Below are 115,343 nucleotides of genomic sequence, written 5' to 3'. Positions count from 1 at the left end.
GAAATTGAATTAGACCCTGATGAAAGTGTGGTTTCAGAAGCTGGGGCGATGATGTATAAAACGGCGGATATAGCGATGGAAACTATTTTTGGCGATGGGTCAGGTAGCAATAAACAAGGATTTATGAGTCGTTTATTAGGCGCGGGGCAGCGATTATTAACGAATGAGAGTTTATTTATCACCGTTTTCACTCAAAAAGCGAAAGGGAAGGGGCGAGTTGCTTTTGCCGCGCCCTATTCAGGGACTATTATCGCGCTTAATTTAAGTGATTATGAGGGGAAAATAATTTGTCAAAAAGATAGTTTTTTAGCGGCTGCAAAGGGGGTACAAATTGGTATTCAATTTCAACGTAAAATATTAACGGGGTTATTTGGCGGTGAAGGTTTTATTATGCAAAAGCTTGAAGGAACGGGCTGGGTCTTTGTTCACATGGGTGGGACATTGCGTAAAATTGATTTAGCGGTGGGTGAAATGCTTCATGTTGATACAGGATGTTTAGCCGCACTTACACAAACTGTTAATTATGAAATAGAAAAAGTAGGTGGGGTTAAAACGATGTTATTTGGTGGTGAGGGACTCTTTTTTGCAAAATTAACGGGGCCGGGGACGGTATGGTTACAAAGTTTACCTTTTTCACGTCTTGCGGGACGTATGTTGGCCGCCGCACCACAAAATAATGGATCACAGGGTGAGGGGTCTGTACTTGGCGGATTAGGGAATCTTCTTGATGGTGATAATTTTTAATTAGCTTTAAAAGGTCTTGCGTCTCTTTAATGCAATAAACCCGTGTACGCTATCATTTTATAACATGTTGGGTTACAAAAAGTATGTAACCTAATCGGCTACCAACTTAGGACGGGATACTATGGAGCAAGGCTTAACCGTTCATACTTCGACTAGGCTCAGTACGAACGGCTTAATCTCAACTTGCCCCGTCTTAAGTTGGTAGCGTTAACAGCCTATCTAATCGTTTTCTTTTTCAATAGTTCGGACAGTTTTTGTAACCCATTGATTTAAAAAAGAATTTACCAACACGCCTCGTAAATATAAAACCCTTTAAAATCAATGTCTTATAGAATTAAGACCGCTATCTTTTTTAAAACTGTCCGAAGTATTGCTTTTTAACCTTTTTATTTTTCCTCATAAAAGGATTGTCTTTAACAGGAACTTTCTTTTTAGCCGTTGATTTTTTTGAAATCGCCTTTTTAAAGGGTTTAAATACTTTCGGTTTTGTTTTAGACCATTCAACCGTTTCTAATTTACCGTTACTTTCAATCACCACGTTATTTATATTTATTTTTTTTATTAACCAACCCTCAATACGTTGTCCAACTTGAACCGTATAAAAGCGATCATTCTTAGTTTTTATATTTCGAGCCTTTTTATTACGGAATAACGCGCTAGTTTGCCCGTGGTGACCAAAAATACCAATAAGCTCATGTTTAAATTTCGTGGTTTTTTTAACGGAGGGCTTAGTGGTACTTACCTCAATAATTTCTTCAAAGGGTTGCCTATTATGATTAAACAAAGGACGCTTAATCAGATCCGAATAATGATCTACGGGTTTTTCCTTTAAATTAATCGAAGGTAAGGATTCCATTTCTACGTGGCCTGCAACAATACCTGCTAATTCACGCTTTAATTTAGAACGGGAATAATTGGCATAAGAAAATTCAGCAATAATAATCACACTTAAGATAAGGGCGATAAAAGCAAGGGTTTTAACTAATTGAACATTCATTTTAGTGGGTTCCCACAAAACTAGAGGCTTTAAAGTTGACCGTCAATTGCTGGGTCGATTCTAATTTTCGCGTTTTAATGTTTCTTTTCTTGGGCCCTGATTTTATCCGAATATGATTAATAATAACAAAGGGCGTCATGGTTTCAATGTCATAGAGTATCGTTCTTAACGCATCCATTGTGACCGTCATGTTCACATCAATAATAATTCGGGTGAAATTATCTTCTAATTTTTTTGAAGATGAACTTTTTCGAATAATTTGCCCCCCCCGCATCCGCAATGGTTGTGGTTATTAATAACTGTAACTCAGCAGAGGCTAATGCAATGGTTTCATTGGTGTAAAAATAATTTTGTTCACTGTATTTTTTAGTCACAATTTCAAAGTTTTTCGTCAACGCGGCTTTTTTCTTTAAGGTTTTTTGGTAACGCCTAAAATTAAAAATATGATCGCGTCTTATTTCCCTATACTCCAGCCCTAATGATAAAATAGGATAAATAATAAGCGCGGACACTAAGGCAATAACGCTCATTAACAAACCAACCGCTAACCATTTTTGTTTTTGTTCAAGACTACTCGCTTTCATCGCTCTCTCTTGCATTGACACTAACAACAATTCTAAATCGCTCTAATCCCGTGGTTTTATTTTTAGTCACCGTCGATTCAAAATCAGCATTTGAAAACAAGGGGGAAGATTCAAGTATTTTAATCAGTGTGGACGCTGCGGGTGACTCACCTGTTAAATGTAGTTTTTTATTTTTATAAACAATCATCGTTAACGAGGTATCATCTTTAAGTAATTGGCTGATGGTTTCTAATATCTCAATTAAAGGTGGGTAGTTTTGTTTTTGAGCAATGAGCCAATCTGTTTTTTCGGATAAGACCGCGATTTTATTTTGTAACTCTTGTACTTCCATCGCGTGTCGTTTAATTTTATAAATTTTACGATCTAAGGTTTGTCCTGATTGGTATTGAAACCACACGGGTAAAACAAGAATACTGCTGAGTAAAATAAAAATTCCCCCTATTAAGGCGGATTGAAAAATTAAGGCTTTTTTGTTTGCTTTGTAGCGTTTACTTTCAGGTAATAAATTATAGTATTCATAGTCGTCTTGTAAATTATTTGGCATCCCTTCATAGTCAACCAGCCAAGGGTTAATCCCCCATGATTTTAGGCTATCATAGCCCCGATCTAAATTATTTTTAGGGGTTAAAATAAGTTGAAGATTAATTTTATCAGTTTCGGCGGCTATTTTTTTTATCGTGTAATAAACCTGCTGTTGATTAAAAGGCGTATAGCGATCGAGTTCATACGCAATGACTTGCGTTAAATTCTCTTCAACGGCTTTAGGTAAGGTTAATTTTTTTAAAATACCCTCATTTTTATTGAGCCTAAAAATAACCCTCGCTTTTTCTAACAGGGGGTTATCCAATTTTAATTGCTGATAATCAATTAAACCTTGTTCATTAAGGGGTAAGTGAATGTGTTTCGATTGTTTTTTATGATCGGTAAAATTAAAATAGAGTTCATCATCTTTGATTTGAATAATGACGATCCCAGCGGTGTCGTTAAAAAGGCGACTAATCGCACTAGGGATTAAAAAAGCGAGCTCTTTTTTCCACCAATGAAAAAATTTTTTAATAACGAGACTATCAAGGGTTGAGTTCAGCATCTTCAGGTATCAGTAAGAGGGACATCGTTTTTGAAAAAAGAGAAGTTTTTAAGGCTGCATAGCGTTTCCAATCAAGAATAATAAACGGTTTAGATGGGTCTGATTTTTTTTTCATCACCACTTGGATGCGCGCCTTTGCTCCGTTATTAAGTTGCGTTTCAGCAATCACTGTATAAATTTCTTGTGCATTTTTTTTAGATTGAGTACCTGTTGTTATTAAAGCAGGGGTCGGTAAATGGTTAATATCACTTTCAACCCGCTCAGCGATATAGGAATCAATCCGCTCAGCCTCTAACCCCGTTGCGGCTAACAAGACCGCACGGCTTGCCGTTTTTAAATCCACCGTTAGTTGGCGTGAATACACCGTTATCATTGTTTTAAGTTGCTCAAAAAGTTCAGGTGTTACCCCTAATACGAGTCGAAGTTCCTCAATGGTTTGAAATGGTTTATTTCGGGGTGCGTAGGCTAACCCCTCGGATTGATAGGTCGCTTTTTCCGCACCATCAATTCTAATTAAATCATCTTTATCACGCCAATCTATAATAGCATTGACAATAGCGGGGTGTTTTTCGGGGGCAATATCGGTTTGCAAGAGCATTCCCGTTAATAATTTCTCATTGGCTTTATTAATATCTATTTTCCCGAATTCGGATTGAATTTTAACCCGAATAGTGGCCTGATTAAATTGAACAGGGTAAATATGCCCGCTAGCCCGCCAGCGTTGTGCTTTATCAAGGGTGGATAAATTAAGTTGAGCAAAGGTGATTCCCGCCTCGGCAAGGGCAATAGCTTGAGCTTTATCGCGTAAATTAGCGATAATACGCGTTTCTCTACGCATCCCTAAAGTAAAGCTGCCCGCCATAATAATTAAGAGGGTCAAGACCCATAAAACCAGTATTAAGGCCACGCCTTTTTGTGAAGGGGGTGTTTTTTTCACTCGGTGAATTTCCATTCTGTTTTGACCTTTTAAGGGCTTTTTCAAACACATTTAAGGCTTTTTTAGGGGCTTCTTCATTATTAAGTTTTAAGAGGGTTTGAGGCCAATAATGTTCATTAAGCGGTTGAATCGTAATGGCAATTAATTTAGGTAAATGATCGTAGTGCCAGTTTGTTTGCCATACGGGCAGCTCTTTGGGTTCTTTACTTCCAAAATAGCGCAAGGTTAAGGAGCCGATATTATCGACTAACGTGACCGTCTCTATTTTCCATGCGTCATCGGCTAACGTAGGGTAAAAAGGTTGAATCGAAACCTCAATTTTAGTGTTTTTTAAGCGAACATTAAACCGTTGCAATCCGAGTCGTCTTGAACTTGCAGGTAAGCTTGAGACAAATTGCAGGGTATTTTGAGTTCCCTGAAACGAAAATTCTTTTATTTTGGTTGTGAAATCATCCCATAAAGGTAACGAGGCCGCTAATTGATTATGAAAAAAATGAGCGGTAGAGGACATTTCAGCGACCTCGGTGAGTTTGTTTTCCCCTTTATCCCAGCTTTTTGCACTGATTCTTAAGCCCGCAAATAACATAAGCATCATCACACTTAGAAGGGATAAAGCGATGAGGACTTCGATTAAAGTAAAGCCTTGACTCGATTTTATGTGAACAGCCTGCATTTATGAGTGATTGTGGGGGTAGTTAGAAAAATCAAGCGAAATATATTGTTTTAGTTTATATCATTAGCCCGCTCTATTATAATAGTTGGTTGAAAATTTTGTTTGATTTTACGAGAAAGAAATGGCGACTTATAGTACCAATGAATTTAAATCAGGTTTAAAAATTATGATTGATACAGATCCTTGCGCAATTATAGAAAATGAATTTGTAAAACCTGGAAAGGGTCAGGCATTTAGCCGCGTTAAAATTAGAAATTTGAAAACAGGTCGCGTTATTGAACGAACGTTTAAATCAGGTGAGTCGGTTGAAGGCGCGGATGTGGTTGAGTTAGATATGCAGTATTTATATTCAGATGGCGAATTTTGGCATTTTATGGTGCCAGAGACTTACGAGCAATATCAAGCCGATAAAACGGCCGTTGAAGATGCGATGAAATGGTTAAAAGACCAAGATATTTGTACGATGACGCTGTGGAATGATCTGCCGCTGTCTATTGTACCGCCAAATTTTGTTGAATTATCCATTACGGATACCGACCCTGGCTTAAAAGGTGATACGTCAGGCGGGGGTGGAAAACCTGCAACGTTAGAAACAGGCGCGGTGGTACGTGTCCCTTTATTTGTTCAAATTGGTGAAACGATTAAAGTGGATACCCGCAATGGCGACTATGTTGGGCGTGTAAAAAACTAGTGTCCAATACGTTATGGCAACCGAGTTGTCAGTTAAAGCAAGTGCGACAACGGGCGCAAGTGTTTGCCTCTATTCGTCAATTTTTTGCACAAAGAGCGGTATTAGAAGTTGAAACGCCGTTATTATCGCAGGCGACAGGGACCGATCCCCAACTCGATTTTTTTAAAAGTAGCTATCATCACTCGCCTTGTCAACAAACGCTTTATTTACAAACCTCACCTGAGTTTGCAATGAAACGTTTATTGGCTGCGGGCAGTGGCTCCATTTATCAATTGTGTAAAGCCTTTAGAAATGGGGAATCAGGGCGATTTCATAACCCTGAATTTACGCTTTTGGAATGGTATCGCGTGGGGTTTAATTTATCGGAACTCATGGATGAGGTTGCGTTATTAATGAAAACGCTTTTAGAGCCTACTTTAAACTTAAAAAATGTGATAAAAATCGCATATAAGGATTTATTTTTACAAAAAACAGGGTTGGACGCGCTCACCTATAGTCCCGAACACTATCAAAATTATGCCCATAATCAGGCTATTCCAGAGGCGATTGCTCTTTGTGGGGATGATCTTGATTTATGGTTAGATTTTATTTTTAGCCATAAAATTCAACCCACGTTACTTGGTAATAATCTTTATTTAGTTCATAGTTATCCAGCCTCTCAAGCGTCATTAGCTCGTATTAATGAGATAGATTCTAAAATTGCCGATCGATTTGAGGTTTTTATTAAGGGACTTGAACTCGGTAATGGTTTTTTTGAGTTAGCGGATGCGGCTGAACAAAATTCCCGCTTTGAACATGAAATTAGCGTGAGAGCGAAAAATAACCGCCCCTCAGTCACTAAAGATTTAAATTTTTTGGCCGCCTTAGAGGAAGGACTTCCTGATTGTTGTGGTGTGGCCATAGGCGTTGATCGTCTATTAATGTTATTAACCGAGGTAACAACGATTGACGATGTATTAACGTTTCCGATTAACCGAGCTTAAGGGGGGTCTTTGATAAGATAAAGACCATGCTATAATCTATGCTGTGCTTGTTCTTTCCACTTTGGTAATTTTGTGAAACATTCTCTTATTTCCCCCTTATTATTGACCACGCTAATGGTCTCTCCCGTGACTTATGCGGCAGAAAGCTTTATTGTTGATGATATTCAAGTCAAAGGCTTGCAAAGAACCCCTGTCGGGACGGTTTATAGTTATCTCCCTGTTAAAGTGGGTGAAACGTTCTCTTTAGATGATGTCGGTTTGGCGATTCGGGCTTTATTTAAGACGGGTTTTTTTAAAGATGTGTTGTTGGAAAGAGAAGGAAATGCCTTAATTGTTAGGGTAAAAGAGCATCCAACGATTGCTAAAATTATTTTTGAAGGTAATGAAGATTTAAAATCAGAAGAGTTAACCAAAGCCCTGTCTTCCCAAGGATTTGCGGAAGGAAAAGTTTTTAGCCCTCAGATATTAGATAAAATAGAACAAGAATTACGTCGTCAATACTTTAGCCAAGGTAAATATGGGGTTAAAATTAAGACCAGTGTGTCTAAATTAACCCGTAACCGTATCGGCGTTCATATTGAAATTTCGGAAGGACAAGCGGCAAAAATAAAACAAATTAATATTGTCGGTAATCATAGTTTTGACAGTGAAATCTTGTTAAAAAGTTTTGAACTGAGTACCACTAATTTATTGTCTTTTTATACAAAAGATGATCAATATGGAAAGCAAAAACTTTCGGCTGATTTAGAACGCTTAACCTCATATTATCTTGATCGGGGCTATATTAATTTTACGATTGAATCATCACAAATTTCGATGACACCTGATAAAAAAGAAATGTATGTCACGGTCAACGTTAAAGAAGGCGATGTTTTTACCTTAAGTAAAGTTAAACTAGCGGGTAATCTAATTGTGCCGCCTGAAGAATTAATTGAATTAGTTAAACTGGGACCGGGTGAAATTTTTTCACGAAAAAATGCAACCCTAACCTCTAAAAATATTTCAGATAGGCTAGGGGATGAGGGCTATGTTTTTGCCAATGTTAATATGGTCCCTGAAATTGATGAAAGCTTAAAAACCGTTGAAATGACTTTTTTTATTGATCCTGGTAAACGAATTTATGTTCGCCATGTCAATATTACGGGAAATGATAAAACTCGTGATGAAGTGGTTCGGCGAGAAATGCGACAAATGGAATCGTCATGGGCATCAACAAAGCAAATAGAACGCTCTAAAGCCCGCTTAAATCGTTTAGGCTATTTTGAAACAGTGGATGTTGAAACGCCCCCCGTCGTGGGTGCGGCAGATCAAATTGATGTCAATTACAGTGTGGTTGAAAAAGCGTCGGGTAATTTATCGGCAGGGGTGGGTTTTTCACAAACCAGTGGGCTTATTTTTAATGCCAATGTTTCACAAGATAATATTTTTGGGTCGGGTAAGCGTATTAATTTAGCCTTTAATAACAGTGACATTAGTACCCAATACCGCTTTGGCTATTATGATCCTTATTTTACCTTAGACGGTGTCAGTTTAGGCTATGACATTGGCTATCGCGCACGCGATGCGGAAAAGGCTAATATTTCCCGTTATTCAACCGATGTGATTAATAGCAGTTTAAATTTTGGTTTACCTCTTAATGAAAATGATCGCTTACGTTTTAATATTGATTTGCGTCATACAAAATTGAAGGTGTCATCATTTTCATCGACTGAAATTTTAGATTTTATTAATAAAAATGGTAATAAATACCTCACCTTATCCCTTTCAGTGGGCTGGACACACGATACCTTGAATCGAGCTGTTTTTCCAACGGAAGGCGGTCAGCAACGTTTGTCGGCGTTAGCCACCGTTCCAGGAAGTGATTTAGAGTATTACAAACTGAGTTATAAGCATCAGCACTTTTTCCCCTTGTCAAAAGACTTTACCTTTCGGGTTAATGCGGATTTAGCCTATGGTGATGGTTATGGCGATACGGATAGTTTACCCTTTTTTGAACATTTCTTTGCTGGCGGGGTCCGTTCTATACGCGGCTTTAATGACAATACACTTGGACCTCGGGATTCAAGAAATGATCCTTTTGGAGGATCAGGTAAAATTATTGGTAATGCTGAACTGTTATTCCCTGTTCCCTTTTTCGACGACCTTCGTTCTGTTAGGTTAGGTGCTTTCTTTGATGCAGGTACCGTAACCAATGGTTTTGATGTCGGAGATATGCGCTATTCTGTGGGCTTATCAGGCGAATGGTTGTCTCCTTTTGGTGCTTTATCTGTGAGTGTTGCTAAACCGTTAAACTCAGGCGACAGGGATGAAGAACAAATGTTTCAATTTTCATTTGGTTCAGGATTTTAAAATAATCGCTTTTAGTTCCCTTACTTTTTCCCCTATAATTACCCTAAATTAAACCGTTTACAACTTTATAATAATTGTAAAAATCAGAAATACTGGAGATAAATTTAATTATGAAAAATAAAATAGTATTGTTTTTAGCGTTGATGTTTACCCTAAATGTCAGCTATGCAGAATTAAAAGTAGGCTTCGTTAACATAGCAGAGGTTTTAAAAAAAGTTCCTCAGGCAGAAGAAGCTAAAAAACGCTTAGAAACAGAATTTTCTCCTAGAGATAAACAGTTAGCCTCACAAATTAATGATATTAAACGTTTAGAAGAAAAACTGGCGAAAGATAGCAGTGTCATGAATGCGTCTAAGAAAAAAAATCTTGAAAAAGAAATTATTTCTAAGAAACGTGAAGCAAAACGCGCTCAGCAGGAGTTTGGGGAAGATTTTAGTTTACGTCGTAATGAAGAGTTAGGTAAATTACAAAAACGGATTGTTGAAGCCATTAAAGAAATTGCACGCGAAGATGATTATGATTTGTTACTTACCGATGGCGTAATTCATGCCAAACCTGAAATTGATGTGACTGCACGTGTACAAGAAAAACTTTCAAAGTTTTAAATAGCCGAACATTAAATTTAAACGTATATTGAGCGATAAGCGGGTTAATTTTTATCTGAAATAGCTGATGCTATTATCATACTTAAGGTAGGTTTAAGGATGAAATTTTACTGATTTTAAAAACTTATAGTGCGTAGAGTGGGTTTAGCCCACCCTAGGCAGGTAGCCCTATAAATTTTATAACAAAGATTCGGTTTTTATTAACTTTTCATTTCTAAGTACTTAACTTCACGCTTTTATCGTTTAAAAAGTTATTGAATAATTTTCATTCCTAATACTATAAGTAGATCACACTATGGCTGGACAGCTAGATAATTTACAAATTCAAGAATTTTTACCCCATAGATACCCTTTTTTATTGGTAGACCGTGTTTTAGAATGTGAACCTAATGTAAGGTTATTAGGGTTAAAAAATGTAACGTATAATGAACCTTTCTTTCAAGGTCATTTTCCAAAAGAACCTATTATGCCCGGTGTTTTAATTTTAGAAGCACTAGCACAAGGGACGGGGTTATTAGCCTCAGCGACCGAACCTGAAAAATTGGGTAAAGGGATGACCTATTATTTAGCAGGCATTGATAAAGCGCGTTTTAAACGACGTGTTTCACCAGGGGATCAATTAATGTTAGAAATTACTTATCTTCGTCGAAAACGTAATATTTGGTCATTTGCATGTCGTGCCGAAGTAGACGGTGAGTTTGTTGCCAGTGCGAACATTATGTGTGCGGCAGCGGTCGATTAGTTTTGATTGATTCTAAAGCAGTTATTGATGTTAAGGCTGAAATAGCCGATAACGTACAGATCGGTCCTTTTTCAGTAATTGCAGGGGATGTGCAAATAGAAACAGGCACCGTTATTGGTTCACACGTAGTCATTAAAGGGCCTACAAAAATTGGTAAAGATAATAAAATTTATCAATTTTCTTCTATCGGTGAAGACCCGCAAGATAGGAAATATGCTAACGAGGTTACACAGCTTCAAATTGGTGACCGAAATATTATCCGTGAATTTAGTACCCTTCACAGAGGAACGGTACAAGATCATAGCCTGACGAAAATTGGCAATGATAATTTACTGATGGCTTATACGCATGTTGCGCATGACTGTATTGTAGATAATCATGTCATCATGGCGAATGGCGCATCGTTAGCAGGCCATGTGCGCTTGGGTAATCATGCGATACTCGGCGGCTTTACCTTGGTTCATCAGTTTACACAAATTGGTGAATACAGCTTTTCCGCCATGGGAAGTGCAGTTACGCAAGACATTCCCCCCTTTGTGATGGTGGGAGGCCGACCTACCCGTCCCCATGGAATTAACTCGGTAGGAATGGAGCGAAATGGTGTTTCACCTGAAGTGATTAGAAAAATTCGTAAAGCCTATAAAATTTTGTATAAAAGTAATTTTCGTTTAGAAGATGCGATTGAAGAAATTGAAGACTTAGCAGGCGAAAGTGATGAAATTTCAATGATGGTTAGTTTTTTACGCAATGTAACGCGTGGGTTGCTTAGGTAACGATGATTATAGCGGGAATTGATGAAGTCGGGCGCGGGTGTTTAGTCGGTGCTGTGGTGGCCGCCGCCGTTATTTTAGACCCCGATAAACCTATTGCAGGCTTAACGGACTCTAAAAAATTAACGGAAAAACGTCGTCAGGCTTTAGCTAAACTCATTAAGCGGGATGCGTTGGCGTGGTCAATTGGACGGGCTGAACCGTGTGAAATTGATAATATTAATATTTTACAGGCTTCCTTATTAGCCATGCAGCGGGCGTTTAATGCACTGAGTATTAATCCTGACTGGGTAAAAGTAGATGGTAATCAATATCCGCCCATCGCGTGTGCAGGCGAGACGATTGTTAAAGGCGATTTAACCGAAGCTGAAATATCTGCGGCCTCCATTATTGCTAAAGTTCATCGTGATAGTGAAATGCAGGTATTAGAACAGCTTTATCCAGGTTATGCCTTTGTCCAACATAAAGGTTATTCGACTCAATTACATCAGCAAAAATTACAAGAGCTTGGGGTAACCGATTTACATCGAAAATCCTTTTCACCCGTTAAAAAACTGTTATAACGTGGTTATTTAAGGTTGTTTTCTGGCTTGAATACAAGCCATTTTTTTAGAGACGATATTTATTTCTAAAGGAAAACTGTTTATTCCATACGTGCTTTTTATTTTGATAGAGTCAATTGGTTAGCCTTAACTCATGAGGGATACCAACTTAAGACGGCTTAACTGTCCGCCCTTCGACTGGGCTCAGGACGAACGGTTAAGTCTCGCTTCATTAGTGTCCCATCTTAAAAAGGGGTCGCTCTATCGGGCTACCAGCTTAAGACGGGGATAAGTTGAGGTTAAGCCTTGCTCCATAGTGGCTTGTCTTTAGTTGGTAACTGCTTTTCATGCTTAAATGCTTATTTGAGAACCTCTTTCTTTTTTTGCAATATACATTTTTTCATCTGCACTTTTAATAAGGGCTTTACTGTCTACATAATTTTTAGTTCCTGTTTCTGCTATCCCTATGCTAATCGATAAATCAGGGTATCTATCGGTAAATTTATTAATTATTTTTTTACATACCGCATTAGCATTTTCAAGATTACATTCTGGAAGTATGACACAGAATTCATCGCCTCCATATCGACACGGTGTATCCCCCTCTCTAATACTTTCACCTAGAGATTTTCCTATAAACTGAAGTACTTCATCTCCTTTTATATGTCCAAAATCATCATTGATTTTTTTAAAATTATCGACATCAAAATAAACTAAGCATAGTTTTGTTTGCCGCCTTTTTGCAGCAACTAATTCCTTTCTAAGAAAATCCTGCATGGCTCGCTGATTGTATATGTTTGTAAGCGGGTCAAGTTTAGCCAGCTCTTCTAGTTGGACTGTTCTTTCGGCGACTTTTTCTTCTAAACTTGTCGCATAAACTTCGGTTCTATTTTTAGCGGATTCTATTTCACCCACTAAACTACCAATGTAGGTATCAAATACAAGGGTCGTGTCAAAATAGAGAAGTTTGTCTAAGGCGCTTAATGTTACTTCTAACGTTTCATGGTTATTGGTTTTTGTTTTTAGTACCTTGACGAGCAGGTCTTTTAGCGTGCTTACAGCGGATAAATAAAGTTTGGGTTCTACTCCAATTCGTTTATGTACCATACCAATTCTTAATCTATTGTTCACATATTCAGCATCATAATTTCCAGAGAATAGATCAAGGATATAATGATGTGCTGTGCAGTGCGTAAACGAAATAAGGTATCCGCATCTCCAATCAGTAAGGATATTTCTTCTATCTCAGTTTGCTTTTCATAAAATTCATCTACAATGGCATCAATATTGTCTTCAATAAACAGTTTATGGTTAGCTAATTGATTTAGTAATTCTTTTTTAAGTCCAAGCAACTCCATGCGTCGAGAAATCTCAACATCACTAATTTTCATTTGCTCTAGCAGTGTTTTTTCAGTGCGTTTCATTTTGATTCCTTATTGACCTAACCATGAAAATAACGTGCAGCCATTCGCGTGATTTTTCGGCGGTCTGATGTTACGAGTTAGAGATCTATTAACCATTTATAATCAACGTGTTAATAGTTTATATTTCGCGATACAATCCTACCATAATGTGTCTTAAGAATAATTTTTTTGTGTAAATAGGTAACCTGTGGTTGGTAATATGAACAGTCAAAAGAATCAATCCGCAGGGAGTGTCTTAGTTCTGATAGCCCCGTAACCACCGTCATCAAGAACAAATTAAAGAGACGGTAAGTGTGAGCTAAAATAGTTTAGGGTGGTCGAAAATGAACTCGTACGATCGCTGGCTAGATGGTATTTAAGTCATTTATATTGGTTTGCGTATGAAATAGTGTAAGGTAGCTCGCAAAAAATAACTTACCTTAATACGTTATTCTCATCATCAAGTTTTTCCGTTCATCCTTCGACACGCTCAGGACGAACAGAAAAATTCTCAACTTACTGGGCTATCATTTTATGTCGAGTTACCTAAGAAACGTGGATCAAATAACCTCGGTAACTTCATTCAAACACGTTGATAACTCAAGGCTTATAAATTTAAGTTGCATGATTTAATTCGTGCTTATTCCTAAGTCCCATTATCTCTTAAATCAACGGGCTAGTATTGTTGGAATTAAGGATTGAAGTTATTGACTTTATTTATTTTTGGTTTATAGCGTCTTAATTTCAACAATTCTGACCAACTTGATTTATTTCAATAATTATATTTTAAAATGTAACGCGGCCGTAACTAGCGGATTTATAAAGAGCGTAGCGAAAGAAAAATACATCTGGGTTTACAGGTTATTAGACATCAACTTTATTCGAGACAGTATTTTCGATTGCATTGATGGGGGGCGTGGGGATAGTTCAACTCACGCTTCTGAAACGATAGAATAGAGGGGGTCTGAATCACGCCACCATTAATATTGATAGCCTTTTGAATAGTCTGATTTTTTTGCCAACCATCAGGGCCTGCAAACACCGTCGGTAAATAAACAATGAGAGCCGCAGAGATTGATCGTGTTGCACTTTCCCATAAATAGCTAGGCGTGTGATCCACAGCGTAGTAATCTGTGGTTTCATATTTAAACATTGGATGCTTAAATGTAGTTGGCTTGGCAAAAAAGAATCCCATTCCCTCATCACAACTGACATCAATAATCAGGCCATTGGGCTTAAGGTATGAGCTTTCCGCCTCGGTAACAAAGTCGGTAGGGTTTTCTGTATTTTGAAAGGTTCCGTTTACGATGATATCTGCTTCACTAATCAGGTCAGTCAGTGGATGCACCGTTCCATCCTGTTCCACCACCAGCATACGAGCCTCTCCTTCATTACCCGCCCTAATTCTGACATAGTTACAATCAAGTATCTCTTTGTTCACTGTATGATTGGGGCGTTGAATGCAGATTGTAATATCTCTAAACCCATGTGCCTTAAGAGCGTATATTGCACCACGACTGACGGCACCAAAACCAAATAGGATTATTTTGCGTTGATTACCATAATATCCATCAATACCTTTAAGTTGCAAGGCATGTATTACAGCGCAATAGCCAGCCATTTCATTATTCTTAGAGAATGTGTGACGACGAATACGACCATCAGGAGACCAAACATTCATATCCTCAAAGGCAATAAGTGTTAATTTGCGATCAATGGCTGCTTGAGTAATATCCCATTGCTGCACACAATGGACATAGCCCCAAAGTGTGCCTCCTTCGCGAAGTTCCTGTAAATCAGCTAATACGGGCTTGTTAATAATAACCGTGCCAATATCGGCCAATAATTCATGGCGTGTGGCTATGCCACCTGTCTGAGCCGCAATTTCAGAGTCAGAAATACCGAAGGGTGTTCCATAACCCACTTCAAATATCATCTGACGACGAAGTGCTTCAGGAATGCGCTGTAAATGTTCTGGGTGTATTGGAAACCTACGTTCATCTACTTTTTTTTGAAGTCCCAATGACTCCTATTTTAAATTTATTGATGTTGAGTCCTTTTGATTAAACAAATAAATACGTGTGACTTCATGAGCGAATGATTAGCTTCGCCAATAGGCCCGCTTGTTTATGCTCTACTTTATCATAATAGACTTGTTCTTCTAAATAAAATATATTAAAATCAATTGCTTATATATACTTGATAACACTCACAATCAGTTGATACAGCCTAATAAATAAACTTTAAATTAAATTATTAAAAATAATAAATAAGCTTTATAATAAATTTCTATAAAAAATAAAAATCAAAGTATAACATGAAAATAAAAGAAATTTTACCAAGAATTTATGATGATAGACAGTTAAGAGCTTTAACAGGATTAAAAACAGAACATTTTATTTTACTATTATCTCTATTTGAAAAGACCCTTATTGAAGATCAAAAAGAAAAACATGAAAATAAAGAAAGAAAATACGGTAGTGGTTTAGATAGCACATTAAAAACACCCGCAGACAAATTATTATTTATATTAAATTATATGAAGTGTTATTCTACTTTCGATCACTTAGGGTTTTCTTTTAATATGAATAAATCATGCGCCCATACTCATGTATACAAATTATTTCCAATTTTAATAAAGACGTTAGATATATTTAATGTTTTACCTGCAACAAGTTTTTCAACCCCTGAAGAAATGCAGCAGGCTTTTGGCGGAGTTCAAACATTGATAATAGATGCTACAGAGCGTGCTGTACAACGCCCTAGTGACTATGAAGAACAAAATTAATTTTACAGTGGTAAAAAAAACAGCATACAATTAAAAATACCACTATAGCTTCTTTAGGTCATTTAATTTTATATATTGGGGTTAGTTTTCCAGGTAAAAATCATGATTATGGAATGTTTAAAAAAGAATTTAATCCAGAATTAAATTGGTTTAGTAATTTTAATATATTTATTGATTTAGGTTATTTGGGGTTTAATAATGAATATAAAACTAATTCGGTAAATATTCCTCATAAAAAACCAAATAAATCTAAGCATAATCCAAACCCAACATTAACTGAAAATCAAAAAAAAGAAAACAAAGAGATGAGTCGTGAAAGAGTCATTGTTGAGCATGTAATCGGTGGAATGAAAAGATATAGATGCCTAGTTGACAAGTTTAGAAATAAAAAAGAAGGTGTAAAAGATTTATTTTCTTTTTTAGCGGCTATCCTATGGAATTTTAACATGATATATTAACTTCTTCTTAAAGAACAAGTCTAATGAATGCTTTATTCAGGTTTTAGACGATAATGAATAAGAAATAGATAAAACCTACGGGCTTATTAAAAAGAGAGTCGTCATAATAAAGTCACTGAACTGGAAAGAATCTTTATAACTCAAGGATTGGAGTATGAGCATTGAAGAACTGAATGAATCACAGTTAGTGGCATTAAATAGACAAGAAACTAGAAAAATAAAGTGACTCTAACGACTGAATTATTGATTCATTGGCTACCAACTTAAAACGGGACACTATGGAGCGAGGCTAGCTGCCATATTTTAGTATCATGGGTTAATGACTAAAAAAAACACAACAACACAAAATCAAGCTGGCTAAAATCAAGCTGGCTGACCCCTTGTTTCCAAAGCTGGCTGACCCCTTGTTTTTTGTGAAGGCCGAAAAATCAAGCTGGCTGACCCCTTGTTTTGGCTGACCCCTTGTTTTTTGTTGTTTTTTGGACCCCTTGTTTTTTGTTGTTTTTTGGACCCCTTGTTTTTTGAGCTGGCTGACCCCTTGTTTTTTGCTTGTTTTTTGTTTTTAGCTGGCTGACCCCTTGTTTTTTTAATCATGATTCCTGCTTTTTTTAGCTACCGAAAAACATTAATTTATCAGAGAAAATTCAATAAAAATAGTTGGTAAATCCTTCTAAAGGCAGCCTATGTTAAAATTGTATTGTTAAGAGTCTTTCTTGTAATAATTATAGTTGGACTCATTTTAATATCACGAAACCAATCGAGAATAGGTATGATTCATAAATATAAACTTAACGCCTTATTAGATAACCCAAAGCTACCACCTGAAGACTTACCGATGGTACATAAAGCTATTGAGGAATATGACGAGTGGATTAAAAAACTAGATGCTATTGACCTAGAAGGTAATGAACTTCTTGAAAGAATGATTGAGCTATTAAATGAATATAAATTTTTTATAGAATTCAAACTGATTTTTTGCAGCAAACAAGATTTTCTATATCGCCAAAAGGGTCAATTAAAGCTAGATAATACAATATTAGAGGAGTTTTTACCTAGATTAGCTGATTCAAGGCTAGTCCCATCATTAAAAAATTATGAAGGCTTGGATGTTGGGCCAAGGAAATGTTTTGCTGGACTTTCATTTGGAGAAAGTCATTTGCTTTTAAATTCTGGGGGAGTTTTTCTTAAAGGAAAGGATCAAGATTTTTCTATCTCAAAAAAAGTACATATCAAAGCATCGACATCTCCCACATATTCAAATAATGTTTTCGAAAGTGATATTAATGTTGGGTTTATAGTTGGTGAGATAAAAACAAACCTAGATAAAACAATGTTTCAAGAAGCTTCAGCAACTTCTAGAGAGCTTAAAAATAATGTCTCAGGTGCAGTTTATCTTTTACTCGTAGAATGGTTAGATATGCCACCAATTGATTCAAAAAGAACCCATATTGATGAGGTCATATTATTACGCAAAGCTAAAAGGTTAAATTCAAATATTAGATCAAAATTTTCAAATTCAACATCTAGGATACAAGTAGCTAGTGAGTATAAAAAATATCTAGAAGAACATCCGTATAGAGTTGATTCATTTATGAGAATTGTTAACCATATTCAGGCATGTTTTCCAGAAACCACAGAACTTGATGTGCAAGAAGTTCTAGATAGAGGTTATTTCTGATATGAAAACAGTAAGATTTGGTGATGTTTTTGCAGGAGCTGGAGGTTATTCAGTTGGGTTGAGAGCTGCAGGTCTAAAGGAGTCATTCGCAATAGAAATAGATGAGTGGGCTTGTGAAACACTAGCAAATAATTTGACATGTACTGTTGTAAATAGAGATATAACCAAGATTTCAGATAATGAAATTCTGGCGCTTCCAGAAATAGATGTTTTAGTTGGCGGCCCCCCCTGCCAAGGTTTTTCTGTAGCGGGGCCATCACAGTATGGTATTGATGATCCGCGAAATAATTTATTTCTTCATTTTTTGAGAGTTGCAGAACTTAAAAAACCGTACATTTGTATAATAGAAAATGTTCCTCAACTTTTTACTAAGAAACTTTCATTTGGTGTAACTGCGCTTGATATAATCCGCCTAAAATTTGAAGAATTAGGGTATTGTGTAGAATCTACACTGTTGGATAGTTCTAATTATGGAGTGCCACAATCAAGAAAAAGAGCTTTTATAGTTGCATATTTTGAAGGCATTAAGTTTAAATTTCCAAGCCCTACTCATACCTCGGAACTAAGACAGTCATCATTATTTCCTGATGAGCATAAAAATAAAATAACTGTCTGGGAGGCTATCTCTGATTTACCTCAGATTGAAGCATCTGAAGGTAAAGATTCTTTAGTATCATATGAATTTGAAGCTCAAAACCAATATCAGCATGAAATGCGAGAACAATCAAATGGAATAACAAATCATGTTGCAATGAAGCATACGAAGAGGTTAATTGAGCGATTCTCAAAAATCAAACCGGGTCAATCGTTAAAAGATGTTCCTAATGAAAATGGACAAAAGGTAAAGTATACGGGGGAAACAAGTTTAAAACCATATAAAAGCAACAACCAAAGACTCGATCCAAACAAAGTATGTCTTGCTATACCAGCAAGTTTTCAATCTACTTTTTTACACCCATATAAAAATAGAAACTTGACTGCTAGGGAGGCTGCTAGACTCATGTCTTTTCCAGATAGTTACATATTTAAAGGTAAAAGAACATGCATGAGTTGGGAGAAAAACTTATCTCAATACAATCAAATTGGAAATGCAATATGTCCCTTATTAGCTAAGGAACTTGGGAAATCTTGTGTAAAATCTCTTTCTGATATTGACAGAAGTAAATTTAAATACCCTACAGTTGTAAAAAGAGTAACACCTGTAGTTAATGGAAATGAGGAGAGCTTTGAGTATCAGAAACAATATGCGTTGGCAGACATTTCATTTTTTAATAAAGTAGGTGCGAATTTGATAGAACTCGACCCTAGAAATAAATACCATGAATATAAAGGGGTTAATATTCCACTCGCATACTTCCCATTAGCTCTCATAATAGCAAGTAGTGAGGAATGTGAGTTATGTGATTCTAAAAAGATACCTTATGCATCTCACAAGGGTAGTATTCCTTTTTTAATAAGTAAAGACGGGTTTGATTCGTTGTCAAAAAAAGGCTATGACAATGGGTTAGATTATCATTTACGAAAATTTGGCTCTTTCCCCACACAAGTAGCACACTATGTTTCTGAAATATTGGAAGAATCTAATTTTGTTAATGTAAATAATAAAATGACCAATGAGAGGACTGGTCGTCCTGTAAGAGGGTTTCAAATAGTTGAAATGCCAATAGAAGTTGAGGCTCTCCGTAAAAAGTTTAATTTGATGATTAAAAGGAAAGCATAATAAGTAATTATAATTTTAAAGCTAAAAGCATGCTAATCGGGTAGCCAAGGGTATCTCACCCTCAGCCCCCACACCATCCTGCGTGCGGATCCGCACAGGGCGGTTCATTAACCCAGTGTTACTAACACTTAATCCAGCTATTACTTACATAGAATAGCCCTTGTCGTTTAGACAAGTTTTCATCAAAGGTTGGGGTTATGTTTTCACGCTGACGATGACCTTTTCCTGTCGGAAAATAGGGCTTCTTCAAGTTAAACATTCCTCTTACCTTTTGGTTAATATTCAGCCCTTCACCGTGTCCCAACCATTACGATGGGCGTTTGATTACTATGGCTTCTGCTGACTTCTGCTTAAACAATCAATCCATTACTGAATTGACCGCCGTCGATTTTCCATCACATTCGCTCTCTTTGGTTGATGGATTCCAAAAAGCCAAGACATTTTCTAACCCTGCGCCTTTTACAGGTTTCTTATCGACTGCCTGTTAAGCAGACCTCCCCAGATAAGAACATGAACTGTCACGCCACAACCTCATCATTTACGTTATCTCACAAACCTTGGGTTTCGTTGTCTTGTGCCAACTCACCTCAGAGACTACGCCTAATATGATATTTCTGTTCGTAGGCTTGTCGTTTTGCACTTAGGTTTCCTTCTCACAACACTTCGCAATGTTGCAATTACCCTCGGCTAGTAGTTATACTTAGCCTACAAATGGATGCTAAGTTGGTTTTCCTACAGAGGACTTGCACCTCATTAGTTCATGCCCATGCTGGGCGTACACAATCAAATCCACTTGACCGTAAAAAGCGTCACAAATTTTTGCTATCGCAAAATTTCCGCCCCTTTTTACGGTCAAGTGATTTGGGCGTTAGAAGAATAAGGGAAAAAAGTAATGAGGAAAATAATATTTATCGTACTTGTATATAGTCTTGGTTTTAATTCTTTAGGATTTGCGGATAGTTACTCTCCCTCCCATTCTTGCTCAAAACCATCTAAACCTTATGAATTTGAGGACGAATATGAACTAGAAAGTTTTAAAAGCAACGTCGAACAATACAAACAATGTATTGAAGATTTTATTGAAGAACAAAATGATGAGGCTCAAGAACATTTAAATGCAGCAGAAGAAGCAGCAAGTGAGTGGAATAGTTACGCAAGCTACGAATTAAATTAAATGGAAAATAAAATAAGAATTGTAATTTTTTTATCAATAATCTTACCAGCCTATACAAGTAGTACAGGAATAGTTAGAGATGGCAACACTTCGGACAGTTTTAATGCGAGATAACCCCGAAGCTACAAAGCTCCTCGTATTGAGAAGAGCATTTTATTAAACTCAGGTCTACCCCAGAGTTTAATAAAATACGTTCAATCGATAACTCATTGAAAAATCTAGTCTTCCAGCTACCGATTGAAATTGGTTTTCGTTTAGGACTTAAAAGTCGGTCATGCCATTTGATCAAATTTAGCGTAGTAAAACGTGCCTTAAAATGGCTGTGTAAAGCAGGTTCAGAACGTGCTTGGCAATCACAAAGTCCTGTAAATTGTTTAGCATCACGAAATAGAAATTCAATCTGAAACCGTGCCTTGTAATAATTATAAAGTGTCATTGCATCAATCTCTGTATCTGTTGAAAACAACAAGGCATAACGTGTACCTTGTGACGTTGTTTTAACTAAATAAGCGATGCGAATATTACATTTCAATGAGACAGAATTAACGATTGCTGTATAAATCTTAACACCACCCTGTTTACCTGCTAATTCTAATTTTCTCGTCTCACCCACAATCCACTTACTGTCATAACATTTATGGCGACCTTTTTCTTTTTGCACGCCTTCGTAGAGTAAACGTAAATTAGCATCACAACGTAATTTTCCAATTTGATGGTAACCTTTAGCGATCACGCCATGAGTAAACTTTTGTTTAGAATCCCAAAACTTAGCTAAACCGTAAGTTTTTTCACCACTTTTGTTAACAAAGCTACACTCTAAAGCCGCTATTTTTTGTCCCGACGTTGAAAGAATTTCATTATTACCTACCTGATTAAATTTAAGAAAATCTAACTTTTTATTAAACCATCGACGATAGGTTTTTTCTGATAACTCATTGTAACGGTGGTTTAGAACCACTAGACATTTTTTCTAAAATCGTTTCTATTAGTTGCATGGAAATCTTCTTTTCAGGAAATTGTTGCTTTAGAAACTACATTTTCCTATGAATTGAAGATTTCCTCTACTTTTAAAACTGTCCGAAGTATTGCAGACACATTGGTAATGCAGTACATCCAAAGCCTAGTGAAATCATTGGATAAAGTATTGTTGAACATTTACAAAAGAAAGGGTCAACACAAAGAAAGAAAGAAACAAAGAAAGCAAACAAGAACAAAAGAAAGGGTCAAGTCTTGCATTTTGCAAAATTAAGGAGTCAGACACCTTTAATTCAGTATAAACTAAATTTTCAAGTATGCAAAATGCAAGACTTGACCCTTTCTTGTGACCCTTTCTTGCAGTTAACTATTGCTATAAAATTTTGTTTATGAAATAATTAAAACTGTTCACTAACTTTTAAAAATATTTAATGTTTAAATTTTTCGGCTGTTTTATTCTTATTTTTATCATGGTAACGATGCCTGTTATGGCAACGTTTAATCCGTGTACAAATAAAAATTTAAACACTGAAAAGCCATTAATGACAATGACTACTTCTTTTGAGTCAAATCAGCAAGCGATTCATTCACCCTTGCAAAAACACTCAAAGAGCAAAATGCAACACTGTCATTCCATGACACATTGCAGTTTTCATTTATGTAGTGTCCATTATTATCCTAATTATTACCGCCTTTATTCGATAACGGTGGCTTCTGTTTATTCTCATTCTGAGAATGCTTTACTAAACTCTTTTTCTCACTCACCTGAGCTTAGACCCCCCATTAGCTAACATCCTGTTTAAACTGGCTTAACTTAAACGTCATTTCCATAGGAAAAGTACGTTCAAAATGGCTGTGAGCTATGTCATGCCGCCTCTAAACGTGCCTACCTTTCATTTTAAAATACTAGAAATGACTTATTTCTGGTAAATATATGAAACATTATGTTAGTTCTTTATAGACACTCTTTATTGATAGTCTGTTTTTGTTTTATGCACCCGCTTAAAGCAGAAACTTTGCTGACTTTAGAATCAGCACCCCAAATCGCATTAAGTGATAATCCCAATTTAGCTCAAATCAACGCTCGTTTACAGGCGATGCAAGCGATTATTCCGCAACGCGGGGCTTTGCCTGACCCTGAAATCAGTTTTAATGCTTTAAATTTACCTGTCGATAGTTTTGATTTAGGTCAAGAAAATATGACACAAATGCAGTTTGGGTTTAGTCAAAAAATTCCTTTTCCCACTAAGTTAGCCTTACGAGAACAAGTGGCGACGGATGAAAGAAAAGTGGTTGTGGAAAATTTACAGGAAGCGCGTTTGCAATTAGTCAGCGATGTTAAACAGCAATGGTGGTTAATTTTTTATGTTGACCGTGTACTCACTATTATTGATAGCACTCAAGCACTTTTGCGGCAGTTTGTTGAAGTTGCTAGAACTAAATATGAAGTCGGTCAAGGTCTGCAGCAAGATGTCTTGTTGGCACAATTGGAATTATCTAAATTGTTAGACCAGAAACTAACATGGCAAGGTCAACGTAAAAATGCCGTAGCTGGGTTAAATGCCTTATTAAATCAAGCGGCAAATCAAGAAATAACCTTACCTAATACGGTAGTTGCTGAATTTAAAAAACTCTTACCTGAAGATAACCTTTATCAACAAGCCCAAAAGTTTCGAGCCGCATTAGCCGCAGGTCAGCAACAGATTAAAGTAGCAAAATCGCGTTTAGACTTAGCTGAAGAAGATATTTATCCTGACTTTAAAATTGGAGCTTTCTATGGGGGGCGTGATGATACTTTGGCAGGTAATAGACGAGATGATTTTTTTAGTATGAAACTCAGTGTCACTGTCCCTATTTTTGCAGAAAGAAAACAAAACAAGGCAATACAACAACGTAAAGCTGAGGTGAGGCAGAGCGTATATGCGTTGCAAGATTTATGGAATCAAGTCCGCAAACAAATTTCAATCGCTTATAGTGATTATCAACGTAGCACTCAGCAAATCAGCTTGTTTGAAACAGGGATTATTCCGCAAGCACGGCAAACGGTGGCTTCAATGCTCTCAGGTTATCAGGTAAATAAAGTCGATTTTTTAAACTTAATTCGCAGTGAAATCACTTTATTTAATTATGAAATGGAATATTGGCATAGTTTTATGGAAGCTCATCAAGCTTTAGCACGATTAAATGCCGTCGTTGGGAAGGAGAATTTTTATGAATAAGTTAATTTTTATCAGTGTAATAACGCTCTTTATCGGTTTGAATGCAGGTTTTGGATTGTCATATTTTTGGCAAGCAAAAATGGTTTTAAATCAACCCCCCTCCGAAGTGGTTAAAAAACCGTTATTTTATCGCCACCCTATGAACCCAGATGTCACCTCCCCTGTCCCTGCTAAAGATTCAATGGGAATGGCTTATGTTCCTGTTTATGCCGAAGCGGATAAACCCCAAGAAAAAATGGGAACAGTCACTATAGATGCAGTGGTTGAACAAAATATCGGTGTACGTACTGGGAAAGTTACCCGCGAAAATTTAACCCGTCATGTACGAGCGGTTGGGCGCATTGATTATAACGAAGAACAGATGGTGCATTTACATCCAAAAACTGAAGGCTGGATAGAGAAAATGTATGTGGATAAAACAGGACAACAGGTTGCAAAAAATTCACGCCTCCTTAGTATTTATTCACCGCAATTAGTCACCAGTCAGCAAGAATATATTTTAGCCCTCAATAATTTAAAAATTTTGCAAAATAGCCCTATTGCTGAAATTCGTCAGGGTGCAGAGGCTTTAGTCGAGAGTTCTAAACAGCGTTTAAAGTTATTGGATGTGCCACCGCATCAATTACGTCAACTTGAACACAGTCAAAAAATTAAAAAAAGCTTGCATATTCATAGTCCAGAAAAAGGGATTGTGATGAAAATTGGCGCAAGAGAAGGACAATATGTCACCCCTGCTACTGAAATTTATATGATTGCCGATTTAAGTACGGTTTGGGTTTATGCCGATATTTATGAATATGAATTGCCGTGGGTTAAACAAGGGGATTTAGTAGAAATGCAACTCGTAGGTATTCCAGGACGAATATTTACAGGGAAGCTGACTTATATTTATCCGTATGCGAATGCAAAAACCCGCACCATTAAAGTTCGTTTGGCTTTTGATAATCCTGATTTATTGTTAAAGCCGAATATGTTTGCTGAATTAACTATTAAAGCCGACAAACGCTTAAATAGTCTAGTGATTCCAGCCGAAGCGGTGATTCGTTCGGGAACGCGCAATCAAGTTTTTGTGGTCAGAGCTAAAGGTAAATTTGAGCCACGTCTAGTGGTGTTAGGTTTGACTTCAGGTGATAAGGTTGAAGTGTTAGAAGGTTTAGAACTGGGAGAAAAAGTAGTGACTTCAGCACAATTTCTCATTGATTCTGAGTCTAAATTACGCGAAGCCACCGCTAAAATGCTGAAAATGAAAACTAAAAAACCTGAGCATAAAATGGACATGGACATGGACATGGACATGGATATGGATATGAAGTCTGAAAAACCTGAGCATAAAATGGACATGGATATGGATATGAAGTCTGAAAAACCTGAGCATAAAATGGACATGGATATGGATATGAAGTCTAAAAAACCTGAGCATAAAATGGACATGGACATGGATATGAAGTCTAAAAAACCTGAGCATAAAATGGATATGGATATGGATATGGATATGGATATGAAGTCTAAAAAACCTGAGCATAAAATGGATATGGATATGGATATGGATATGGATATGGATATGAAGTCTAAAAAACCTGAGCATAAAATGGACATGGATATGATGAATCACGAAAAGCATACAATGCCCACTAATAAACAAAACAACCAACACAACCAAAACAACCAACACAATATGGAGAATACTCATGATTGAAATCATCCCTAATTGGCATCCTATTTTTGTTCACTTCACGGTGGCTTTATTAAGTATTTCTATCCTATTTTATTTTGCAGCCAAATTATTATCGAACAAATATCACTGGCAACAGCAATGGTTGAACATGGCAAATTGGTCGTTATGGAGTGGCTGTTTATTGACCATAGGGACGGCGATAGCAGGTTGGTTTTCCTATAATAGTGTTGCTCATGATAGTGCTTCTCATGCGGCAATGACATTGCATAGAAATTGGGCGTTACCCACAGCTACTGTTTTCTTACTGTTGGGCGTTTGGGCAATACTATTGGCAAAAAAAGAACGCCAGCCTAGCTTTTTGTTTTTAACCTTCTCAATGATTGCAGGACTTATGCTCATGACCACGGCATGGTTAGGCGCGGAAGCTGTTTATCGTTATGGCTTAGGCGTTATCTCTTTACCCAAGGTTGAAGAAGGGGCAGATGGACATAATCATAGTCATGAAGGAAGTCCTAATGAATCGGCAGAAGAGAATGCCCATCAGCATGACCCTCAAAAAGAAGAAATAGCGCCTGAAACAGAATCAGTCTCTTCTCATGGTGATGAAGAAAACATTGACGGACATAATCATAGCCATGAAGGAAACCCTAATAAATCGGCTGAAAGTCAACTAATAAAAGAGAATGACCCTCAAAAAACAGAAATAGCACCTAAAACCGAATCAGTCTCTTCTGATAGTGAAAAAAATATTGAAAAGCATAATCATAGTCATGAAGCCGTTGAGGAGAAGACTAAAGAGCAACCCATAAAAAATGATGCTCACGAACATGATTCTCAAAATATAGACGCTGTTTCTAAAGCTGATAATTCTAGTGAAAAAACTCATGACCATCAACATTAAGACTCTCTTTAATTCTAAATTTAATCTGGCGAACCCTATGAAAATAAAATTAATCTCATTAATATTTTTACTCTTTGTTATGACATCCTGTGCAACGATTACAAGGGAAAATAAACCTTTAAAATTAAAAGATGGCTCAAGTGTTTTTATAGAAAATGAGCAAGTAATAAAAATTATTGATAAAACAGGAAAAATTGTAAGCATAGAAAAAGGCGTTATGTTGGAATTAGTTAATGGAAATTTTATTTATATTCGACGCGATGGCAAAGTAAATAACCTTAAAACACCTAAGCCTTCAAAGGGACATAGCCATTAACGTTTGAACTAAATGACATTGAATAAAAATGATTAAACGCCGTCCTGCTTATGTTATTTCCAGAAAAATATTCAATGAACATACAGGTTTAGCTTTAGTTGCGCCAATCAGTAGTCGGGTTCGTGGCATTATGCTGGAGATTGTTTTAGAAGAAAAACTTGAGACTAAAGGTGCCATTTTAATCCATCAACTTAAATCATTAGATTTTTCAGAACATGAAGCCGAATTTATTGAGCGCGTTTCACAAGCCAGTATTGATAAAGTAAAAGCCTTGATTAAAGTGATTACAAATTAGCTAAGATTTAAGCCGTTTGATATAGAAATGATGAATCACAAAGAACGTACAATGCCCATAATCAAAAATTAGGAATTTTTAAAATGGAAAAAATAATTATTTATCAAACAGTTGATAATCAAGTAGAAGTTGAAGTAGCGTTTGAAAAAGAAACGGTATGGCTTAATCGTCAACAACTTGCTGCTTTATTTGATAGAGATATAAAAACAATTGGTAAGCATATTAACAACATTTTTAAAGAAAGTGAGCTTGAAAAAACCGCAGTTGTCGCAAAATTTGCGACAACTGCGGCGGATAATAAAAGTTATCAAGTCGATAGAAGAAAAGGCGGCGATGTTACTTTATCTTATTGTTAAAAATCATTCTTTTGTTGATGGCAATAAACGTATTGCAGCCGCTTGTTTTTTATATTTTTTAGAAAAAAATAAATTATTGTACAACCCAAATCATCAGTCAATAGTAAGTGGTCACACGCTTGCTTCACTGACATTGTTAATTGCAGAAAGTAAACCTGAAGAAAAAGAAACCATTAAGCAAGTCGTGATTAGTATTTTAAATAGACAGTAAATGGATTAATAAATGATTACAGATTAGCTAAGATTTAAGCCGCTTGATAAGGCATAACGTGTAAATTTTCTTAATGTTGACGAGCGTGCCATAAATCATAAGCCGTTTGCAGTCGTAACCAATGATTAGCCGAGGGTTTATGAAAAACCAGCTCTAATCGTAAAGCCATTTCAGGACTTATATTGATTTTTCCATTTAAGATTTTTGTTAACACTTTAGGGCTAACGTCTAAATGTTCTGCGGCATCTGTGATTGATAACGCTAACGATTCAATAACAAGCTCTTTTAAAATTTCACCTGGATGGGCTGGATTATACATAACCATTAGTGATAGTCCTCATAATTTACAATTTCAACATCTTGATTAACATGACGAAAAGTGACACGCCAATTTCCACTGACTTTGATAGACCAAATATTTTGCCGATTCCCTTTTAATTTATGTAGCCCAAGTCCTGGTAGATTCATGTCCTCTGGGGTTTCTGCTTGGTCTAAGTTAGAAAGAATCAGCTGTAATCTTTTACTATGCTGATTTTGAATGCCCGATGAATTACCAGATTGGTAAAACCGTTCTAACCCTTTATGTAGAAAACTTTTTATCATACTGATAAATTTTAGTTAAGTTACCACTATGTAGCAAGATAAAAATAGGATAAACATGATTAACTCTCTTATCAATAACGCCATTAAAAACCGTTTTATTGTCTTACTTGCCGCCTTATTATTCGGATTAGGCGGCTTATGGTCTTTTAAAAATATGCCTTTAGATGCCATCCCCGATTTATCCGATGTGCAAGTGATTGTCTTTACCAAATATGCGGGGCAATCTCCGCAAGTAATTGAAGACCAAATTACTTACCCTTTAACCACCGCAATGTTATCTGTTCCGAAATCTAAAACAGTACGGGGTTATTCCTTTTTTGGCTTCTCCTTTGTCTATATTATTTTTGAAGATGATACCGATATGTATTGGGCGCGTTCGCGGGTTTTGGAATCTTTGAATTATGTCAGTGACCGACTGCCAGAGGGGATTACCCCCACGTTAGGTCCAGATGCCACAGGGGTGGGTTGGGTGTATGAGTATGCTCTAGTTGATAAAACGGGACAACATGATTTAGCCCAATTACGCTCTTTACAAGATTGGTATTTGCGTTATCCCTTGCAAACCGTCAACGGAGTCGCAGAAGTGGCTTCAATTGGCGGTTATGTCAAACAATATCAAGTCGAAGTTGACCCTAACGCCTTATTAGCCTTTAACATTCCGTTATCTAAAGTTAAACGCGCTATTCAACGCTCAAATAATGATGTTGGTGGACGTTTAATTGAAATGGCAGAAACCGAATACATGGTGCGTGGACTGGGTTATATTAAATCGTTAGATGATTTGAATCAGATCCCTTTAGGCGTGAATGAAAATGGCACACCGATACGGTTGCAAGATGTTGCTCATGTCCATTTAGGCGCAGAATTACGTCGAGGAGTCGCTGAATTAGACGGGATAGGTGAAGTCGTAGGAGGGGTTATTATTATGCGTTTTGGTGAAAACGCCCAAGCAACGATTAATGCCGTTAAAGAAAAACTAGAAGAATTAAAACGGGGCTTGCCTAAAGGCGTAGAAATTATTCCTGTTTATGATCGAGGTAATTTAATTACCCGCGCAGTCGATACCTTGAATACCGCTTTAGTACAAGAACTAGTTATTGTTAGTATTATTGTCGCGTTGTTTTTATTACATATCCGCTCATCCTTAGTGATTGTTATTAGCCTACCTTTGGGGATTTTAATCGCCTTTATCTTAATGCGTTGGCAAGGTTTAAATGCCAATATCATGTCCTTAGGGGGGATTGCGATTGCGATTGGCGATATGGTCGATGGGGCAATTGTAATGGTTGAAAATGCCCATAAACATTTAGCCGACGCAGTTGAAAAGAAAAAAGCAGAATTAACTTCAGATGAACGCTGGGAAGTCATTCGTAAATCCTCACAAGAAGTTGGACCTGCGTTATTTTTCTCCTTATTAATTATTACCGTTTCTTTTGTGCCTATTTTTACCATGCAGGCACAAGAAGGGCGGTTATTTAGTCCGCTTGCGTTTACAAAATCGTATGCGATGGGCGCGGCAGCTATTTTAACCGTGACCTTAGTTCCTGTATTAATGGGCTATTTTATACGCGGTAAAATTATTCCAGAACATAAAAACCCTGCTAATCGGTTGTTACATTTTTTACACACGCCAATTTTAAAAGTAGCGATGCGTTTTCGTAGCGTGACTTTATTGCTTGCACTTTTATTATTAGCCTCAAGCTATTATCCTTTATCTAAAGTCGGTAGTGAGTTTATGCCGCCCTTAGACGAAGGCGATATTTTATACATGCCGAGTTCGTTTCCAGGAATTTCAATTACTAAAGCAAAAGAATTATTACAACAAACCGATAAAATTTTAAAAACCTTTCCTGAAGTTGAGCGCGTGTTTGGTAAAATAGGACGTGCAGAAACCGCGACTGATCCAGCTCCCTTAGCGATGATGGAAACCACACTCTCATTAAAGTCACGGGATTTATGGCCTAATCCTAAAAAAACCATGAAAGAATTAATGAATGAAATGGATAAGGCAACTCAATTACCTGGGTTGACTAATGCGTGGACGATGCCGATTAAAAACCGCTTGGATATGTTATCAACAGGGATTAAAACGCCCGTGGGTATCAAGGTTGGTGGCGCGGATTTAAAGGTTTTAGAATCACTGGCTAAAGAAATTGAACAGGTGATGAAAACCATGCCAGAAACCTTATCAGCTTTTGCGGATAGAGCAATGGGGGGGTATTTTTTAGATTTTGATATAGATCGTGAAAAAGCATCTCGTTATGGATTGACCGTCGGCGATATTCAAGATGTGATTCAAACTGCTATTGGGGGAATGAATATCACAGAAACCGTAGAAGGCTTAGAGCGTTATCCTGTTAATCTGCGTTATCCACGAGAATTACGTGATAATCTTGAACAGTTGAAACGTGTATTAATTTCTACGCCAAATGGCAGTCAAATTCCAATGGCATTAGTCGCTGAATTAAAACTCACACGCGGCGCACCCTCAATAAAAAGTGAAGATTCCAGACCCAATGCGTGGATTTATGTGGATATTACCACCTCGGACATAGGAGGTTTTGTAAAAAAAGCCAGACAATTAGTCAAAGAAAAAATCAAACTGCCCGCAGGTTATACGATTAATTGGTCAGGACAATTTGAATATATGGAACGTGCAGCGGCACGTTTAAAAATAGTCGTGCCAATCACTTTATTAGCGATTTTTTTATTACTTTATTTTACCTTTCACAATGTAACTGAGCCTTTGATTGTGATGCTGACCGTGCCATTTGGACTTATTGGTGGCATTTGGATTACTTATGCTTACGATTTCAATTTATCCGTTGCGGTTTATGTCGGTTTTATTGCCTTAGCAGGGACAGCAGCAGAAACGGGAGTGATGGTACTAAATTTTATAGATATAGAAATTGCTGCCTTACGCCGACAAAAACAACGGAGTTTATCAGCCGATGAAATTAGTCAAGCTGTGGAAACAGCAACCGCGTTAAGAGTGCGTCCCGTAGTCATTACTGCTGTTTCAACCATGGCAGGGTTAATTCCTATTATGTGGAGTACAGGCACAGGAGCAGATGTGGCACAACGTATTGCTGCCCCTGTTCTAGGCGGAATGGTTACGGTGTTATTATTGAGCTTATTGGTGTTTCCTGTTATTTATAGCTTTGTTTTGCAACAACAGGAAAATGGTTTACAGAAGTAACTATATAGTTATATAGTTATTTAGTATCCACTTTAAATTTCAGGGTAAAACAAATATCAGACCTGCAAACTTTGCGCTTTTTGAGCGATAAGATTCGCCATAGACGGCATTTTGAATTCACCACTAACTCGGTCATAAACATAATCATAAAAACTCACGGCTAGTTTTTTAGCCGTTTCAGCAAGACTCATAAAACTGTCTTTGATTTTCGTGCCTTTCTCATTTCGAGTCTGGAAGCTTATGTCTCGCGCACGCGCTTGTCTTCTTGCGCCGAGTTCGGCTGCATTGTTATGTAATGGTAATTTCGGAAGTTCCAAAACTCGCAATAATTCGGTCTTTTTCGCCAGTGTTTTGGCGATGCGATCATTGAGGTCTTCATAATCGCTTGTGGTTGCAAACAATTCATCAAATCGCGTTAACAACCATGCCTTTTTATCGGGGCAGGGATTTTTTTTGATAGTTAAGCAACTCCTTATAATACTCCCAATAGTGCCCCTCGAAAATCGGCTAATGCTTGCTGATGTATTTCCAGAATTGGACGGAGTTTTTTGTAGTGGCGAGCATCGTGAACCCAGCATAACCCCAAATGTTCCGTCAGTAATTTGAATTGCGGCGCATCGTCTGCAAGCAAGGTTTCAATAACAGGAAAATCCGTTTGTTGCTGATAATAGACAATGGCGCAAGCTTCGGTGACATGCGTTGCCTGTCTTACGCCTAAGCGTATTTAAGATCGCTAAGTGCAACTTAAATTGCGCTTCATTCATCACTGTATTGACAGGTATTTGAGCATCAACTTTTGCCCGCGCTTTATCAGCTAACTTGAACTCGTCAAGCAAGGATTGAGCTTGTTGATTGTAGATATAATGGCGTGGCGCATAGTCGGTCAGCACGTCCAGAACCGATAAACGGTCTTTGTTTTTAGTGGTGAAATAAGCGGTAAACAAGTCGTTGCAGACCACCTGACAATAGTGGTTATCACCATTGACTCGCGCACTGGTATCATCAATCTGTCCATAATCACTGTTGAGAATGCCGCTGCGATAAAGCTCGCTTTTTTCCTGATGCGCCCAGTCATAACCGCCTGTCCATTGCTGAGAAACATAAGTCGGCGACACCACAATGCCAATATTTTCAAAAAACCGACCATGGGTTTTTCGGTCACGCCCATCATCTTAAGCATGGGAATCAAGCTACGAATTCCAATACCAAATTCGCCCTGACCTCGAACGCCTTCAGGCAATTGGGCGCGGTAATACTTATTTTCAGAAGGTGAATAAAAAATCTCACGGAGATACTTAATATTATTGGTTTTGATGACAATGTCTTGAATCACCACTTCCGCAAAGCCTTTAGATACTAAGTCGCTAGGCAAGCCAGTTTTGTCGAGTAGGCATTTTAGCGTTTGGTCGATTTTAACTCGTGGGATCTTGGGTTTACGGCGGCGTTTTTTCTTATCCGAGTCCGTATTTTCAGTGTCGTTATTAGTTTCTTTTTGCGCGTCAACTTGTGCTTTTTTACGTTCGTCTTCGGATGAAATATCATCACTCTTATTATTTTTATTGGGTTTGATATCAGGCTTTCCCTGCTCACCTTTCAAGCGATTAACCTCGTCACGAAGTTGCTGTAATTCAGTTTCTAAAGACAATTTATCACTGGCTAAGCGTTCAATAAGATTGAATATTTTTTTGACAATATCCTGCGCTTCGCTACTTTCAATTTGAGCGATTTCTTGATAAATGGCGTTAGTTTCAGCCTGTAGGTCGTGGATATTCAAAGTATGTAAATGTTCGTTCTTTTATGATATGTTGTCAAATCTATTTTAGAAATTTTATCTTTACCCTGAGATTTAAAGTAGATACCAAGTTTTCATATAAGCCCGATAAATTCATTATTAAAAAATAAATAGAACCTGCCTTCAACCCCCCGTTCCTATTTAATAATCTAACATTACCAATATTCCTATCCGCTTAGCCATCAATAAAGTCTTGTGGAAAATTTACTTCACACCATAAAGAGATAATCAGACTTACTTTGTTTCGCAGATAGACTATTCATTTTTTAACCTTTCCCATTTAGTTCAAACGTACCGCCTCATTTTGATGACGGTGATTACAACGATTCACTTAGATTCATCTTATCACCCTATCCTGGGCGTTTGTCGGACTTTTAGTCTTTCTGCTACAATTTATAGCTAATATACTTAAAATTAAGATTGCCTTAAAATGAGTCACAAATTCATAAAAATAGATAGAGGCGAGCCAATTGTCTTACCTGATAATTTAGTGGAATGGTTAAAGGATGACGATTTAGCTATTTTTATAGTTGATGTCGTTGAGCAATTGGATACCCGTGTGATCGAAAATGCTTATAAACGTGGAGGAAGTAAGGGGGGTATCCGCCGAAAATGATGTTAGCTTTACTCTTTTATTGCTATGCCAAGGGCATATTTTCCAGTCGTAAAATAGAAAGAGCAATCTATGAGTTAATTCCCGTATTGTATATTGCTTCTGGCTTGCATCCTGACCACGATAGCATCAATACTTTTCGGAAGCGGTTTTTATCTGAGCTGGGCGAATTGTTTGTAATGCTGTTGCAAATTGCTCATAACATGAAGATTTTTAAATTGGGCGATATTTATAATTGATGGGACTAAAATTAAAGCCAATGCCAGTAAACATAAGGCAATGAGCTGGAAATATGCCTGCAAACTGGAAACACAATTAAAAGAAGAAGTAAAAACTTTGCTTAAACGGGCTGAAACTGAAAATAGAAAATTTTGATATTCCAGCTGAAATTTCCCGTCGTGAAGACCGTTCTGACTCCTTTATTTGCGGGTTCAATTGGACGCGGGCGAATCGTTATGTGCGTAAACTTCAAGCGCGTATTGTGAAGACCGTTAAACAGGGTAAGTGACGGCGGGTGAAAAACTTGCAACGCTTGCTCAGTCACTCTGTAAGTGGTCGCCTGCTTGCTGTCAGGCGAGTGACAGAAAATCTAGGCAAGAAAACCACAGGTGTGTAATTTAATTAACACTTGTATCTTAGATTCCAGTGTCAATTTAGTTAAAAAAATGGCACTATCCAATGACGGTTGGATGAGAAGTAGAGACACTGTAATTATTCTTGATTAGAAAATCGTGGGTCAGATTAGTGCCTACCTCTCTTTAATAACGCCTTCAAATGCGAACAGTATCTGACCCCTTTATTGCTTTATTTGTTTTTAACTACAAAATATTATTATTTAATTATTTATCAATTGGTTAAATTAATATTACTGTATTGACATGGCTTATGCTAATTAAGTTTTAAAGTAACTTGATTAGAAAAATTATTTTATGAATGCCTTACTGACAAAAATTACTCAATGGGCTGAAAATACCCCGAATAAAATAGCCGTTATTGGAAGTGACTACCAAAGCTTTAATCATCGCAGGCTGGGTAGATCGATAGTGAAACCCAGCAGATATTCGCAAAAATCTGGGTTTCCACGCAAAAACTCATTACCTATGTATATGATAAATTATTGATTTATTCCAATAATAGAGGCTGTATAACATGTTGATGATGGGGCTACCAACTTAAGACGGGACAAAATAAAGAACTAACTGCGATATTCTTGTATCATAGGTTAATGACTAAAAAAACAGAACAACACAGAAAATACGCGCAGCTAGTCACGCAATTATCGCTGAAATTACAACAACAGGCAAGCAAACTGTTCGTAACTTAGCTTCAATTGTTGGTCGCTCAAAAAGCAGTGTGCATCGTCATCGTCAAGCGCAAACAAAGCGAAATCGACATCCTGAATCATCATTATGGGAAACCGAGGCAGGTAGTTCTTGGCAAAGATTAATGGTGTTTTCCGCCTTGTATGTCTTTGGATTAAAGGCAGGCGTAGGTGCAGAGACTTTATCGCTGTTTTTTAAAATGATACGGATTGACACCCATGTGGGCGTATCACCCGACGCACTGCGGACTCAAATCAATAAAATGGAAGTCTTATTGCCGCAGTTTCAGCAAGAATGCGAAAAAGTGTGAAAAAACAAACACGTAAAGTTGTTGCTGGGCTGGATGAGACTTTTTCGGCAACTTTATGATTTTAGTTTTAATGGACTTACGTTCTGGCTATCTTTTGTTGGAAGATATTAGCGATGATAGGTGCTACGATACTTGGTATAAAAAGGTTTCGCCACGATTAGAATCATTAGGCATTGAGGTTAATCATGCGATTAGTGATCGCGCTAAGGCGTTGATAAAAATGGCAGTGACGGGGTTTAAGTGCGAATCGGGGGCAGATATTTTTCATGCTCAACAAGATATGAGTCGCTGGTTAGGCGCGAAAATCGGCAGGCGTGCAGCAAGGGCTGAAAAACAGCGGCAAGCAGCGCAAACCGCAGAGTCTACTGTTTCTAAAACGGCAACGATGCAGAAAATTATTGGACTTAAAACAACACGGATAACGGCTGAAAAAGAGCTTGAAGAAGCCAAAAAAATACAAACAGATTATCACGAAAACTTACAAGGGATTGCGGATGAAGTTCATCCTTTTTCACTCAATGATAGTCGTAGAAACGATGCGGAACAGGTTGAGAAGTTGCTAGAGTTAAGAGCGCGAGCCTTTGAAAAATAGCGGAAAAACAAGGGATTAACGATCATAAAGGCGTGATGAAAAAGTTTCGTAATCAAATAAAACCGTTAGCGGTATCCATCAGTTTTTGGTGGCTTTGGGTACGCGAAACCTTGCAAAATTTGGGGCTTGATGCGGATACCGAATATTGGTTGACCACAACATTATTACCCGTTGTTTATTGGCATCAGAAAATGGAACAAACTAAAAGCCGCAGGTCAAAGGAAAACTATCGAAAAGCTTGGGAAACCGCGTCTGATAAGCTCAAATCAGACCCATTTAGTGCAAAGTTATCAATCAGTGAAATGCAGCGATGGCTAACATTGGCGGAGCATATGGCAAGGCAGTTTCAACGCAGTTCATCTGCGGTGGAAGGGCGAAATGGCTGTTTATCGCAAATGTATCGCAATGGGCGAGGTTTGAATAAAAAGCGATTAAACGCGTTGACGGTCATTCATAACTACGGAATCAAACGTGAGGATGGCACAACCGCCGCCATGCGTTTATTTGATACCGAGTTTCCAGACTTGTTTTCATGGCTACTGAATGAAATGGGCGAGTTACCGCTTCCTAGAAATAGTCGAAAGCGTGTGTTTTCTAACCCTTTGAAATTGCTGGATGTCCCGTCTTAAATTGGTAGCCGATGATGGTATTGATAAAGAATAAAGATGACAAGGTTTTACCAAAACCGCTTCCCTGAATATTATCGGGAAATTCGCCTAATTCTTACCTACATTCAAAATAAGGCTAAAATATAAATTGGCAAAGGTATTGCTCAGTTGGTATATTAGACTTGTTCTTTAAGAAGAAGTTAATATATCATGTTAAAATTCCATAGGATAGCCGCTAAAAAAGAAAATAAATCTTTTACACCTTCTTTTTTATTTCTAAACTTGTCAACTAGACATCTATATCTTTTCATTCCACCGATTACATGCTCAACAATGACTCTTTCACGACTCATCTCTTTGTTTTCTTTTTTTTGTTTTTCAGTTAATGTTGGGTTTGGATTATGCTTAGATTTATTTGGTTTTTTATGAGGAATATTTACCGAATTAGTTTTATATTCATTATTAAACCCCAAATAACCTAAATCAATAAATATATTAAAATTACTAAACCAATTTAATTCTGGATTAAATTCTTTTTTAAACATTCCATAATCATGATTTTTACCTGGAAAACTAACCCCAATATATAAAATTAAATGACCTAAAGAAGCTATAGTGGTATTTTTAATTGTATGCTGTTTTTTTTACCACTGTAAAATTCATTTTGTTCTTCATAGTCACTATGGCGTTGTACAGCACGCTCTGTAGCATCTATTATCAATGTTTGAACTCCGCCAAAAGCCTGCTGCATTTCTTCAGGGGTTGAAAAACTTGTTGCAGGTAAAACATTAAATATATCTAACGTCTTTATTAAAATTGGAAATAATTTGTATACATGAGTATGAGCGCATGATTTATTCATATTAAAAGAAAACCCTAAGTGATCGAAAGTAGAATAACACTTCATATAATTTAATATAAATAATAATTTGTCTGCGGGTGTTTTTAATGTGCTATCTAAACCACTACCGTATTTTCTTTCTTTATTTTCATGTTTTTCTTTTTGATCTTCAATAAGGGTCTTTTCAAATAGAGATAATAGTAAAATAAAATGTTCTGTTTTTAATCCTGTTAAAGCTCTTAACTGTCTATCATCATAAATTCTTGGTAAAATTTCTTTTATTTTCATGTTATACTTTGATTTTTATTTTTTATAGAAATTTATTATAAAGCTTATTTATTATTTTTAATAATTTAATTTAAAGTTTATTTATTAGGCTGTATCAACTGATTGTGAATGTTATCAAGTATATATAAGCAATTGATTTTAATATATTTTATTTAGAAGAACAAGTCTATTAGTGTATTCTTATTGTAAACCTACATTCCGCATCTATAATTTTAAAATTAGGTATTTTATAATACAGACCACACAAAGCTAACATTTCAAGGAAAATACCATCGCTGTCCATATCGAAACGGGTTCAATGCAAGCACCAGCATTTTACAGAAGTCAGAACTTAGACCATCTTGGCTTGGTCGCCGCGCTTTATGATGAGTTAGGTATTGGTACGCTCATTGATACCCTGATCCCTCAAGACCTTGAACAACGCCACGTTTCAGTCGGGCAGGCGGTGAAGGCTATGGTGATTAATGGCTTAGGCTTTACCCAAAGCCCGTTGTATCTAACCCCGAATTTTTTTGACGATAAACCTGTTGAACGGTTGATTGCATCCAATATTCAAGCCGAACAGCTCAATGATACAACGCTCGGTCGAGCAATGGATGCTATTTTTAAACACGGCGTGAGTGAACTCTTTGCTCAAATCTCGATGAAAACCGTAAAAATATTGGATTTGGAATGCCGTATAACTCACGTCGATACCACTAGTTTTCATACCGATGGCGTTCACAATAGCAACGATGAACCCAAAGACGGCGTGGTTCATATTACCAAAGGCTATAGCCGCGATCATCGTCCTGATTTAAACCAGATTGGATTGCAATTGATTTGTGAACATCAAGCAGGCATCCCGCTGCTGATGGAGCCTCTCAACGGTAATACAATTGATAAAGACAGTTTTCATGAACTCATCAAAAATCATATCGGGCAATTAAAAACAGATGTCGGGCTTGAATATCTGATTGCTGACAGTGCGCTATATACCGCGAAAAACCTAAAGGAAATGATTGATTGCTTATGGATTAGTCGCGTTCCTGGGACTATCAATTTAAGCAATGAGATTATTGACGCTATCATTCCTGAATTAATGCAAACTCCCGATGAAAAAGGCGTTAGAAGCCTTTGCTGTCGCTATGCGGAGGTAAATCAACGCTGGATTGTGATCTATTCGCCCGAATCAAGAAACCGTGCGACCAAAACTATCAACAAGCAATGGCTCAAACAAACCACTGCGTTAAACAAAAGCTATCAAAAACTATGTACTCAAAATTTTAGTTGCCTAGAAGATGCGACAAAAGCTTTAGAAAAATTCAAAGAAAAAGAAACACTTATCGAGGTTATTTCTGAACCTGTTGCCAAAATCGCTCGTTATAAAAGTTCAGGTCGTCCCAAAAAAGACCAGCAACCAGACTATTATGATTATCAAATTCGCGGTTCAATCATGACCTTGCTAGAGCCGCGCCAAAAGCGGATTCAACGTAAAAGTTGCTATATTTTAGCGACCAACCAGCTAGATAGCGAGCAATTATCCGATGCCGAAGTTATTGATTTGTATAAAAGCCAGCAAAAAGTAGAGCGCGGTTTCAGGTTTATGAAAGACCCGTTATTTATGGCATCAAGTTTATTCTTGAAATCACCCAAGCGAATGATGGTTTTAATGATACTCATGACTCTCTGCCTGTTGCTATACGCGGCATTGGAGTACCGAATTCGTCAATCTCTCCAGCAAGCGAAAAAAACGTTTCCGAATCAAAAAGGGCATGAAATCAGTAAGCCAACTGCCCGCTGGGTATTTCAGTTTTTTAGAGGTATTCATGTCTTGTTATTTCCAGACTCTCAAGCCCTTGTTTTAAATATGAATTCTTACCATATTTTGTTGTTAAGCCTGTTGGGTGAAAAATATGAGAAATTATATTCAGGAAGCGGCTAATTTGGGGTGCGGAATGTAGGGTAAGTATTTTAGTGAAAAATACCCTTATTTTTAATAATCAAAGAGGTTTAATATGAACAAAATGAGCGATGAAGAACGAAAAAAAATCCTTGAAAGTCCCCCTGCAGGTACTTGGATACTAATGTTAAGCGTTGGCGGTGGCATGGTTGTCACTTGGTTATTTCTTTATTACGGGGTATTTCTATCTCGTGGCATGATTAATTAAGGTGAGCTATGCATATTGATCCTTTAGAAAAAAAATGGGTCTTGATTTCCCTCGGTATGTCGGCTTTATTTGTTTCTATTATTATAATAGATGCTTTATTTCATAGCGTGAATGCTCCCAGTAATGTAGAAACGATTGATTCTCGTAAAATTCATTTAAGTAAAGAGTTTGCTGAAGATAATTTAGGGGTACAAGTGGCTGATAATGGGGATATTACCGTGCGAATGGTGGCCGGTCGCTATGCTTTCTTTCCTAAAAAAATTATCTTACCCGCAGAAACGAAAATAACCTTTCGCTGGGTGAGTATGGATGTTTTACATGGCGTGCATATGCCGATGACTAATATGAGCACCATGATTGTTCCTGGCTATGTCGCACAAGTAGAAAGCTCTTTCCCTCGCCCCGGCGAATACCCAATGCTATGTAATGAATATTGTGGATTGGGGCATGACCACATGTGGAGTAAAGCTTTTGTGATTGATAAAGAAGAGTGGGAAGCAAAGAGAGCTAAAGAAAGTGCTGCGCTAAACACCACAGCGATAGCAAAAGAGGAAAGTAATAATGAATAATACCACAGCAAAAAATCTAGCCCTTAGCCATATGTGGGTAGCTTTTACAGCCTTTATTGTTGCCTGTTTCATGGGGCAATTTCAAGTTTTAGAACGTAGTGGGCTGTTTGAATCGCTGACTTCTATTAGTTTGTATTTTACTTCTGTTAGTACGCATGGCGTATTGATGGCTTATGTATTAACCACCTTTTTTATTATGGGGTTTGGTTACTACACTGCCAGTGATTCCTTAAAAATACCGATTTGGAACCCTAAATTAGCTTGGTCTGGTTTCGTTATCGCAATATTAGGTGTTGTTATTGCAGCCGTTCCGCTGCTCAGTGGATTAGCTTCTGTACTTTATACTTTTTATCCCCCTGTTACCGCACATGTTGCTTTTTATATAGGGGTAACTTTATTAGTGGTTGGCTCATGGGTTTGGTGTGGCATCATGATTGTGATGTTTTACCAGTGGAAAAAATCTAATCCAGGTAAAGTCGTTCCTTTAGCCATGTTTGCGACTACTGCCAATGCGCTTTTATGGTTATGGACAAGTGTTGGCGTTGCTGCAGAAGTTTTATTTCAGTTAATTCCAGTTGCTTTAGGATTAATGGATACGCTTGATCCGGGTTTAGCGAGAACCTTATTTGCTTGGACTTTACATCCCATTGTTTATTTTTGGTTAATTCCTGCTTATACTGCTTTTTATGTGTTTGTTCCTAAACAAGCGGGCGGATATTTATTCAGTGATGAAGCGGCACGGATGGCATTAATTGTCTTAGTGGTGTTTTCGTTACCGATTGGAATGCATCATTTATATATGGATCCTGAACATGCGTCAGGCTGGAAACTATTACACGGTGTCGGTACTTTTATTGTTGCCTTACCTACTTTAGTCACAGGCTTCACTGTCATTGCTTCTTTAGAAATTGCTGGGCGTTTACGCGGCGGTAAAGGCTTATTTGGCTGGATTGGAAGTTTACCGTGGAGCAATCCGATGACATTAGGGGTTATCCTGTCGTTATTGATGCTGATATTGGGTGGTTTTGGTGGGATTGTAAATGCTAGCTATGCGATGAATGCGATGATCCATAATACTGCATGGGTACCAGGACATTTTCATCTGATCTTTGCAGGTACTACTGTTATTATGTATTTTACAATTGCCTATTATTTATGGCCATTTTTATGCAAGAAACCGTTAGTCTCTAATTCATTAGCTTTAGTACAGCTTTGGACTTGGTTTATTGGTATGAGTATTATGACGACACCTTGGCATGTTCTCGGTTTATTAGGTCAGCCTAGACGTATTTCTAGTGTGCAATACAATAATGTACTCACAATGACGTGGGAACCATACGAGATATTGATGATTTTAGGCGGCTTAGTTTTATTAAGTTCAGCTTGTTTGTTTTTTTACATCTTAGTAAAAACCCAATTTGGCGCAACGACAGAAGTTTTTGTTGGCGAAGTGGAATATGCAGAACCTTTACATGAAGTAAAAGAGCTGCCTGAGTATTTGAATGACTTTAGATTGTGGAATAAAGTGATTGCCGTCTTAATGTTCATTAGCTTTGGTGTACCCATTTTACAATTCTTTTTTATGGACACTTACGGTTCAAGCACGTGGGGATATTAAATATGAAACGTATACTATCTTTAATTTTATTTATAGCACCTGCTTTTGTTTTAGCGGAACCTGCTTCTAATATGGTTTGGATGCCAGAAACACTTAATTTCGTTAAAGACGGAGATGTGAAAAAAGGCGAGCAACTCGCTGAATCTTGTATAGGGTGTCATGGTGAAAAAGGCATTAGTCCAATGGGTATGTTTCCTTCTTTGGCAGGGCAAACAGCTAATTATACTTATAAGCAATTGCGTGATTATGCAGAGGGAAAACGTGAAAACTCGATGATGTCTTCTATTGCTGCTGGTCTTAGTGAAAAAGACAGCGCGGATTTAGCGGCTTGGTTTCAATCTTTACCTGCTGCACAAAACCAACCCTCACAAGTTGATATTAGCAAAGCAATTAGTTTAGTAAAGAAAGGGAATGGTAAAAAAATATTACCGCCTTGTTTTGTCTGTCATGGTTCTGAGGGTGAAGGTCAAAAAATGGACACCCCTGCTCTTGCAGGTCAGCAAGCTGATTACACTGAAGCGACACTATTAGCGTATAAAAATGGCACACGTCATAATGATCTGTATAGTCGTATGCGAGTGATTTCTAAACAGTTAAGTGATGTTGAAATCAAACAGTTGGCTGAGTATTATCAACAATTAAGATAAGGAACGGGCATGAATTAACTTAGGCAAGTCCAGATTAAAAGACAGTAAAATGAGGCAATGAAAATTTGTGATAAAAACAAATATTATGGCATAAAGAAAGAAATGTACTGCTATTTTTTCCTCCATAAGCAGGAAAATAATAGCTCTTTTCGGCATCTTTCATTTCCCAGTTGACACTTTACATAAAAAACTTCAATTGTAGAGAGTGCCTCCATAGAACAAAAGCGTTATAGTGTAAACGACAAATATCTTACATATCTCACATAACTCTCTATGAAGGCACAGCATCATGATAACAGAAAACCAGATTAACGAATTTTTCCCCCCCTGTAGCTCCTAAATTTATTCGCCGTCACGATTTAACCCTTGAAGTACGAACAATGGTATCTACTTTAAATCTCAGGGTAAAGATAAAATTTCTAAAATAGATTTGACAACATATCATAAAAGAACGAACATTTACATACTTTGAATATCCACGACCGACAGGCTGAAACTAACGCCATTTATCAAGCAATCGCTCAAATGGAAAGTAGCGAAGCGCAGGATATTGTCAAAAAAATATTCAATCTTATTGAACGCTTAGCCAGTGATAAATTGTCTTTAGAAACTGAATTACAGCAACTTCGTGACGAGGTTAATCGCTTGAAAGGTGAGCAGGGAAAGCCTGATATCAAACCCAATAAAAATAATAAGGGTGATGATATTTCATCCGAAGACGAACGTAAAAAAGCACAAGTTGACGCGCAAAAAGAAACTAATAACGACACTGAAAATACGGACTCGGATAAGAAAAAACGCCGCCGTAAACCCAAGATCCCACGAGTTAAAATCGACCAAACGCTAAAATGCCTACTCGACAAAACTGGCTTGCCTAGCGACTTAGTATCTAAAGGCTTTTTCGTAGCTTAATTCCCATGCTTAAGTCTCAGGAAAAAAGCGAGCTTTATCGCAGCGGTATTCTCAACAGTGATACGGTCATATTGATGATACCAGTGCGCGAGTCCACGGTGATAACCACTATTGTCAGGTGGTCTGCAATGACTTGTTTACCGCTTATTTCACCACCAAACACAAAAACCGTTTATCGGTTCTGGACGTGCTGACCGATTATGCGCCACGCCATTATATCTACAATCAACAAGCTCAATCCTTGCTTGACGAGTTCAAGTTAGCTGATAAAGCGCGGGTAAAAGTTGATGCTCAAATACCTGTTAATACAGTGATGAATCAAGAAGACAAGCGCGTGCGCGAGACATAAGCTTCCAGACTCGAAATGAGAAAGGCACGAAAATCAAAGACAGTTTTATGAGTCTTGCTGAAACGGCTAAAAAACTAGCCGTGAGTTTTTATGATTATGTTTATGACCGAGTTAGTGGTGAATTCAAAATGCCGTCTATGGCGAATCTTATCGCTCAAAAAGCGCAAAGTTTGCAGGTCTGATATTTGTTTTACCCTGAAATTTAAAGTAGATACCATTATAGCCTGTATAAATAAGACCTCTTTTTATAATTTTATTTTTATAATTTCAGTTAAAATACAGTTTTATTATTATCATTCACCCCTCATGCGTATTTACTCACTCCCGCCTCAACTTATTAATCAAATTGCCGCAGGTGAAGTGGTCGAACGTCCCGCTTCCATTGTTAAAGAGCTTATTGAAAATTGTTTTGATGCAGGCGCAAGCCAAATTTCAATAGCCATTGAACAAGGGGGAACACGCTTAATTAAAATTCATGACAATGGCTGTGGCATTGAACATAATGACTTAACACTGGCTTTATCTCGCTATGCAACCAGTAAAATTCGTTCACTTGATGAATTAGAGCGAGTAACCAGTATGGGGTTTCGAGGCGAAGCCTTATCAAGCATTAGTTCCGTTGCCAGACTTTCTTTAACCTCAAAAGCCATTGATGCTAACGAGGCATGGTGTATTTTCAGTGATGGCTCAGAAACTGTTTTTGAGATTCAACCCGCAGCTCATCCCCAAGGAACAACCGTTGAGGTTAATGATTTATTTTATAATACCCCCGCAAGACGCAAATTTTTAAAAACTGAAAAAACAGAATTTTCACATATTGAAAATTTAATTAAAAAAATGGCCTTAAGTCGTTTTGATATTGCGTTTAAATTGACTCATAACCAACGTGAAATCATAAACTTAAACGTTGCAGATACCGATGAATACCAGCAACAACGTATTGCGAGTATTTGCGGAAAAGAATTTATGAAAAATGCGTTAAAAATAGATTTTTCGGCATCAGGTTTGCACTTATCAGGCTGGGTCGGCTTACCTACCTTTTCGCGTAGTCAACAAGATATGCAGTATTTTTATGTTAATCAACGTTTAATTAAAGACCGTTTAATTTCTCATGCGGTTAAAAAAGCCTATCAAGATGTCATGTTTCAGGGCCGCCATCCTGTCTTTATCTTATATTTAACGTTGGAGTCTACTTTAGTTGATGTCAATGCCCACCCCGCTAAACTTGAAGTTCGATTTAGAGAAGGCCGTTTGGTGCATGATTTTTTATTTCGAGCTTTGTATCGAAGTATTGCAGAACAAAGGCCGACTACAACTGAAACTAGTTCAGAGGCTAATTTACCTTTAAACTATCAACAAACAGCCCCTTCCCATCAACCTCAACTATCTTCAGTTAAGCCTCAGTCTTATTCATCGACAGCTCAATCTTTAGTGCCATTAACAATTAAAGAAGGCCGTCAAACGTATGAGATTAGTTCACAAACAAATAGATATGACAATAAACCTAGCGACAATAATACCCTTCCCCCTCTAGGGTATGCTGTTGCGCATCTTCATAGTATTTATATCGTATCGGAAACGCAGGAGGGGATTATTTTAGTCGATGCCCATGCTGCTCACGAACGGATCACTTATGAGCGTTTAAAAACACAGTACGCCCAAAGTAATATTATTAGCCAGCCTTTATTATTACCGATCAAAATCTTAGTCACCCTAAAAGAAGCGGATTTAGCTGAACAACAGCATCTTATATTTGACAGTTTAGGTTTTGAAATTAATCGTATCACCCCTGAAACCTTATTATTGCGTTCTATTCCTATTTTATTGGCAAAAGCGGATACTGAAAAATTAATTCGTGATGTTTTAGCCGATATTATTGAATATGGCCGTAGTGAACGAATTGAAGAACGTTGTAATGAAATTTTAGCCACAATGGCCTGTCATAGTTCAGTTAGAGCAAAACGCCGTTTAACCGTTGATGAGATGAATGCGCTTTTACGCGAAATGGAACAGACTGAGCGTATTGGCCAGTGTAATCATGGGCGACCTACTTGGATAAATTTAAGTCATACCGAATTAGATAAGTTTTTCTTACGCGGTCAATAATCCCCCTACTCTAAACATGTAGAAATACGAATTTATAAGATGACTACGTAGAGTCGAGCTAGCTCTCTCTACGCAGTGTACGTTTAGAAAATCAGTAAGTTATTTATTAGTACGCATTTTTATTAATAAACCCTTTAAAGATAGTAAAAAAAACAATCTTTAAGTCTAAATAAAGCGACCAATTTTCAATATACCAAAGATCATACTCAACACGCTTTTGCATTTTATACAATGTATCCGTCTCGCCTCGGTAACCGTTAATTTGCGCCCATCCTGTAATACCTGGTTTAACTTTATGCCGCCACATATACGAATCAACTAAATCTTTATAATATTCATTATGTGATAACGCATGAGGTCGAGGCCCAACAACAGACATTTTACCCTGCAATACATTCACAAATTGAGGCAGTTCATCCAAGCTCGTTTTACGTAAAAAAGCCCCGAGCTTTGTAATTCGCACATCATTTTTAGTCGCTTGTACAATAAGATCAGATGTTTCTTTATGCATGGTCATTGATCTAAACTTATAAACTTCAAAAATTTGTTTATCAACGCCATGCCGTTTTTGTTTAAATAAAATAGGACCCGGTGAAGTGAGCTTAATTAGAACCATAATTAATAAACAAGGGACTGTTATTATAATTAAGATAATAACGGATAAAATGACATCCTCATATCTTTTTATAGCCCTGTTTCTTTTAGTTAAAGAAGAACTACTCAGATTTAAACTAGAAAACCCCATTAAATTAGTTATATTATAGTTTAATAACGGAATGCCTTCTAAATCAGGAAAAAACCGAATATCAACCGTAGAATGACGCAAATCATGAAGTATACCTTTAATAATATAAGCATCTGATAACGGTAAGCAGATCCATAGCTCATGATATTTTTTTGTATCTAGTTCGGCAAATAATTCATGAGTAACCTCTTCATTCGTACAATTAGTTTTTGATAAGTTAATCGTCTTATTAATATTAAAACCATATTCTAAATGCTGTTGACTAGTTTTAATAATATTATCAATCATTATTCCATTACCAACAAGCATAATTTCTCTACTATTTTTTCCTTGTTGGCGACACTTATTAAGAGTAAAGGAAACAATGACACGATATAAACATGTCAAACTAACGCCAATAACAAACCATAGCTGCACCCACGTAATTGAAAAGATAGCAAGTTGTTTAGAAAAAAATAGTAGGGCTAGTAAACAAATAAATGAGAAGAACCAAATTGTAAATACTTTATAGATTTGTTTAATAAATATAAGCCCACGCCAAGAACAATATAAATGATTAATTGAGGTCGATAACAAAACTATTAAGGTATTAATTAGAATAACGACTTTATAATTAAAACCAATATAAAGACTATTATGTACGATATAATAACTAATAATAGAGGAAAAGATAACAATAAAAAAATCTAATATGAAGAATAATAAATGACGATCTTCTAAACTATATTGTTTCATAAAAGATAAACTATATTGCCGCATAAAATTATCCAATTTTTCATTTAAAGAATGATGTTAAATAATTGAAAATTTAACACAGAAGTAAGTGCTTGAACTATTTTTAATGAGGAACTAACTGCGATATTCTTGTATCATAGGTTAATGACTAAAAAAACAGAACAACACAGAAAATACGCGCAGCTAGTCACGCAATTATCGCTGAAATTACAACAACAGGCAAGCAAACTGTTCGTAACTTAGCTTCAATTGTTGGTCGCTCAAAAAGCAGTGTGCATCGTCATCGTCAAGCGCAAACAAAGCGAAATCGACATCCTGAATCATCATTATGGGAAACCGAGGCAGGTAGTTCTTGGCAAAGATTAATGGTGTTTTCCGCCTTGTATGTCTTTGGATTAAAGGCAGGCGTAGGTGCAGAGACTTTATCGCTGTTTTTTAAAATGATACGGATTGACACCCATGTGGGCGTATCACCCGACGCACTGCGGACTCAAATCAATAAAATGGAAGTCTTATTGCCGCAGTTTCAGCAAGAATGCGAAAAAAGTGTGAAAAAACAAACACGTAAAGTTGTTGCTGGGCTGGATGAGACTTTTTTCGGCAACTTTATGATTTTAGTTTTAATGGACTTACGTTCTGGCTATCTTTTGTTGGAAGATATTAGCGATGATAGGTGCTACGATACTTGGTATAAAAAGGTTTCGCCACGATTAGAATCATTAGGCATTGAGGTTAATCATGCGATTAGTGATCGCGCTAAGGCGTTGATAAAAATGGCAGTGACGGGGTTTAAGTGCGAATCGGGGGCAGATATTTTTCATGCTCAACAAGATATGAGTCGCTGGTTAGGCGCGAAAATCGGCAGGCGTGCAGCAAGGGCTGAAAAACAGCGGCAAGCAGCGCAAACCGCAGAGTCTACTGTTTCTAAAACGGCAACGATGCAGAAAATTATTGGACTTAAAACAACACGGATAACGGCTGAAAAAGAGCTTGAAGAAGCCAAAAAAATACAAACAGATTATCACGAAAACTTACAAGGGATTGCGGATGAAGTTCATCCTTTTTCACTCAATGATAGTCGTAGAAACGATGCGGAACAGGTTGAGAAGTTGCTAGAGTTAAGAGCGCGAGCCTTTGAAAAAATAGCGGAAAAACAAGGGATTAACGATCATAAAGGCGTGATGAAAAAGTTTCGTAATCAAATAAAACCGTTAGCGGTATCCATCAGTTTTTGGTGGCTTTGGGTACGCGAAACCTTGCAAAATTTGGGGCTTGATGCGGATACCGAATATTGGTTGACCACAACATTATTACCCGTTGTTTATTGGCATCAGAAAATGGAACAAACTAAAAGCCGCAGGTCAAAGGAAAACTATCGAAAAGCTTGGGAAACCGCGTCTGATAAGCTCAAATCAGACCCATTTAGTGCAAAGTTATCAATCAGTGAAATGCAGCGATGGCTAACATTGGCGGAGCATATGGCAAGGCAGTTTCAACGCAGTTCATCTGCGGTGGAAGGGCGAAATGGCTGTTTATCGCAAATGTATCGCAATGGGCGAGGTTTGAATAAAAAGCGATTAAACGCGTTGACGGTCATTCATAACTACGGAATCAAACGTGAGGATGGCACAACCGCCGCCATGCGTTTATTTGATACCGAGTTTCCAGACTTGTTTTCATGGCTACTGAATGAAATGGGCGAGTTACCGCTTCCTAGAAATAGTCGAAAGCGTGTGTTTTCTAACCCTTTGAAATTGCTGGATGTCCCGTCTTAAATTGGTAGCCTAAGTAATGTATCAACTTAAGATAAAATATTATTTAATATTTATATCAAGATTATTAATTCCGTTAGTCCCTAAAAATAATTTCAATGTTAATAAAGCAGGACGATTATTAATGTCATCCGTTATTTTCAGTGTATCGAGTTGAGAAATAGAAGAAGGTGATCTATCTATCTTTTTATTTTTTTTCAACGTAACAATGGGAATTAAACGTGAAATTTTAGACTGTTTGAAGTTCGAGTAACCGAAAACAACGCCAAGATAACGCGCCCCTTCAGCTCTATCTAAAATTAACGTCTGTTTACGTCCAGGTAAAACAATAAAATGTTCGGTCTCAATACAAGCAGGGTCAATTTGTTCTGCCGTTAATAAACGTTTAAGTCCACTCGTTGATTTTGTAGCAATTAAAAAAGCGCGTGAATCACTAAATTGAAAGACCTTCATTAATAAGGCATTGGGCTTTTTATCAAAATTATTTAGTAATGTTGCCGAATCTATTTCTAATAAAATTGCTTTTTTTTGATGCTCCCAAGACATTTGGGCAAGGTTTTTTGCTTCGGCATCAAATACGGTTCCTTTATCAACCCAATGCTGCTGTTGATCGTCCCAATGCCAAGGTTCAACGATGACCAGCTTTACGGATTGAGGCGGCTCAACCTTTTGTACACACGCTGTTATCATTAAAACTAAGGCTAGTAATAAAGCATTAGCCATCGTTGTTGGGTTCATTTTATTAGTAAGCGATTATTTATGAAAACGGCAGCTCTAAAATAATGGTTTCATTACGTTCAGCCCCTGTTGATATTATGGCGATCTTAACACCAATTAAGGTTTCAATTCGATTAATGTAAGCTTTTGCATTTTCAGGAAGCTTTTCATAGTCTGTAACTCCTGCCGTCGCTCCATCCCAGCCTGGCATTTCTTCAATAATGGGTATGCAAGCGGCATATTGTTCTGCGCCTAAAGGAGCGATATCGGTTTTCTTTCCATTAATTTCATAGGCGGTGCAAATTCCAATTTTATCTAAACCGTCCAGCACATCTAATTTAGTTAAACAAATACCACTTAAACTATTTAATTGTGCTGATTTTCGCATTGAAACGGCATCGAACCAACCGGTACGTCGTTTGCGTCCTGTCGTTGCCCCAAACTCATGGCCTTTTGTTCCTAAATGCTCTCCGTATTCATCATCTAATTCCGTTGGAAACGGGCCATTACCAACTCGAGTTGAATACGCTTTCGTTATTCCAAGAACGTAATCTAAATCTAAAGGACCTATGCCTGCTCCAGTTGCTGCGCCTCCCGCAGTCGTGTTTGATGAGGTGACATAAGGATAAGTACCATGATCTATATCAAGCAAAGCCCCTTGCGCACCTTCAAATAAAATATTTTCATCATTTTTCTGGTAAGCATTAATTTTCTCACCGACATCAATCAGCATGGGTTTAACAATTTTTGCTAAAGTTAAGGCCGATTCTAATGACTGTTCGTAATCAATGGCATCAACCTTATAATAGTTAATTAACATATAATTATGATAATCGACTAATTCTTTTAATTTTTCAGCAAACACCGTTGGGTTTAGCAAATCACCCGCTCTTAAGCCGCGTCTTGCAACTTTGTCTTCATAAGCGGGGCCAATTCCTCGTCCTGTGGTCCCAATGGCTTTTTTTCCACGTGCAATTTCACGAGCTTGATCAATTGCAATATGAACGGGCAAAATTAATGCACACGACTCACTAATTTTTAATCGATCTCTAACTTTAATTCCCGCACTTTCTAATAATTCAATTTCTTCTGTGAGGGCCTCCAAGGATAAGACGACTCCATTGCCAATTAAGCATTCAACATGACTTCTTAAAATACCTGAAGGAATAAGATGAAGTACTGTTTTTTCACCCTCAATAACGAGCGTATGCCCTGCATTATGCCCCCCTTGAAAACGAATAACCGCTTTTGCCTGATCAGTTAATAAATCAACTAATTTTCCTTTACCTTCATCGCCCCACTGTGTGCCGATGATAACAACATTTTTTCCCATAATTATTCCAAATTTTAAACGAAAGGCTTTATCAGCCAGTTTTTATTTTCTTTTGTTAAGATTGCCGTGCACTTTAGTTCTTTTGCACCCCCTGATTGTTCAGGTAATTGTTGAATAACAACGCAACCATCCACTCTTAGGTTTTTCACACGTTCCGTTAATTGTGGATCATTGATAACATAAGGGGCAAAGATAATCTCTTTTGTCCGTCTATTTTCTTTAGCCAATGAGGCTAAAAATTTCAAATCCGCACTAAACCCTGTTGCAGGACGCGCTCGACCAAAAACCCCTCCGATATTATCATAGCGTCCACCTCGCGCTATTTCTCTACCAATATTAGGCGTTAATGCCGCAAAAATAATCCCTGTGTGATAGTGATAGCCCCGTAATTCAGCTAAATCAACATTAACCGACAAGGAGGGGAAAATAATATGTAATTGATCGGCTAGTTTTTGTAAATCCGCTAAAGCCTGTTTTATTTCAGCCGAAGAATCTGAAAAAATAGCCGCCGCATCGGTTAAAACATCCCTATTTCCATTTAGTTTAGGGAGCTTTAAAAATAATTTTTTATACTCATTATCAATCGTATATGTTTTTAATACGTCGATTAATTCGGTTGTGGCTTTACGCTGTAAAATATCAAATAACGCACCCTCTTGTTGTGAGTTTAAACCCGCTTGTTTTGATAAAGCGCGATAAATACCCACATGGCCTAAATCAAGGTGTATATCTTCTAAGCCGATACTCGTGAGCATTTCGACCATTAATTGAATCACTTCTAAATCACTTTCTCGACCTTGATGTCCATAAATTTCTGCCCCTATTTGCATAGGACTACGGCTTTGTTCCAATTTATCGCTAACGGTATGCAGAACGGTTCCAACATAACACAGTCTTGTGGGTGATTCATGCCTTAGGTTATGCGCATCAATTCGTGCAACTTGCGGGGTCATGTCGGCCCGAACGCCCAGCATTTCACCACTTAATGAATCTGTAAATTTAAACGTTTGCAAATCAAGTTCATGCCCTGTTCCCGTTAATAATGACGCAAGGTAATCCACTAAAGGCGGAATAACTAATTGATAACCCCAGCTATTAAAAACATCCAATAATTGTCGACGCAAGCGTTCTAAATGTGCGGCATCATCAGGTAAAACTTCATCAATACCATCAGGGAGTAACCAAGGATCTTTTTGTAACATGTTATGTGTCCATTCGCAGAAAACGCCCCATAGGAGCGTTTTTTGTGGTGATAATGAATCCTTAGAACATTAATGTTCCAAAGAGTTATTTATTTTTGTTTCTTAAAATACTTGAAGAAATCTGAATCAGGTTCCATGACTATCATATCACCTGCATTTGAAAAGGTCTTTTTATACGCATTTAAGCTACGATAAAAACTAAAAAATTCAATGTCTTCACTATACGAATTTGCATAAATTTCGGCAGATTTTCCATCCCCTTCACCCCGTAATTTTTCAGCATCACGAAAGGCATTCGCTAAGGTAACGGTGTGTTGACGATCGGCATTAGCGCGAATACGTTCAGCAGCCTCGGCTCCTTGAGAGCGAAATTCACGAGCAACTCGTTCACGTTCGGCTTCCATACGTCTGTAAACAGAACTACTGACTTCATTGGGCAAATCAATACGTTTGACTTGTACATCGACAATTTCCATGCCTAAGTTGGCTGCAATCTTACTTGAACTTTTAATTAAGATCTCACGAATAGCACTTCGGTCAGTCGAAACTAATTGTTTGATATTTCGTTTACTAAACTCAGCACGATAAGCATCTTTAATAATTTGATCTAACCGTAAATTAGCTTGATAAATATTTCCCGAAACAACGGTGTAGAATTTTTTAACATCACCAATACGCCATTTTACAAACGAGTCAACAATGACGTTTTTCTTTTCTGCCGTTAAAAAACGCTCAGGCTTTGAATCCATAGTTTGAATTCGACTATCAAATTTTTTAACATTATTGATAAAGGGCATTTTAAAATAAAGCCCAGGGGTATAATCATATTTAATAATTTCCCCTAACTTAAATTTAATAACTTTTTCTGTTTCCGATACCGTAAAAACACTCCCTGTACCGATAAAAAATAAGGTAGAAAGTATGGCTACAATTTTATTAGCGGTCATTATCGTCCCCTTTCTGTACGCGTGCGTGATGAAGATCTTGGCACAGGTTGACTTGTTTTATGCATGGGCGTTTTAACACCCTGAGTAGGTCGTGCATTCGTTGTTGTATCGGTTGTTGAATTCGCTAGTTTATCAAGCGGTAAGTATAATAAATTATTACTCCCTTTCACATCAACCATCACTGTTTTTGTCGTTGATAGCACAGATTCCATTGACTCTAAATATAAGCGTTGTCGAGTCACTTCTGGGGCTTTTCTATATTCAATCAGAAGTTTTGAAAATCGACTCACTTCCCCGATTGATTTTGCAATGACCTGTTCTTTATACGCTTCGGCTTCTTGCATTTTTCTAGCAGCCGCGCCTCTTGCTTTTGGAATAACATCATTCGCATACGCTTCCGCTTCATTAATTAAACGTTGCTGATCTTCTCGAGCTTTAATCGCATCTTCAAATGCACCTTGTACCTGTTCAGGTGGTTGGGCATCTTGTAAATTAACACTGGTAATTTGAATACCTGCTTTGTAGGCATCCATGACCGTTTGAATTTCTGTTTTAATTTTAGCGACCACATCACCACGACCTTCCGTTAAAACATAGTCCATACTGCTACTACCAATGATTCCACGTTCGGCCCCTTCGGTCACTTGCTTTAAGGTTGCTTGAGGACTGGCCAAATTAAATAAGAATTCTTTAGCATCTTTAACTTGATATTGAACCGCAAGACGAACATCAATAATGTTTTCATCTTTGGTCAGCATTAAGGCTTCTTTCGGTACAGAACCCACACCCTGCCCACCTGCAGAACGATAACCCACTTCAATATAGCGTTGTTGTTTTACATTAACTAACTCAACTTGTTCAATTGGGTAAGGAAAATGCCAATTTAAGCCCGCTTGTGTCGGCGGCTCAATGTATTCTCCAAAACGCGTTTCAACACCATGATTTCCTTCATCAACAATATAAAACCCACTAAGCCCCCAAAGAACCAAGGCACCTGCGGCAAGAACACCGAGTCCTATAGAGAGATTTGAAGATTCATTATTATTATCGCCATTATCACCCCCATTACCAAAAATACCGCCTATTTTTTTTTGTAATGAACGAATTGCTTCATCCAAATCAGGTGGACCTTGTTGATCTTTACGACCACTCCAAGGATCTTTATCATCACCACCGGGTTCATTCCAGGACATACAGATGCTCCAAATTGGGTTACTTCAAAAATTAAATCTATGTAGTTAAGGGACTATTCTATCGCAAATATTCATCAATATTTACCTTAAATGAAAATTATTAATTTATATTATTTCTTCAAATTCGATAGTTTTTAATAATCCCAAATATTTTTTATCTATTACAATGGTTATAGTCCAACTACCCTTTTCATCAATATCTTCTTTAATAATTTTAGCAAAATCAAATAACTTTGCACGAATAGCCCCTTGAGTTGGGCGTAAATAGCAGTTGATTTTTATCTTACTTGAGATAAATAATTCAGTTAAAGCTTGGTAAAGTAAAGCAATGCCATCACCTGTCTGCGCTGAAAGCCAGACTCTAATAGGTTGACCCTTATCATCATAATCAATATGCGGACTAATATCTTCTAATAAATCAATTTTATTAAAGACTTGCAACTGTTTAATTTTCCCAGCGTCTATTTCATTTAAAACTTGATTAACCTGAAAAATAGTTTCATCTCTATCTTCCGCATTCGCATCAATAACATGCAATAAAAGTTCAGCTTCACTGGCTTCTTGTAGCGTTGATCGAAAAGCTGAAACCAATTCATGCGGTAAGTGGCGTATAAAACCCACCGTATCGGCTAAAATAATCGATGAACCCTTTTCGATTTCACATAATCGTAACGTGGGATCTAAGGTTGCAAACAGTTGATTGGCGGTATATATATTTGCGCCTGTCAATTTATTGAACAAGGTTGATTTACCTGCATTGGTATAGCCAACTAATGAAACGGCGGGGACTTCCGCTTTTTTACGCTGACTTCGCCCTTGATGCCGTTGTTTTTCAACTTTTTTTAGTCGCTGTTGAATGAGCTTAATGCGCGCACTCAGTAAACGTCTATCTGTTTCTAGCTGCGTTTCACCTGGCCCTCGCATACCAATGCCGCCTTTTTGACGTTCTAAGTGAGTCCAACCACGGACTAATCGTGTTGATAAATGTCGAAGTTGCGCTAATTCGACCTGAAGCTTTCCTTCAAAGGTTTTCGCTCTTTGAGCAAAGATGTCTAAAATTAAGCCGTTTCTATCAACAACGCGAACTTCTAGGGCTTGCTCAAGGTTTCTTTCTTGACTCGGTGATAAGGCGTGATTAAACAAAACAATATCCGCTTCATACCTTTCTATATCAGCCTTGAGTTCCTCTAATTTTCCCGAACCCATAAAATAACGGGGATCAGGTGAGCGGCGTGTTCCTGTTAGTGTATAAACAGGATCAGTCCCTGCGGACTTTGCCAGTTCTTTTAATTCCAGCAAGTCTTCTTGGTCTGCATGTAGCTTAAGGTGGACGAGAATAGCTCGCTCACCCGTATCGGGGCGATCAAACAATCGGGGACTCCTTTATAAAATTAAGATTTACTCGTTTTCATCCGCAGCTTCGTTATCACGTCCTATTTTAATAGGTTTTCCAGGTACGATCGTTGAGATAGCATGTTTATAAACCATTTGACTAATGGTATTTTTTAACATGATGACGTATTGATCAAAAGAATCAATTTTACCTTGTAATTTAATGCCATTGACTAAAAAAATAGACACGGGAATATGCTCTTTTCTGAGCGTATTTAAAAAAGTATCCTGTAAATTTTGAACTTTTGACATCCAATTTCTCCCTATTATTATTTAATTTGCATTTATTAAAAACGACCATAACGATAGATTATAAGTCATTTACTTAATTGACATGACTAAAGATCATTTTTAGAAAATTGGGACAAAATTAGAATTTACAAGTTCAATGATGATTTAAGCCTTGATTATTTCATATTACTTAAAAAAAGGTTAATTTCATTTGAAACGTTCTCAAATAAATACGGATCAGCCGAAACAAAGGATTTAGCATCCACTTCTTTTCTTAGCCATGTAAACTGCCGCTTTGCGAGTTGTCGTGTCGCAATAATTGCTTTTTCGGTCATTAATGCACGATCATCATCGCCTTTTAAGTACGCCCAAACTTGCCGATAACCTACGGCACGAATAGCAGGCAATGTTTCATTTAAATCAGGCCGTTGATACAATTTTTCAACCTCCGCAATCAATCCTTGTTCTAACATGCTGTGAAACCGCTGTGCAATCACCTGATGCAATAAGGGGCGATTATCTGGAGCCACTTTTATTTTTAAAGGGTGATAAGGAAACGCATTAGACTGTGATTCTTTAAAAAAAAGACTCAACGGTTTGCCACTGATCTGATGAACTTCTAAAGCACGTTGTATACGCTGTGGATCATTAGGATGAATACGTGCCGCAGATTCAGGATCAACCGCTATCAATCGCTGATGTAAAGCCTGTTTTCCTAAAACAGCCAGCTCATGATCGAGTTGTTTTCTAATCTCAGGATTCGCAGTAGGTAATTCGGCCATCCCTTGCGTTAACGCTTTAAAATATAACATCGTTCCCCCCACTAAAAGGGGTATTTTCCCACGAGCTGTGATCTCTGCCATTAGCTCTAAGGCTTGTTTTCTAAACTGGCCTGTTGAAAAATGTTCACTCGGATCAATAATATCAATTAGATGATGCGTAATGCCTTCACGTTCTTTGCATGTAGGCTTTGCAGTCCCAATATCCATCCCTTTAAAAACCAAGGCCGAATCAACACTAATAATTTCAGTCTTTAAATGATGGGCAAGTTGTATCGCTAAGGCACTTTTCCCCGAAGCAGTCGGTCCCATTATCAATAGAGCAGGCGGCAACTTATTTTTCATGATAAGCGTACTGTGAAATTTTTAGGAAAGGGAGTACATTTAGCCCCTCTATTCTTCCTACGTTTACGGTGTGATCGTTCACATTTATCCATTAATCGACGAAAAAAATCTATTTGATGCGGTTCATTTATTTCAGTGTAACGCAAAAAAACTTATTTTTTCACGCCATTCTTATAATTTCTTTAAATCATAAGTAAAAAAACCTCCGAGATTTTCAAAAACCTCGAAGGTTTGCTCAATTAAACTAATTTAAATTAGTCTTTCTTAACTTCTTCAAACTCAGCATCTAAAGCATCATCATCGGGTGCAGTTGAAGCCTCTTCACCTCCAGTAGGAGCTTCACCACCAGCGGCTGCTTGTTCTGCATAGACTTTTTCAGCTAATTTACCAGACAATTCAGTTAACGCCGTTGTTTTAGCTTCAATGTCATCCTTGTCATCGCCTTTAATGGCTTCTTTCAATGCGTCAACCGCCGAATCAATGGAGGCTTTTTCATCTGCATCCACTTTGTCGCCTAATTCTTCAACAGATTTTTCAGTGGCATTAATCATCCCTTCCGCACTATTACGCGCAGTGACTAATTCCGTAATTTTACGATCTTCATCAGCATGAGCCTCCGCATCTTTAACCATACGATCCACTTCTTCATCCGATAACCCACTCGAGGCTTTAATAATGATAGATTGCTCTTTGCCTGTGGCTTTATCTTTCGCAGAGACATTTAAAATACCATTCGCATCAATATCAAAGGCGACTTCAATTTGAGGCGTTCCTCGACGTGCAGGTGGAATATCTTGCAAATCAAAACGACCCAGCGATTTATTACCCGTTGCCACTTCACGCTCACCTTGTAAGACATGAACCGTTACCGCAGTTTGGTTATCTTCTGCTGTTGAAAAAGTTTGTGACGCATTCGTAGGAATAGTCGTATTTTTTTCGATTAACTTAGTCATCACTCCGCCCATTGTCTCAATACCTAGAGATAAGGGAGTAACGTCTAATAACAAGACATCCGTAACATCGCCCCCTAAAACACCCGCTTGAATCGCAGCCCCTAAAGCAACCGCTTCATCAGCATTCACATCTTTACGCGGTTCTTTACCAAAGAAACTTTCAACTAACGCCTGAACTTTAGGCATCCGTGTTTGACCGCCGACTAAAATAACTTCATTAATCTCAGAAGCGGACAAACCCGCATCCTTTAAGGCCATTTGACACGGATTTTTAGTTCGCTCAATCAAATCACCCACTAAGGATTCTAATTTAGCCCGTGTTAATTTAACGTTTAAATGTTTAGGACCTGAAGCATCCGCCGTCACATACGGTAAATTAATATCGGTTTGTTCCGTAGAGGATAATTCAATTTTTGCTTTTTCAGCCGCTTCTTTTAAACGCTGTAAGGCTAGAGGATCATTATGTAAATCAATCCCTTGCTCTTTTTTAAACTCGTCCGCTAAAAAGTCAATGATACGCAAATCAAAATCTTCGCCGCCTAAAAAGGTATCCCCATTCGTGGCTAATACTTCAAATTGATGTTCCCCTTCAATTTCAGCGATTTCAATAATGGAAACATCAAACGTGCCGCCACCCAAATCATAAACAGCAATGGTTGTATCGCCTTTAGGCTTATCCATTCCATAGGCTAATGCCGCTGCTGTTGGCTCATTAATAATACGTTTAACGTCTAAGCCTGCAATCCGCCCTGCATCTTTCGTTGCTTGACGTTGCGAATCGTTAAAATACGCAGGAACCGTAATAACCGCTTCGGTAACACTTTCACCTAAAAAGGCTTCAGCATCTTTTTTTAATTTCATCAAGACCCGTGAAGAAATCTCGGGTGCTGCCATTTTATTACCATGACATTCAACCCAAGCATCCCCATTTTCAGCTTCAATGATGTTGTAAGGCACCATTTTAATGTCTTTTTGGACGACTTTTTCTTTAAATCGACGACCAATTAAACGTTTAATCGCAAATAATGTATTTTCAGGATTTGTGACAGCTTGACGTTTAGCCGACTGCCCTACTAACACTTCATCATCTGCAGTAAAAGCAATAATAGAGGGAGTCGTTCTTGCGCCTTCACTATTTTCAATGACACGCGCCGTTCCGTTTTCCAAGACGGCAACACAGGAGTTAGTCGTTCCTAAGTCAATACCGATCATTTTACCCATTGATTTCTCCAAAGTGGTTGTTTATAAATAATTTTAAAGTTGTTTGCGATATGGGGTTGTCTATTTTAATTTCAAGCTTTTTCAGCGGCCTTAGCAACGACAACCATCGCAGGACGAATTAAACGACCATTTAAGCTATAACCTTTTTGAAATACATTTAATACAGTATTCGGTTCAGCTTCTTCAGAGGGTTGCATCGCCATCGCCTGATGAAGCTCAGGATCAAAGCTTTCCCCTGTTGGATCAATTTTTTCAATATTAAACTTAATAAAGACCGATTCAAATTGTTTTAGCGTTAATTCATAACCTTCACGAATTTTTTTAGTTTCATCACTCTCCCCTATGATTGCTTGTAAGCCGAGCTCTAAGCTATCAATCACAGGTAATAATTCTTTAGAAAATTTATCTAAAGCAAACTTATGTGCATTCTCTAAATCTTTTTGTGTTCTGCGTTTTAAATTTTCCATTTCAGCTTGTATACGCAGCGATTTATCTAAATGCTCGGTCGCTTTTTGTTCCGATGCGACTAACTTTTTTTGTAATTCTTCTATTGTAATTCCATCAACAACATCAATATCCTCAAGTGCTTCCGCCAAGGCTTCATTAATAACAGGGGCTGGGGTTTCAAGGTCAATTTCTTCTTGAGAATCGGGGTTTTCCTGCTCATTACTCATAATTTTAAAGCTCCAAACTAGCTAGGTATCTAAAGATTAAATGCAAAATGCATTAATAAAATATTTGCAAGGTGAGATGAGGGTCTATGATTTGGAATTCAAGGCTGCCCCTAATAATTTTGCGGTCACATCCACATAGGGAATAATTTTTTCATAAGCCATTCGAGTCGGGCCAATAACCCCTAAAACGCCAACAACTTCATCATTAACTGAATAAGGAGCCGTAACTAAACTGCATTGTTGAAAAGCCTCATAGCCTGATTCTTCACCAATAAAAATCTGTACGCCATCCGCTTCAAGGCATTGATCCAGTAAGTGAATCACGCTACGCTTTTGTCCAAAGGCATCAAACAATTGCTTAAGATGATCCATATCCGATAAGTCGGAAAATTCCATTAAATTAGTTTCACCGCTGAGTACATAATCATTAGACTTGTTCTTTAAGAAGAAGTTAATATATCATGTTAAAATTCCATAGGATAGCCGCTAAAAAAGAAAATAAATCTTTTACACCTTCTTTTTTATTTCTAAACTTGTCAACTAGACATCTATATCTTTTCATTCCACCGATTACATGCTCAACAATGACTCTTTCACGACTCATCTCTTTGTTTTCTTTTTTTTGTTTTTCAGTTAATGTTGGGTTTGGATTATGCTTAGATTTATTTGGTTTTTTATGAGGAATATTTACCGAATTAGTTTTATATTCATTATTAAACCCCAAATAACCTAAATCAATAAATATATTAAAATTACTAAACCAATTTAATTCTGGATTAAATTCTTTTTTAAACATTCCATAATCATGATTTTTACCGGAAAACTAACCCCAATATATAAAATTAAATGACCTAAAGAAGCTATAGTGGTATTTTTAATTGTATGCTGTTTTTTTACCACTGTAAAATTCATTTTGTTCTTCATAGTCACTAGGGCGTTGTACAGCAAGCTCTGTAGTATCTATTATCAATGTTTGAACTCCGCCAAAAGCCTGCTGCATTTCTTCAGGGGTTGAAAAACTTGTTGCAGGTAAAACATTAAATATATCTAACGTCTTTATTAAAATTGGAAATAATTTGTATACATGAGTATGAGCGCATGATTTATTCATATTAAAAGAAAACCCTAAGTGATCGAAAGTAGAATAGCACTTCATATAATTTAATATAAATAATAATTTGTCTGCGGGTGTTTTTAATGTGCTATCTAAACCACTACCGTATTTTCTTTCTTTATTTTCATGTTTTTATTTTTGATCTTCAATAAGGGTCTTTTCAAATAGAGATAATAGTAAAATAAAATGTTCTGTTTTTAATCCTGTTAAAGCTCTTAACTGTCTATCATCATAAATTCTTGGTAAAATTTCTTTTATTTTCATGTTATACTTTGATTTTTATTTTTTATAGAAATTTATTATAAAGCTTATTTATTATTTTTAATAATTTAATTTAAAGTTTATTTATTAGGCTGTATCAACTGATTGTGAGTGTTATCAAGTATATATAAGCAATTGATTTTAATATATTTTATTTAGAAGAACAAGTCTATTATTAGTTTGTTTATCAAAGCAATACTTCGGACAGTTTTAAAAAAGGTAGCGGTCTTAATTCTATAAGGTATTGATTTTAAAGGGTTTTACATTTACGAGATGTGTTGCTAAATTATTTTTAAAATCAATGGGTTACAAAAACTGTCCGAAGTATTGATGAACGGTCATTTAAATGGGACGTCTTCGTCACATTAATCCTTTGATTATAAATTAGCACTCAAACAAAAGACTGCCATCCTTCAAAATTATCAGCTTGCTTACTTTCTGTCAATATTAAATTTTATAGAGACGCGTTAACAACACTAACAAAAACAGAGTTTTTTTATAGGTTAATTTTCTATTTAAACTCAATAGACTTGTTCTTTAAGAAGAAGTTAATATATCATGTTAAAATTCCATAGGATAGCCGCTAAAAAAAGAAAATAAATCTTTTACACCTTCTTTTTTATTTCTAAACTTGTCAACTAGACATCTATATCTTTTCATTCCACCGATTACATGCTCAACAATGACTCTTTCACGACTCATCTCTTTGTTTTCTTTTTTTTGTTTTTCAGTTAATGTTGGGTTTGGATTATGCTTAGATTTATTTGGTTTTTTATGAGGAATATTTACCGAATTAGTTTTATATTCATTATTAAACCCCAAATAACCTAAATCAATAAATATATTAAAATTACTAAACCAATTTAATTCTGGATTAAATTCTTTTTTAAACATTCCATAATCATGATTTTTACCTGGAAAACTAACCCCAATATATAAAATTAAATGACCTAAAGAAGCTATAGTGGTATTTTTAATTGTATGCTGTTTTTTTTACCACTGTAAAATTCATTTTGTTCTTCATAGTCACTAGGGCGTTGTACAGCAAGCTCTGTAGTATCTATTATCAATGTTTGAACTCCGCCAAAAGCCTGCTGCATTTCTTCAGGGGTTGAAAAACTTGTTGCAGGTAAAACATTAAATATATCTAACGTCTTTATTAAAATTGGAAATAATTTGTATACATGAGTATGAGCGCATGATTTATTCATATTAAAAGAAAACCCTAAGTGATCGAAAGTAGAATAGCACTTCATATAATTTAATATAAATAATAATTTGTCTGCGGGTGTTTTTAATGTGCTATCTAAACCACTACCGTATTTTCTTTCTTTATTTTCATGTTTTTCTTTTTGATCTTCAATAAGGGTCTTTTCAAATAGAGATAATAGTAAAATAAAATGTTCTGTTTTTAATCCTGTTAAAGCTCTTAACTGTCTATCATCATAAATTCTTGGTAAAATTTCTTTTATTTTCATGTTATACTTTGATTTTTATTTTTTATAGAAATTTATTATAAAGCTTATTTATTATTTTTAATAATTTAATTTAAAGTTTATTTATTAGGCTGTATCAACTGATTGTGAGTGTTATCAAGTATATATAAGCAATTGATTTTAATATATTTTATTTAGAAGAACAAGTCTATTATTAGTTTGTTTATCAAAGCAATACTTCGGACAGTTTTAAAAAAGGTAGCGGTCTTAATTCTATAAGGTATTGATTTTAAAGGGTTTTACATTTACGAGATGTGTTGCTAAATTATTTTTAAAATCAATGGGTTACAAAAACTGTCCGAAGTATTGATGAACGGTCATTTAAATGGGACGTCTTCGTCACATTAATCCTTTGATTATAAATTAGCACTCAAACAAAAGACTGCCATCCTTCAAAATTATCAGCTTGCTTACTTTCTGTCAATATTAAATTTTATAGAGACGCGTTAACAACACTAACAAAAACAGAGTTTTTTTATAGGTTAATTTTCTATTTAAACTCAATAGACTTGTTCTTTAAGAAGAAGTTAATATATCATGTTAAAATTCCATAGGATAGCCGCTAAAAAAGAAAATAAATCTTTTACACCTTCTTTTTTATTTCTAAACTTGTCAACTAGGCATCTATATCTTTTCATTCCACCGATTACATGCTCAACAATGACTCTTTCACGACTCATCTCTTTGTTTTCTTTTTTTTGTTTTTCAGTTAATGTTGGGTTTGGATTATGCTTAGATTTATTTGGTTTTTTATGAGGAATATTTACCGAATTAGTTTTATATTCATTATTAAACCCCAAATAACCTAAATCAATAAATATATTAAAATTACTAAACCAATTTAATTCTGGATTAAATTCTTTTTTAAACATTCCATAATCATGATTTTTACCTGGAAAACTAACCCCAATATATAAAATTAAATGACCTAAAGAAGCTATAGTGGTATTTTTAATTGTATGCTGTTTTTTTTACCACTGTAAAATTCATTTTGTTCTTCATAGTCACTAGGGCGTTGTACAGCAAGCTCTGTAGTATCTATTATCAATGTTTGAACTCCGCCAAAAGCCTGCTGCATTTCTTCAGGGGTTGAAAAACTTGTTGCAGGTAAAACATTAAATATATCTAACGTCTTTATTAAAATTGGAAATAATTTGTATACATGAGTATGGGCGCATGATTTATTCATATTAAAAGAAAACCCTAAGTGATCGAAAGTAGAATAGCACTTCATATAATTTAATATAAATAATAATTTGTCTGCGGGTGTTTTTAATGTGCTATCTAAACCACTACCGTATTTTCTTTCTTTATTTTCATGTTTTTCTTTTTGATCTTCAATAAGGGTCTTTTCAAATAGAGATAATAGTAAAATAAAATGTTCTGTTTTTAATCCTGTTAAAGCTCTTAACTGTCTATCATCATAAATTCTTGGTAAAATTTCTTTTATTTTCATGTTATACTTTGATTTTTATTTTTTATAGAAATTTATTATAAAGCTTATTTATTATTTTTAATAATTTAATTTAAAGTTTATTTATTAGGCTGTATCAACTGATTGTGAATGTTATCAAGTATATATAAGCAATTGATTTTAATATATTTTATTTAGAAGAACAAGTCTAATAAATAATGTTTTAGGTTTAAGGTCATCATGACCTAGTATAAAATCTAGCATACTAATTTAATCGCCTTTATAAACTATAAAGCAATAAGATTATGCCTATTTTTTAAATTATCTAACGATTAAAGTATTGATAAATATTTTTTTATAAGGATAATAGAAACGGCATAATTTTATTTTATTGGGAGAAGTATGTATCCATTAAAAAGAAGCCGTGTTGTTAAAACATTTAATGGGAGAACTTTTTCAGGTGATATTAATGATTTTGAAGATCATGATCATGTTATTATTTACAAAGGTTTTCTTGGTATTGTTAGGCATCATATCCATAGGCTACCAATTTAAGACGGGACATCCAGCAATTTCAAAGGGTTAGAAAACACACGCTTTCGACTATTTCTAGGAAGCGGTAACTCGCCCATTTCATTCAGTAGCCATGAAAACAAGTCTGGAAACTCGGTATCAAATAAACGCATGGCGGCGGTTGTGCCATCCTCACGTTTGATTCCGTAGTTATGAATGACCGTCAACGCGTTTAATCGCTTTTTATTCAAACCTCGCCCATTGCGATACATTTGCGATACATTTGCGATAAACAGCCATTTCGCCCTTCCACCGCAGATGAACTGCGTTGAAACTGCCTTGCCATATGCTCCGCCAATGTTAGCCATCGCTGCATTTCACTGATTGATAACTTTGCACTAAATGGGTCTGATTTGAGCTTATCAGACGCGGTTTCCCAAGCTTTTCGATAGTTTTCCTTTGACCTGCGGCTTTTAGTTTGTTCCATTTTCTGATGCCAATAAACAACGGGTAATAATGTTGTGGTCAACCAATATTCGGTATCCGCATCAAGCCCCAAATTTTGCAAGGTTTCGCGTACCCAAAGCCACCAAAAACTGATGGATACCGCTAACGGTTTTATTTGATTACGAAACTTTTTCATCACGCCTTTATGATCGTTAATCCCTTGTTTTTCCGCTATTTTTTCAAAGGCTCGCGCTCTTAACTCTAGCAACTTCTCAACCTGTTCCGCATCGTTTCTACGACTATCATTGAGTGAAAAAGGATGAACTTCATCCGCAATCCCTTGTAAGTTTTCGTGATAATCTGTTTGTATTTTTTGGCTTCTTCAAGCTCTTTTTCAGCCGTTATCCGTGTTGTTTTAAGTCCAATAATTTTCTGCATCGTTGCCGTTTTAGAAACAGTAGACTCTGCGGTTTGCGCTGCTTGCCGCTGTTTTTCAGCCCTTGCTGCACGCCTGCCGATTTTCGCGCCTAACCAGCGACTCATATCTTGTTGAGCATGAAAAATATCTGCCCCCGATTCGCACTTAAACCCCGTCACTGCCATTTTTATCAACGCCTTAGCGCGATCACTAATCGCATGATTAACCTCAATGCCTAATGATTCTAATCGTGGCGAAACCTTTTTATACCAAGTATCGTAGCACCTATCATCGCTAATATCTTCCAACAAAAGATAGCCAGAACGTAAGTCCATTAAAACTAAAATCATAAAGTTGCCGAAAAAGTCTCATCCAGCCCAGCAACAACTTTACGTGTTTGTTTTTTCACACTTTTTCGCATTCTTGCTGAAACTGCGGCAATAAGACTTCCATTTTATTGATTTGAGTCCGCAGTGCGTCGGGTGATACGCCCACATGGGTGTCAATCCGTATCATTTTAAAAAACAGCGATAAAGTCTCTGCACCTACGCCTGCCTTTAATCCAAAGACATACAAGGCGGAAAACACCATTAATCTTTGCCAAGAACTACCTGCCTCGGTTTCCCATAATGATGATTCAGGATGTCGATTTCGCTTTGTTTGCGCTTGACGATGACGATGCACACTGCTTTTTGAGCGACCAACAATTGAAGCTAAGTTACGAACAGTTTGCTTGCCTGTTGTTGTAATTTCAGCGATAATTGCGTGACTAGCTGCGCGTATTTTCTGTGTTGTTCTGTTTTTTTAGTCATTAACCTATGATACAAGAATATCGCAGTTAGTTCTTTATTTTGTCCCGTCTTAAGTTGGTAGCCTATCCATACAGAAAATATTATTGAAGATTATGATAAGATTATAATTGATACGTCTTTTATAATACCCTTAACATTTTCAATATTCGTTATTAGTTTTCTAATAATTGATATGCCGTCATTAGTGTAATTATTCTTTGTAAAAAATATTATCATGTAATTTATTAGGTGAGGCATTATTAGCCTCACCTAATTTTCAAACAAAAATAGCCATTCACTGCCTGACACGCATATAGCCTCTATTTTGCGCATATTATTGATGAAAAATAGAGACTATATTACAAAAAATAATTAAAAAAATTAGCATTTTATTGATGACTTAAGTCTAAGTAAAGGGGGCTTAATAACCGCCTATTTTCATGACATAACTAGGGTTCATTATTAATACTTACGTTCGCGTACAATACGAATACCTTCCTATTCACATAGCTTACCCTCTATGTGGCATCAATTACTTTATACGCCAAAATCAAACTAACAATGATTTTTTTGATATTTTAATGTCAACTTTTCCATGTTTCTTCCAAAAAAATGATCGCCTTTTCCACGTTAATTTGGGGCTAACGCATTAAAAAACCGTCCAATCTTAGTCCTTATTTTTATACAGGGCTCAAGTTATTTTATTAATTTATAACCATTGCGCTCTTAGTTTATCGCGATTTAAGGCCAGCCACTGAATAGCGATAATCGGAATACCTGACTTAATTTCGCCTCGCTCTAATAATTGATAAACCTCATCGAAACTAACGGTGGTTACTGATATATCTTCCGATTCTTCTTCTAACCCATGAATCCCGCCAATCCCTGAACTATCAACTTTACCACAATATAAGCTTAGTAATTCAGAGGAGCCGCCAGGTGAGGTATAAAATTCATTAATAAGCATTAAGGCTTCAATTTTACAGCCCGCTTCTTCATAAGCTTCACGATGGGCAACCTCTTCTTTGGTTTCTCCCGCTTCAATACCGCCTGCCACAATTTCCAGTAACCAAGGGCGTGACATGTGAACCATTGGCCCCACGCGAAATTGCTCTAATAAAACGACTTCATCTCGTTTCGGGTCATAAAGTAAAACACCCACACAATCACTTCGACGAAATAGTTCTCGTTGTAAGGGTTGACTCCAGCCCCCATTAAACAACGTATGCTTTAAGTGATAACGTTCAAGTTTAAAGAAACCATCATAGACCGTTTCTTGGGACAGTATTTTATAATCGGGGGTCATTTTGAGTACGTTACCTTATAAATTAAACCTTGCTTATCATCCGTAATTAATAGGCTCCCATCGTCCATTTCTAAAATATCAGTTGGACGACCTAAGACCTTTTTATCATCGGTTAACCAACCTGAAATAAATGTCTTTTCTGAAATAGGCTGTCCATTTTTAAAGGTAACTAAGGCAATACGATAGCCATCAGGTATTGAGCGATTCCATGAACCATGTTGAGCAACAAAGAGTTGATGTTGATAGGGTTTAGGAAATTGATTGCCTCGATAAAAACGCATTCCTAAAGGGGCATTATGAGCTTTAAATTTCCACGCAGGCGGTTGAAACCTTGCACAGTCTTTTTCACCGCCTAATTTAGGGTCTAAAATGGCATCCCCATAGCAATAAGGAAAGCCAAAATTTTGTCCTTTTTCAGTCCATAAATTTAATTCATCAGGCGGCGTATCATCCCCTAAATTATCCCGTCCATTTTCAGTGAAAAAAAGTGATTTTGTGGTGGGATGCCAATCAAATCCCACTGAATTACGAACGCCTGATGCAATGATCTCAAACTCACTGCCATCGGTATTGACTCGAAATAACGTTCCGTAAATTGCTTTCTCCGATTCACAGCTATTGCACGGCGCACCCACGGCTGAATATAATTTATTATCGTCACCGATGCGTAAATATTTCCACCCATGTCGTTTATCCGCAGGTAAGTCCTCATAAACAATACTCGGTTTCGGGGGATGAGCTAACTGCTTACCTATATTTTTAAATTGAATAATGCGATGCGGTTGGGCAACATATAACGTGCCATTTTTATAAGCCACGCCATTCGGCATATATAAATCGGTTGCCAACGTATACTTTTTATCCGCAACGCCATCATTATTACTATCTTGGAGCGCGTAAACACTGCCTTGTTGACGCGTACCTACATAAACGACCCCATTATCACCTAAAGCCAACGTTCGGGCATTAGGGACATTTTGAGCAAAAATAGACAGCGTAAACCCATCGGGAACGCTCAATTGCTTTAATACTGATTGCTGCGAATCATCCGCTAAAACAGGGTTAATGAGCCATAAACCAATCAATCCTAATTTTGAAATTTTCATCATACTAAAACCTTCGCTGTGTTAAGACCCAGTCCATAGTAAACCCGACTGGGTTCCAATTTAAATTGCAAATAAAAAGCAGACCGCCTAATCAACAACCCCGATTAACCCTCTTAGAATCATTTATTTCACACCCTAACGATTTGTTGAGTTACGTCCTCGGCCACGGGATTGATTTGTATTAGCCTTAGCTCCTGAACGCTGCCCGTCCCGATGATCTACTCTGGGTTTTTTAGGCTTTTTAGGCTGATGAGACCGCACATCTAACCGAGATTCAGGCACCGTATGAGTAGGTTCAAAACCATCCATTATTTCACGGGTTAATAATGATTTTATGAGACGCTCAATATCTGAGAGCTGTTTAAATTCATCGGCACTGACCAGTGAAATAGCTTGGCCTTCTGACCCTGCCCGTCCTGTACGTCCTATACGATGAACATAATCCTCGGGGACATTCGGTAAATCAAAATTCACCACGTTAGGAAGTTGATCAATATCTAATCCACGGGCGGCAATATCCGTTGCCACCAACACTTTAATATCGCCTCGTTTAAAACTGGCTAATGCTTTTGTCCGCGCCCCTTGGCTTTTATTGCCATGAATCGCCGCCGCTTTAATTCCCGCCGTTTCTAAAACTCGGGTTAGTTTATTTGCCCCATGTTTAGTTCGACTAAAAACTAAAACCTGCTCCCATTTATTGACTTTAACCAAATGAATCAGTAATGCGATTTTTTGCTTTTTATCAACAGGATAAATCCATTGCTTAACTGTATTAACCGTGGTTTCTTGCGGGTTAACCGCAATTTCAACGGGATTATGTACAAACCCTTTCGCTAAACGACGAATTTCATCCGAGAAGGTGGCTGAAAATAATAAATTTTGACGTTGCTTAGGCAATAAAGCCAATATTTTACGAATATCATGGATAAAACCCATATCAAGCATTCGATCCGCTTCATCTAAAATCAATACGTCTAATTCTTTAAATTTCATCGCATTTTGATTATACAAATCAAGTAAACGCCCTGGTGTTGCCACTAATATATCCACCCCTTGACGTAACCGCATCATTTGAGGATTTATCTTCACGCCACCAAAAACAACAGCTGAACGTAAGGGTAAATATTTACCATAAAGGCGAATACTTTCTTCAACTTGAGCGGCAAGTTCACGCGTCGGGGTTAACACTAATGCCCTAACTTGATTAGCATGAGCGGGTTTACCTTTTGAAAGTTGTTCTAATAACGGCAGCGTAAAACCTGCAGTTTTTCCTGTTCCTGTTTGTGCTGCAGCCATGACATCTCGCCCTGTTAATATCGCGGGAATGGCTTGTTGCTGTATGGGCGTTGGGGTTTCATACCCTTGCTCTGCAATGGCTTTTAAAATTTCGGGGGATAAATCTAAAGCGGTAAAACTCATATAAACTATCTCATTTTGTTAAATTAGGTTGTTAGGACCAGACATTCATTATTTTGAATCCCTAGACAGAAACCGTGTTTCTTAGGACGCATCTTTTAATAACCGTCAAAATCCGATTGTAAGCGGGATGACAGCGGTTATTAATCGCTTATTCCTTAATTAAAATTTTAATCTCAAATACGCTTGTTAAACAATTAATGCCACAAATTTTTAATAATTTCGGTTATTTTAATAACCTCATTATCCTTTAAATTGGCACAAATAGGCAGTGAGAGACAATGGGCTGAAACCTGTTCGGTCACAGGCAAAGAGACCCCTTGATACGCCTCTTTAAAAACAGTTTGTTGATGCAAAGGAACGGGGTAATAAATAGCACAACCTATTTTTTCATTTTGTAACGCGGTTAATAGCTCATCTCGACGTTCGGATAACACGGTGTATTGATGGTAGACATGGTTGCCAATCGTATCTTCAAAAGGCGTTATCAGGGGTAATTTTTCCATTAATCGAGAGTATAAATGCGCACTATGACGACGAGCTTGATTGTATTGATTAATTCGTTTTAATTTAACGCGTAAAACGACCGCTTGCAATTCATCTAAACGACTATTAAAACCAATCACTTCATGATAATAACGCTCGCTTGAGCCATGATTACGCAATTGTTTTATTTTCGCGGCGATTTCATCAGAATTTGTAGCCACCAATCCGCCATCACCAAACGCGCCTAAGTTTTTACTGGGAAAAAAACTATAACCCGCGACATCTCCCACAGACCCTGTTTGTTTGCCCTCAACAGTCGCACCAAATGATTGTGCACAATCTTCTATTAACTTTAAATCATGCGCCTCACTGAGCTGTTTAATCGCCTTAATATCTGCGGGCTGTCCAAATAAATGAACAGGCATAATCGCTGTTGTTTTGGGCGTAATCGCTTTTTCAATCGCGCAGGGATCTATATTAAATGTCTTTGGATCTATATCCACAAAAACAGGGGTGGCTCCTACATATTTAATGGCTTCGGCGGTTGCAATAAACGTAAAGGCTGTTGTAATGACTTCATCCCCCGCTTTAATTCCTGCGGCCAATAACGCGAGATGCAAAGCATCGGTCCCTGAGGCAACCGCTATGGTATGCTTGATCCCTAAATAGTCGGCGGCTTCTTTTTCAAAAGCCTGTACATTAGGACCTAAAATGAATGAACAGTTGGTCAGTGTTTCCGCGAAACCCTGTTCAATTTCATCTTTAATATCAGCATAGTTTGCTTTGAGGTTTACCATTGGAATCATTTATAGCACCTTGTGTTTTTTAAAGTGTTCGATAATAAAGTAGGGGTTGCAGATGTTATTCCGCGCGTTCTTGACGATACTCATTAATAAATTCGTCAAGCAAGTCACGCGATACATTAATATGCGTGCAAATGACGGCCTTATTATCATTTGCGGGCATCAGTTTAAATTTTTTAATTAAACCCACCGACGGTCTCGGAAATACAACATTAAATTGCCCTTTAATCCAAATAACATGTTCATCACCGACTAGGGCGACTAATTGATTGTATAAAAATTGGGCATTCTCTAAGTTATGAGCAACCATCTTTTCGATGAGTTCAAAAGAGTGATCCATACGCAACTGCTTTAAAGTATTGTGTAACCACAAAATATTTATCCCCGATCTCGATCCCGAAATAGTAATATCATCAATATTGCCACAGTAACTAATGATACGGGTATTTTTTTCAAATGCTTCGCGTAAAAAAGGTTCCGTGGTCAAAGGAATACCGAGAATATTCGTCCCTAAAAATTTATGGCCTGAAAGGGTCATTGTATTAACCCCTAAATCCGTAAAATAGTTAGTGACCTGATGAAACGGTTTTGTCACGGGAATAATCATCCCATAACAGGCCGCATCGGCATGAATAGTGTACGGTAAGCGTTTTCCTGATAAGGTTATTGTTTCAAAAATATGTTTGATCCCCAAAACATCATCCATAGCCCCTGTCACCGTTGTCCCTATATTAGCGACCATAATGATACTTTGTTTTGGATTATTTTCGATATGATGCGTAAGTTTGCACTCTAAGTCGATCAAATTAATCTCACCCGTGAGATCACTCTCAATCAAACCTAACTCAAACCCCATTAAATGACTTATTTTATGAATGGAATAATGCGTATCCTGACTACAAAATACTTTTGGAAACGGAGGGGATGATTGTTTTTTTTGTTGGCGGGCTAACCATAATTTAGACCACCATAGACAGGCTAAATTTGCTTCTGTCCCCCCTGTCGTAATATAACCTCGTGCGACTTCTTTGGGTAAGCCAAAATAATGTCCTAAAATTTCAATGGCTTCTATTTCGATGTCTTTAATTTCAATCGTGTAACTTTCTGAATTTTTCCAAGGACTTCCTATATTATTAATATGTATCTCAGCAAGGCTATTCGGCATTATGCCAATCACTTCGTTATTAATAATTTTTTGACCCGACGCAGTAATCTCAATTTGTTCGGGGTTTAATACGCCATGAAGGGTTGACAATAATGAACCTGGATAGCCGAGCTTGATTGATAACTCTTCATTGAAACGGGATAGAATAGCCTGATAGGCGTGGAAATGGTCCATGATGTCTAAGTTTTTTATGAAAACGACTCTATATTGGCATCCTATCTTCAATATCCAGTCAGACGAAATCTAATACTACTCGCTAAAATGTTTATTGAGTGGGTGAGTCTCAAGTAAAATGGGGCTAACTTTCTGATTTTTGTTCACGCGCTAATAAATTTTGTACGGCTAACAGCGGGTCTAAATTTTCATAAAGCACTTTATAGGTTTGCTCAATAATAGGCATTTCAATCTGATATTTTTTTGATAATAAATACGCTTCTTTGGCGGCAAAAACACCTTCAACCTCTTGAGCGATTTCTTTAATGATGTCCGCTTGGTTTCCACCTCGACCTAGAGCTAAACCAAAACGACGGTTTCGCGATTGATCGTCGGTACACGTGAGAACTAAATCCCCTAACCCTGCCAAGCCCATTAAGGTTTCTTGTTGCCCGCCTAATTTAGACCCTAAACGAATGCTTTCTGTCAAACCCCGCGTAATCAATGCGGCGCGTGTATTCGCTCCAAAGCCCAAGCCATCGGCAATTCCTGCGGCGATCGCTAAAACATTTTTAATCGCCCCGCCTACTTGAACACCAATAATATCAGTACTGGTATACGCACGAAAACGTGGATTATGCAATAAAGCCGCGAGTCTATTTGCAAGGGCTCTATCTTTCGAGGCAATGGTAATCGCTGTGGGTAAATCTTTGGCCACTTCATTGGCAAACGTAGGCCCTGATAAAACGGCGGTGGCGGTTTGAGAAAATAAGTTTTCACTCACAACAGAATCAAGTAACCCACCCGTTTCAGCACAAAATCCCTTAGTTGCCCAAGCCACTTGAGTATCGACTGTAATAAAGGGTTTTAATTTCAGCAGCGTGGCTTTAAACGCATGACTGGGGACTGAAATTAACAATAAGTCGCTAAACTCGGCAGCCTCTTGTAATTGATCGGTGACCTTTAAGCCCTGAGGAAACGGTAATTCAGGCAGATAATGTTTATTTTCATTATCTTTTTTAAGCGTTGCAATATGTCGAGCGTCATGCCCCCATAACAAAGTCTGGCAGCCATTTCTAGCTGCCAGTATCGCTAAAGCTGTTCCCCAAGAACCTGCCCCTAAGACACTAATTTTAGCGGTCATTGACTTTAATTAATGCTATCAGAACCTGGAAGTTGTTCCGCTTCAACCTGCTGTAAATGTTGGGTATAGAGGGCTTCAAAATTAACAGGGGCTAATAATAATTGTGGAAACCCCCCTTTGCTGACTAAATCAGAAATAACTTCTCTGGCATAAGGAAATAAAATATTAGGGCAAAAACTTCCCATCATAGGCCCCATTTCATCTTCACTAAACCCTGTTAAAGTAAAAACGCCTGCTTGAGCCACTTCCACTAAATACGCTGTTTTTTCACCACATTTGACTGTAACCGTGACCGATAAAACCACCTCGTATAAATTATCTTCTAAAGGCGTTACGTTAGTGCCTAAATTAAAATCAACTTGAGGCTCCCATTTATCAATAAAAATTTGAGGGGAATTAGGCGTTTCAAAGGAAATATCTTTCGTATAAATTTTTTGAATTGAAAAATTTTTAGCTTCTGTCGTTCCGTCTTCTTTTGTTTCGATTTTTTCGGCCATAATATAATAATTTTAAGTATTAAAAGTTAATGAAAGATAATTAAAAAACATCCGTTATTTATTTTTTACTGCTCATTTTAACAGGCAACTTAGCATCTTCCCATGATTGCATTCCGCCTTTAAGGCTTAATATTTTTTCAAACCCTGCCGCTGCTAAAATTTTACTTGCTGCTGTTATCCGTGTCCCTGTTTGACAAACAAGAAGTACTTCGGTTGTTTTATAGGCACTAAGTGCCTCTAAGTTTTCTTCAATCTTATCTAAGGGAGTATTTTCAGCCCCTTCTATATGACCTTTAAGAAAATCGTGAGAGTCTCTTACATCCATCGTAAAAACATCACTGCTATTCATTTTCGTTACCGCAAGTAAAGGCGACAAACTTTCGACTTTGCTAAAGGTATTTTCAAGTAAATCTTGAATAAGTAAAAATGCAACAACAACAAATGCAAAAGACAGTAAATAATGATTCGTAATAAATTCTAAATATTGATCCATGAGGTATTTTTGTTATTATTTAAAGAGTAAAGTAATTAATGACGGCTACAAAAAATCTCACGCATCATACTGATTAATTTAAGCATTCGTTCATCATCAATAAAATAATAAACACGATTGGCTTCTTTTTTAAAGCCTAATAAATCTTTTTCTCTTAAAATCGCTAAATGCTGGGAAATGTTACTTTGGCTTGTACCCACTTGCTCAACAATTTCTTGTACGCTAATTAAGTCACTCCCCAAAACACACAATATTTTTAAACGTAAAGGATGAGACATTGCCTTTAAACAACGGGCTGCACGAATAATATCAGCATCATCGTAAGGGATTTTTTTTTCGTTATTTTCCATAACTCATAAGCTCTAAATACGACAATCGTTGAAGTTTAACTCTCGCATTATAGGTTGATGTGGTTTTTCGTCAAGCCATATATTTAGAACATAGCTTTAAAAAAAATAATTTTTTAAACGTAAAATAAGGGATTCTCTAGGATAATAGCCCATCATTCTTCAAAAGTATCATTTGCTTATCGACTTATGAACTTCCTAAAATAGTTGCAGTCCTTAATGACTCACCGCTATCAAATTCCCCTTAACTGGATTAACTCATGACCTTTGTCCGAATAAGTTTTTTTTATCTTTTGCTCTTACTTTCCCCCTTAGTAAGTCGTGCTAACACGCCTAACTTATTGCCACCTGATGAGGCATTCAAGGTTTCTGCTGATTTTATTAATAACCATCTTGAGTTATCACTTCAAATAGCCGAAGGCTATTATCTTTATCAACACCGTTTTTCTGTAAAATCACAAACGGCAACGGTAACATTGGGGCAAATTGTTTTTCCACAAGGTCAACATAAACAGGATGCCGCTTTTGGTGAGGTCATTATTCATCGCCAACAGCTCCTATTGCCTATTTCAATTCAAAACCCCACGAACAAATCTCAGTTAATAATCGACATTCACTATCAAGGATGTGCGGATATAGGGGTTTGCTATCCTCCACAGAAAAAAACAATCTCGCTTGAATTAACTGTGCCTGTAGTAGACCCGCTTAAACAATTAGTGACGGGGTTTAAAAGTATCACCTCTAATTTATTTCAAGATGTTCTCCTACCTGCGGATAAAGCCTTTCAGTTTTTTGTTGAAATTAAAGATGAAAAAACCTTACGTCTCAATTGGATCATTGCGGATGGCTATTATTTATACCGCGATAAAATTAAATTACAGTTATTAAATAGTAATCATGTCAGCTTAGGTACCTATAACATTCCTCGCGGTGAACCTAAGCATGATGAAGCCTTTGGTCAAGTTGAAATTTTTCATCAGCAATTAAAATTTGACCTCCCTTTATTGCGTACAGCCAACGCCTCAGAAACACTTATTTTAAAAGCAGATTTTCAAGGCTGTGCTGATCGAGGGGTTTGTTACCCGCCGATGACTCAAGAACATTCATTAACACTTCCGATTGCCACCCAATTATCAACAGTAACCCAAAAAGTAACCGCGCCCTCGCCTAATAATTTATCAGAACAAAATCAAATTGCAAAGGCATTACAACAGGACAACTTATGGCTTACGCTTTTAAGTTTTTTAGGATTTGGATTATTACTTTCCTTTACGCCCTGTATTTTTCCGATGATTCCCATTTTATCAGGACTCATTATTGGACAAGGTAACAAAATAACCACCACAAAAGCGTTTCTTTTATCATTATCCTACGTGGTCGCCTCGGCTTTAACCTATACCATTTTTGGTGTATTAGCCGCGTTATTTGGCAGTAATTTACAAGTTCTCTTTCAACAAACATGGATTATCGCGCTTTTTAGTGGCGTATTTATTTTATTATCCTTATCCATGTTTGGTTTTTATAGTTTAGAGCTTCCTAAATTCTTACAAGCCAAACTACATAACTCCAGTGACAGTCACCGTGATGGCTCTTATTTAGGGGTCGCGATTATGGGAGCCTTATCCTCATTAATAGTCGGACCTTGCGTTGCCGCGCCTTTAGCAGGGGCATTAATTTATATCGGACAAACAGGCGATGCTATCTTAGGCGGTTCTGCTTTATTTATGATGGGATTAGGCATGGGCTTTCCATTACTCATTCTCGGTGCCTCTGCGGGTAAACTATTACCTCAAGCGGGTCATTGGTTAAATTCAACCAAAGCCGTCTTTGGGGTTATTATGTTAGCCACCGCCTTATGGATGCTAGAACGTATTTTACCAGCAAGTGTCACTTTATTCTTGTGGGCAGTCTTATTTATTATATCTTCGGTTTATTTACACGCACTCGAAGCGTTACCCGCTGAATGCAGTGGCTGGTTTAAACTAGGGAAAGGTCTTGGCGTAGTTATGCTCATTTACGGTATTTTATTACTGGTGGGAATGAGCGCGGGAAATACGAATCCTTTAAAACCGTTGCAAGGTTTGGCAAGCTCTTCAACTAAAACGACCCATCAGGGAATTGAATTTAAACAAATTACCTCATTAGCCGAACTAACAAGTCAATTAGAACTCGCGAGTGCCAATAATCAACCCGTGATGTTAGATTTTTATGCAGATTGGTGTATTTCCTGTAAAGAAATGGAAGCGTATACCTTTACAGACCCAAAAGTAAAACAGGCATTGACTCACTTTATAGTATTGCAAGTTGATGTCACCAAAAATTCAGACGATGACAAGGTATTATTAACCCATTTTAATTTAATTGGTCCCCCTGCTATTTTATTTTTTGGAACGGATAAAAAAGAACAATTAAATCACCGCGTCATTGGTTATCAAACCCGTGAAATCTTTCTTGCAGGCATTCAATCCATTGGACATTAAAATGAAACAAACATTTGTTATCGTATTCGTTGCCCTACTCGCCTTAACCAGTGGCCTTGCAATACACATTTTTAATAAGCCCGCTGAAATCCAAACCATTTCGTTAGCCGATATAACACTTCCTGATTTAAAGGGTCAACAGCAACCCTTATCAAACTGGCAGGATAAATTTTTAATCATCAATTTTTGGGCAACTTGGTGTCCCCCTTGTTTAAAAGAAATTCCTGACTTTATAACAATGCAAAATGACTATGCCGATCAAAATATACAATTTATTGGAATTGCCCTTGAAGAACAACAGACCGTTGCTGAATACGCGGCAGCCGTTTCAATTAACTACCCTATTTTAATAGGCGAATACGCAGGGGCGCAGCTTGCACGTTCATGGGGAAATACCATTAATGCCGTTCCTTTTACGGTTATCTTAAATCAACACGGTCAAATTATTCACCGACAAATGGGCGAAATTACTCAAGCTCAAATTTTGGATGTTATTGAACCGTTATTTAATAAAAACTAAATCGTATCGGCAACCCATAAAGTACCCAAACAAGTTCCTCATAGTAAAAAAACCTATCACCTACCCCTTGTAACCGTCAAAATTTCTTTTTATTTTAAGGGGCATAAAAGTAAAGTGAAAAGCTAACTTAACTATAATTTAGAAATTATTAATGACCTCCGCCGCATAATTTCGTAAAATCACCTCAATTTTTATTTTTAACAAAGGAATGGGTTAATATAAGCTTATCCTGTTTATCTAATGATTAAGGTGATTAATTTTGAGTAAGTCCGCGTGGTTGGTATTGGAAGATGGAACGATATTTGAAGGGGTATCTATAGGTATAGAGGGCTGTTCTATCGGTGAAGTGGTTTTTAATACCGCATTAACAGGGTATCAAGAAATTTTAAGTGATCCCTCTTATGCGCGACAAATTGTAACCTTAACCTATCCTCATATTGGTAATGTAGGGACGACTGAGGAAGACAATGAATCAACCCATGTTTTTGCCAGTGGTTTAGTGGTTCGTGATTTACCTTTATTGGCGAGTAACTGGCGTAATGAAAAATCATTAGCCGATTATTTGCAAGACAATAAGGTCGTTGCCATTGCTGAAATTGATACCCGTCAGTTAACCCGATTATTACGTGATAAAGGGGCGCAACGAGGGTGTATTGTTACAGGTGATGACGCTAATCTTGAACAAGCCAAGCAAGAAATTACAAAATTTTCAGGCTTAAAAGGTTTAGATTTAGCAAAAGAAGTTACCACCTCTAAACCCTATGAATGGCGTGAAAATACGTGGACTTTAGCACAAGGTCACCAAGAAGCTGATAATTTGACAACGCATGTAGTGGCGTATGATTTTGGGGTTAAGCGTAATATTTTAAGATTACTGGCTAACCGAGGTTGTCGAGTAACCGTTGTTCCTGCAACCACGACTGCTTCTGAGGTTTTAGCCATGAATCCTGACGGTATCTTTTTATCCAATGGTCCAGGTGACCCTGAACCGTGTACTTATGCGATTGAAGCGATTAAAACTATTTTAGACACCAAAATCCCCGTCTTTGGTATTTGTTTAGGGCATCAATTATTAGCCTTAGCCAGCGGTGCAAAAACGGTTAAAATGAAATTTGGACATCATGGAGCCAATCATCCTGTTCAAGATAAAGCGACGAATAAAGTCATGATTAGCAGTCAAAATCATGGCTTTGCGGTGGATGAAACCTCACTACCCGATAATGTCAAAGCAACGCATCATTCTTTGTTTGATGGCAGTTTACAAGGGATAGAACGTACCGATTGCCCCGCCTTTAGTTTTCAAGGGCATCCAGAAGCAAGTCCAGGGCCTCAAGACGTTGAAGGCTTATTTGATAAGTTTGTTGAAATGATGGAAAAATAAAACACAAATACTCTGAGGCTGGTTTTTTATCCTAATATTAGAATGATTGTTGGAGGACGCTGGTTTCTGCTTAAAACACAGCTTGATTATAAATCCGAAGGGATGCAATCCGTGTTTATCAAAGTCAACGAAGCTTACACTTCCCAAACTTGTTCATGTTGTGACCTTATCAGCCGCAATAGTCCGAAAGGTAGAACAGGACTTGGAATAAGAGCATGGTCTTGTACTGAGTGTAGTACAAAGGTATCTACTTTAAATCTCAGGGTAAAGATAAAATTTCTAAAATAGATTTGACAACATATCATAAAAGAACGAACATTTACATACTTTGAATATCCACGACCTACAGGCTGAAACTAACGCCATTTATCAAGAAATCGCTCAAATGGAAAGTAGCGAAGCGCAGGATATTGTCAAAAAAATATTCAATCTTATTGAACGCTTAGCCAGTGATAAATTGTCTTTAGAAACTGAATTACAGCAACTTCGTGACGAGGTTAATCGCTTGAAAGGTGAGCAGGGAAAGCCTGATATCAAACCCAATAAAAATAATAAGGGTGATGATATTTCATCCGAAGACGAACGTAAAAAAGCACAAGTTGACGCGCAAAAAGAAACTAATAACGACACTGAAAATACGGACTCGGATAAGAAAAAACGCCGCCGTAAACCCAAGATCCCACGAGTTAAAATCGACCAAACGCTAAAATGCCTACTCGACAAAACTGGCTTGCCTAGCGACTTAGTATCTAAAGGCTTTGCGGAAGTGGTGATTCAAGACATTGTCATCAAAACCAATAATATTAAGTATCTCCGTGAGATTTTTTATTCACCTTCTGAAAATAAGTATTACCGCGCCCAATTGCCTGAAGGCGTTCGAGGTCAGGGCGAATTTGGTATTGGAATTCGTAGCTTGATTCCCATGCTTAAGATGATGGGCGTGACCGAAAAACCCATGGTCGGTTTTTTGAAAATATTGGCATTGTGGTGTCGCCGACTTATGTTTCTCAGCAATGGACAGGCGGTTATGACTGGGCGCATCAGGAAAAAAGCGAACTTTATCGCAGCGGTATTCTCAACAGTGATTACGGGCAGATTGATGATACCAGTGCGCGAGTCAACGGTGATAACCACTATCGTCAGGTGGTCTGCAACGACTTGTTTACCGCTTATTTCACCACCAAACACAAAAACCGTTTATCGGTTCTGGACGTGCTGACCGATTATGCGCCACGCCATTATATCTACAATCAACAGGCTCAATCCTTGCTTGACGAGTTCAAGTTAGCTGATAAAGCACGGGCAAAAGTTGATGCTCAAATACCTGTCAATACAGTGATGAATGAAGCGCAATTTAAGTTGCACTTAGCGATCTTAAATACCTTAGGCGTGAGACAGGTAGCGCATGTCACCGAAGCTTGTGCCATTGCCTATTATCAGCAACAAACGGATTTTCCTGTTATTGAAACCTTGCTTGCAGACGATGCGCCGCAATTCAAATTACTGACGGAACATTTGGGGTTATGCTGGGTTCACGATGCTCGCCACTACAAAAAACTCCGTCCAATTCTGGAAATACATCAGCAAGCATTAGCCGATTTTCGAGGGCACTATTGGGAGTATTATAAGGAGTTGCTTAACTATCAAAAAAATCCCTGCCCCGATAAAAAGGCATGGTTGTTAACGCGATTTAATGAATTGTTTGCAACCACAAGCGATTATGAAGACCTCAATGATCGCATCGCCAAAACACTGGCGAAAAAGACTGAATTATTGCGAGTTTTGGAGCTTCCACAATTACCACTCCATAACAATGCAGCCGAACTTGGCGCAAGAAGACAAGCGCGTGCGCGAGACATAAGCTTCCAGACTCGAAATGAGAAAGGCACGAAAATCAAAGACAGTTTTATGAGTCTTGCTGAAACGGCTAAAAAACTAGCCGTGAGTTTTTATGATTATGTTTATGACCGAGTTAGTGGTGAATTCAAAATGCCGTCTATGGCGAATCTTATCGCTCAAAAAGCGCAAAGTTTGCAGGTCTGATATTTGTTTTACCCTGAAATTTAAAGTAGATACGTACAAAGCATAATAGAGATATGAATGCCGTAAAGAACATTCTCCGTTTGGGACATCAAACGCTCGCCGGAGGAATCCCCTTCCTTTAGGGAGGGGAGGATGTCAATAAAACAAATGATTAAAAAATAATTACCTCCTAACACATAACAATATGCCAAAAAGAACCGATTTAAAATCCATTTTATTACTAGGCGCAGGGCCTATTGTCATTGGTCAAGCTTGCGAGTTTGATTATTCTGGAACGCAAGCATGTAAAGCGTTACGAGAAGAAGGCTATCGCGTCATCTTAGTCAACTCAAATCCTGCGACTATCATGACCGACCCCGAGATGGCCGATGCCATTTATATTGAACCCATTGACTGGCAAACCGTTGAAAAAATCATCGAGAAAGAAAAACCCGATGCCGTTTTACCGACGATGGGCGGACAAACCGCGTTAAATTGTGCCTTAGATCTAGATAAACACGGCGTGTTGGCAAAACACAACGTGGAAATGATTGGCGCGACTAAAGAAGCCATCAATATGGCCGAAGATCGCGAGCTGTTTAACCAAGCGATGGGGCGATTAGGTTTCGATGTCGCTAAATCTAAAACCGCGCATACGATGGAAGAGGCGTTTTCAGCTCAAAAAGAAGTTGGTTATCCCACCGTGATTCGGCCTTCGTTTACGATGGGCGGAAGCGGCGGCGGTATCGCTTACAATAAAGAAGAATTTGTTGAAATTTGCGAACGCGGTTTGTATTTATCGCCGACCAATGAACTCTTAGTTGAAGAGTCGGTACTTGGTTGGAAAGAGTACGAAATGGAAGTCGTCCGCGATACCAACGATAATTGTATTATTATCTGTTCCATCGAAAACTTTGACCCGATGGGTGTACACACAGGCGATTCGATTACCGTTGCGCCTGCACAAACCTTAACCGACAAAGAATATCAAATCCTACGAAATGTCTCTCTAGCCGTTTTGCGTGAAATTGGCGTGGATACGGGCGGATCAAATGTTCAAGTGGCGATTAATCCCGAAGATGGGCGAATGGTGGTCATTGAGATGAATCCACGCGTCTCCCGTTCTTCTGCCTTAGCCTCAAAAGCCACAGGATTCCCGATTGCCAAAGTCGCGGCAAAATTAGCGGTTGGTTATACGTTAGATGAATTAAAAAATGAGATTACAGGCGGCGCAACTCCTGCCTCCTTTGAGCCAACCATTGATTATGTGGTCACTAAAGTCCCTCGGTTTACCTTTGAGAAATTTCCTCAAGCCGATGATCGTTTAACCACACAAATGAAATCCGTCGGCGAAGTGATGGCGATTGGACGCACTTTTCAAGAGTCGTTACAAAAAGCCTTACGTGGTTTAGAAATTGGCGTTTCTGGTTTGGATGAAGTCATCGAATTGGATGGCACTGAAGACACTCAAGATAAAATTGAACGTGAATTACGTCACCCGGGTCCTGATAGAATTTGGTATGTCGCGGATGGTTTTCGTAATGGCATGTCGTTGGAAGACGTTTTTGAAGCCTCTAAAATTGACCGCTGGTTTTTAGCTCAAATTGAGGATTTAGTCCTCAATGAAAAAGTTTTAATGACGAAAACCCTCACCGCTTTGGATGAAAAAGATTTATTTTCATTAAAACGCAAAGGCTTTTCAGATGTTCGTTTAGCTAAATTATTAGAAACGGTTGAATCTGAAGTGCGTAATGTACGCCATAAATTTAATATTCGTCCCGTTTATAAACGTATAGATTCGTGTGCGGCTGAATTTGATTCCGATACCGCTTATTTATATTCCACTTATGAGCGTGAGTGTGAAGCCCGTCCAACCGATAAAGAAAAAATTATTATTTTAGGCGGAGGACCGAATCGAATTGGACAAGGCATTGAGTTTGATTATTGCTGTGTTCATGCGGCCTTAGCATTACGCGAAGATGGCTATGAAACCATTATGATTAATTGTAATCCTGAAACCGTTTCTACCGATTTTGACACCTCGGATCGTTTGTATTTTGAACCGTTAACCTTAGAAGATGTTTTAGAAATTATTGATTTAGAACAACCTAAAGGTGTGATTGTGCAATATGGGGGACAAACCCCATTAAAATTAGCCCGTGCTTTGGAAGCCGCTGGCGCACCAATTATTGGAACATCCCCCGATTCGATTGATTTAGCTGAAGATCGGGAACGCTTTCAAAAATTATTAGAACGTTTAAACCTTAAACAACCGCCCAATGCCACCGCGCGTTCAACAGAACAAGCGGTTAATTCAGCTAAAGAATTGGGATATCCTTTGGTGGTTAGACCGTCTTATGTTTTAGGCGGACGGGCAATGGAAATTGTTTTTAATGAGCAAGGTTTACGTCGCTATATGCAAGAAGCGGTCAGTGTTTCTAATGATTCACCTGTCTTGTTAGACCGATTCTTAAATGATGCCGTTGAAATGGATGTTGATGCTATTTATGATGGAGAAACCGTTTTAATTGGCGGCCTAATGGAACATATTGAGCAAGCTGGCGTGCATTCAGGCGATTCAGCGTGTTCCATTCCACCTTATGAATTAGCCCCAGAAATTCAAGATAAACTCCGTGATCAAGTAGGGCAAATGGCAAAAGCCTTGGGAGTACGTGGTTTAATGAATACCCAATTTGCAGTACAAGGGGAAGAAGTCTATGTCTTGGAAGTCAATCCACGCGCCTCTCGAACCGCACCCTTTGTCTCTAAAGCCACAGGCTATCCTTTAGCTAAAATTGCAGCGCGTTGTATGGCAGGTAAAAGCTTAATCGAACAAGGCTATACCAAAGAATGTATTCCTGATTATTTCTCAGTCAAAGAGGCGGTGTTTCCGTTTGTGAAATTTCCAGGGGTCGATTCATTATTAGGCCCTGAAATGAAATCAACAGGGGAAGTCATGGGCGTAGGTAAAACCTTTGGTGAGGCTTTTGCTAAGTCACAACGGGCAGCGGGCGTTGATTTAAGTCATACAGGCAAAGTTTTAATTAGTATTCGAGATGAAGATAAAGTTAAAATAATTGATGTAGCTAAAATGCTCGTGGCCAAAGACTATGAAATTGTTGCGACACGCGGAACAGCTCGGGTATTAAAAAATGCAGGCATTCCCTGTGATGAAGTCTATAAAGTCAATGCAGGACGACCTAATACCGTGGATATGATTAAAAATGATCAAATTCAACTCATCATCAATACCGCGGTGAGTACCAAGGCAATTGCGGATTCATTTACCATGCGCCGTGAAGCTCTGCAACATCATGTCGCGTATTACACCACCTTAGCAGGAGCAAAAGCGGCTTGTTATGCGCTCGGTGAATTAGGCGTAGGGGATGTTAATTCTCTGCAAGACTTACATGCCCGTTTAAATTAATTATTTTTCATCATTAAAAACCATTGAAACCTGTGTGTTTTTTTACAAAACTCTCAGGTTTTTTTTAGATTAAAATTAGGAGTAAACTATGAACAAAGTCCCTTTAACCGTTGTCGGTGCCAATAAGTTACGTGCTGAATTAGAAGAATTAAAATCAGTCGTCCGTCCACGCATTATTGCTGATATTGCCACGGCCCGTGAGCATGGTGATTTAAAAGAAAATGCGGAATATCATGCTGCTCGGGATCAACAAAGTTTTGCCGAAGGACGTATTAAAGATATTGATGGGAAACTTTCTAATGCTGAAATTATTGATGTCACCCAAATAGATGCGGATGGGCGCGTTATTTTTGGAGCAACCGTTGAAATAGAAAATATTGAAACTGAAAAAGTGGTTACTTATCAAATTGTAGGCGTCGATGAAGCCGATATAAAAGAACATCGCATTTCAGTAGGTTCACCTATTGCGCGTACTTTAATCGGTAAAAGAGCTGAAGATGTCGTGTTAGTAAAAACCCCTGGAGGGGACATAGAGTATGAGATTTTATCCATCCAATATATCTAACCTTTTAAATAGAGAGAGGTGATATTTTTCACCTCTCTACCTCTATAATTTATTTATTATCCCCTTGCTTGATGATCTAAAACTTCGGGTAAAGCGGTTAAACATTTCATTTCAGGACATAATTTCCGATTGGATAAGACAATTGAAACATGCATCCACACTAATGAAATACCGACAATGACTAATAAAAGCATAAAACAGCTGGTCCAAACGCCGATGATGTCATTCATCAACCCGAAACAAATCGGCAAAATAAAACCGCCTAGTCCCCCAAAAACTATTTTGGTCAAACCAAGGCTCTAAATCAACCCTCATTAGACATTAAACGACAGAATCATTAACGTTAGAATTTTAAAATAATTTATCAAAAATTAAGCCACCCATAAAATTAGATTAAAAAATGCGCCACTTGATATTTAAAAATACGCTGACAACGCGTAACATGGGGTATTTTGAGTAATCACTATGTCTATTATTACGCTTTTTGGCTGGCTTACCGCCTTATTTTGGTTATGGCATAGCGGTGTTATACTCCATTTTTTATATTATCTACAATTACACAAAGTCATCAAAACACTGCCCCCGCTGACTCATTACCCTAAAATATCTATTATCGTCCCAGCACGCGATGAAGAACAAAAAATTCATAGCGCCTTATCTTCATTATTAGCTCAGGATTACCCCAATTTTGAAATTTTAGCGGTTAATGATCGTTCCACCGACCAAACGGGGGCGATTATGGATAAGCTGCAAACGCAATCATCACGCTTAAACGTTATTCACATCAAAGAATTACCTGAACGTTGGCTGGGGAAAAATCATGCCATGCACTCAGCAGCACAACATGCCACAGGGGATTATTTATTATTTACCGATGGCGATGTTATTTTTTCAAAAGAAACCTTAAAAAAAGCAATGCAAGTGGTTAACGCTCAACAATGGGATCATCTCGCTTTAATGCCCCGTTTGATACCTGGTCGTTACGCTGAAAATAGTGTTGCACAATTTATGGGAATGGTCTTTTTAATAAGCCTTTATCCTTTCCTAATTTCCAATCCTAAAAGTCGCCGCTTTGTAGGTATTGGAGCATTTAATTTAATTCGCCACTCGTGTTATCAACAGATTGGAGGATTTGAAAAATTACGCTTAGAAATGATTGATGACATGGGTTTAGGGCGAGAAATTAAGCATCATGGGTTTCGGAGTCAATTATTAGCCGCCGAACAGCTACTAGAAATACGCTGGCAACAAAATTTATCAGGTTTAATACGGGGAGTTGAAAAAAATAGTTTTGCCGCGCTTGATTACTCCGTCGTTAAATTATTAGTCGTAACAATAATTTTCAAACTTATTTTCTTCTTCCCTTACCTAGCCATTTTCATACTCCCCACTCAAGCCGCCCTCGGCTATGCAGTTGCCTTAATCGTGCTGCATAGTCTCGTCGCTTATATCGGGGTCAAAGCAAACGTAGGGTGGCATATTAGTTTAACTATTTTATTTTCAGCAACCGTCACCTTATGGGCACTCTGGCGATCCGCTTTTTTAACCTTAAAACAAGGGGGCGTTTATTGGCGTGATACGTTTTACTCGCTTGCTTTACTAAAAAATAAATCGTAAATTTAATCCTTGCAGGAATACGATGTGTTGAATCGTGGGTATTTATTAACCCCATTAAATCTATGTTCGACAATCCTGAGACGCGAAGCATCACGTCTCATAAGGCCGTCTTCATGGCCCCGATTACACGTTATTTCGCATTTTTTTGACAAAACAACGACATTTACTGACCCATTGCGTTTGCCTAGAGGTTAAGGGTATTTTAATCATCTCTATTTTTTTCAACATAAAATTCCATGCCTTTAACCCTAGTTTCGTATTTATAATGGCTAACGAATCAACAAAACAGTAGCAGGCGGCAACCCCACTCGGTGGATTAGCTTGGGTTAACCCAAAAATAGGATCAATTTCAGCCCATGCCCAAGTCCCTGAAAACGTACCCACTATTTCCAGCCACGTACTTACAAAAAAGGCCGCGAGATAAATCATTGGTGCGCGCCCTTTAAATACATAAATTAAAAATAAAATAAATAACACCGCCCCTGTTAAATCTTCACGAGCCGCAAAAAACACGCCCCATAACACCCAACTTCCTCCCGCAACCAGTACAACTAGGGTTATTTTTCTCGCATAATGTAAAAAAAAACCTGATCGAGCCAGTGCAATGATCGCTAAATAAATAACGCCATGACCTGGGGGAACATAAAGGGGGACATTGTTAAAACGATAGCGATAACACCCCATATAAATAGAGGCAAAATGTTCGGCTAGGGTTGCAAAAGTCAACGTCAGAATAACTTGCATTCGTGTCTCTTTATTTTCATCCCAGAGCATGACAATTAAAGCACTCCATGTCATGATAGCTAATACTTTTTGAGCGGCTAATGAACCACTCCCATCATAATTTACCGCACACGTAATATAAACAAGGGAAAACAAGACAAGGCTATAATCTCTACGATGATGACGCGCATGGCAATCTGAAACAGGGAAATAAAACGACATAAATAAAATAAATTTATTATTATATAACGTGTAAAACCTATGTAAATGAAGATTAATAGCCCCACAAAAAACAACGAGGGCTTCCGCTCTAAAAAAATGTGACCGTTATTTACTCAGATTAAAAAACCCATCAATGAACGATTACCCTAAAAAGTAATCCTCACTTGTAAATGAAATACAACGATACGTTATAAAACAACCTAAAATTACACGTCATGCAAGCACAAATTCTTCCTAACACCCCGTTATCTATTAGAGAAAACCTAAAATGGTTATTTATTCTTAGAAACTTAATGATTTTCAGCGAGTCAGGGATCGTATTTTTAGCTATTTTTGGCTTAGGGATTGAACTTCCTCAACAAGAACTTTGCCTCGTTATCTTATCCATTGTGAGTATTAATTTTTATACATGGATGCGTTTAAAAACCGAAGAGGATGTGACTGAACTGGAAATATTTTCACAGCTTATTATTGATGTTTGTGGAATCGCCATTATGTTATATCTAACGGGCGGAGCATCTAACCCGATTATATGGGTATTTTTATTACCCTTGATTATTACAGGTATCATGCTACCGCAGTCGTATGCGTGGTACATGGTTATTTTAACCTCATCCGCCTATACTATTTTAATTGCTTACAACATCCCATTACCTGCAATTGAACCCCATTTAACGTCCCCTAAAATCATGAGTGTAGAAATGCAGCATCACCTGCATATTATGAGTGATAAAAAATACTTTAATCTACATATTTTTGGGATGTGGTTTGGATTTGTTTTTAGTGCTGGATTAGTGGCTTATTTTGTCGTTGAATTATCTAAAACGTTACGTGATAGAGAGCGAACTTTAGCCGAAGCCCGTGAAAATGCACTGCGTAATGAGCGTGTGGTCTCCTTAGCAACTCTTGCTGCGAGTGCCGCCCATGATATGGGGACTCCATTAGGAACAATGGCCATTGTTACCCATGAGGTGCTTCAAGATTTCCCTGAACACCGTTACCCTGATTTACACGAAAGAATGAAAATTTTAGAACAACAAATCGTTCGTTGTAAATCCGCGTTATCGCTTATGTCCGCATCAGGGGGAGAAATGCGTGCTGAATCGGGTGAAGTGATGAACCTAGTCGATTATATTGATGAAGTTTTATTGCAATGGCGAACGCAAAAGCCGAATGCAAAGTTATCATTAATCGTCAAACCCAGTGTTTATCTTCCCTCACAGATTATTGCTGAAAAAACACTGACACATTCAATTATTAATATCTTAAATAATGCAGCAGAAGCGACACAAAAAGATAAAGGTATCGAGTTACATACCAATTGGAATAATGAAAAACTCACTTTAGAAATACGTGATTTTGGAAAAGGCCTGCCTTCTAAGCTTTTAGGTTATAAAGGATTAGAACCGATGGGAAGTAAAAAACAAGGATTGGGTGTCGGTTTATTTTTAGCCTGTACCACCCTTAAACAAATCAACGGTAGTATTGAATTTTACAACCACCCCGCAACAGGAGGCGGTTGTGTAAAAATCAAATTGCCTTTAATTAATTAAGAGAAATTTAATGACCGAAAATGATAACCCACAGTTACTTTTAGTTGATGATGATGAGACATTTTGTCATGTTCTCAAGTCGGCCTTACAAAAAAGAGGCTACCATGTCAGTATTGCGAATGATATAAAACATGGCATCATTTTAGCCGAGGAAACCGAACCTGAATATGCGGTGATTGATTTACGAATTGGGCATGATTCAGGCTTAGAGATGGTTAAAAAGTTAATTTCATTGGATGATAATACGCGCATTATTATGCTGACAGGATTTGCGAGTATTGCCACCGCCGTAGAAGCGATTAAGTTAGGAGCGGTTCATTATTTAACTAAGCCTGCGAACGCGGATGAGATTGTGAATGCTCTGCATAAAAACCAAGGGGATTCTTCGGTTGAAATTAAAGAAAAACCCTTATCGGTTAAACGATTGGAGTGGGAGCATTTACAAACGGTATTAATGCAACATCACGGGAATATATCCGCCGCGGCCAGAGCGTTAAATATGCACCGCCGTACCTTACAAAGAAAGTTAGATAAACGCCCTGTTAAAGAATAACTGAAAAATTAAAATCAGTTGAGTATAATGGTGAATCAAAATGTCTCCGTGGCACAATAGGATAGCGCGGCTCCCTCCTAAGGAGCAGGTTACAGGTTCGATTCCTGTCGGGGACACCATTAAATCAACAGGTTAAGCTATTTTAATAATATTATCTTTAAGTGTTGTGTCTAATCTGTGCCATGATTTGAATTTTTAGCATAGTTTTTTAAGTGGTCACTACTTAAATGAGCATAACGCATCACCATTGTTAAATCAGCCCAACCGCCCAATTCCTTTAACACGTTTAACGGTGTACCATTTTGAATATGCCAACTTGCCCACGTATGCCTTAAATCATGATACCTAAAATTTTTAATTCCTGCCCGTTTTAAAGCTTTACGCCATGCACTTGAATTTGCTGTTTTAACAGGATTGTTTTTATAAGTAAAAACATTAGTTAAATGTTTTCCTTTTTGTTCAAGAATAACTTTTAAAGCATCATCATTTAATGGAACTGCTATAGATTTTTTAGACTTGGCTTGGTCAGCATGAATCCATGCACACGCTCTATCTATGTCAATTTGAGACCATTGTAAACCTGTTACATTTGGCTACCAACTTAAGACGGGACAAAATAAAGAACTAACTGCGATATTCTTGTATCATAGGTTAATGACTAAAAAAACAGAACAACACAGAAAATACGCGCAGCTAGTCACGCAATTATCGCTGAAATTACAACAACAGGCAAGCAAACTGTTCGTAACTTAGCTTCAATTGTTGGTCGCTCAAAAAGCAGTGTGCATCGTCATCGTCAAGCGCAAACAAAGCGAAATCGACATCCTGAATCATCATTATGGGAAACCGAGGCAGGTAGTTCTTGGCAAAGATTAATGGTGTTTTCCGCCTTGTATGTCTTTGGATTAAAGGCAGGCGTAGGTGCAGAGACTTTATCGCTGTTTTTTAAAATGATACGGATTGACACCCATGTGGGCGTATCACCCGACGCACTGCGGACTCAAATCAATAAAATGGAAGTCTTATTGCCGCAGTTTCAGCAAGAATGCGAAAAAAGTGTGAAAAAACAAACACGTAAAGTTGTTGCTGGGCTGGATGAGACTTTTTCGGCAACTTTATGATTTTAGTTTTAATGGACTTACGTTCTGGCTATCTTTTGTTGGAAGATATTAGCGATGATAGGTGCTACGATACTTGGTATAAAAAGGTTTCGCCACGATTAGAATCATTAGGCATTGAGGTTAATCATGCGATTAGTGATCGCGCTAAGGCGTTGATAAAAATGGCAGTGACGGGGTTTAAGTGCGAATCGGGGGCAGATATTTTTCATGCTCAACAAGATATGAGTCGCTGGTTAGGCGCGAAAATCGGCAGGCGTGCAGCAAGGGCTGAAAAACAGCGGCAAGCAGCGCAAACCGCAGAGTCTACTGTTTCTAAAACGGCAACGATGCAGAAAATTATTGGACTTAAAACAACACGGATAACGGCTGAAAAAGAGCTTGAAGAAGCCAAAAAAATACAAACAGATTATCACGAAAACTTACAAGGGATTGCGGATGAAGTTCATCCTTTTTCACTCAATGATAGTCGTAGAAACGATGCGGAACAGGTTGAGAAGTTGCTAGAGTTAAGAGCGCGAGCCTTTGAAAAAATAGCGGAAAAACAAGGGATTAACGATCATAAAGGCGTGATGAAAAAGTTTCGTAATCAAATAAAACCGTTAGCGGTATCCATCAGTTTTTGGTGGCTTTGGGTACGCGAAACCTTGCAAAATTTGGGGCTTGATGCGGATACCGAATATTGGTTGACCACAACATTATTACCCGTTGTTTATTGGCATCAGAAAATGGAACAAACTAAAAGCCGCAGGTCAAAGGAAAACTATCGAAAAGCTTGGGAAACCGCGTCTGATAAGCTCAAATCAGACCCATTTAGTGCAAAGTTATCAATCAGTGAAATGCAGCGATGGCTAACATTGGCGGAGCATATGGCAAGGCAGTTTCAACGCAGTTCATCTGCGGTGGAAGGGCGAAATGGCTGTTTATCGCAAATGTATCGCAATGGGCGAGGTTTGAATAAAAAGCGATTAAACGCGTTGACGGTCATTCATAACTACGGAATCAAACGTGAGGATGGCACAACCGCCGCCATGCGTTTATTTGATACCGAGTTTCCAGACTTGTTTTCATGGCTACTGAATGAAATGGGCGAGTTACCGCTTCCTAGAAATAGTCGAAAGCGTGTGTTTTCTAACCCTTTGAAATTGCTGGATGTCCCGTCTTAAATTGGTAGCCTTACATTTGACTCTCGTAAACCTGTAGCTAACGAAAATCTAACCATTACTTCAAGATGTTCAGGTAACTCATTAAGTAATGTCTTAACTTGATCTTGAGTTAACCAACGCACTCGAATAGCATTATCAGGCATTAATTTAATAGCGGGACTATTATCTAACCACTCCCATTCCTTGGCTGCATTTAATACAGCACGTAGTATTGTTAAGGTCTTATTAACCGTTCCAACCGTAACGCCTGTAGATTTTTTATGTTGCCTAATTTGTTCAATGACTGATTTATTAATTTCATTAAGATTTTTATTACCTAAATGCAAATCTAAGTAACGTAAAACCTGTTTAGTGGTTCTAATACTTTTTTGATTTTCACGTTCAAGTAAATATTTTAAAACAGCTTGCTGCCAAGTATAAACTGGTTTAGCTCCTAATGTACCAACACGCCAACTTTCAGCCTTTAACTTATCATGTAACTGCTGAGCCTCCTGCTTTACTTTAGTCCTAGAACTTTTGCGTATTCATTCGCCGTTTGAGTCGGTAAAATCAATCCACCACGTTTTATTTTTGCCACGTTGATAGATGGGCATTGTATTTTCTCTATTGTTTTAGTTTCAAAACGACCACTTACCCAATCAGCAAGATGTTCCTCTATAAATAACCAAGACTTTCCAGTTTTACGACCTGGTATTAATCCTTTTTTTGCTTGTCTTCTTAAAGTTTCAGGATGACAATTTAAAAACGCTGCGGCTTGATTAAGATTTAATGTTTTCATTTTTAGAATAATTATTAGCTATATATTCAATAAATTCATGAAGCTCAAAATTACCACCAAAAGTACCATCAGGTACAGATTCAAAATCCACTGAAATTTCACCTGAAAAATTTTCTATATTAAAATAAGCATCATCATGAAAATCATAATTATCTTTTAAAGAACCTATTTGAATATCTCTTATAATATCTATTGAAGTCATAACAATTAACCCTTTATAATCTCTGGTGTAATAAAAACAATAAGCTTTTTATCACTAAAACGATTAGAGTTAGATTTAAAAAGCTCACCGATATAAGGAATTTCAGAAAGAAAAGGCACACTATTATTTTGTTCTGTATGACTAATATCTGTAATTCCACCTAACACAACAGTTTCCCCATCACGAAGTGTAACCGTTGTTTTAATTTGTCTTTTTTCAATGACTAGACCCGATTCAGTTAACTCACCTTGATTATCCTTAACCAATAAAATATCTAAAATAATTTCATCACCTGTGAATCTTGGCAAAAATTCCATTTTTAAAACCGCATCTTTAAACTCAGTATGAAATGCACCATCCCGATCTTGAACTTGGTAAGGTATTTGTGAACCTTCTTGAATCGAAGCTAATTTATTATTAGACGTAAAAAGTGAGGGAGAAGAGACGACCTCAACAAGACCATTCTCTTTCAAATCTTGCAACTCTAATTCAAGTAAAAACTTACCTGCCTTAGCAACTAAAAAACCGAATGAAGATGTTGAAGCAACCCCCAAGTCAACTAACGAAGATAAAGCATTATCTGCAACAATAGAAGCAGAGGCATTTAATTTTAAACCCAAATTTTCTATATCAGATTGTGAAGCAATAACTAACTTAGCATGTAATTTAATCTGAACTGGCTTAACATCTAATTTAATAATTAATTTTTTATTTCTATCAATAAAAGAAGCTGTGCCTTGTAAAATTAAACTATTAGTTTCCGAATTAAAATTAATAAAATTTGATTTACCCGTAGAGTTTTTTGATTTAGCTTTACGAATAGATAATGAATCTTTCAAATCTTTAACATTTAAATATTTAATAGGAATAATTAACGATTGTTTTGATTGATGACGTTTTTCATAATCAACCCGCTTCATAATCATTAAAACATTTTGTTTTTGTATGATATGTAAATCATACATTTCAATAAAAACCAATAAAATTTGTTTCGCAGATAAATTAGAAAGTCGGCTACCAATTTAAGACGGGACATCCAGCAATTTCAAAGGGTTAGAAAACACACGCTTTCGACTATTTCTAGGAAGCGGTAACTCGCCCATTTCATTCAGTAGCCATGAAAACAAGTCTGGAAACTCGGTATCAAATAAACGCATGGCGGCGGTTGTGCCATCCTCACGTTTGATTCCGTAGTTATGAATGACCGTCAACGCGTTTAATCGCTTTTTATTCAAACCTCGCCCATTGCGATACATTTGCGATAAACAGCCATTTCGCCCTTCCACCGCAGATGAACTGCGTTGAAACTGCCTTGCCATATGCTCCGCCAATGTTAGCCATCGCTGCATTTCACTGATTGATAACTTTGCACTAAATGGGTCTGATTTGAGCTTATCAGACGCGGTTTCCCAAGCTTTTCGATAGTTTTCCTTTGACCTGCGGCTTTTAGTTTGTTCCATTTTCTGATGCCAATAAACAACGGGTAATAATGTTGTGGTCAACCAATATTCGGTATCCGCATCAAGCCCCAAATTTTGCAAGGTTTCGCGTACCCAAAGCCACCAAAAACTGATGGATACCGCTAACGGTTTTATTTGATTACGAAACTTTTTCATCACGCCTTTATGATCGTTAATCCCTTGTTTTTCCGCTATTTTTTCAAAGGCTCGCGCTCTTAACTCTAGCAACTTCTCAACCTGTTCCGCATCGTTTCTACGACTATCATTGAGTGAAAAAGGATGAACTTCATCCGCAATCCCTTGTAAGTTTTCGTGATAATCTGTTTGTATTTTTTTGGCTTCTTCAAGCTCTTTTTCAGCCGTTATCCGTGTTGTTTTAAGTCCAATAATTTTCTGCATCGTTGCCGTTTTAGAAACAGTAGACTCTGCGGTTTGCGCTGCTTGCCGCTGTTTTTCAGCCCTTGCTGCACGCCTGCCGATTTTCGCGCCTAACCAGCGACTCATATCTTGTTGAGCATGAAAAATATCTGCCCCCGATTCGCACTTAAACCCCGTCACTGCCATTTTTATCAACGCCTTAGCGCGATCACTAATCGCATGATTAACCTCAATGCCTAATGATTCTAATCGTGGCGAAACCTTTTTATACCAAGTATCGTAGCACCTATCATCGCTAATATCTTCCAACAAAAGATAGCCAGAACGTAAGTCCATTAAAACTAAAATCATAAAGTTGCCGAAAAAAGTCTCATCCAGCCCAGCAACAACTTTACGTGTTTGTTTTTTCACACTTTTTTCGCATTCTTGCTGAAACTGCGGCAATAAGACTTCCATTTTATTGATTTGAGTCCGCAGTGCGTCGGGTGATACGCCCACATGGGTGTCAATCCGTATCATTTTAAAAAACAGCGATAAAGTCTCTGCACCTACGCCTGCCTTTAATCCAAAGACATACAAGGCGGAAAACACCATTAATCTTTGCCAAGAACTACCTGCCTCGGTTTCCCATAATGATGATTCAGGATGTCGATTTCGCTTTGTTTGCGCTTGACGATGACGATGCACACTGCTTTTTGAGCGACCAACAATTGAAGCTAAGTTACGAACAGTTTGCTTGCCTGTTGTTGTAATTTCAGCGATAATTGCGTGACTAGCTGCGCGTATTTTCTGTGTTGTTCTGTTTTTTTAGTCATTAACCTATGATACAAGAATATCGCAGTTAGTTCTTTATTTTGTCCCGTCTTAAGTTGGTAGCCTCTTTGGTATAAGGAAAATCAAGCCATTTTTCATAAATTTCTGGAGTACCTCTTAATTGAATACCTGCAAATCCATTATGATTATCAGCAGATTTTAAGCGAGCCATAGAATAAACCTTAGCAGAATCGTATTTAGTACCATCCTCTAAAGTTCCCTTTGATTTTGTAAGACCGTAAATTTTCAATATCATAATAAAACCTTAATTGTTATTTATAAATGTTTGATAATCTAACCGTTCAAGGTCAGTCGGAGTGAAATCATTCAACAATTGATGAATGTAAAGGAGTTCAAGATTTTCAGATTTACAATAAGATTTAAAATCAAATGTGGAATAATCTTGTATATCTAATCGTTCAGGTAATTCAGTAACTCCCTCGGTTAAAATTTGAATCGTTTCTGCTGCACCAAAAAGTTCAGCATGAAATTTAATGTGTTTTCCAAACTGATGACGCGTTACTTCTATAGAACTAGAAACGGTCATTTTTGTGGACTTTTTTATAGTCTTAATAACCTCTTGATTTTCACAAATAAATGCTAGTGCAGGATAGGCCCCAGCTAAGTACTGGGCAGGTTTTAAAAGCATTTCAGTAGGCAATTCACGTTGCGATGCTCTTATTTCTAACTCAACTCTAATCCAATTAGGGTATTGATCTGAAAACCCCCGACCTAGTTGTCTTCCCTTTTCATAAATCCTTAACAGCTTGCCTGATTTTCGGTTACCAATATTGAGCGTTCTGCCTTTAATGTTTTCATTAACCCAGTCGCCTAATAACTCAACTGATGGCCTTCTACCACGACTAGTAAATTTGTCTTGTCTATATAAATGAAAATAATCATTGATTGAAAGTTGAGAATCAAAAGCGTCATGAGCTAGATCAACACGGGTTAATTTGGCACTATCTATTGAATTGATAAATTTATATAAACGCCTTTCCCACCCCGATCGTGCTGCGTACAGACCTTGCGCTTTAATTGAAACCATGACGCTATCATTCTGCCCACCGATGCAAACAAAGCCCCAACCCACCTTCCCCATGTTCCAACTTTCAGTATACATATTTAACCCACCAGAACGTTTAGTTGATACTCCGTAACCGAAAATATCAAAAAGATAGGTAGATAAGTTTTGAACTAAATCATCATCATGGTCAAATTTACTAAAATAATCATATTTTTTAAAAGTGAAATTAACCCAATCAAAAAATGAATAATCAGGGTTAACCGTGCAATTAGGCTTGGGGATTCTGGTTATTTTTGCTTTATCACCTGAACCGATCGAAACGATATTTAAATTTTCGAGCGCGGTTTGATTAGAATCAATATTAGCTAATGTGTATTGTAATAAAGGATTTAATCTGTCTAAAACTGGAGTTTCCCAATTTAAGAGATCAGATGCTAACGTGTTGGGTGTGGTTTTTTTAGACTTTACCCCCCTATTTTAGTAATGGGGGTAGACTGCTCTGCATTGCGAGAAAAATCAAAAAAAACGCGACCTTGATCAATGACTTTAGAAAATTCTGAGCGTTTAGGTGTATATTCAATCATGATTAAGTTCCACAAATCCATTCAATAGACCATCAATAGAATAGCCCTCCTCGATAGGACTCAAAGCAGTTAAGGGAGGAGGACTGGGCAGGCACTGCTTCTTCTTTTGTTTAAATATTTTTAGAGCATCAAATAAAAAATCTAAATCATCTGCAAAATAAAAACAAGAAAGCTCATCATCAGGTAGGTCATGAAAAACACTTTGAGAGATTTCTAAAAATTAAAAAAAATCAGAATCAACTTTATAACTTCCTCTAAACGGTAAATCCTGATTTAAAACAATAAGATAACCATCAGAATTCTGAAGAGTCAAATAATCATCATCATCATGTATTTGTTTAAGAACTGCCTGTTCACAACTAACTTTATATTCACGATAAAGTTCAGTTTTTAATTTATAAGTATAAGTATTCATTGCCTGCCCGGAATAAATAATAAAAAAATAGCTAATCTATGGAAAAACACCTATAAAAATTGATACTAATAGATAGTTGTTCCATAATTAACTCTCAGCCTGTTTCATTGCGTCACAATAAGACAGAGAAATTTTCTAATGCGTAGTAAAATATACCATAAGGTATCTTATACCACAAGTATATTTTACCATACCCAAAAAAAATGATTAATGAATTAGCTATAAACAAAAGAATTCGAGAATTAAGAGATCACTTAAATATAGGTAGAGGAGAGTTTGCAGAAAAAACAGGAATCTCAAAAAATGCAATAATTAATTTAGAACAGGGAAAGCAAAAAGCATACGCTTGGCATTGTGAAGCCATAAGTAAAGTTTTTCCCAAATATACCTATTGGATAACAACAGGTAAAGTAATTCCAGAAGTAGGACAGATCAGTCCAGAAATTGAAGAAGAACTGCTAAGACAAAACCTTAAAAGTCTACGCACGGGTACGTATTAGCTAATAAAATAATAGAGAGATGGGGATAATATGAGCAGGTATCATCACGAAAATTTCAAACCAAAAAAGAAAAAAACTTTGATAGATAGTATTGCCAATTTTCTAAATGATGCAAAACGTCAGTTTAAAATCGAAATGGAGAGGGCTAATGCAGAAGCTATTAAAAAGAAAAGAGTGGAAAAAGAAAGAAAAGATAATGCAGTTAAAAGACATATAAACGATGAAATAAAAAAAGTTAAAGTAAAAGAAGATAATTACAAAAAATACAACTCCTTAAGTGGTAAAAGAATAGACACCGAGAGGCGAACTGAATCAAAAACAGAGCCTAAGCTAAAAAATTCCCCTTTAAAAAAGAATAATGCTCATGATTTTCCATTTTTAAGTGGAATCGTACCTACGAAGCAAAAACTAACAAAATCTCTTTTACTTTCTATTGATTGGAAAAATTACGAAAATGTGTGTATTGAATATTTACGGATAAGAAACTGGAAGGCGAACGGAACAGGTAATGGTGCGGATGGTGGCATTGACATAACAATCAATTCTTTAGAAGGAAAGCTAGTTGGTATTGCTCAATGTAAAGCATGGAAAAAACAAATTGGTGTTAATTTAGTTCGTGAACTATTTGGTGTAATGGCGAGCGAGGGTGTAGAAAAAGGCATATTTTTTACAACTTCAACATTTACACCAGATGCCAAAACTTTTTGTGTCAATAAAAAATTATACTTGATTGATTGCAATGAACTTATTAATCGAATGAATAAGCTAGAAGAAAGTCACCAAGTAAAATTATTAGCCGTTGCGACAAGTGGTAACTATACAACACCAACCTGTGCAAAATGTAATGTAAAAATGACAATAAGAGTAAGTAAAAAAGGAAGTAATATTGGGCGGGAGTTTTGGGGCTGTGTTAATTTTCCCAGATGTCGAAGCATTATAAATAAACCTTGACTTTTATTTATTTCTCAGGAATCAATGAAATTTAATTTTATGATGTTAATGGCAAGGTGCATTTTAAATAGCTGATAGAACGCAATACAAGAAGAATCAAGAAAGTCAAGTTATTTTAATTATCACTGATAACTTGACTTTTATTTATTTATAGTAATTAAATATTAATGAGTGGCTTATTTTTTAATTTTTTTTCAGCTTATATCAATTCGATGTAAACAAAAAACAAACAATATCGCTAAAATTCAAACATAAAGTTAGTTCGTATCTACTTTAAATCTCAGGGTAAAGATAAAATTTCTAAAATAGATTTGACAACATATCATAAAAGAACGAATAGTTACATACTTTGAATATCCACGACCTACAGACTGAAACTAACGCCATTTATCAAAAAATCGCTCAAATTGAAAGTAGCGAAGCGCAGGATATTGTCAAAAAAATATTCAATCTTATTGAACGCTTATCCAGTGATAAATTGTCTTTAGAAACTGAATTACAGCAACTTCGTGACGAGGTTAATCGCTTGAAAGGTGAGCAGGGAAAGCCTGATATCAAACCCAATAAAAATAATAAGGGTGATGATATTTCATCCGAAGACGAACGTAAAAAAGCACAAGTTGACGCGCAAAAAGAAACTAATAACGACACTGAAAATACGGACTCGGATAAGAAAAAACGCCGCCGTAAACCCAAGATCCCACGAGTTAAAATCGACCAAACGCTAAAATGCCTACTCGACAAAACTGGCTTGCCTAGCGACTTAGTATCTAAAGGCTTTTTCGTAGCTTAATTCCCATGCTTAAGTCTCAGGAAAAAAGCGAGCTTTATCGCAGCGGTATTCTCAACAGTGATACGGTCATATTGATGATACCAGTGCGCGAGTCAACGGTGACAACCACTATTGTCAGGTGGTCTGCAATGACTTGTTTACCGCTTATTTCACCCCTAAAAACAAAGACCGTTTATCGGTTCTGGACGTGCTGACCGATTATGCGCCACGCCATTATATCTACAATCAACAAGCTCAATCCTTGCTTGACGAGTTCAAGTTAGCTGATAAAGCGCGGGTAAAAGTTGATGCTCAAATACCTGTCAATACAGTGATGAATGAAGCGCAATTTAAGTTGCACTTAGCGATCTTAAATACCTTAGGCGTAAGACAGGCAACGCATGTCACCGAAGCTTGCGCCATTGCCTATTATCAGCAACAAACGGATTTTCCTGTTATTGAAACCTTGCTTGCAGACGATGCGCCGCAATTCAAATTACTGACGGAACATTTGGGGTTATGCTGGGTTCACGATGCTCGCCACTACAAAAAACTCCGTCCAATTCTGGAAATACATCAGCAAGCATTAGCCGATTTTCGAGGGCACTATTGGGAGTATTATAAGGAGTTGCTTAACTATCAAAAAAATCCCTGCCCCGATAAAAAGGCATGGTTGTTAACGCGATTTGATGAATTGTTTGCAACCACAAGCGATTATGAAGACCTCAATGATCGCATCGCCAAAACACTGGCGAAAAAGACCGAATTATTGCGAGTTTTGGAACTTCCGAAATTACCATTACATAATAATGCAGCCGAACTCGGCGCAAGAAGACAAGCGCGTGCGCGAGACATAAGCTTCCAGACTCGAAATGAGAAAGGCACGAAAATCAAAGACAGTTTTATGAGTCTTGCTGAAACGGCTAAAAAACTAGCCGTGAGTTTTTATGATTATGTTTATGACCGAGTTAGTGGTGAATTCAAAATGCCGTCTATGGCGAATCTTATCGCTCAAAAAGCGCAAAGTTTGCAGGTCTGATATTTGTTTTACCCTGAAATTTAAAGTAGATACCCTTAACCCTAGCTTATTTGATTTTATTTTGCAATAGAGCAATATTTTATTGCTGGGACTCGTTCATTAATCTAAAAAAAACTCCAATTAATATTTCTGTCATAACTTTCCTTTATAGTCATAATTTGTCAAACCTTTAAGTTGAATCCTTATGATTTTTCAAAAATCACAGTCAAATTTATATATTCTTTCCGCCTTTATTCTCTACCTAATTTGGGTTATTGGTTACGCTTGTTTTAGCTTTAATGAAGAAAAAAAGAGATTGTATCAGTATTTAGATCAACAACTTGAAGATGCTGCGCGAACCGTTCCCTTATTATTAACGGATCATTACCACCATCAAGGAATGAGTGCGGGGGACCAAACTGATGAGCAAGGTATTCATAATATTATTAAATTATCTCAATATACGGCTAAAAATGATATTAATTTTATTTACACCTTAATCTTGAAAAATAATAAGGTGGTTTTTAGCTCGTCTAGTGCAACAAAAGAATCACTGGCGTTAGGGGGAAATATTAATACCTATTTCACCCCGTATAATAATACCAATACAGACATTTATGGGTTATTTAAAAAAAGACAAAAATCGTTTATTGAATACCGCGATCAGTGGGGCGCGTTTCGACAGGTGTTTATTCCTTTATATTCAGCCGATGGTCTGTTTTATTTTTCGGTGGCTGAAATGTCAATTTCTCATCGAGAAGCCTTATTAAATAAAGAGTTTTATAAAACCCTCGTTATCACAATTTTATTTTTATTGATTACCAGTTTAACTTACCTTGCCTCGGTTCATAATATTAAAAAAATCACCCGACAATTAGCCCAAAATGAAGAACGCTTATCACTGGGGTTAACTATTTCTAAATTAAACTGGTTCGATCATAATATTTTAACGGGTGAATTTTCGGTGAGTGACGGTTATTATCATTTATTAGGCTATGAATCATTAAAGTTTTATTCAATTTTAGATGAGTGGTTGTCTTGTGTTCATAAAGACGATGAAAAATCTGTGCTGTCACATTATCAAACGTGTTTGGAAACAGGCGGCCCTTGTACGGTTGATTATCGAATACAAACAAAAGCGGGAAAATGGCTGTGGTTTCGTTCTATTGCGAAGGTTGTAGAAAAGGATAAAACAAACAGTCCCGCCCGAATTATTGGCAGCCATTTAGATATTACTCATGATAAAGATAATGAGCAACAATTAAGGCTATCGGCTGAAGCGGCGGAAAAAGCCAATCAAGCAAAGTCTGAGTTTTTATCATCAATGAGCCATGAATTACGCACCCCGCTTAATGCTATTTTAGGATTTTCTCAATTATTAGAAAATGACCTGAAGACCCCGTTAACCCCTAAACAAAAAGAAAAAACAGGCTACGTTATTAACGCAGGAAATCATTTATTAGCGTTGATTAATGAGGTTTTATCGTTATCAGCGATTGAAGCGGGGAAAACAAAAGTCTCTATTGAAGCCGTGAATTTAGCCGATATTGTCAATGAAAGTGTATCGTTAGTAGACAGCCTTGCGATACAAAACGAGGTGAGCCTTAATATTGTGACTCAGGAATTAACGTCTTGTGTCTTAGCGGATTATGTTCGTTTAAAACAAGTTTTATTAAATTTATTAAGCAATGCGATTAAATACAATCGACGGGGTGGCACGGTTCATATTGAGTGGACATTAACCCATCATGATTCGATTAAAATGAGTATTAGTGATACAGGGATTGGGATTCCACTGAAAAATCAGGCCAAAGTTTTTGATGCGTTTAATCGACTTGGACGGGAAAATTCAGATATTGAAGGCACGGGAGTGGGCTTAATGGTCACTAAAAATTTAGTCGAATTGATGCAAGGAAAAATTGATTTTGAGAGTGTTGAACATAAAGGGACAACCTTTTGGTTTGAGTTGCCGTTAGCAGAGCCTGTTAATGTAACTGCGGGACTTATAGAATTGTGTCCTATCATCGAAGAACCCTTTAAATTAACTAAAAAACTTAAGCAATCGGTACTTTATGTTGAGGATAACCCGATTAATCAACAATTAATCGAAGCATTTTTTGAAAAGCGTGAAGAATCGAAGTTATATTTAGCAAATTCTGCTGAAATAGGCTGGGAAATGCTTTCAAAACAAGTATTTGATTTAATTTTAATGGATATACATTTACCTAAAATGAATGGTATTGAGCTAACCAAACGCTTAAAACGTTTGCCTCATTTTGCCAATGTCCCTGTTATTGCGGTGACAGCCGCTGCAATGAAGCAAGATCTTGATGAGGCGAAAGGCGTGTTTGATAATTATATTACTAAGCCTATTAATATGTCTGAATTAACCGCCGTATTGCAAGACTATCAATAGGCACTACGAAACGAGGCTTAACCTCAACGTGTCCTGTCTTAAGTTGGTAGCCGATAATAGTAAGACCGTATTTAATTATTTCAAATTGATCGGGTATAACAGAAAACCAAATTAAAGGGATGAATCCAAGTTGGGAATAAAAAAAAGGGGTTGAGCAAGAGGGTTTGAAATATCCATTACATTTAGGACATTTGCTGACTCTTTCGATACCGTCCTTGGTTTCAATTTTAACGGACTCGTGGTAATTTATTTTTTTCAAACAATTAGGACAAATCATTTTATTTTAAGTAAATTTTCGTATAAAGGTTAGCCATCACTCAAGGAAATTTTAGCCGATAAATGACGAGGTAATAATAAATAATAACGTCCTGATGATTTCATCGCCCCTGCAAATTTTCCTGCATTTGCGCCTTCACCCCAATATAAATCACCCCGTATCGCGCCTTTAATGGCCCCACCTGTATCTTGTGCCATCACTAAATGTTCAATGGATTTTTTAGTATTAAGAGGGTGTTCAGCTTCGAGCCAAATAGGAATTCCTAGAGGTAAATGTTTACGATCAACCGCTAAACTATGTTGGGCCGTTAACGGTTGTCCCATGGCACCGACCGCGCCTTCTGACGGCTTAACCTTCGTTAAACGAAAATACACATAAGAGCGATTTTTCTTCATTAATTTTAACCCTTCTTTTGGATGCTGATCTATCCATGCACGAATGGTTTGCATTGAAATATCTTTACGCGAAATTTCATCATTATCTACTAAGGTTTTTCCAATCGCATAATAAGAACGGCCATTACTTCCGCCGTAACTTAACCCTTGTAGTGAACCATTTTCCATTTTCACTCGCCCTGAGCCTTGGACTTCCATGAAAAAAACATCCATTAAATTATCAACCCATAATAATTCCAACCCTTTTCCACGTAGCCCTTGATTATAAATTTGGCTTCGGGTTAAACGACGTAAATGCGCACTTTTGGGGCGACGATAAACGGGAATATTATAACGCTCCGTTTTAGTATAAGACCCATTGAGTTGAGGGATAAAATACCCTGTAAATAAGCCTTTAAAGGTTCCCTTATCATTGACTGCATAGGGTTTAAACTCGTGTTCAAAAACCTTTTTTTCTTGACCTGAAGCCACGGTAATTTTACATAAACGTTTCCAATCGCCCAGTTTCCCTAAATCAAATAAACCTTTCATGCGTTTATGGTCGGCTTGTTTGTTCCAATAACGACAGGAGCGTTTAAACGATTGATAAGCCTTCGCATGATTGTCTTTATTCCAGCCTGATAAGGCTTGAAAATCGGTGGGATAAAGTTTCAGTGATGACAAGCGTGTCGATGTAATCGGGGGTTCCGCAATAACCTTCGGGTCAATGATAATGGATAAAGCAACGGGTTTTTCCTTGATAATAGGGACAGTTTCACTACACGCCGTTATTAAAAGTATAAGCGGGAGTAATTTGACACACGATAATTTCATAAATTTTTTAAGAGTCTTAAGCGTTTAGTTTTTCAAGGACCATTTCGGTTGCTTTAGGGTAATCCGTTTTCCCCGTGGCTAATAATGGAAATTTTTCAACGGTAAAAATAGTACGGGGTAGATGAATAGCGGAAAGTCCTTTAGCCATTTTTTTTAATGCGTGTGGATCGGCCGATTTCTGGGTCGTCAGTAAAATTATTTTTTCACCTTTACGACTATCAGGTAAGTTAACCGCGACATGATGGGCATCAGGCCATGTTTTGGTGGCTAATTCTTCAACAACGGCTAATGAGACCATTTCACCTGCAATTTTTGCAAATCGTTTACTACGGCCCTTAATTAAAATGTAACCTTCGCTATCGACTTCAATAATATCGCCCGTGTCATACCAACCGTCACCATAAATAGAATGCGGCGGAACTAATTTACCGGGGTTATCGGCTAATAAATAGCCTTTCATGACATTGAATCCTGAGACATGCAGTTGCCCCCCTGTTGCGATTCCAGCTATTTTTTCTAATTTATAGCTCATTCCTGGTAGAAAACGGCCAACGGTTCCTTGTTTGAAATCAATAAAGGTATTAACTGAAATAACAGGGGTGGTTTCGGTGGCTCCATAGCCTTCTAAAATACGAATTCCAAACTTTTGCATCCATAAATCACGAGTGGGTTGCTGTAATTTTTCAGCCCCTGCCACCACATAACGCATGTTATGAAAATCATAGGCATGGGCTTTTTTAGCATAAGCGGCTAAAAAAGTATTGGTGCCAAACATAATGCTCGCGTTTAATTCATACGCTAGTTCAGGAATAATGGTGTAATGCAATGGAGTGGGATAAAAGAAGATTTTTATCCCACTCATTAGCGGTAATATCGTCCCAGCGGTAAAGCCAAAGGAATGAAACAGCGGTAAAAAATTTAAGACCTTATCCTGTGCATTAACACTAATTCGGGATTTAATTTGATTGATATTAGCTAAAATATTACGGTGTGATAAAACCACGCCTTTAGGGGTTCCCTCTGAACCTGAGGTAAATAAAATAACGGCTGCACGGTCGGGATCCTGTGATTTTTTAGGGTACCAATAATTGGCCGTCCATGTTTGTGTTAATGCATTTATTTTATCACGCGGGGTTATTTTTTCGGCAATGTCTTCTAAATAAACCAAGTTTAATGATTGACTTAGTGCCTCCGCTTCCGCCTCTAATTTACCTAATTCAATAAACCGTCGTGAGGTTAAAACCGTGTTCACGTCTGCGGTATGACAGGCAGACAGCATACCGACGGAACCCATAGTGTAATTCAATAGCGCGGGAATGCGGTTATTGAGTTGCAAGGCTAAGATAACCACCAAGGTTTTACTAGAATTGGGTAAAAAGACTCCAATCGCTTCATCGGGCTGGGTTAATAACTCAAAGGCATTAGCAAGCGCAATCGTTTGAGTTATCAGTGCGTTATAAGTCAAGGGTTGTCGGGTTAAATCTTCAACAATGGGGTAATTTCCCCCATGAATGGTTCGGGCATCTAATAAACCTGAGAACAGCGTTTGTTGATAAGAGCTGGTTGTGAACATCATTTGGTTCATTAAATCAGCTAACGCATGACCGCTGTTTTGACGACGTAATCGTCCCCGTAACTTTTCATCGGCACGAATTGTCGTTGGCGGTAAAATATGCAGGGTAATTTTAGGGAAAAAACGGAGTCGGACGATGTTTTTAAGTTTTGAGAAATGCGTATATTCAGCCCCTGAAATCCGAATGGGTAAAATAGCGGCGCCCGATTTATCAGCGACCATGCCCGTTCCATCATAAATTTTCATCATCGCGCCTGTGGTCGTAATACGTCCTTCAGGAAAAATAACCGTTTTAGTATCGGTTTTAAGATGATGGATTAAGTTTTTAAGCGAAATCGGGTGTGTGGGATCCATTGGAAAAACATCGGATAACCATAAGAACGGCTTTAACCACCAAAGTTGAGAAATATGGGTGTTAATCGCAAAGGTTACTTTATCGGGTAAAAAAACACCAAGTAATAACGGGTCTAAAAAAGAAGTATGATTGGCAATAATTAAGACTCTATCGCCTGCTTTGTGATAATTTTCTAGTCCATGAATATCAATACGGAAAAGAAAGCCTAGTATCCATTGTAACGTTTTTTTTACGACAAAATACATCGTATTTCTCCTGATGTTTTTAATAATTTTTTTGAGGTTAAGAAAGGATAGGTTGGGTTACGTTAATGAGTCTATTTTGTCATACATAACCTTAATATCCTTCTATTTGAAGTTGTAAATTTATACGCTATAAAAGACACCATTTAGATAACCGATAAATTATCGAGCTATTTTTTTCACAACTGAGTGACTACACGCTAAAATAGTCGCCAATTATAACTATTTTTGGTCATTAATTTAAGTAAGCGTCGCATTATACTCCCAGTATAGTTTCCTCTTATGACATTAATCGACCTGTTTTATACCCATTTAAAGGGGGGGGGGAATTTATGGAAAAACAAGTAACGATTTCAGATGATGAGCAGCTTAAAAAGCTACGGACGGCACTGGCTATTTCTCAAGGAACCAAATTATTATATACCTTATTGCAAAAAACATCGGCAACGGTTTCACACGATCAAACAAAACGTGTGAGCTACTTAATTGGCCTTTTTTCTGAAATTCACCGTGAAATTTTTCATCACTGGCAACAACAAGCCACGGTATCGCATCGCCCAGGAACAATGCCCGATGCTAAAAAACGTCAAAAATTTAGGCAAGCCATTGGAACGTTAGTCTTAGATGGTGATTTGCATACTAAAACCGCTATTTTTGATAATAATGGTTTTGTTATTCAATCAAAGAATATAGCGAAAAGACTGGCAAAATTTTATCTTAAAATGCGATCAATTCGTCCTTTTAACTATGGTAATCGAATTACCTTAGATTTTTTTATGACGATTCTTGGAAAATTACCCGCGTTCAATGCGGTGTATGGACAAGGAATTGATTTTAGACGCATCACTCAAGTGGATGCCGTTGCCTTACACGACTCAAAAGAAAAGAGAGAGGCGATTATTAGTGCGTTTAAACATGCCCTCGATCCTAGTCGTAATAAAAATTTAGCAAATGTAGCCAATGGCTACGGTAAATGGGCCGAAAATAAAAAATATATTTCGGGATTTCCTTTTTTATCACATACCACCGCCGAGGGCGTTAATTGTTTAGTGGCTGTTAATGGCGGCTTAGTCCCATTAGCCACGATTAAAAAGAAATTATTTTTAGCAGGCAAACATTTAGCCGATTACCCATTATGTGAACCCGATAATATTATTGGTTATTTACCGAATACCGAATTATTACGCGTCGCGGGTAAAACAGAAATTGACGGGATTATGATTGGTGAAAACGGTGCAGTCCCATTATTTTGTTTAGATATTAATATATTAACGGGGCTGAGTTCCATTGGACAAACGCAACTGCGTGAGCTATTAACCGAATGTGAGGGCGAAAATACGTCGTTATCGTTACTTGCTCACAATGAATCGTTAAAAAATAACTTATTGGAAGCCGCCAAAAATGATGTTCGTTTACAGCGGACGGTTGAAATTGCCATTCCTCGAATTGAGCAAATGGTTCTTAAATTAGAAGCGACCAAACAGGCTATTTTTAAAGGCAAAGTTCCTGATGAAAATCCTAAATTATTTATTTCGATGGGCGGAGCAGGAGCGGGGAAAACAGCGGTCGAAGAAATGGCACAAGCGCAATGTGGTGATAATTTTGTGATTGCGTCCTTAGATGAATTTCGTAAACAAAGCGACCTTTATTGTGTGTTAACCGCAGCGGATCACCATAGTGATGATTATGTTTATGTCGAACCGTTTGCGAATTTTTTACGTGATTTAGTCGCCGAATACGCAAAAGAAAATCGAATTAACCTTTTATATGATGGCACAGGGATTCCGTTTATACCGCGCTATTCCACCATTGTTGAAAAATTTAAACGCTACGGTTTTAAATCACACGTCATTGCCGTCGATGCTTTTATTGTTAAACCGAAAGGGCGGGAACAAGAATTACAACGATCGGATGTAATTGACAGTGTTAAGTTACGCTATGAAGAGACAGGGCGGGCCTTACCTTGGGTGATTACGGTTTATAAACATTTACGCGCCCCGCGTTCGTTTTTACATGCGATAGAAGAATCTTGTTTAGATAAGATTTCGCTGTTTGCCAATGATGGTGAAAAAGATCAACATTACCTTGTTGCGGAAAGTTTTGATGTGAGTATGAAAGAAGTTGAAATCTATCAACAGCATCAAATAGACAGGACGCTAGCGACGTATTTGCGACAACAAATAACCACTCGCGAGGAATCTATTTTAAAAAATTTAGCCAACAATAATCAGGATGAAATTGATTCCTTAATGGCGCGTAATCCAGCCTTTAACGAAAATAATGTAGCCTATCAAGTTTACAGCAGTAAAAATGGTTCACGGATTTTAGTTATTTATAACACTCGACGATTGGTTGATTTTGTTGAAAAACGCCAATTAAACCCGAATGCTTCGGGTGTGGCAGGGTTACGACATAAAAATGAATCACTGGCTTTTCATGTTAACCCTAAAAACAAAGAACCGTGGATGATAAGGCTACAAGGTTCTTCTCTCGTTTAGCTCTGTTTTAAAGAATGAGGCCATGTAGACTCATTAATCTGGAGTCTACATGGGTTCACAACCCCATCTTTATTTTAAGGGCTTGACTAAACTCGATAGCTCCTCGGGTTGATAGATGATTGCTGTCATAAAAATAATCATTTTTATCCGCTGTCACTCGACTATAAAAATAATCATGAAAATCATAAACTGTAATGTTAGGATGCTTTTCAAGCAAGGCAAGTTCGCTTAAATGCGCTGTTTTCAGTGATTGGATCGCCGTTGACTCATAAAAATCTTCACTGTAAGGGGTCATCACTAAAATTAACTGCCCTTGCCGTTCGCCTAATCTATCCGCTAATTTAATTAATCGCTGTAAGTTAGATTGAACAATGTTGGGTTCTTTTTCAATACTGAGTTTAAATTTTCGTAAATGATTCCCACTGACTATTGTTCCATGATTTTTAATATTTTGGGCGGGCATCGTACAAATATCATGGTCATTAAAAAGATCATCATCAGCATCTATTGAATAATTTTGTTTAATAAAAAGAGCATTTTCAGCAGAGGTACATTTTGTATTCGTGGTTTCATTTCCTGAAAAAAAAGAAATTAAAAAATGATCGAACGCTTTGCGGAATTTTTTAATTCCCACAAATTGATCCACAAAAAGACTCACTGTCTCTTCAGGAGCAAATAAAAAAAGTGGCCATGATAAAGGCGTGTTTGAGGCCACAATTAATAATCGTTTTGAATAGTTTTCACTCAGATAAACTTGTGATAAAGCAAAGGTGGCTGGCGATGCAGGAATAAAAACAGTTTTAAGATTGGGCGAGCGATCTAAAAAAATATGGGTTTTCAGGGTTAACTCTTCAATATCGCCGCCTAAATCATGAAAATCAAAGCCTTTTAAACCCAATGCGGGTAAATGAAAACTACTGCTATGCGATGAGCCAATAACAAGGGCTTCCATTGATTCCTGAGCGGATTGGTAGGCCATGAGTTTTTTTCGTTCCCGACTTTGTTCTATCGTTGGAAAAAGCGTATGCAGCAAAAAAACCGATAGGCCAATTAATACGAACCCTATTCCAATAACACGTGACAAATAATTAAAATTCAAAATAGGTGAAGTTTTCATTGGTAAAATTTCCAAACATAAAAATTAATAATATAAAAACAACCGCAATAGCCCAACGAAAAATAGATCGACTGGTTGCAAATACCTCAACCATTTCAGTATTGCGGTATTCTGCCATAAAGCTATAGCCTGTTAAAAGAACAATTCCAAATAAGGCCTCAATTAAAAGATAACTGTCATTTTTCCAAAGATCATAAGACAGAGGAGTCGAAAACGTTTTAAAATCAAACATAGATTTTAAGATGCTAAACAGCGTTTCGGTATCCATCACATAAAAAATAGGCGCGCTTAATAATAAAACAATCGCTAAAATGACACGTCCCCAAAACTGCCGAATAGAAAATCTAAAATTAAAGGCCCATCTAAATAAATCCGCTAAGGGTGTCCAAAGAATAGTAATGATTCCATGAAATAAACCAAATAAAATAAAATTCCAACTTGCTCCATGCCAGAGTCCAATTAAACACAGGGTAAAAACGGTGACTAATGCTCGTCCTGAATAGGATTTGAATCGTTGCAATAAAGGAATATGAATATAATCCCCAATCCATCGGGTTAAACTGATATGCCAGCGTTGCCAAAATCCACGAATATTAGTGGCTAAAAAAGGGCGTTTGAAATTTAGGGTTAATTTAACCCCAAAGAGTAAAGCCAGTCCGCGAGCAATTTCTGAATAGGCCATGAAATCACAATAAATTTTAAAGGAAACTAAGCCCCCCACAAACCAATATAACCAGAAAGGAAACAGCGTTTCTGTAAAATAAACCGACCCAATAAAACTAATCAAATTATCAGCAATCACTACTTTTAAAAAGAAGCCCCAAATAACAAGAAGTACGCCATAGCGGAATTGGTGGTGTGTTGCCCGTGTTAAGGTTTTAAGTTGAGGTAATAAGCGACGGCTACGTTCGATAGGGCCTGCAACCAGTTGAGGAAAAAAGCTGACATATAAACAAAAATAACCAAAATGTCGTTCAGGTTTTGTTTTGCCTAAATAAATATCGAAACTGTAACTTAAGGTTTGTAAGGTATAGAAGGATAAGCCCAAGGGCAGCAATAGGTCATGAACTTGAATGTGGGAGCCAAGCACGCTATTAAGGTTATAGCCAATAAAGTTCCAATATTTAAAACCAATCAACAAGCCTAAGTTAATGATTAATGAAACCCATAACCAAGGCCGCCGCTGTTTTTTTGTTTCAAGTTTACCCATTTTTTGGGCGCAATAATAATCTATAAAACTGGAACCTAATAATAAAGGAAAATATCGCCAATCCCAGTAACTATAAAAAATATAGCTGGCTATTAACAATAAAATATATTTAAAACGATCCTCAATAAGACTATAAAGTAGAAAGACAATGAGAAAAAAAAGTAGAAATATTAATGAGATAAAAGACAAAGTGCGATCCTTTCCTTTATTTTTGTAAGGGGTGTCAGTTCAACTTTTATTTTAACATACTTTAAATTATGACAAAAAGGGGGGTAAGCAATTAAGTCTATCCCTGTTTTTAGCCTAACAAAACCTCTGAGACGTTAACGTTTCTCAGAGGTTTTGTTATCGCTATTTTTTTGAGGGCTTATTTAACAACCGTTTGTGTTGCCGCGAGTGAGGCATTGACTGTTTTTTCAGTATGACCGCAATCAGGGTGTTCAAAGCCGACGGCTCCAGCCCCTGTTTCACCCACGGCTTTCTCATAAAAAATAACATTGACATATTTGGTAAAATACAATTATTTACCACAACATACCAATTACAACCTCAAATAATAATGAACCTGAAATCACAATAGAAATAAATGAAAGAAAATTCATTGATGCTTTGAAAGGACTCCCCGATTATCGTGATAATCGCGGCAAGCAGCATTCACTGACCTTTTTTATCGTCACTGTTGTTTTTGCCATGCTGGTTGGACGCTCAAAAGTATCCAGTATTCATCGTTATATGACTCATAAAATTGTCTGGCTGCGTGAAGTAACTGGGATTAAAGATGCCCCTCTAGTTTCTCGCGCGCATTTTCCACGAATGTTGGAAAATTTGGATTGGCAGGACTTAAATCAGTTAATTAATGCCTTTTTTGATGAAAAAACAGCTCATATTATTGCCAATGAATGGGTTGCTATTGATGGCAAAGTCATGCGTGGCACGCTTAAGTCAGGTGAAAAACAAGCCATTATTGTATCTACTTTAAATTTCAGGGTAAAACAAATATCAGACCTGCAAACTTTGCGCTTTTTGAGCGATAAGATTCGCCATAGACGGCATTTTGAATTCACCACTAACTCGGTCATAAACATAATCATAAAAACTCACGGCTAGTTTTTTAGCCGTTTCAGCAAGACTCATAAAACTGTCTTTGATTTTCGTGCCTTTCTCATTTCGAGTCTGGAAGCTTATGTCTCGCGCACGCGCTTGTCTTCTTGCGCCGAGTTCGGCTGCATTATTATGTAATGGTAATTTCGGAAGTTCCAAAACTCGCAATAATTCGGTCTTTTTCGCCAGTGTTTTGGCGATGCGGTCATTGAGGTCTTCATAATCGCTTGTGGTTGCAAACAATTCATCAAATCGCAAATAAAGGAAATAAAGTTAGTGCAAATAAAAAGGGTCTAATTGCTGTCATTGAGGTTAATGTACTCATCCACGCGCCACCAATCCCTAAAGACAATAACAATAAGGACTAAGGATTTAATAAAACCCGAAGATACAAGGTCTTGCATTGTGCAAAACCCCTTTCTTTCCCTTCCCCCCTCATTTATAAATTTGAAAAATATGTGATTATGGTATATATTTTATACTATGTATAAATTTGAATTTGATGATAATAAAAGTGCTTCAAATTTAAATAAGCACAAAATTGATTTTGTGTCTTCTCAAGCACTTTGGAATGACCCTGATCTTGTTGAAGTTCAAGCCACATCTGATGGTGAACCTCGATTTTTAATAATTGGTTGTATTGCTAACAAACATTGGTCGGCAGTTATAACTTATCGTGAAAGTAATATCAGAATAATTTCTGTTCGACGATCACGACAATCGGAGATAAAACTATATGAAAGCTGAAATTTTTGATAAGAAATTTGATGATAATAATGAAAATATAATTAGTGATCTTGATTTATCCACACTAAAACGTCCAAATCAACAACAAAAAAGAGTGAATGTAGATTTTCCTATTTGGATAATTGATTCTCTAGATAAAGAAGCAAACCGAATAGGTATAACACGGCAATCTATCATAAAAATATGGTTAGCAGAACGACTCGAAGCGCGGTAACAGAGTAGATCAAAAAACTAAAGGGTCTTATACGGAATAAGCATTTATAGAAATAATAAATATTGTATAATAACAATGCTTTGGCAGATGAGCTTATTGCCTATCCACGCTACAATAAATGAACAAAAGGTTACCCTAA

Annotated in this window: 125 protein-coding genes, 1 tRNA gene and 4 pseudogenes (1 of these 130 running past the window's edge); 61 read left to right on the top strand and 69 right to left on the bottom strand. The window is 37.3% G+C overall.

The window, feature by feature from the left end; translation table 11 throughout:
- On the top strand, window positions 1-744 hold the 3' portion of the coding sequence (locus tag Q9M50_00670; GenBank protein MDQ7089152.1) for a TIGR00266 family protein. It extends 39 nt beyond the left edge of the window; 744 of the gene's 783 nt are visible here — the last part of the coding sequence; its start codon lies off the left edge, out of view; its stop codon occupies window positions 742-744.
- A gap of 352 nt (window positions 745-1,096) precedes the next feature.
- Here the strand turns inward: Q9M50_00670 and Q9M50_00665 are convergent, their stop codons facing one another.
- From Q9M50_00665 to Q9M50_00640, 6 genes are read right to left on the bottom strand one after another with little or no spacing between them, the layout of a single operon-like run.
- Window positions 1,097-1,741 carry a hypothetical protein gene (locus tag Q9M50_00665; protein ID MDQ7089151.1) on the bottom strand — a complete coding sequence of 215 codons (645 nt, stop codon included), beginning with the start codon at window positions 1,739-1,741 and terminating at the stop codon, window positions 1,097-1,099.
- Between the two features lies 1 nt (window position 1,742).
- Window positions 1,743-2,015 (bottom strand): GspMb/PilO family protein, encoded by a 273-nt coding sequence (locus Q9M50_00660; GenBank protein ID MDQ7089150.1) that lies wholly within the window; start codon window positions 2,013-2,015, stop codon window positions 1,743-1,745.
- Complete coding sequence (locus Q9M50_00655) at window positions 1,960-2,325, bottom strand: hypothetical protein (GenBank protein MDQ7089149.1); 366 nt, start codon at window positions 2,323-2,325, stop codon at window positions 1,960-1,962. The genes Q9M50_00660 and Q9M50_00655 overlap by 56 nt, the downstream gene beginning before the upstream one ends.
- Entirely contained in the window at window positions 2,312-3,412 is a 1,101-nt protein-coding gene (locus Q9M50_00650) for a PilN domain-containing protein (protein ID MDQ7089148.1), read from the bottom strand. The genes Q9M50_00655 and Q9M50_00650 overlap by 14 nt, the downstream gene beginning before the upstream one ends.
- Window positions 3,393-4,349, bottom strand: coding sequence for a type II secretion system protein GspK (locus tag Q9M50_00645; GenBank protein ID MDQ7089147.1), 957 nt, complete (start codon window positions 4,347-4,349; stop codon window positions 3,393-3,395). Before Q9M50_00645 ends, Q9M50_00650 begins: the two co-directional genes overlap by 20 nt.
- Window positions 4,243-5,022, bottom strand: coding sequence for a prepilin-type N-terminal cleavage/methylation domain-containing protein (locus Q9M50_00640; GenBank protein MDQ7089146.1), 780 nt, complete (start codon window positions 5,020-5,022; stop codon window positions 4,243-4,245). The genes Q9M50_00645 and Q9M50_00640 overlap by 107 nt, the downstream gene beginning before the upstream one ends.
- A 121-nt stretch (window positions 5,023-5,143) precedes the next feature.
- Here Q9M50_00640 and efp point away from each other — a divergent pair, with 121 nt between their 5' ends.
- The 7 genes from efp to rnhB all read left to right on the top strand — a co-directional run bounded on the left by efp (window position 5,144) and on the right by rnhB (window position 11,725).
- Window positions 5,144-5,713 carry an elongation factor P gene (gene efp / locus Q9M50_00635; protein ID MDQ7089145.1) on the top strand — a complete coding sequence of 190 codons (570 nt, stop codon included), beginning with the start codon at window positions 5,144-5,146 and terminating at the stop codon, window positions 5,711-5,713.
- Entirely contained in the window at window positions 5,713-6,696 is a 984-nt protein-coding gene (gene epmA, locus Q9M50_00630; GenBank protein ID MDQ7089144.1) for an EF-P lysine aminoacylase EpmA, read from the top strand. Before efp ends, epmA begins: the two co-directional genes overlap by 1 nt.
- A gap of 114 nt (window positions 6,697-6,810) precedes the next feature.
- Window positions 6,811-9,045 carry an outer membrane protein assembly factor BamA gene (gene bamA, locus Q9M50_00625; protein MDQ7089143.1) on the top strand — a complete coding sequence of 745 codons (2,235 nt, stop codon included), beginning with the start codon at window positions 6,811-6,813 and terminating at the stop codon, window positions 9,043-9,045.
- Between the two features lie 110 nt (window positions 9,046-9,155).
- Window positions 9,156-9,650, top strand: a complete 495-nt coding sequence (locus tag Q9M50_00620; protein MDQ7089142.1) for an OmpH family outer membrane protein — start codon at window positions 9,156-9,158, stop codon at window positions 9,648-9,650.
- A 295-nt stretch (window positions 9,651-9,945) separates the two neighbouring features.
- On the top strand, window positions 9,946-10,392 hold the full coding sequence (fabZ, locus tag Q9M50_00615; protein MDQ7089141.1) for a 3-hydroxyacyl-ACP dehydratase FabZ: 447 nt from the start codon (window positions 9,946-9,948) through the stop codon (window positions 10,390-10,392).
- A gap of 2 nt (window positions 10,393-10,394) precedes the next feature.
- On the top strand, window positions 10,395-11,165 hold the full coding sequence (gene lpxA, locus Q9M50_00610; GenBank protein MDQ7089140.1) for an acyl-ACP--UDP-N-acetylglucosamine O-acyltransferase: 771 nt from the start codon (window positions 10,395-10,397) through the stop codon (window positions 11,163-11,165).
- A gap of 2 nt (window positions 11,166-11,167) precedes the next feature.
- Complete coding sequence (gene rnhB / locus Q9M50_00605) at window positions 11,168-11,725, top strand: ribonuclease HII (GenBank protein ID MDQ7089139.1); 558 nt, start codon at window positions 11,168-11,170, stop codon at window positions 11,723-11,725.
- 330 nt (window positions 11,726-12,055) lie between these two features.
- Here rnhB and Q9M50_00600 read toward each other — a convergent pair whose 3' ends face one another.
- The 3 genes from Q9M50_00600 to Q9M50_00590 form a co-directional block, all read right to left on the bottom strand.
- Window positions 12,056-12,835, bottom strand: a complete 780-nt coding sequence (locus Q9M50_00600; GenBank protein MDQ7089138.1) for a GGDEF domain-containing protein — start codon at window positions 12,833-12,835, stop codon at window positions 12,056-12,058.
- Entirely contained in the window at window positions 12,832-13,128 is a 297-nt protein-coding gene (locus Q9M50_00595; GenBank protein ID MDQ7089137.1) for a protoglobin domain-containing protein, read from the bottom strand. Before Q9M50_00595 ends, Q9M50_00600 begins: the two co-directional genes overlap by 4 nt.
- Window positions 13,129-13,984: 856 nt before the next feature.
- Window positions 13,985-15,130 carry a N(5)-(carboxyethyl)ornithine synthase gene (locus tag Q9M50_00590; protein MDQ7089136.1) on the bottom strand — a complete coding sequence of 382 codons (1,146 nt, stop codon included), beginning with the start codon at window positions 15,128-15,130 and terminating at the stop codon, window positions 13,985-13,987.
- Between the two features lie 294 nt (window positions 15,131-15,424).
- On the opposite strand from Q9M50_00590, the gene Q9M50_00585 reads away from it, so the two are divergent.
- On the top strand, window positions 15,425-15,895 hold the full coding sequence (locus Q9M50_00585) for a transposase family protein (GenBank protein ID MDQ7089135.1): 471 nt from the start codon (window positions 15,425-15,427) through the stop codon (window positions 15,893-15,895).
- A 26-nt stretch (window positions 15,896-15,921) separates the two neighbouring features.
- Window positions 15,922-16,353, top strand: a pseudogene (locus tag Q9M50_00580) (transposase family protein).
- A 363-nt stretch (window positions 16,354-16,716) separates the two neighbouring features.
- Here Q9M50_00580 and Q9M50_00575 read toward each other — a convergent pair.
- Window positions 16,717-16,947, bottom strand: coding sequence for a hypothetical protein (locus Q9M50_00575; protein ID MDQ7089134.1), 231 nt, complete (start codon window positions 16,945-16,947; stop codon window positions 16,717-16,719).
- Between the two features lie 175 nt (window positions 16,948-17,122).
- Between Q9M50_00575 and Q9M50_00570 the strand changes: the two genes are divergently transcribed.
- Window positions 17,123-18,031: a Bpu10I family restriction endonuclease gene (locus Q9M50_00570; protein MDQ7089133.1), complete on the top strand. Its 909-nt coding sequence runs from the start codon at window positions 17,123-17,125 to the stop codon at window positions 18,029-18,031.
- Window position 18,032: 1 nt separating this feature from the next.
- Window positions 18,033-19,751: a DNA cytosine methyltransferase gene (locus Q9M50_00565; protein MDQ7089132.1), complete on the top strand. Its 1,719-nt coding sequence runs from the start codon at window positions 18,033-18,035 to the stop codon at window positions 19,749-19,751.
- A 121-nt stretch (window positions 19,752-19,872) separates the two neighbouring features.
- On the opposite strand, the gene Q9M50_00560 is transcribed toward Q9M50_00565, so the two are convergent.
- A complete protein-coding gene (locus Q9M50_00560) occupies window positions 19,873-20,010 on the bottom strand; it encodes a hypothetical protein (GenBank protein ID MDQ7089131.1) in 138 nt (45 codons plus the stop codon).
- 70 nt (window positions 20,011-20,080) lie between these two features.
- Between Q9M50_00560 and Q9M50_00555 the strand changes: the two genes are divergently transcribed.
- Both Q9M50_00555 and Q9M50_00550 read left to right on the top strand, forming a co-directional pair.
- The gene (locus tag Q9M50_00555; GenBank protein ID MDQ7089130.1) at window positions 20,081-20,239 is read left to right on the top strand and encodes a hypothetical protein; all 159 of its coding nucleotides are present in this window, start codon (window positions 20,081-20,083) and stop codon (window positions 20,237-20,239) included.
- Between the two features lie 404 nt (window positions 20,240-20,643).
- Complete coding sequence (locus tag Q9M50_00550; protein MDQ7089129.1) at window positions 20,644-20,925, top strand: hypothetical protein; 282 nt, start codon at window positions 20,644-20,646, stop codon at window positions 20,923-20,925.
- A 100-nt stretch (window positions 20,926-21,025) separates the two neighbouring features.
- Here the strand turns inward: Q9M50_00550 and Q9M50_00545 are convergent, their stop codons facing one another.
- Window positions 21,026-21,883 (bottom strand): transposase, encoded by an 858-nt coding sequence (locus Q9M50_00545; GenBank protein MDQ7089128.1) that lies wholly within the window; start codon window positions 21,881-21,883, stop codon window positions 21,026-21,028.
- A 448-nt stretch (window positions 21,884-22,331) separates the two neighbouring features.
- On the opposite strand from Q9M50_00545, the gene Q9M50_00540 reads away from it, so the two are divergent.
- The 8 genes from Q9M50_00540 (at window position 22,332) to Q9M50_00505 (ending at window position 27,873) form a co-directional block, all read left to right on the top strand.
- Complete coding sequence (locus Q9M50_00540; GenBank protein ID MDQ7089127.1) at window positions 22,332-22,691, top strand: hypothetical protein; 360 nt, start codon at window positions 22,332-22,334, stop codon at window positions 22,689-22,691.
- Window positions 22,692-22,916: 225 nt separating this feature from the next.
- Window positions 22,917-24,119 carry a TolC family protein gene (locus Q9M50_00535; GenBank protein ID MDQ7089126.1) on the top strand — a complete coding sequence of 401 codons (1,203 nt, stop codon included), beginning with the start codon at window positions 22,917-22,919 and terminating at the stop codon, window positions 24,117-24,119.
- Window positions 24,112-25,815, top strand: a complete 1,704-nt coding sequence (locus Q9M50_00530; protein ID MDQ7089125.1) for an efflux RND transporter periplasmic adaptor subunit — start codon at window positions 24,112-24,114, stop codon at window positions 25,813-25,815. The genes Q9M50_00535 and Q9M50_00530 overlap by 8 nt, the downstream gene beginning before the upstream one ends.
- Window positions 25,808-26,695: a DUF2231 domain-containing protein gene (locus Q9M50_00525; GenBank protein MDQ7089124.1), complete on the top strand. Its 888-nt coding sequence runs from the start codon at window positions 25,808-25,810 to the stop codon at window positions 26,693-26,695. The genes Q9M50_00530 and Q9M50_00525 overlap by 8 nt, the downstream gene beginning before the upstream one ends.
- 37 nt (window positions 26,696-26,732) lie before the next feature.
- Entirely contained in the window at window positions 26,733-27,011 is a 279-nt protein-coding gene (locus Q9M50_00520; GenBank protein ID MDQ7089123.1) for a hypothetical protein, read from the top strand.
- Window positions 27,012-27,039: 28 nt separating this feature from the next.
- Complete coding sequence (locus Q9M50_00515) at window positions 27,040-27,306, top strand: type II toxin-antitoxin system PemK/MazF family toxin (GenBank protein ID MDQ7089122.1); 267 nt, start codon at window positions 27,040-27,042, stop codon at window positions 27,304-27,306.
- A gap of 83 nt (window positions 27,307-27,389) precedes the next feature.
- On the top strand, window positions 27,390-27,662 hold the full coding sequence (locus Q9M50_00510; GenBank protein ID MDQ7089121.1) for a hypothetical protein: 273 nt from the start codon (window positions 27,390-27,392) through the stop codon (window positions 27,660-27,662).
- Entirely contained in the window at window positions 27,640-27,873 is a 234-nt protein-coding gene (locus Q9M50_00505) for a Fic family protein (protein ID MDQ7089120.1), read from the top strand. Before Q9M50_00510 ends, Q9M50_00505 begins: the two co-directional genes overlap by 23 nt.
- 70 nt (window positions 27,874-27,943) lie before the next feature.
- Here Q9M50_00505 and Q9M50_00500 read toward each other — a convergent pair whose 3' ends face one another.
- Window positions 27,944-28,198 (bottom strand): HigA family addiction module antitoxin, encoded by a 255-nt coding sequence (locus Q9M50_00500; GenBank protein MDQ7089119.1) that lies wholly within the window; start codon window positions 28,196-28,198, stop codon window positions 27,944-27,946.
- Window positions 28,198-28,476, bottom strand: a complete 279-nt coding sequence (locus Q9M50_00495) for a type II toxin-antitoxin system RelE/ParE family toxin (GenBank protein ID MDQ7089118.1) — start codon at window positions 28,474-28,476, stop codon at window positions 28,198-28,200. Before Q9M50_00495 ends, Q9M50_00500 begins: the two co-directional genes overlap by 1 nt.
- A 55-nt stretch (window positions 28,477-28,531) precedes the next feature.
- Between Q9M50_00495 and Q9M50_00490 the strand changes: the two genes are divergently transcribed.
- Window positions 28,532-31,675 (top strand): CusA/CzcA family heavy metal efflux RND transporter, encoded by a 3,144-nt coding sequence (locus Q9M50_00490; GenBank protein MDQ7089117.1) that lies wholly within the window; start codon window positions 28,532-28,534, stop codon window positions 31,673-31,675.
- Window positions 31,676-31,731: 56 nt separating this feature from the next.
- Here the strand turns inward: Q9M50_00490 and Q9M50_00485 are convergent, their stop codons facing one another.
- The 4 genes from Q9M50_00485 to Q9M50_00470 are packed head-to-tail and all read right to left on the bottom strand — an operon-like array spanning window position 31,732 to window position 33,449.
- On the bottom strand, window positions 31,732-32,097 hold the full coding sequence (locus Q9M50_00485) for a hypothetical protein (protein MDQ7089116.1): 366 nt from the start codon (window positions 32,095-32,097) through the stop codon (window positions 31,732-31,734).
- Between the two features lie 50 nt (window positions 32,098-32,147).
- Entirely contained in the window at window positions 32,148-32,306 is a 159-nt protein-coding gene (locus Q9M50_00480) for a hypothetical protein (protein MDQ7089115.1), read from the bottom strand.
- Window positions 32,307-32,310: 4 nt separating this feature from the next.
- Window positions 32,311-32,634 (bottom strand): hypothetical protein, encoded by a 324-nt coding sequence (locus Q9M50_00475; GenBank protein MDQ7089114.1) that lies wholly within the window; start codon window positions 32,632-32,634, stop codon window positions 32,311-32,313.
- Window positions 32,559-33,449: a hypothetical protein gene (locus Q9M50_00470; GenBank protein MDQ7089113.1), complete on the bottom strand. Its 891-nt coding sequence runs from the start codon at window positions 33,447-33,449 to the stop codon at window positions 32,559-32,561. The genes Q9M50_00475 and Q9M50_00470 overlap by 76 nt, the downstream gene beginning before the upstream one ends.
- Before the next feature lie 448 nt (window positions 33,450-33,897).
- On the opposite strand from Q9M50_00470, the gene Q9M50_00465 reads away from it, so the two are divergent.
- From Q9M50_00465 to Q9M50_00440, 6 genes are all read left to right on the top strand, one after another.
- On the top strand, window positions 33,898-34,083 hold the full coding sequence (locus tag Q9M50_00465) for a hypothetical protein (GenBank protein ID MDQ7089112.1): 186 nt from the start codon (window positions 33,898-33,900) through the stop codon (window positions 34,081-34,083).
- Window positions 34,080-34,319 (top strand): transposase, encoded by a 240-nt coding sequence (locus Q9M50_00460; GenBank protein MDQ7089111.1) that lies wholly within the window; start codon window positions 34,080-34,082, stop codon window positions 34,317-34,319. Before Q9M50_00465 ends, Q9M50_00460 begins: the two co-directional genes overlap by 4 nt.
- A gap of 275 nt (window positions 34,320-34,594) precedes the next feature.
- Window positions 34,595-34,696: a reverse transcriptase N-terminal domain-containing protein gene (locus Q9M50_00455; GenBank protein MDQ7089110.1), complete on the top strand. Its 102-nt coding sequence runs from the start codon at window positions 34,595-34,597 to the stop codon at window positions 34,694-34,696.
- Window positions 34,697-35,433: 737 nt separating this feature from the next.
- Entirely contained in the window at window positions 35,434-35,712 is a 279-nt protein-coding gene (locus tag Q9M50_00450) for a hypothetical protein (GenBank protein ID MDQ7089109.1), read from the top strand.
- Window positions 35,713-35,767: 55 nt separating this feature from the next.
- The gene (locus tag Q9M50_00445) at window positions 35,768-36,304 is read left to right on the top strand and encodes a hypothetical protein (GenBank protein ID MDQ7089108.1); all 537 of its coding nucleotides are present in this window, start codon (window positions 35,768-35,770) and stop codon (window positions 36,302-36,304) included.
- 35 nt (window positions 36,305-36,339) lie between these two features.
- Complete coding sequence (locus Q9M50_00440) at window positions 36,340-36,933, top strand: DUF6399 domain-containing protein (GenBank protein ID MDQ7089107.1); 594 nt, start codon at window positions 36,340-36,342, stop codon at window positions 36,931-36,933.
- A gap of 179 nt (window positions 36,934-37,112) precedes the next feature.
- Here the strand turns inward: Q9M50_00440 and Q9M50_00435 are convergent, their stop codons facing one another.
- Window positions 37,113-37,496, bottom strand: coding sequence for a transposase family protein (locus Q9M50_00435; protein MDQ7089106.1), 384 nt, complete (start codon window positions 37,494-37,496; stop codon window positions 37,113-37,115).
- A gap of 26 nt (window positions 37,497-37,522) precedes the next feature.
- Window positions 37,523-38,041, bottom strand: coding sequence for a transposase family protein (locus Q9M50_00430; protein ID MDQ7089105.1), 519 nt, complete (start codon window positions 38,039-38,041; stop codon window positions 37,523-37,525).
- Between the two features lie 298 nt (window positions 38,042-38,339).
- Here Q9M50_00430 and Q9M50_00425 point away from each other — a divergent pair, with 298 nt between their 5' ends.
- From Q9M50_00425 to mutL, 9 genes are all read left to right on the top strand, one after another.
- Window positions 38,340-39,965 carry an IS1634 family transposase gene (locus Q9M50_00425; GenBank protein MDQ7089104.1) on the top strand — a complete coding sequence of 542 codons (1,626 nt, stop codon included), beginning with the start codon at window positions 38,340-38,342 and terminating at the stop codon, window positions 39,963-39,965.
- 73 nt (window positions 39,966-40,038) lie between these two features.
- Entirely contained in the window at window positions 40,039-40,191 is a 153-nt protein-coding gene (locus Q9M50_00420) for a hypothetical protein (GenBank protein MDQ7089103.1), read from the top strand.
- Between the two features lie 8 nt (window positions 40,192-40,199).
- Complete coding sequence (locus tag Q9M50_00415) at window positions 40,200-40,760, top strand: cytochrome C oxidase subunit II (GenBank protein MDQ7089102.1); 561 nt, start codon at window positions 40,200-40,202, stop codon at window positions 40,758-40,760.
- Window positions 40,753-42,378 (top strand): b(o/a)3-type cytochrome-c oxidase subunit 1, encoded by a 1,626-nt coding sequence (locus tag Q9M50_00410; protein MDQ7089101.1) that lies wholly within the window; start codon window positions 40,753-40,755, stop codon window positions 42,376-42,378. The genes Q9M50_00415 and Q9M50_00410 overlap by 8 nt, the downstream gene beginning before the upstream one ends.
- 2 nt (window positions 42,379-42,380) lie before the next feature.
- Complete coding sequence (locus Q9M50_00405) at window positions 42,381-43,025, top strand: c-type cytochrome (GenBank protein ID MDQ7089100.1); 645 nt, start codon at window positions 42,381-42,383, stop codon at window positions 43,023-43,025.
- Window positions 43,026-43,493: 468 nt separating this feature from the next.
- A complete protein-coding gene (locus Q9M50_00400) occupies window positions 43,494-43,937 on the top strand; it encodes a hypothetical protein (protein ID MDQ7089099.1) in 444 nt (147 codons plus the stop codon).
- A 118-nt stretch (window positions 43,938-44,055) separates the two neighbouring features.
- Window positions 44,056-44,286 (top strand): hypothetical protein, encoded by a 231-nt coding sequence (locus tag Q9M50_00395; GenBank protein MDQ7089098.1) that lies wholly within the window; start codon window positions 44,056-44,058, stop codon window positions 44,284-44,286.
- Between the two features lie 47 nt (window positions 44,287-44,333).
- Window positions 44,334-44,468: a hypothetical protein gene (locus tag Q9M50_00390; protein ID MDQ7089097.1), complete on the top strand. Its 135-nt coding sequence runs from the start codon at window positions 44,334-44,336 to the stop codon at window positions 44,466-44,468.
- A gap of 124 nt (window positions 44,469-44,592) precedes the next feature.
- Window positions 44,593-46,392 carry a DNA mismatch repair endonuclease MutL gene (mutL, locus tag Q9M50_00385; GenBank protein ID MDQ7089096.1) on the top strand — a complete coding sequence of 600 codons (1,800 nt, stop codon included), beginning with the start codon at window positions 44,593-44,595 and terminating at the stop codon, window positions 46,390-46,392.
- Between the two features lie 106 nt (window positions 46,393-46,498).
- Here mutL and Q9M50_00380 read toward each other — a convergent pair whose 3' ends face one another.
- Window positions 46,499-47,872 (bottom strand): undecaprenyl-phosphate glucose phosphotransferase, encoded by a 1,374-nt coding sequence (locus Q9M50_00380; protein MDQ7089095.1) that lies wholly within the window; start codon window positions 47,870-47,872, stop codon window positions 46,499-46,501.
- Between the two features lie 272 nt (window positions 47,873-48,144).
- On the opposite strand from Q9M50_00380, the gene Q9M50_00375 reads away from it, so the two are divergent.
- Entirely contained in the window at window positions 48,145-49,647 is a 1,503-nt protein-coding gene (locus Q9M50_00375; protein ID MDQ7089094.1) for a DUF6399 domain-containing protein, read from the top strand.
- 39 nt (window positions 49,648-49,686) lie between these two features.
- Here the strand turns inward: Q9M50_00375 and Q9M50_00370 are convergent, their stop codons facing one another.
- The 31 genes and pseudogenes from Q9M50_00370 to Q9M50_00220 form a co-directional block, all read right to left on the bottom strand.
- Window positions 49,687-50,367, bottom strand: a complete 681-nt coding sequence (locus Q9M50_00370; GenBank protein MDQ7089093.1) for a type VI secretion lipoprotein TssJ — start codon at window positions 50,365-50,367, stop codon at window positions 49,687-49,689.
- A gap of 34 nt (window positions 50,368-50,401) precedes the next feature.
- Entirely contained in the window at window positions 50,402-51,700 is a 1,299-nt protein-coding gene (locus tag Q9M50_00365; GenBank protein ID MDQ7089092.1) for an adenylosuccinate synthase, read from the bottom strand.
- Window positions 51,701-51,708: 8 nt separating this feature from the next.
- Window positions 51,709-52,896, bottom strand: a complete 1,188-nt coding sequence (locus Q9M50_00360) for an ATP phosphoribosyltransferase regulatory subunit (GenBank protein MDQ7089091.1) — start codon at window positions 52,894-52,896, stop codon at window positions 51,709-51,711.
- 89 nt (window positions 52,897-52,985) lie between these two features.
- On the bottom strand, window positions 52,986-53,843 hold the full coding sequence (hflC, locus tag Q9M50_00355; GenBank protein ID MDQ7089090.1) for a protease modulator HflC: 858 nt from the start codon (window positions 53,841-53,843) through the stop codon (window positions 52,986-52,988).
- Window positions 53,843-55,036, bottom strand: coding sequence for an FtsH protease activity modulator HflK (gene hflK, locus Q9M50_00350; GenBank protein MDQ7089089.1), 1,194 nt, complete (start codon window positions 55,034-55,036; stop codon window positions 53,843-53,845). Before hflK ends, hflC begins: the two co-directional genes overlap by 1 nt.
- Before the next feature lie 105 nt (window positions 55,037-55,141).
- Window positions 55,142-56,407 carry a ribosome rescue GTPase HflX gene (gene hflX, locus Q9M50_00345; protein ID MDQ7089088.1) on the bottom strand — a complete coding sequence of 422 codons (1,266 nt, stop codon included), beginning with the start codon at window positions 56,405-56,407 and terminating at the stop codon, window positions 55,142-55,144.
- 27 nt (window positions 56,408-56,434) lie between these two features.
- Window positions 56,435-56,680: an RNA chaperone Hfq gene (gene hfq / locus Q9M50_00340; protein MDQ7089087.1), complete on the bottom strand. Its 246-nt coding sequence runs from the start codon at window positions 56,678-56,680 to the stop codon at window positions 56,435-56,437.
- Window positions 56,681-56,835: 155 nt separating this feature from the next.
- Window positions 56,836-57,750, bottom strand: coding sequence for a tRNA (adenosine(37)-N6)-dimethylallyltransferase MiaA (gene miaA, locus Q9M50_00335; GenBank protein MDQ7089086.1), 915 nt, complete (start codon window positions 57,748-57,750; stop codon window positions 56,836-56,838).
- Between the two features lie 287 nt (window positions 57,751-58,037).
- Window positions 58,038-59,957, bottom strand: coding sequence for a molecular chaperone DnaK (dnaK, locus tag Q9M50_00330; GenBank protein MDQ7089085.1), 1,920 nt, complete (start codon window positions 59,955-59,957; stop codon window positions 58,038-58,040).
- A 71-nt stretch (window positions 59,958-60,028) separates the two neighbouring features.
- Window positions 60,029-60,631, bottom strand: coding sequence for a nucleotide exchange factor GrpE (gene grpE, locus Q9M50_00325; protein ID MDQ7089084.1), 603 nt, complete (start codon window positions 60,629-60,631; stop codon window positions 60,029-60,031).
- Window positions 60,632-60,715: 84 nt separating this feature from the next.
- Window positions 60,716-61,060, bottom strand: a pseudogene (locus Q9M50_00320) (HrcA family transcriptional regulator).
- 22 nt (window positions 61,061-61,082) lie between these two features.
- Window positions 61,083-61,427: a transposase family protein gene (locus Q9M50_00315; protein ID MDQ7089083.1), complete on the bottom strand. Its 345-nt coding sequence runs from the start codon at window positions 61,425-61,427 to the stop codon at window positions 61,083-61,085.
- A 78-nt stretch (window positions 61,428-61,505) separates the two neighbouring features.
- A pseudogene (locus tag Q9M50_00310) lies at window positions 61,506-61,820 on the bottom strand (transposase family protein).
- 57 nt (window positions 61,821-61,877) lie between these two features.
- Window positions 61,878-62,009, bottom strand: a complete 132-nt coding sequence (locus tag Q9M50_00305; GenBank protein MDQ7089082.1) for a hypothetical protein — start codon at window positions 62,007-62,009, stop codon at window positions 61,878-61,880.
- A 558-nt stretch (window positions 62,010-62,567) separates the two neighbouring features.
- Window positions 62,568-62,939: a transposase family protein gene (locus tag Q9M50_00300; GenBank protein MDQ7089081.1), complete on the bottom strand. Its 372-nt coding sequence runs from the start codon at window positions 62,937-62,939 to the stop codon at window positions 62,568-62,570.
- Between the two features lie 26 nt (window positions 62,940-62,965).
- Window positions 62,966-63,484, bottom strand: a complete 519-nt coding sequence (locus tag Q9M50_00295) for a transposase family protein (GenBank protein MDQ7089080.1) — start codon at window positions 63,482-63,484, stop codon at window positions 62,966-62,968.
- A gap of 545 nt (window positions 63,485-64,029) precedes the next feature.
- On the bottom strand, window positions 64,030-64,413 hold the full coding sequence (locus tag Q9M50_00290; protein ID MDQ7089079.1) for a transposase family protein: 384 nt from the start codon (window positions 64,411-64,413) through the stop codon (window positions 64,030-64,032).
- Window positions 64,414-64,439: 26 nt separating this feature from the next.
- Window positions 64,440-64,958 (bottom strand): transposase family protein, encoded by a 519-nt coding sequence (locus Q9M50_00285; protein MDQ7089078.1) that lies wholly within the window; start codon window positions 64,956-64,958, stop codon window positions 64,440-64,442.
- Between the two features lie 509 nt (window positions 64,959-65,467).
- A complete protein-coding gene (locus Q9M50_00280; protein ID MDQ7089077.1) occupies window positions 65,468-65,701 on the bottom strand; it encodes a DUF6399 domain-containing protein in 234 nt (77 codons plus the stop codon).
- Entirely contained in the window at window positions 65,677-66,144 is a 468-nt protein-coding gene (locus Q9M50_00275; GenBank protein MDQ7089076.1) for a DUF6399 domain-containing protein, read from the bottom strand. Before Q9M50_00275 ends, Q9M50_00280 begins: the two co-directional genes overlap by 25 nt.
- Window positions 66,138-66,644 (bottom strand): hypothetical protein, encoded by a 507-nt coding sequence (locus Q9M50_00270; GenBank protein ID MDQ7089075.1) that lies wholly within the window; start codon window positions 66,642-66,644, stop codon window positions 66,138-66,140. Before Q9M50_00270 ends, Q9M50_00275 begins: the two co-directional genes overlap by 7 nt.
- A 55-nt stretch (window positions 66,645-66,699) precedes the next feature.
- A complete protein-coding gene (locus Q9M50_00265; GenBank protein MDQ7089074.1) occupies window positions 66,700-66,978 on the bottom strand; it encodes a hypothetical protein in 279 nt (92 codons plus the stop codon).
- An 816-nt stretch (window positions 66,979-67,794) separates the two neighbouring features.
- The gene (locus Q9M50_00260) at window positions 67,795-68,391 is read right to left on the bottom strand and encodes an NUDIX domain-containing protein (GenBank protein ID MDQ7089073.1); all 597 of its coding nucleotides are present in this window, start codon (window positions 68,389-68,391) and stop codon (window positions 67,795-67,797) included.
- The gene (locus tag Q9M50_00255; protein MDQ7089072.1) at window positions 68,388-69,497 is read right to left on the bottom strand and encodes a PQQ-dependent sugar dehydrogenase; all 1,110 of its coding nucleotides are present in this window, start codon (window positions 69,495-69,497) and stop codon (window positions 68,388-68,390) included. The genes Q9M50_00260 and Q9M50_00255 overlap by 4 nt, the downstream gene beginning before the upstream one ends.
- A gap of 135 nt (window positions 69,498-69,632) precedes the next feature.
- Window positions 69,633-70,916: a DEAD/DEAH box helicase gene (locus Q9M50_00250; protein MDQ7089071.1), complete on the bottom strand. Its 1,284-nt coding sequence runs from the start codon at window positions 70,914-70,916 to the stop codon at window positions 69,633-69,635.
- 194 nt (window positions 70,917-71,110) lie between these two features.
- On the bottom strand, window positions 71,111-72,205 hold the full coding sequence (locus Q9M50_00245; protein MDQ7089070.1) for a DegT/DnrJ/EryC1/StrS family aminotransferase: 1,095 nt from the start codon (window positions 72,203-72,205) through the stop codon (window positions 71,111-71,113).
- 55 nt (window positions 72,206-72,260) lie between these two features.
- Window positions 72,261-73,541 (bottom strand): pyridoxal-dependent decarboxylase, encoded by a 1,281-nt coding sequence (locus tag Q9M50_00240; protein MDQ7089069.1) that lies wholly within the window; start codon window positions 73,539-73,541, stop codon window positions 72,261-72,263.
- Window positions 73,542-73,665: 124 nt separating this feature from the next.
- Window positions 73,666-74,664: an NAD(P)H-dependent glycerol-3-phosphate dehydrogenase gene (locus Q9M50_00235; GenBank protein MDQ7089068.1), complete on the bottom strand. Its 999-nt coding sequence runs from the start codon at window positions 74,662-74,664 to the stop codon at window positions 73,666-73,668.
- A 5-nt stretch (window positions 74,665-74,669) separates the two neighbouring features.
- The gene (secB, locus tag Q9M50_00230) at window positions 74,670-75,161 is read right to left on the bottom strand and encodes a protein-export chaperone SecB (protein MDQ7089067.1); all 492 of its coding nucleotides are present in this window, start codon (window positions 75,159-75,161) and stop codon (window positions 74,670-74,672) included.
- Window positions 75,162-75,219: 58 nt separating this feature from the next.
- Entirely contained in the window at window positions 75,220-75,654 is a 435-nt protein-coding gene (locus Q9M50_00225; GenBank protein MDQ7089066.1) for a rhodanese-like domain-containing protein, read from the bottom strand.
- Window positions 75,655-75,689: 35 nt separating this feature from the next.
- Window positions 75,690-76,004 carry a metalloregulator ArsR/SmtB family transcription factor gene (locus tag Q9M50_00220; protein MDQ7089065.1) on the bottom strand — a complete coding sequence of 105 codons (315 nt, stop codon included), beginning with the start codon at window positions 76,002-76,004 and terminating at the stop codon, window positions 75,690-75,692.
- 257 nt (window positions 76,005-76,261) lie between these two features.
- On the opposite strand from Q9M50_00220, the gene dsbD reads away from it, so the two are divergent.
- The 7 genes from dsbD (at window position 76,262) to greA (ending at window position 86,396) form a co-directional block, all read left to right on the top strand.
- Window positions 76,262-78,481, top strand: a complete 2,220-nt coding sequence (gene dsbD / locus Q9M50_00215; protein ID MDQ7089064.1) for a protein-disulfide reductase DsbD — start codon at window positions 76,262-76,264, stop codon at window positions 78,479-78,481.
- Window position 78,482: 1 nt separating this feature from the next.
- Window positions 78,483-79,001 (top strand): TlpA disulfide reductase family protein, encoded by a 519-nt coding sequence (locus Q9M50_00210; protein MDQ7089063.1) that lies wholly within the window; start codon window positions 78,483-78,485, stop codon window positions 78,999-79,001.
- 259 nt (window positions 79,002-79,260) lie between these two features.
- Window positions 79,261-80,382 (top strand): glutamine-hydrolyzing carbamoyl-phosphate synthase small subunit, encoded by a 1,122-nt coding sequence (gene carA / locus Q9M50_00205; GenBank protein MDQ7089062.1) that lies wholly within the window; start codon window positions 79,261-79,263, stop codon window positions 80,380-80,382.
- Window positions 80,383-80,710: 328 nt separating this feature from the next.
- The gene (locus Q9M50_00200; protein MDQ7089061.1) at window positions 80,711-81,601 is read left to right on the top strand and encodes a hypothetical protein; all 891 of its coding nucleotides are present in this window, start codon (window positions 80,711-80,713) and stop codon (window positions 81,599-81,601) included.
- A 119-nt stretch (window positions 81,602-81,720) separates the two neighbouring features.
- On the top strand, window positions 81,721-82,425 hold the full coding sequence (locus Q9M50_00195; protein MDQ7089060.1) for a transposase: 705 nt from the start codon (window positions 81,721-81,723) through the stop codon (window positions 82,423-82,425).
- Window positions 82,426-82,609: 184 nt separating this feature from the next.
- Window positions 82,610-85,831, top strand: coding sequence for a carbamoyl-phosphate synthase large subunit (carB, locus tag Q9M50_00190; GenBank protein ID MDQ7089059.1), 3,222 nt, complete (start codon window positions 82,610-82,612; stop codon window positions 85,829-85,831).
- A gap of 88 nt (window positions 85,832-85,919) precedes the next feature.
- The gene (gene greA / locus Q9M50_00185; protein MDQ7089058.1) at window positions 85,920-86,396 is read left to right on the top strand and encodes a transcription elongation factor GreA; all 477 of its coding nucleotides are present in this window, start codon (window positions 85,920-85,922) and stop codon (window positions 86,394-86,396) included.
- 56 nt (window positions 86,397-86,452) lie between these two features.
- On the opposite strand, the gene Q9M50_00180 is transcribed toward greA, so the two are convergent.
- Entirely contained in the window at window positions 86,453-86,647 is a 195-nt protein-coding gene (locus Q9M50_00180) for a hypothetical protein (GenBank protein ID MDQ7089057.1), read from the bottom strand.
- Window positions 86,648-86,861: 214 nt separating this feature from the next.
- On the opposite strand from Q9M50_00180, the gene Q9M50_00175 reads away from it, so the two are divergent.
- Window positions 86,862-88,013 (top strand): glycosyltransferase, encoded by a 1,152-nt coding sequence (locus Q9M50_00175; protein MDQ7089056.1) that lies wholly within the window; start codon window positions 86,862-86,864, stop codon window positions 88,011-88,013.
- A gap of 123 nt (window positions 88,014-88,136) precedes the next feature.
- Here the strand turns inward: Q9M50_00175 and Q9M50_00170 are convergent, their stop codons facing one another.
- Entirely contained in the window at window positions 88,137-88,958 is an 822-nt protein-coding gene (locus Q9M50_00170) for a hypothetical protein (protein MDQ7089055.1), read from the bottom strand.
- A gap of 215 nt (window positions 88,959-89,173) precedes the next feature.
- Between Q9M50_00170 and Q9M50_00165 the strand changes: the two genes are divergently transcribed.
- The 3 genes from Q9M50_00165 to Q9M50_00155 all read left to right on the top strand — a co-directional run bounded on the left by Q9M50_00165 (window position 89,174) and on the right by Q9M50_00155 (window position 91,183).
- Window positions 89,174-90,511 carry an ATP-binding protein gene (locus Q9M50_00165; GenBank protein ID MDQ7089054.1) on the top strand — a complete coding sequence of 446 codons (1,338 nt, stop codon included), beginning with the start codon at window positions 89,174-89,176 and terminating at the stop codon, window positions 90,509-90,511.
- Between the two features lie 10 nt (window positions 90,512-90,521).
- Complete coding sequence (locus Q9M50_00160) at window positions 90,522-91,064, top strand: response regulator transcription factor (GenBank protein MDQ7089053.1); 543 nt, start codon at window positions 90,522-90,524, stop codon at window positions 91,062-91,064.
- A 42-nt stretch (window positions 91,065-91,106) separates the two neighbouring features.
- Window positions 91,107-91,183, top strand: a tRNA-Arg gene (locus tag Q9M50_00155).
- A gap of 51 nt (window positions 91,184-91,234) precedes the next feature.
- Here the strand turns inward: Q9M50_00155 and Q9M50_00150 are convergent.
- Window positions 91,235-91,639, bottom strand: a pseudogene (locus tag Q9M50_00150) (site-specific integrase).
- A gap of 207 nt (window positions 91,640-91,846) precedes the next feature.
- Here Q9M50_00150 and Q9M50_00145 point away from each other — a divergent pair.
- Together Q9M50_00145 and Q9M50_00140 are read left to right on the top strand one after the other, a co-directional pair.
- Window positions 91,847-92,185: a hypothetical protein gene (locus tag Q9M50_00145; GenBank protein ID MDQ7089052.1), complete on the top strand. Its 339-nt coding sequence runs from the start codon at window positions 91,847-91,849 to the stop codon at window positions 92,183-92,185.
- Window positions 92,182-93,348 carry a DUF6399 domain-containing protein gene (locus Q9M50_00140; GenBank protein MDQ7089051.1) on the top strand — a complete coding sequence of 389 codons (1,167 nt, stop codon included), beginning with the start codon at window positions 92,182-92,184 and terminating at the stop codon, window positions 93,346-93,348. The genes Q9M50_00145 and Q9M50_00140 overlap by 4 nt, the downstream gene beginning before the upstream one ends.
- Here Q9M50_00140 and Q9M50_00135 read toward each other — a convergent pair.
- From Q9M50_00135 to Q9M50_00100, 8 genes are all read right to left on the bottom strand, one after another.
- Window positions 93,345-93,872, bottom strand: a complete 528-nt coding sequence (locus tag Q9M50_00135) for a phage integrase SAM-like domain-containing protein (protein ID MDQ7089050.1) — start codon at window positions 93,870-93,872, stop codon at window positions 93,345-93,347. The genes Q9M50_00140 and Q9M50_00135 overlap by 4 nt on opposite strands.
- Window positions 93,845-94,126, bottom strand: a complete 282-nt coding sequence (locus Q9M50_00130) for a helix-turn-helix domain-containing protein (protein MDQ7089049.1) — start codon at window positions 94,124-94,126, stop codon at window positions 93,845-93,847. The genes Q9M50_00135 and Q9M50_00130 overlap by 28 nt, the downstream gene beginning before the upstream one ends.
- On the bottom strand, window positions 94,107-94,328 hold the full coding sequence (locus Q9M50_00125) for a hypothetical protein (protein ID MDQ7089048.1): 222 nt from the start codon (window positions 94,326-94,328) through the stop codon (window positions 94,107-94,109). Before Q9M50_00125 ends, Q9M50_00130 begins: the two co-directional genes overlap by 20 nt.
- A 5-nt stretch (window positions 94,329-94,333) precedes the next feature.
- Window positions 94,334-95,293, bottom strand: coding sequence for a hypothetical protein (locus tag Q9M50_00120; protein MDQ7089047.1), 960 nt, complete (start codon window positions 95,291-95,293; stop codon window positions 94,334-94,336).
- Window positions 95,294-95,350: 57 nt separating this feature from the next.
- Entirely contained in the window at window positions 95,351-96,853 is a 1,503-nt protein-coding gene (locus Q9M50_00115) for a DUF6399 domain-containing protein (GenBank protein MDQ7089046.1), read from the bottom strand.
- 154 nt (window positions 96,854-97,007) lie between these two features.
- A complete protein-coding gene (locus Q9M50_00110) occupies window positions 97,008-97,235 on the bottom strand; it encodes a hypothetical protein (GenBank protein ID MDQ7089045.1) in 228 nt (75 codons plus the stop codon).
- 9 nt (window positions 97,236-97,244) lie between these two features.
- Window positions 97,245-98,102: a replication initiation factor domain-containing protein gene (locus Q9M50_00105; GenBank protein ID MDQ7089044.1), complete on the bottom strand. Its 858-nt coding sequence runs from the start codon at window positions 98,100-98,102 to the stop codon at window positions 97,245-97,247.
- Window positions 98,103-98,810: 708 nt separating this feature from the next.
- Entirely contained in the window at window positions 98,811-99,005 is a 195-nt protein-coding gene (locus Q9M50_00100) for a hypothetical protein (protein ID MDQ7089043.1), read from the bottom strand.
- 203 nt (window positions 99,006-99,208) lie between these two features.
- On the opposite strand from Q9M50_00100, the gene Q9M50_00095 reads away from it, so the two are divergent.
- From Q9M50_00095 to Q9M50_00075, 5 genes are all read left to right on the top strand, one after another.
- Window positions 99,209-99,505 carry a helix-turn-helix transcriptional regulator gene (locus tag Q9M50_00095; GenBank protein ID MDQ7089042.1) on the top strand — a complete coding sequence of 99 codons (297 nt, stop codon included), beginning with the start codon at window positions 99,209-99,211 and terminating at the stop codon, window positions 99,503-99,505.
- 30 nt (window positions 99,506-99,535) lie between these two features.
- The gene (locus tag Q9M50_00090) at window positions 99,536-100,456 is read left to right on the top strand and encodes a restriction endonuclease (protein ID MDQ7089041.1); all 921 of its coding nucleotides are present in this window, start codon (window positions 99,536-99,538) and stop codon (window positions 100,454-100,456) included.
- A gap of 349 nt (window positions 100,457-100,805) precedes the next feature.
- A complete protein-coding gene (locus tag Q9M50_00085; GenBank protein MDQ7089040.1) occupies window positions 100,806-101,249 on the top strand; it encodes a hypothetical protein in 444 nt (147 codons plus the stop codon).
- A gap of 118 nt (window positions 101,250-101,367) precedes the next feature.
- A complete protein-coding gene (locus Q9M50_00080) occupies window positions 101,368-102,267 on the top strand; it encodes a transposase (GenBank protein ID MDQ7089039.1) in 900 nt (299 codons plus the stop codon).
- A gap of 295 nt (window positions 102,268-102,562) precedes the next feature.
- The gene (locus Q9M50_00075) at window positions 102,563-104,662 is read left to right on the top strand and encodes an ATP-binding protein (protein ID MDQ7089038.1); all 2,100 of its coding nucleotides are present in this window, start codon (window positions 102,563-102,565) and stop codon (window positions 104,660-104,662) included.
- A 306-nt stretch (window positions 104,663-104,968) separates the two neighbouring features.
- Here the strand turns inward: Q9M50_00075 and Q9M50_00070 are convergent, their stop codons facing one another.
- A complete protein-coding gene (locus tag Q9M50_00070) occupies window positions 104,969-106,147 on the bottom strand; it encodes an MltA domain-containing protein (protein ID MDQ7089037.1) in 1,179 nt (392 codons plus the stop codon).
- Window positions 106,148-106,163: 16 nt separating this feature from the next.
- Window positions 106,164-108,320, bottom strand: coding sequence for an AMP-binding protein (locus Q9M50_00065; GenBank protein MDQ7089036.1), 2,157 nt, complete (start codon window positions 108,318-108,320; stop codon window positions 106,164-106,166).
- A gap of 329 nt (window positions 108,321-108,649) precedes the next feature.
- On the opposite strand from Q9M50_00065, the gene Q9M50_00060 reads away from it, so the two are divergent.
- Window positions 108,650-110,815: a zeta toxin family protein gene (locus Q9M50_00060; GenBank protein MDQ7089035.1), complete on the top strand. Its 2,166-nt coding sequence runs from the start codon at window positions 108,650-108,652 to the stop codon at window positions 110,813-110,815.
- A 55-nt stretch (window positions 110,816-110,870) separates the two neighbouring features.
- On the opposite strand, the gene Q9M50_00055 is transcribed toward Q9M50_00060, so the two are convergent.
- The 3 genes from Q9M50_00055 to Q9M50_00045 all read right to left on the bottom strand — a co-directional run bounded on the left by Q9M50_00055 (window position 110,871) and on the right by Q9M50_00045 (window position 113,662).
- Window positions 110,871-111,932, bottom strand: a complete 1,062-nt coding sequence (locus Q9M50_00055; GenBank protein MDQ7089034.1) for a hypothetical protein — start codon at window positions 111,930-111,932, stop codon at window positions 110,871-110,873.
- A complete protein-coding gene (locus tag Q9M50_00050) occupies window positions 111,904-113,331 on the bottom strand; it encodes an MBOAT family O-acyltransferase (protein MDQ7089033.1) in 1,428 nt (475 codons plus the stop codon). The genes Q9M50_00055 and Q9M50_00050 overlap by 29 nt, the downstream gene beginning before the upstream one ends.
- 178 nt (window positions 113,332-113,509) lie before the next feature.
- Window positions 113,510-113,662: a hypothetical protein gene (locus tag Q9M50_00045; GenBank protein ID MDQ7089032.1), complete on the bottom strand. Its 153-nt coding sequence runs from the start codon at window positions 113,660-113,662 to the stop codon at window positions 113,510-113,512.
- An 89-nt stretch (window positions 113,663-113,751) separates the two neighbouring features.
- Between Q9M50_00045 and Q9M50_00040 the strand changes: the two genes are divergently transcribed.
- Window positions 113,752-114,249 (top strand): transposase family protein, encoded by a 498-nt coding sequence (locus Q9M50_00040; GenBank protein ID MDQ7089031.1) that lies wholly within the window; start codon window positions 113,752-113,754, stop codon window positions 114,247-114,249.
- On the opposite strand, the gene Q9M50_00035 is transcribed toward Q9M50_00040, so the two are convergent.
- A complete protein-coding gene (locus Q9M50_00035) occupies window positions 114,142-114,501 on the bottom strand; it encodes a hypothetical protein (protein ID MDQ7089030.1) in 360 nt (119 codons plus the stop codon). The genes Q9M50_00040 and Q9M50_00035 overlap by 108 nt on opposite strands.
- A gap of 225 nt (window positions 114,502-114,726) precedes the next feature.
- Between Q9M50_00035 and Q9M50_00030 the strand changes: the two genes are divergently transcribed.
- On the top strand, window positions 114,727-114,990 hold the full coding sequence (locus tag Q9M50_00030; protein ID MDQ7089029.1) for a BrnT family toxin: 264 nt from the start codon (window positions 114,727-114,729) through the stop codon (window positions 114,988-114,990).
- Window positions 114,980-115,204: a CopG family transcriptional regulator gene (locus Q9M50_00025; protein ID MDQ7089028.1), complete on the top strand. Its 225-nt coding sequence runs from the start codon at window positions 114,980-114,982 to the stop codon at window positions 115,202-115,204. Before Q9M50_00030 ends, Q9M50_00025 begins: the two co-directional genes overlap by 11 nt.
- The last annotated feature ends 139 nt before the right edge of the window (window positions 115,205-115,343 follow it).

The organism is Methylococcales bacterium, from assembly GCA_030949405.1.
Taxonomy (GTDB): domain Bacteria; phylum Pseudomonadota; class Gammaproteobacteria; order Methylococcales; family Methylomonadaceae; genus WTBX01.
Note: the sequence above shows the minus strand (reverse complement) of the source record. Positions and strands in the feature narration are given on the sequence as shown.

What these genes read in the sequence shown, in the direction of transcription:
- Q9M50_00460 (MDQ7089111.1), top strand. Translation starts at nt 34,080, where the DNA reads ATGATGTTAGCTTTACTCTTTTATTGCTATGCCAAGGGCATATTTTCC.
- hflK (MDQ7089089.1), bottom strand. Translation starts at nt 55,036, where the DNA reads ATGTCCTGGAATGAACCCGGTGGTGATGATAAAGATCCTTGGAGTGGT.
- Q9M50_00165 (MDQ7089054.1), top strand. Translation starts at nt 89,174, where the DNA reads ATGCAAGCACAAATTCTTCCTAACACCCCGTTATCTATTAGAGAAAAC.
- Q9M50_00665 (MDQ7089151.1), bottom strand. Translation starts at nt 1,741, where the DNA reads ATGAATGTTCAATTAGTTAAAACCCTTGCTTTTATCGCCCTTATCTTA.
- Q9M50_00170 (MDQ7089055.1), bottom strand. Translation starts at nt 88,958, where the DNA reads ATGTCGTTTTATTTCCCTGTTTCAGATTGCCATGCGCGTCATCATCGT.
- Q9M50_00640 (MDQ7089146.1), bottom strand. Translation starts at nt 5,022, where the DNA reads ATGCAGGCTGTTCACATAAAATCGAGTCAAGGCTTTACTTTAATCGAA.
- miaA (MDQ7089086.1), bottom strand. Translation starts at nt 57,750, where the DNA reads ATGGGACCGACTGCTTCGGGGAAAAGTGCCTTAGCGATACAACTTGCC.
- Q9M50_00620 (MDQ7089142.1), top strand. Translation starts at nt 9,156, where the DNA reads ATGAAAAATAAAATAGTATTGTTTTTAGCGTTGATGTTTACCCTAAAT.
- dsbD (MDQ7089064.1), top strand. Translation starts at nt 76,262, where the DNA reads ATGACCTTTGTCCGAATAAGTTTTTTTTATCTTTTGCTCTTACTTTCC.
- Q9M50_00655 (MDQ7089149.1), bottom strand. Translation starts at nt 2,325, where the DNA reads ATGAAAGCGAGTAGTCTTGAACAAAAACAAAAATGGTTAGCGGTTGGT.
- grpE (MDQ7089084.1), bottom strand. Translation starts at nt 60,631, where the DNA reads ATGAGTAATGAGCAGGAAAACCCCGATTCTCAAGAAGAAATTGACCTT.
- Q9M50_00255 (MDQ7089072.1), bottom strand. Translation starts at nt 69,497, where the DNA reads ATGAAAATTTCAAAATTAGGATTGATTGGTTTATGGCTCATTAACCCT.
- Q9M50_00370 (MDQ7089093.1), bottom strand. Translation starts at nt 50,367, where the DNA reads ATGGCTAATGCTTTATTACTAGCCTTAGTTTTAATGATAACAGCGTGT.
- Q9M50_00270 (MDQ7089075.1), bottom strand. Translation starts at nt 66,644, where the DNA reads ATGATTTTAGTTTTAATGGACTTACGTTCTGGCTATCTTTTGTTGGAA.
- Q9M50_00555 (MDQ7089130.1), top strand. Translation starts at nt 20,081, where the DNA reads ATGGCTTCTGCTGACTTCTGCTTAAACAATCAATCCATTACTGAATTG.
- Q9M50_00510 (MDQ7089121.1), top strand. Translation starts at nt 27,390, where the DNA reads ATGGAAAAAATAATTATTTATCAAACAGTTGATAATCAAGTAGAAGTT.
- Q9M50_00390 (MDQ7089097.1), top strand. Translation starts at nt 44,334, where the DNA reads ATGAGTCTTGCTGAAACGGCTAAAAAACTAGCCGTGAGTTTTTATGAT.
- Q9M50_00505 (MDQ7089120.1), top strand. Translation starts at nt 27,640, where the DNA reads ATGTTACTTTATCTTATTGTTAAAAATCATTCTTTTGTTGATGGCAAT.
- bamA (MDQ7089143.1), top strand. Translation starts at nt 6,811, where the DNA reads ATGGTCTCTCCCGTGACTTATGCGGCAGAAAGCTTTATTGTTGATGAT.
- hfq (MDQ7089087.1), bottom strand. Translation starts at nt 56,680, where the DNA reads ATGTCAAAAGTTCAAAATTTACAGGATACTTTTTTAAATACGCTCAGA.
- Q9M50_00305 (MDQ7089082.1), bottom strand. Translation starts at nt 62,009, where the DNA reads ATGAAAATAAAAGAAATTTTACCAAGAATTTATGATGATAGACAGTTA.
- Q9M50_00240 (MDQ7089069.1), bottom strand. Translation starts at nt 73,541, where the DNA reads ATGGACCATTTCCACGCCTATCAGGCTATTCTATCCCGTTTCAATGAA.
- Q9M50_00360 (MDQ7089091.1), bottom strand. Translation starts at nt 52,896, where the DNA reads ATGTTACAAAAAGATCCTTGGTTACTCCCTGATGGTATTGATGAAGTT.
- Q9M50_00565 (MDQ7089132.1), top strand. Translation starts at nt 18,033, where the DNA reads ATGAAAACAGTAAGATTTGGTGATGTTTTTGCAGGAGCTGGAGGTTAT.
- Q9M50_00415 (MDQ7089102.1), top strand. Translation starts at nt 40,200, where the DNA reads ATGCATATTGATCCTTTAGAAAAAAAATGGGTCTTGATTTCCCTCGGT.
- Q9M50_00405 (MDQ7089100.1), top strand. Translation starts at nt 42,381, where the DNA reads ATGAAACGTATACTATCTTTAATTTTATTTATAGCACCTGCTTTTGTT.
- Q9M50_00100 (MDQ7089043.1), bottom strand. Translation starts at nt 99,005, where the DNA reads ATGAATACTTATACTTATAAATTAAAAACTGAACTTTATCGTGAATAT.
- Q9M50_00250 (MDQ7089071.1), bottom strand. Translation starts at nt 70,916, where the DNA reads ATGAGTTTTACCGCTTTAGATTTATCCCCCGAAATTTTAAAAGCCATT.
- Q9M50_00055 (MDQ7089034.1), bottom strand. Translation starts at nt 111,932, where the DNA reads ATGAAAACTTCACCTATTTTGAATTTTAATTATTTGTCACGTGTTATT.
- Q9M50_00235 (MDQ7089068.1), bottom strand. Translation starts at nt 74,664, where the DNA reads ATGACCGCTAAAATTAGTGTCTTAGGGGCAGGTTCTTGGGGAACAGCT.
- Q9M50_00515 (MDQ7089122.1), top strand. Translation starts at nt 27,040, where the DNA reads ATGATTAAACGCCGTCCTGCTTATGTTATTTCCAGAAAAATATTCAAT.
- Q9M50_00110 (MDQ7089045.1), bottom strand. Translation starts at nt 97,235, where the DNA reads ATGATATTGAAAATTTACGGTCTTACAAAATCAAAGGGAACTTTAGAG.
- Q9M50_00550 (MDQ7089129.1), top strand. Translation starts at nt 20,644, where the DNA reads ATGAGGAAAATAATATTTATCGTACTTGTATATAGTCTTGGTTTTAAT.
- Q9M50_00425 (MDQ7089104.1), top strand. Translation starts at nt 38,340, where the DNA reads ATGCAAGCACCAGCATTTTACAGAAGTCAGAACTTAGACCATCTTGGC.
- Q9M50_00060 (MDQ7089035.1), top strand. Translation starts at nt 108,650, where the DNA reads ATGGAAAAACAAGTAACGATTTCAGATGATGAGCAGCTTAAAAAGCTA.
- Q9M50_00195 (MDQ7089060.1), top strand. Translation starts at nt 81,721, where the DNA reads ATGAATGAAGCGCAATTTAAGTTGCACTTAGCGATCTTAAATACCTTA.
- fabZ (MDQ7089141.1), top strand. Translation starts at nt 9,946, where the DNA reads ATGGCTGGACAGCTAGATAATTTACAAATTCAAGAATTTTTACCCCAT.
- Q9M50_00225 (MDQ7089066.1), bottom strand. Translation starts at nt 75,654, where the DNA reads ATGGATCAATATTTAGAATTTATTACGAATCATTATTTACTGTCTTTT.
- Q9M50_00495 (MDQ7089118.1), bottom strand. Translation starts at nt 28,476, where the DNA reads ATGATAAAAAGTTTTCTACATAAAGGGTTAGAACGGTTTTACCAATCT.
- Q9M50_00105 (MDQ7089044.1), bottom strand. Translation starts at nt 98,102, where the DNA reads ATGTATACTGAAAGTTGGAACATGGGGAAGGTGGGTTGGGGCTTTGTT.
- Q9M50_00130 (MDQ7089049.1), bottom strand. Translation starts at nt 94,126, where the DNA reads ATGAAAACATTAAATCTTAATCAAGCCGCAGCGTTTTTAAATTGTCAT.
- Q9M50_00025 (MDQ7089028.1), top strand. Translation starts at nt 114,980, where the DNA reads ATGAAAGCTGAAATTTTTGATAAGAAATTTGATGATAATAATGAAAAT.
- carB (MDQ7089059.1), top strand. Translation starts at nt 82,610, where the DNA reads ATGCCAAAAAGAACCGATTTAAAATCCATTTTATTACTAGGCGCAGGG.
- Q9M50_00090 (MDQ7089041.1), top strand. Translation starts at nt 99,536, where the DNA reads ATGAGCAGGTATCATCACGAAAATTTCAAACCAAAAAAGAAAAAAACT.
- Q9M50_00520 (MDQ7089123.1), top strand. Translation starts at nt 26,733, where the DNA reads ATGAAAATAAAATTAATCTCATTAATATTTTTACTCTTTGTTATGACA.
- dnaK (MDQ7089085.1), bottom strand. Translation starts at nt 59,957, where the DNA reads ATGGGTAAAATGATCGGTATTGACTTAGGAACGACTAACTCCTGTGTT.
- Q9M50_00500 (MDQ7089119.1), bottom strand. Translation starts at nt 28,198, where the DNA reads ATGGTTATGTATAATCCAGCCCATCCAGGTGAAATTTTAAAAGAGCTT.
- Q9M50_00440 (MDQ7089107.1), top strand. Translation starts at nt 36,340, where the DNA reads ATGAAAAAGTTTCGTAATCAAATAAAACCGTTAGCGGTATCCATCAGT.
- Q9M50_00315 (MDQ7089083.1), bottom strand. Translation starts at nt 61,427, where the DNA reads ATGTTTAAAAAAGAATTTAATCCAGAATTAAATTGGTTTAGTAATTTT.
- Q9M50_00490 (MDQ7089117.1), top strand. Translation starts at nt 28,532, where the DNA reads ATGATTAACTCTCTTATCAATAACGCCATTAAAAACCGTTTTATTGTC.
- Q9M50_00445 (MDQ7089108.1), top strand. Translation starts at nt 35,768, where the DNA reads ATGATTTTAGTTTTAATGGACTTACGTTCTGGCTATCTTTTGTTGGAA.
- Q9M50_00430 (MDQ7089105.1), bottom strand. Translation starts at nt 38,041, where the DNA reads ATGAAAATAAAAGAAATTTTACCAAGAATTTATGATGATAGACAGTTA.
- Q9M50_00530 (MDQ7089125.1), top strand. Translation starts at nt 24,112, where the DNA reads ATGAATAAGTTAATTTTTATCAGTGTAATAACGCTCTTTATCGGTTTG.
- Q9M50_00560 (MDQ7089131.1), bottom strand. Translation starts at nt 20,010, where the DNA reads ATGTTTAACTTGAAGAAGCCCTATTTTCCGACAGGAAAAGGTCATCGT.
- Q9M50_00525 (MDQ7089124.1), top strand. Translation starts at nt 25,808, where the DNA reads ATGATTGAAATCATCCCTAATTGGCATCCTATTTTTGTTCACTTCACG.
- Q9M50_00140 (MDQ7089051.1), top strand. Translation starts at nt 92,182, where the DNA reads ATGATTTTAGTTTTAATGGACTTACGTTCTGGCTATCTTTTGTTGGAA.
- greA (MDQ7089058.1), top strand. Translation starts at nt 85,920, where the DNA reads ATGAACAAAGTCCCTTTAACCGTTGTCGGTGCCAATAAGTTACGTGCT.
- efp (MDQ7089145.1), top strand. Translation starts at nt 5,144, where the DNA reads ATGGCGACTTATAGTACCAATGAATTTAAATCAGGTTTAAAAATTATG.
- Q9M50_00380 (MDQ7089095.1), bottom strand. Translation starts at nt 47,872, where the DNA reads ATGAAACAATATAGTTTAGAAGATCGTCATTTATTATTCTTCATATTA.
- Q9M50_00220 (MDQ7089065.1), bottom strand. Translation starts at nt 76,004, where the DNA reads ATGGAAAATAACGAAAAAAAAATCCCTTACGATGATGCTGATATTATT.
- Q9M50_00570 (MDQ7089133.1), top strand. Translation starts at nt 17,123, where the DNA reads ATGATTCATAAATATAAACTTAACGCCTTATTAGATAACCCAAAGCTA.
- Q9M50_00285 (MDQ7089078.1), bottom strand. Translation starts at nt 64,958, where the DNA reads ATGAAAATAAAAGAAATTTTACCAAGAATTTATGATGATAGACAGTTA.
- Q9M50_00540 (MDQ7089127.1), top strand. Translation starts at nt 22,332, where the DNA reads ATGTTTAAATTTTTCGGCTGTTTTATTCTTATTTTTATCATGGTAACG.
- Q9M50_00030 (MDQ7089029.1), top strand. Translation starts at nt 114,727, where the DNA reads ATGTATAAATTTGAATTTGATGATAATAAAAGTGCTTCAAATTTAAAT.
- Q9M50_00245 (MDQ7089070.1), bottom strand. Translation starts at nt 72,205, where the DNA reads ATGATTCCAATGGTAAACCTCAAAGCAAACTATGCTGATATTAAAGAT.
- Q9M50_00125 (MDQ7089048.1), bottom strand. Translation starts at nt 94,328, where the DNA reads ATGACTTCAATAGATATTATAAGAGATATTCAAATAGGTTCTTTAAAA.
- Q9M50_00095 (MDQ7089042.1), top strand. Translation starts at nt 99,209, where the DNA reads ATGATTAATGAATTAGCTATAAACAAAAGAATTCGAGAATTAAGAGAT.
- mutL (MDQ7089096.1), top strand. Translation starts at nt 44,593, where the DNA reads ATGCGTATTTACTCACTCCCGCCTCAACTTATTAATCAAATTGCCGCA.
- Q9M50_00295 (MDQ7089080.1), bottom strand. Translation starts at nt 63,484, where the DNA reads ATGAAAATAAAAGAAATTTTACCAAGAATTTATGATGATAGACAGTTA.
- Q9M50_00660 (MDQ7089150.1), bottom strand. Translation starts at nt 2,015, where the DNA reads ATGCGGGGGGGGCAAATTATTCGAAAAAGTTCATCTTCAAAAAAATTA.
- Q9M50_00585 (MDQ7089135.1), top strand. Translation starts at nt 15,425, where the DNA reads ATGAAAATAAAAGAAATTTTACCAAGAATTTATGATGATAGACAGTTA.
- Q9M50_00410 (MDQ7089101.1), top strand. Translation starts at nt 40,753, where the DNA reads ATGAATAATACCACAGCAAAAAATCTAGCCCTTAGCCATATGTGGGTA.
- Q9M50_00160 (MDQ7089053.1), top strand. Translation starts at nt 90,522, where the DNA reads ATGACCGAAAATGATAACCCACAGTTACTTTTAGTTGATGATGATGAG.
- Q9M50_00070 (MDQ7089037.1), bottom strand. Translation starts at nt 106,147, where the DNA reads ATGAAATTATCGTGTGTCAAATTACTCCCGCTTATACTTTTAATAACG.
- Q9M50_00595 (MDQ7089137.1), bottom strand. Translation starts at nt 13,128, where the DNA reads ATGAAACGCACTGAAAAAACACTGCTAGAGCAAATGAAAATTAGTGAT.
- Q9M50_00210 (MDQ7089063.1), top strand. Translation starts at nt 78,483, where the DNA reads ATGAAACAAACATTTGTTATCGTATTCGTTGCCCTACTCGCCTTAACC.
- Q9M50_00465 (MDQ7089112.1), top strand. Translation starts at nt 33,898, where the DNA reads ATGAGTCACAAATTCATAAAAATAGATAGAGGCGAGCCAATTGTCTTA.
- Q9M50_00175 (MDQ7089056.1), top strand. Translation starts at nt 86,862, where the DNA reads ATGTCTATTATTACGCTTTTTGGCTGGCTTACCGCCTTATTTTGGTTA.
- secB (MDQ7089067.1), bottom strand. Translation starts at nt 75,161, where the DNA reads ATGGCCGAAAAAATCGAAACAAAAGAAGACGGAACGACAGAAGCTAAA.
- Q9M50_00120 (MDQ7089047.1), bottom strand. Translation starts at nt 95,293, where the DNA reads ATGTATGATTTACATATCATACAAAAACAAAATGTTTTAATGATTATG.
- Q9M50_00280 (MDQ7089077.1), bottom strand. Translation starts at nt 65,701, where the DNA reads ATGTATCGCAATGGGCGAGGTTTGAATAAAAAGCGATTAAACGCGTTG.
- Q9M50_00650 (MDQ7089148.1), bottom strand. Translation starts at nt 3,412, where the DNA reads ATGCTGAACTCAACCCTTGATAGTCTCGTTATTAAAAAATTTTTTCAT.
- rnhB (MDQ7089139.1), top strand. Translation starts at nt 11,168, where the DNA reads ATGATTATAGCGGGAATTGATGAAGTCGGGCGCGGGTGTTTAGTCGGT.
- Q9M50_00260 (MDQ7089073.1), bottom strand. Translation starts at nt 68,391, where the DNA reads ATGACCCCCGATTATAAAATACTGTCCCAAGAAACGGTCTATGATGGT.
- Q9M50_00065 (MDQ7089036.1), bottom strand. Translation starts at nt 108,320, where the DNA reads ATGTATTTTGTCGTAAAAAAAACGTTACAATGGATACTAGGCTTTCTT.
- hflC (MDQ7089090.1), bottom strand. Translation starts at nt 53,843, where the DNA reads ATGACCGCTAATAAAATTGTAGCCATACTTTCTACCTTATTTTTTATC.
- Q9M50_00575 (MDQ7089134.1), bottom strand. Translation starts at nt 16,947, where the DNA reads ATGATTAAAAAAACAAGGGGTCAGCCAGCTAAAAACAAAAAACAAGCA.
- Q9M50_00420 (MDQ7089103.1), top strand. Translation starts at nt 40,039, where the DNA reads ATGAACAAAATGAGCGATGAAGAACGAAAAAAAATCCTTGAAAGTCCC.